This is a genomic window from Xanthobacter cornucopiae (assembly GCF_043195065.2).
In the GTDB taxonomy this organism is placed as follows: Bacteria; Pseudomonadota; Alphaproteobacteria; order Rhizobiales; family Xanthobacteraceae; genus Xanthobacter.
Map to the genome: position 1 here is coordinate 3,646,759 of NZ_CM195531.1, position 115,343 is coordinate 3,762,101.

A 115,343-nucleotide genomic window follows, 5' to 3' on the forward strand; every position below is an offset into this window, starting at 1 on the left:
CGCGGGCCGTTCTCCACCACGTCGTCGAACACCGACGGGTCGCAGATCTGCGCCAGGAGATCGAACAGCACCATCCACTGGTAGCGCTGGCGCAGGGCGCGGCGGGCGCCGTCGAAGGTGCGGCCGGCGCCGATGAGGGCGTTGTGGGCCTTCAGGAAGGCGACATGGAGCTGCGACAGGATCAGCGTGTCGTCGTTGCGCGGGTCGCCGCAGCGGGCGGCCCGGTCGCGCCGGGGCTCGGTGCTGCGGGTCACCCGCGGCAGATCGTTGCGGTCACCCTTGCGGGGTGGACGCACCAGCCCCGCCCCGCCGCCGGCGCTCACGGTGCCCAGCAGCATCCGCCGCACCACCGCCGGGTCGCGGGGGGCATCGTAGATGCTGTCGAGATCAAGCCGGCCGCTGCGACGATTCGACAGCCCGTCGAGCGCCGCCAGCGGGGCGAAATCGGGCGCTCCGCGCTGCGGCGTCCAGGTGCGCTCCATCACCAGGTCGTTGAGCACGAAGGCGAGCAGATAGGTGTAAGCCGCCGGCAGCGCGCCATCGCCGGGGGTGCGCAGGCGCGGCTCGGGCGGCGGGCCGGGCGGCTCCGCCATGGCGGCGGCCAGGCGAACCAGGCCGGCGATGGTGCGCGCGCCCTCGGGCAGGCGGTCGGCGGCGCCGGACAGGGCCGGGAACAGGCGCGTGAATCCGGCGGCGCTGGGGCGGGCCCCGGCATCCAGCGCCAGGGCGCGCACCCGCTCGCCGATCGCGTCCTGCGGCGGCGGCCAGGCCTCGTCACGCCCAATGCTCATCTGCATGCCTCTCCTCCGGATGCGTCCGGCTCCTCGTCCCCAGGCCCCCTCGCCACGCCGCCGCTTCGCCCATCACCGCAGCACGGCGCCTCGAACGCTTCATCCTCAATATGGGGGATGAGGTGGCCATGCCCGCTCCGGCAGGCTGGCATCAGCGCGCCGGGACCGTCCGGCGACCACGGCCGGGCGCGGGCCTTTCATCGCGGCGCGAGCAATGGCACGATGCAACCGCACGCCGGCGTCGCCGGAACGGCCGGTCGCGCGTCATCGCTTCCGCCCGACGGGGAGCGCCAGGAGACCGGGACGCAGGACACCGGGACACAGGACACCAGAACGCAGGCCACCGGAACGCATCACCCGCACCACTCAGGCCCCGGCCTGCAGCGGGATACGGGGCGACGGGGATCGGAACAGCTGGGATTGGGGCGGACATGGACGACCTTGAGCAGTATTCGCGGCTCATTCAGAACGTGTACGAGCTGTCGGGGGACCCCGACCAGTGGGGCCTGCTTCTGGAGCACATCACCCGTTTCATCAACGGGCGGGTGACCCAGCTTGCCGTCTACAGCCTCCAGCCGGACCGCCGGCCCACCTGGCGCGTGTACGGCCACGACCACCAGGACTATCGCACCTTCATCATCCGCCACGCCACCGAAGACCCACGCCTGTCCTACATCCTCTCCAATCCGGGCCGCGTCATCTGCGCCGAGGACGGGGTGGACCTCGACCAGTTCCGCTCCACCCCCTGGTTCCGCGAGGTGGTGGAACCCATGGACCTCGAGCACTCCCTGGTCTCCTACTTCGCCCAGGAGGCGGACGTGATGGCCACCATCGCCGCCATGCGCGGGCGCGAGCCCGGCCCGTTCGGCGCGCTGGAGAAGCAGCGCCTCGGCCTGGTGGTGCCGCACCTGCGGCGCGCGTTCGAATATTATGCCCTGCTCGACGAGGCGAAAGCCAAGGTGGCCGACATCGGCGCCGCCCTCGACATCGTCGACGCCGGCATCTTCCTCACCGATGCCGACCTCAACGTCGCCCATGTGAACCGGGCCGGCGAGGCCATGCTGAAGGGCGGCGACATCGCCGTGCGTGGCGGCCGCCTCGCCTTCAAGGACACCCGGGCCGGCCGGCAGATGAGCGCCGCCGTCGCCCAGGCGCTGGCGGCGGCGCGTGGCGAGACCACGCTCAGCCACGCCGACCATATCGAGCTGCCGCGCCACGACGACGGCGCCCCCTACCGGGTGTCACTGCATCCGCTGCCGGCGGGCGAGGGCGCGGCGCGCCTCACCCAGCGCTCGGAGATCGCGGTGGTGGTGCGCCCGCCCGGCCGTGGCGGCGCCGATGTCGCCCGCCGCCTGCAGACCACCTTCCATCTCACCCCGGCCGAATCGGCGCTGGCCGCCGCCCTGGCGGTGGGCGCCTCGCTGGCCGATTACGCCCAGCAGCGCAACGTCGCGCTCTCCACCGTACGCAGCCAGCTCAAGGCTCTCTACGAGAAGACCGACACCCGCCGCCAGGGCGAGCTGGTGGCCCGCCTGCGCGGCAGCGTCGACCTGACCCTGGCCTGACCCTGTCGGGAACCCCGGCCGTGGAGCCCGGCCGCCCCGGCGCGCCGGGGCCAATGGACGCGGCCGCCTCGTTTCAACCGGGACGGGTTCTGCGCTAGGTTGCGCGCCCGTCCACTCTCGAATCTCCATCCACACGGCAGAGGATGCGGCGCCGCTCGCGCTCTCCCTCCAGCCACGGCGCCCTCGGGCGCCTCAGCACGAGCGACAGCACAAAAGGGGGCGACATGGTGGGGCGAACGACATGGATCGCGCTTGGGGGCTTCACCGCGGTGGTGGCCCTGGCGGCGCTGACCGGCGCGGTGGTGCGCAGGGAGCCGGCCGAAAGCGGCGCCGCGACGAAGGTGGTGAGCCTCGACCAGGGGTGGTCACAGGACCGGCGGGAGGCCTTCTATTACACCCCGCAGGGTAGCCAGCTCCTGCCCTACGCCTTCCTGACGGCGCTGGAGCGGCCGGACGGCGATGGCCTGTTTCTGGACCCGGCGCATATCGCCGAAACCGGATTCCTGCCTGCCGACGGCCCCTCTCCGCTCAATCCCGACGCCCTGCCCATCGGCTTCGCCAAGGACCCGCGCCCCGGCGGCGCCTTCGGCCCCATGGTCGGCCTCACCTGCGCCGCCTGCCACACCAACGACATCCGGGCGGGCGACACACGCATCCGCATCGACGGCGGCGCCTCCCTCGGCGACTTCCAGTTGCTCGTCGCCCGCCTGTCCCGGGCGCTTGACGCCACCCTGGCCGATCCCTCGAAGTTCCAGCGCTTCGCCACCCGGCTGAAGGCCGACCCGAAGGCGGTGCGCCCGGCGCTCGAGGCGACCGCCACCGAGATCCGCCGCATCCAGGCGGCAGGCTGGACGCCGCAACCCTACGGCCGCGGCCGGCTCGATGCCTTCGGCCACATCCTGAACGCGGTGGCCGCCGAGGCCCTGGGCCAGCCCGCCAACTTCCGCGTGCCGGATGCGCCGGTGAGCTATCCCTTCCTGTGGACCACGCCGGACCAGCGCTACGTGCAGTGGAACGGGGTGGCCGGCAATCCCATCGGCCGCAACCTGGGAGAGGTGCTCGGGGTGTTCGGCCATCCCTCCATCGGCACCGGCGTGCCCAGCTCGTTCGCCTCCGGTGCGCTGGTGGAGAATCTGAAGGCGCTGGAAAACTGGGCCGGCGAGCTGAAGCCGCCGCCGTGGCCGCGCGAGCTGGGCAAGGTCAGCCCCTCGCGCGCCAAGCGCGGCGCCAAGCTGTTCGCCCAGCATTGCGCCAGCTGCCACGGCGGCCCCGACTATCCCCTCACCCCCGCCGCCGACACCGTCGGCGGGCGGCAGTGGCTGGCGGTGAAGATGGTGGACCTCGCCACCGTCGGCACCGACCCCAAGATGCTGGCCAACTTCGCCACCCGCACCGCCGAGACGGGAGCCCTGGCGCCGCTGTTCGACGGCGCCAAGGTGGTGCCGGCCGGCCGGGTGCTGATCACCGTGGTCGGCAACATCGTCGAGAACGACCTGCGCAACCTCGGCGTCTCCGGCGAAGACAAGCTCGCCTATTACGGCTGGCGCTTCGCCCCCGGCAGCGCCAAGCCGCAAAGCGGCTGGACCACGCCGCCCGCCTACAAGGCCGGCCCGCTGGCCGGGGTGTGGGCCACCGGCCCATTCCTGCACAACGGCTCGGTGCCCACCGTCTATGACCTGCTGTCGCCGCCCGAAGAGCGCCCCACTCGCTTCTATGTCGGTGGGCAGCGCTACGACGCGCAGAAGCTCGGCTATGTCTCGCAGGCCGACAAGATCCCCGAGAAGGAGCGCGCCGGCCTGTTCCTGTTCGACACCACCCTGCCCGGCAACTCCAATGCCGGCCACGTCTTTCCCGATCCCGCGGTGGCCCGGCTCTCGCCTTCCGACCGCACGGCCATCATCGAGTATCTGAAGGTGCTGGAGGGTCCCCATGCCGGCGGCAAGTAAGACGCATCGCTCCGCGACGCCCCACCTCGACGCGCTGGCGGCGCTGGCGCCAAAGGACCGCTGGCCGCGCGCCCGCGCCCTCATCACCGAGAACCCGCACGCCTTCTTCGCCGAGCTGCGCGAGCATGCCCCCATCTACGAGACGCCGGAGGTGACATTGCTCGCCAAGCGCGCCGACGTGATCGAGGCGCTCTCGGTGCCCAAGGTGTTCACGGTGGACCTGTACCGCCCCAAGATGGGCGACTTCATGCTGGCGCAGGACGAGACGCCGGTGAACTACCGCGACAAGGCGGTGATGCGCGCCATCCTCACGCTCGACGACCTGCCCAAGGTCCGCGCCCTGGTGGCGACCTTCGCCGACGCCGCGCTCGATGCCGCCGCCGGCGGCGAGATCGAGGTGGTCTCGCAACTGGCGCGCCTGGTGCCGCTCCGGCTGGTGCAGAGCTATTTCGGCATCGAGGGGCCGGACGCGGAGCTGCTCGACTGGTCCTATGCCAACCAGATGGACCAGTTCAACAACCTGCCCTACGACGGGCGTTCCGACGCCGAGGCGATCCACCAGGCGGCGGAGGAGTCGCGGGTGAAGCTGAGGGCGCTGTTCGCCCAGCTCATCCCGGCGCGCATCGCCGCGATCAAGGCCGGCACGGCCCCCGACGACATGCTCACCCGCATCCTCAGGCTCAACCTGCCGGAGAGCGCCCATTTCGGCATGGACCGGGTGGTCATCAACGTGGGCGGGCTGCTGATTGGCGCCATCGAGACCACGGCGGAGGCGGTGGTGAACGCGCTGGCCGAGCTGTTCGCCCGTCCCGAGGCCCTGCGCGGCGCCCGCGCCGCCGCCGTGGCCGGCGACGATGCCGCCTTCGACGGCTTCGTCTGGGAGGCGCTGCGCTTCTCGCCCATCGTGGCGTTCATGTTCCGGGCGGCGGCCAGCACCTACACCCTGGCCCAGGGCACCCCCCGCGAGAAGGTGATCGGCGCCGGCACGGTGCTGCTGCCGCTCAGCCTGTCGGCCATGTTCGACCCCGACTTCGTCGAGGCGCCGGACCAGTTCCGCCCCAACCGGCCCTTCCACACCTACCTCCACTTCGGCTACGGGCACCATGAGTGCCTCGGCCGCTACGTGGGCTCGGTGATGATCCCGGAAATCGTCAAGCGGGTGCTGAAGCGTCCGCTCGCCCATCCGCTGGGGCCAGTGGACATGGCAGGCACGCCCTTTCCCCAGAGCTGGCGGCTCGCCTTGGCATGACCGGCGGCGCCGCCGCCGCCATCCACGCGCGACATTCCCGCCCGCGCCCGGCGGACAAGCGGGTGCGTCGCGCGCGGCCGAGGAGATGAAGACCGCCCCCGGAGCCACGGCATGGACGCCCGCTCGGGGGCGGAAGCGGGGTCTTCCGCCGCTGACGTCCCGGCTCCACACGGGCCGGAACATCCTCGGATCAGAACCGCCAGCGCTGGTCGGTGGTGGAGCCGTTGGGGTTGCGCCCCGAGGTCTCGCAAGTCCACAACAGCAGCTTGCTGCCGTCAGCGGTGCCCGGTGCGCCGGACACGTCGATGCATTTGTTGGACAGTTGGTTGACGATGAAGCCATTGCGCAGCGCCCAGCGCTGGTCGGTATTGGCGGTGCCCTCGCAATCCCAGACCTGGATCGGGCGACCATCGTCCACGCCCGGCGCGCCGGACACGTCGATGCACTTGCCGGTGGTGGCGTTGCGGATCTGTCCGTTCTGGGTCAGTTCCCAGCGGTTCGCCGCGTTCATCCGCGCATCCTTGCAGTTCCAGATGACGAGATCGGTGCCGTTCGAGGTAGCGGGTCCGCCGACGGTGACGATGCACTTGCCGGACAGTTCGTGCACGATGGGCTTGCCGGGAGGGGCCGCCTGGGCCTGAGCCTGGGCGCTGAAGAGACAGCCGTCGAGCCGGGCCGACCAGCTCTCCTCGGCATTCCGGACCTTGGCCGGGTCCTGGCCGCCGCACCAGTTGAAATGGCCATCCCAATTGAGGCCGGCCGGCGTGAAGACGCTGCACTTGGCCTTCTGGCCGCGCACGGTCATGGCGACCATGGCATTGGCGTACGTCACGCAAACGCCCGCGTCCGCCGCGCGCGCCACATTCATTGTGGGAAGCAGCAGGAGCGATCCCGCCGCGATGGCAATGGTCCTGAACATGGGAGGCCGCCCGATCATCCGTTCTGAAACAGGATCGCGGAACTTGAAGGCGCGGGCAGCCGACATCCCGCCACGCGGACGTCCGGCACCTTGCACCGGCGGTTTCGTCCGCGTGTCATCGCCGCCGCCCAAGCTATAGCGTGTGCGTTGCGGCCGGAACAGCACTCTCGCGCCGCCGGACCGGTCGCGGGGCGGTGGGGCGCGGCGTGCCGCAGTGCCGAACGAACGCTCGCTTGACTTTTTCACCTCGCGGCCTGTCATACGAAACCGCCACGACGAGAAAAGCGCGCGGGGAGACAAGACGTTGAACGAAGAGCGGCGCCCGTCCGCCGGCAGCGATTACGCGCTGGAGGCCCTGTGCGGGCGCATCTACGAACGCCATCGCGACACCATCAAGGTGCAGAAGCCCCGGGTCGCCGTGGCCAATCTCGTCCGCATCGTCGAGGCGGTGCTCACCTTGTCCAACCGGCAGGGCTTCCACGCCACCACCCTGCGCGACCTCGCGCGCGCCTCGGGCATCAGCATGGGGGGCCTGTATTCCTATTTCGACGGCAAGGACACGCTTCTGCTCATGATCCTGGAGCAGGTGGCGGACGCCGTCACCGAGGCGCTCGGCGCGGTGCCCGACGACATCCGCGCCGACCCGCCCCGTCATCTCTCCTGGCTCATCGCCACCCATGTGGCGCTGTCGGAGGCCATGCAGCCCTGGTTCGTGTTCGCCTACATGGAGGCGAAGGCGTTTCCGCCCGCCGCGCGCAAGGCGGCAGTGGAAAGCGAACTCGCCACCGAGCGCATGTTCGCACAGGTGCTGGAGCAGGGCGCGCGCGCCGGCTGCCTCGCGGTGGACGATGTCGCCTTTACCGCCACCCTCATCAAGCCACTGCTGCAGGACTGGTATGTGAAGCGCGGCAAATACAAGAAGCGCGGCGTGAACGCGGCGACCTACGCCGCGCGGGTGAGCGCGTTCGTGCTCGCGGCCCTGGCACCGGCGACGCCCGCGGCCACGCCCGCCCCGGCGGCCAAGCCCGCAAGGGCCCCGCGCAAGCGCTGACGGGCCCACAGCCCGGAAGGCCCGACCGGGCCTTCCGGGCTGGCTCTCAGACCCGCTCGACGATGGCGGCGATGCCCTGGCCGCCGCCGATACACATGGTGACGAGGCCATAGCGCTGGCCCGCGCGCTGCAGCTCATAGACCGCCTTGATGGCGAGGATGGCGCCCGAAGCCCCCACCGGATGGCCCAGCGCGATGGCGCCGCCGTTCGGGTTCACCTTGGCCGGATCGAAGCCGAGTGCCCGGCTGACGGCGCAGGACTGGGCGGCAAACGCCTCGTTGGACTCGATCAGGTCGATGTCGTCCAGCGTCAGGCCGGCCTTGGCGAGGGCGATCTTCACCGCCGGCACCGGGCCCATGCCCATCTCCGAGGGATCGACGCCCGCGAGCCCATAGGAGACCAGCCGCGCCAGGGGCTTCAGCCCCTTGGCCTTCACCGCCGCCCCGGTGGCGAGGATGACCATGCCGGCGCCGTCATTGATGCCCGAGGCGTTGCCCGCGGTCACCGTGCCGTCCTTCTTGAACACCGGCCGCAGCTTTTCGAGGTCCGCCGCGCTCACGTCACCGCGCACGTGCTCGTCGGTGTCGAACACCACCGTGCCCTTGCGGCTGGCGATCTCCACCGGGGCGATCTGGTCCTTGAAATGGCCGGCGGCGATGGCGGCGGCGGCGCGGCGATGGCTCTCCACCGCCGCCGCGTCCTGGTCGGCTCGCGAGATCTGGTAGCGCTCCGACACGTTCTCGGCGGTGACGCCCATGTGGCCGTGGCCGAACGGATCGGTGAGCACGCCCACCATCATGTCCACCGCCGAGGCCGAGCCCATGCGCTGGCCCCAGCGGGCGGCGGGCAGCAGGTAGCCGCCCCGGCTCATGCTTTCGGCGCCGCCGGCGAGGGCGATGTCGGCATCGCCCAGCTTCAGGATCTGGGTGGCGTTGACGATGGCCTGCAGGCCGGAGCCGCACAGGCGGTTGACGGTCAGCGCCGGGGTCTCCTTGGGCACGCCGGCCTCGATGGCCGCCACGCGCGAGATGTACATGTCGCGCGGCTCGGTGTGGATCACGTTGCCGACCACGGTGTGGCCCACGTCGGCGGCGGCGATGCCGGCCCGGGCGATGGCCGCCTTTGCGGCATGGGCGCCCAGCGCGGTGGGGGGAATGTCCTTCAGCGCCCCGCCGAAATCGCCGATGGGCGTGCGGGCGCCGGAAACGATGAACACTTCGGTCTCGCTCATGGGAATTCTCCTCCCGGAAACACAGGGACCGGGCCTTCTCGCCCGGTATCAGGACAGGGGCGCGACGCGGCTCAGGCGGCGGCGAGGGCAGGAATGGCCGGCACCGGATGACCGGCCCGGGCGCACAGCTCCCGGACCGCCGCCTCGACGCGCGCCGTGCCGTAGCGGCGGATGAGGGCGAACGGCCCTTCCTTGAACTTGAGCGCCAGAACCGCGCCCTGGTCCACGGCGGCGGGCGCGGCCACCTGCTCGGCGGCCAGTTCCAGCGCCGGCAGCACCAGCGCGCCCAGCAGGCGCGTTTCCACCGCGTCCAGGTCGGCGCCGGCCACGCGGGTGTCGAGCGCCCAATCGGTGCCCCGCTCTGCCTGCGCCGCCAGCAGGGCGCTGGTGGCATAGAAGGGCCCGAGGGCCTTGAGATGGGTCATGGCATGGGCCGACACCGCCGGGCGAATGAGGTTCATGACCGTGAACGGCCCCGCGGCGGCGCCGATGCGCTCCCGGGCCACCTGGTCCACGTCCGCCGTACCGGCAAGGCCGTCCTCGACGATGCGGGCGGCCTCATTGTAATAGGGGCAGAAGAAGCGGTTGATGGCGAAGCCCGGCCGGTCCCGGCACGGCAGCGGCGTGCGGCGGGTGGCCGCCAGGAAGGCCAGCGCGCGTTCGACCGTGGCATCCGAGGTCGCCTCGGAGCGCACCACCTCCACCAGGGGCGAGACTTCCGCCGGGCTGAAATAATGCAGGCCCAGGACCCGCGGCGCGAAGCCGAAGCCCTGCGACAGGTCGCCGACCTTCAGGGCGCTGGTGTTGGTGGCCAGGATGGCGGCCGGCGCCAGGTGCCCCTCGAGCGCGGCAAACAGCTCGCGTTTCACCGCGAGGTCCTCGAACACCGCCTCGATCACCACTCCGGCGGTTTCGACAGCGTCCAGCTCGGTGACGGGGCGCAGGCGCTCCAGCGCCGCGGCGGCATCGGCTTCGCCCATGCGACCGGACTTGGCCCAGCGGCCGTAGACGCCGGCAGCGCGCGCCCGCAGGGCGTCGCCTGCCTCGGGGCGGGCGTCATAAACCACCACCTCGATGCCGTGGCGGGCCGCGTCCAGGGCGATGCCGCCCCCCATGAGACCGGCCCCAATGACCGCCAACCGTTCCATGCGGCGCTTCCTCCTGTGCCGTTCCGCAAGATGCGCCCGCCGCCAGCCCCGCGCGAGGGCCCCTGGTGGCGGCAGCACCTTACATCAAACGTTTGTTTGGTTCCGTCTGCATACGCCTCCGCAGCGGGACAGACAATGCCCCGCGCGGCACGACCTGCGTCGTCCCATCCGCCCATCGCCCGCCCCACGGGGCCGCGCACGGCACGGGCCGCGCAGGCGCAGCCCCGTTCGTCTCCTGGGGCCGGCGCGGTCTGCCGGTCCCTTTGCCGCGATCAGCCCACCCCCGTCAGATCGGCCGCCCGCCGGGCGAAGGCGGCGGCCAGCCGGCCGGTCTCGGCGGCGCCGGCGGCGCTGGCGTTGCCCGCCTTGGCCCGGGCGGCGATGCCCTCGAAGATCACCGCCCAGCGGAACAGGGCGAAGGCCATGTGAAAATCGGTGAGCGCCTGCCCGTGACGCGCCACCGCGCCATAGGCCGCCACGAACGCCTCCCGACCCGGGATGCCCAGCGCGTCGAGATCGAGGCCGGCGATGCCGCCATACTCGTCGGGCCGCGACACCCAGGCCATGGCGCAATGGGCAAGGTCCGCCAGCGGATGGCCCAGGGTGGACAATTCCCAGTCCAGCACCGCCACCACCTCGGACCGGGTGGGATGGAACATGAGATTGCCGATGCGGTAGTCCCCATGCACCAGGCTAGTGGTGTCATCGGCGGGCACATGGGCGGGCAGCCATGCCACCAGGTGGTCGATATTGGCGTCGTCGCGGGTGCGTGACAGCTCCCATTGCCGGGTCCAGCGCCCGATCTGGCGCGCGTAATAATTGCCCGGCTTGCCGAAGTCGGACAGCCCCACCGCCGCCACGTCCACATTGTGGAGCGCCGCCAAAGTCTTCGCCATGGCGGCGTACATGGCGGCCCGCTCCTGCGGCGGCACCCCGGGCAAGGTGCAGTCGTGGAACACCCGGCCGTCCACCTTCTCCATCACGTAGAACGGCGTGCCGATCACCGTGCGCTCGGCGCAATAGGCGAGCGCCGGCGGCACCGGAACATCCGTGCCGGCGAGGGCGCGGATGATGCGGAACTCACGGTCGATGGCATGGGCGGAGGGCAGCAATTCGCCCGGCGGCTGCTTGCGCACCACCAGGGCCCGCCCGTCGTAATCGACGAAGAACGTGGGGTTGGACTGCCCCCCGGCGATGGCTGTCAGGCGCGGCACGCCGGTGAGCCCGGCCACATGGGCCTTCAGATAGGCGTCGAGCGCGTCGACATCGAACCCGACGCTCATGCCACGCCCCCTGTCGCCACCGGCCACCGCCAGAAGTCGCCCTGCTCCTTGTCCAGGAAGCGGTTCAGCACCATCTGGTGCACCTCGTCGGCGCCGTCCACCAGCCGCGCCTGGCGGGCATAGCGGTAGATCCACTCCAGCACCGTGTCCTTGGAATAGCCGCGCGCGCCATTGATCTGGATGGCGGTGTCGACGGCGTGGTGCAGGGTGTTGGCGGCCTGGATCTTGGCCATGGACACCTCCTTGCGGGCGAGGCCGCCGCGATCCAGCTCCCACGCCGCCCGCATCACCAGAAGATGGCCGATCTCGATCTCCATGGCGAGGCGGCCCAACATGAGCTGCACGCTCTCCCGGTCCGCCAGCCGCACGCCGAAGCCGTGGCGCTGGGCGGCATAGTCGCGGGCGATCTCCACGCAGCGGGCGGCCAGGCCCAGCCAGCGCATGCAGTGGGTGAGACGGGCCGGGCCAAGGCGGATCTGCGTCACCTTCAGCCCCTTGCCCACCCCCAGCAGAATGTCTTCGGGCGGAATCTCCAGGCCGTCGAATTCCAGCTCGCAATGGCCGCCATGCTCCTCCGGCCCCATGATGGGAATGCGGCGCAGGATGCGCCAGCCCGGCGCATCGCGATGGAAGGCGAAGGCGGTCAACCCGGTGCGCGGATCATCGGACGTGCGGGCGATGACGGTGAAGTGCGCCGCCTCCTCCGCCCCGGTGATGAACCATTTGCGGCCATAGAGGCGATAGGCGCCGCTGGGCTGCGCCTCGGCGCGGGTGAGCATCATGCCCGGATCGGAGCCGCCGCCGGGGTGCGGCTCGGTCATGGCGAAGGCGGAACGCACCTTGCCCTCGACGATGGGGGCGAGCCAGCGCGCCTTCTGGTCGGCCGTGCCCACCGCCTCGAACATCATCATGTTGCCGTCGTCGGGCGCGGCGGAATTGAACACCACAGGGCCGAAGATGGAGCGGTTCATCTGCGGATAGCACACCGCCATGCCGACCCGGCCGACCCCCAGCCCGCCGGTCTCCGGCTTCAGCTGCAGGCACCACAGGCCGGCGGCCCGCGCCTTCGCCCGCAATTCGCCCAGCAGGTCAGCGCGGATGTTCTCGTGGGCGTCATAGGCTTCGGGATCCGCCTCGTGGGGCAGGATCTCCTCGGCCACGAAGGCGGCGATGCGCTGGCGCAGCGCCTCCAGCTCGGGAGAGATGGCGAAATCCATGGGCGTTTCTCCGCGATCGACCGGGACGGCGGGCCCGCCTCCGGCAGGCGCCGCACGAACGCCCCGGAACGCGGGAACATCTTGCGGCGCAACAATACTCGCCCAAAAAACCGAGCGAGCGCTCGTTTTTTATAGAAGCCGGAGGTCCGGCGCAAGTGGGCATCCGGCCGGCCCCGCCCGCAGCCTGCGGCCATCGCCCCGGTGCTCGACCGCTGCCGGGCGGGTTTCGCTCAATCGCCGCGCGGACGTGGCCGGCGGCCGCACCCAAAAGACAACGGGCGGAACGGCTTCCGCCGTCCCGCCCGCAGTCATGATCGCCCGCGGCCACCGCGCCTGCGCGGCCGCGGCCCGCTCACAGGCCCACCTCGAACCTGGCGGCGGTCTTGGCCTTCACCTCGTCGAGGCTCACGCCCGGCGCCAGTTCCTTCAGCACCAGGGCGCCGCCGCGCGTGGTGAACTCGAACACCGCAAGGTCGGTGATGACGAAGTCGGTCACATGAGTGCCGGTGAGGGGAAGCGTGCACCGCTCCACCAGCTTCGGCGCGCCGGATTTCTCCACGTGCTCCATGAGCACGATCACTTCCTTGGCGCCGGCCACCAGATCCATGGCGCCGCCCATGCCCTTCACCATCTTGCCCGGCACCATCCAGTTGGCGATGTCGCCGTGCTCGGACACCTGCATGGAGCCGAGGATGGACAGGTCCATGTGGCCGCCGCGGATCATGGCGAACGAATCGGCGCTGGAGAAATAGGCGGTCTCCGGCACCTCGGTCACGGTCTGCTTGCCGGCGTTGATGAGGTCGGCATCCTCTTCGCCCTCATAGGGGAAGGGGCCGATGCCGAGCATGCCGTTCTCGCTCTGGAAGGTCACGGTCATGCCCGGGGGCAGAGCGTTGGCCACCAGGGTGGGGATGCCGATGCCGAGGTTCACATAGAAGCCGTCGCGGATCTGCTGGGCGGCGCGGGCCGCCATCTGCTCACGGGTCCAGGCCATCACTTCACCTCTTCAGAGCGCTTGCGGGTGGTCACCTTCTCGATCCGCTTCTCGGCGTCCTTGCTGACGATGATGCGGTCCACATAGATGCCCGGAGTGTGGATGTGATCGGGATCGAGCGCGCCGACCTCGACCACCTCCTCCACCTCGGCCACCGTGATCTTGCCGGCGGTGGCCATCATCGGGTTAAAGTTGCGGGCGGTCTTGCGGTAGACGAGGTTGCCGGCGGTGTCGGCCTTCCAGGCCTTGACGATGGACAGGTCCGCGTGCAGCGCGGTTTCCAGCACATAGTGCTGGCCATCGAACTCGGCGGTGGGCTTGCCCTCGGCGATGATCGTGCCGTAGCCGGTCTTGGTGTAGAAGGCCGGAATGCCGGCGCCGCCGGCGCGGATGCGCTCGGCGAGCGTGCCCTGGGGGTTGAACTCCAGCTCCAGCGCGCCCTCGATGTAGAGCTTCTCGAACAGCTTGTTCTCGCCCACGTAGGACGAGACCATCTTCTTGATCTGGTCGTTGGCCAGCAGGATGCCGAGGCCGAAGTCGTCCACGCCGCAATTGTTCGAGATCACGGTGAGGTGCCTGGGACCGAGGTCGCGAATGGCGGCGATGAGGTTCTCCGGGATACCGCAGAGCCCGAAGCCGCCGGCCATGATGGTGATGCCGTCGGCGACGATGCCGTCGAGCGCACTTTTCGCGTCGGCGAAAACCTTGTTACGCATGGATGAAGTCCCTCCGTGGAGCCGGACCGTCCCCCGATCTGTTCGGCGGCCTCGCCGGCGAAGGCAACCGTGATCCGCTTCATCTCTCTCGCGACATGAACGGGCGCTCCCTGGAACCCGGGCCCGAGGACACGGCGTGGCTCTCGACGATCACCGGGAAAGGACCTCTGGGCCCCATGCGGGCGGCGCCCGCTCGCCGTGGCGAATGGCGGCGGTCTCGGTGTGTCGTAATGCGCGTTGCCGATCATGCCAAGGGGTTGGCGAACGTCTTCACGCCGGAAGTGGGAAAAGCCGGCCGCCGCGCGAAAATGCTGCATTGCGAAGGGAAAGCGGGAGACGGCCTGTCCGCGCAATCGGGCGTCCGCGCCCGCCCAAGTCGCGCGCTCAAGTCGCGCAGAAGGTGGCGCGCCCAAGTCGCGCGGACGGCGGCGGGAAAGGCGGCGTCGCAAAGGAGCGGCAAGGGGCGCGGAAAGGGGCGCGGAAGGGGGCGCAGCGGGCGGAGTGGACAGGTCGCGCGGCGGGTCGCGGCGCGCGGCGCAGGGACGGCCACGGACCGGGACGGGCGGCGCCGGCATTCCAAACCAAACGCCCGGCCGAAGCCGGGCGTGTCGATGTGGGTGAAACGCGATCGCCGCTCAGCCGACGGCGGTCTGGGGGTTCACGCTCTGGCGCTTCAGCTGCAGCTTGTTGAGCGCGGTCACATAGGCCCGGGCGGAGGCCACCAGGGTGTCGGGATCGGCGGCACGGGCGGTCACCACCTTGCCGTTCTCCTCCAGGCGCACCGAGACTTCCGCCTGGGCGTCGGTGCCCTCGGTCACCGCATGCACCTGGTAGAGCTCCAGCTTCGCGGTGTGCGGCACCAGCGCCTTGATGGCGTTGAAGGTGGCGTCCACCGGCCCGTTGCCCTCGGCCTCCTCGGTCTTCACCACGCCGTCCACGTCGAGCTTCATGGTGGCGCGCTGCGGGCCATGGGTGCCGGCGATGATCGACAGGGAGATGAGCTTCACGCGGTCGTTGGCGACGGTGATGCCCTCGTCGACCAGCGCCTCGATATCCTCGTCATAGACCACCTTCTTGCGGTCGGCGAGGTCCTTGAAGCGGGCGAAAGCGTCGTTGAGGGCGTTCTCGCCCAGTTCGTAGCCCATGGCCTTGAGCTTGTCGCGGAACGCCGCGCGGCCGGAATGCTTGCCCATCACCAGCGAGGTCTTGGAGACGCCGACGCTTTCCGGGGTCATGATCTCATAGGTCTGGGTGTGCTTGAGCATGCCGTCCTGGTGGATGCCGCTTTCATGCGCGAAAGCGTTCCGGCCGACGATGGCCTTGTTGTACTGCACCGGGAACGAGGTCACCGCCGACACCAGCTTCGAGGCGCGGGTGAGCATGCGGGTGTTGATGCCGGTGCGGTAGGGCAGCACGTCGGAGCGGGTATCGATGGCCATCACCACCTCCTCCAGCGCCGCGTTGCCGGCCCGTTCGCCGATGCCGTTCACGGTGCACTCCACCTGCCGCGCGCCGCCGGCGAGCCCGGCCAGGGAATTGGCTACCGCCATGCCGAGGTCGTTGTGGCAATGGACCGAGAACACCGCCTTGTCCGAATTCGGCACCCGTTCGATCACGGTGCGGAACAGCGCCTGGTATTCGGCCGGCGTGGTGTAGCCCACGGTGTCGGGAATGTTGATGGTGGTGGCGCCAGCGTCGATGGCGGCCTCCACGCAGCGGCAGAGGAAATCGATCTCGGTGCGGGTGCCATCCTCCGACGACCACTCCACGTCGTCCACGTGGTTGCGGGCGCGGGAAACCGACGCCACGATCATCTCCAGCACCTGGTGCGGCTCCTTCTGGAGCTTGTACTTCATGTGCACCGGGGAGGTGGAGAGGAAGGTATGGATGCGCGCCTTGCCGGCATGCCTCACGGCCTCGGCGCAGCGGTCGATGTCGTTGAGGGCGGCGCGGGAGAGGCCGCAGATGGTGGCGCGCTTGGACCGGCGGGCGATCTCCGCCACGCTCTCGAAATCGCCGATGGAGGCGATGGGAAAGCCGGCCTCGATCACGTCGACGCCCATGTCGTCGAGCAACTCGGCCACCACCAGCTTCTCCTCGAAGGTCATGGACGCGCCGGGGCACTGCTCGCCATCGCGCAAGGTGGTGTCGAAAATGATGACCCGGTCCTTCTCCGAGGCGGAAGCGGACGAAGCGGCGGGGGTATCGGTCATCGGAACGGTCCTTCTCGCAGTCCGGCGGGCGCCAGCTCCGTCAAGGGAGCGCTCTCGTGGTGGAGCATGGGCGCGGCATGTGCCGGATCATAAGCCGAAACAGGCGCCGGGTCTTCTCCCGGCGGCGGATCAGGTCCCCTGAGCGCCCAGGCATGGCCCGGCCGGCCCTCAGGGGCGGCTAAGGAGAAGAAGCGCGCGCAGAATCAGAGCGTTGCCCGGAACCGTCAGGGTCCGGGGTGCGGAGGCGGCGATCTTGGTCGTGCGGGACGACACGGGCTCAGCTCTCGGCGGTTGCGCTCAGGAGCGGCTGTGATACCCGAGCCGCGCGTACGCTGCAAGGGGGGTGGCGCAACGGATTGCCGCAAGGCATTGCCGCACCGGTGCGACGGCACCCCGCCGCGCCGCCTCAGCTCTGCTCGTGCCGGGGCTTTTCCGCCGCGCGCCGGCCGAAGTCCGGCGCTGCCGTCTCCTGGCCCTGCTCGATGATGGAGCGGCGGATGGCGCGGGTGCGGGTGAAATGCGCGAACAGCGTGTCGCCGTCGCCATAGCGGATGGCCCGCTGCAGGGCGGTGAGGTCCTCGGTGAAGCGGCCCAGCATCTCCAGCACCGCGTCGCGATTGTAGAGGAACACGTCGCGCCACATGGTGGGGTCGGAGGCGGCGATGCGGGTGAAGTCGCGGAAGCCGCCGGCGGAGAACTTGATGACCTCCGACGCCAGCGTCTCCTCCAGCTCCGCCGCCGTGCCGACGATGTTGTAGGCGATGAGGTGCGGCACATGGGAGGTGATGGCCAGCACCAGGTCGTGATGCTGGGCGCTCATGAACTCCACGTTCGCGCCCATGCCGCGCCACAGCGCGGCGAGCCTCTCCACCGCCTCCGGGTCGGCGCCCTCGGGCGGGGTGACGATGCACCAGCGGTTCTCGAACAGGCTGGCGAAGCCGGCGTCGGGGCCGGAAAACTCGGTGCCCGCCACCGGATGGGCCGGCACCAGGTGAGCATGCGGCGGCACATGGGGCGCCATGGCCTCCAGCACCGCGCCCTTGACCGAGCCCACGTCGGACAGGATGGCGCCGGGCTTCAGCTGCGGCCCCACCTCGCACGCCACCGCGCGGGAGGCCCCCACCGGCACGCAGACGACGACGATGTCGGCGTCGCGCGCCGCTTCCGCCGCCGTCGCCGCCACCCCGTGGGCGAAGCCCAGCTCGGCCACCCGGCGCCGCACGCCCGCGTCACGGTCGGCCACCACCAGGGTGCGGGCAAGGCCCTTCTCGCGCACCGCGCGGGCGATGGACGAGCCGATCAGCCCCGCGCCGATCACCGCGACCCGGTTCGCGACCACCCCGCTCACGCCGGCTTTCCTTCAAGAAAATCCTTCAGCGCCGCCACCACCAGAAGGTTCGCCTCTTCCGAGCCCACCGTCATGCGCAGCGCGTCCGGCAGGCCATAGGAGGCGACCGAGCGCAGGATCAGGCCGCGCCGGGTCAGGAAGGCGTCGGCCTCCCTGGCGGTGCGGCCCGCCTCGGGCGGGAAATGGATGAGCAGGAAATTCGCCACCGAGGGCGTCACATGCAGGCCCAGCGCGTCGATCTCGCGGGTGAGCCACGGCAGCCACTGGGCATTGTGGGCCACCGCCTTCTCCACATGGGCGGCATCCTGGATGGCGGCGGCGCCGGCCAGCAGCGCCGGCGTGTTCATGTTGAACGGGCCGCGCACCCGGTTGAGGGCGTCGATGATGTGAGCCGGGCCGATGGCCCAGCCGATGCGCAGGGCGGCGAGCCCGTGGATCTTGGAGAAGGTGCGGGTCATCAGCACATTCTCGGCCGACAGCGCCAGTTCCAGCCCGGTCTCGTAATCGTTGCGGCGGACATATTCCGCATAGGCCGCGTCCAGCACCAGCAGCACCGAGGGCGGCAGCGCCGCATGCAGGCGCTTGACCTCGCTGAGGGGAATATAAGTGCCGGTGGGATTGTTCGGATTGGCCACGAACACCACGCGGGTGCGCGGCGTCACCTTGGCGAGGATCGCGTCCACGTCGGTGGTGAGATTGGTCTCGCGCGCCACCACCGGCACGCCGCCGGCGGCGAGGGTGGCGATGCGGTAGACCAGAAAGCCATGCTCGGAGAACACCACCTCGTCCCCCGGCCCGACGAACGTGTGGGTCACGAGGTTCAGCAACTCGTCGGAGCCGGCGCCGCAGATGATGCGGTCGGCATCCAGCCCCTGCGCCCGGGCGATGGCCTCGCGCAGCACATGGGCGGCCCCGTCCGGATAGTCCTGCAGGTTGCGCCCGGCCTCGGCGAAGGCGGCCACCGCCTTCTCGCTGGGCCCCAGCGGCGTCTCGTTGGACGAGAGCTTGTAGACCTTCTCCACCCCCGGCGCGTGGCTCTTGCCCGGCACATAGGCCTGGATTTCGAGCACGCCCGGACGCGGCACCGGACGGGAGGCAGGGGCGGTTTCTTGCAGCTCGGCGGACATCGAAGGCAACTCCAGCACACGCACGGCCCGCGGGCCGGCCGGCTCCCCGCCCCGATGGCGGCGAGAGCCGATTCATTTTCTCACGTCAAGATTGCACTTTGTGGATGGCGGCGTGACTGCCCACCTCGCGCACGCCGCGCACCCCGGCGCCGGCGCCCTCCAGGGCCGCCACCACCTCGGCGATGGCATGGCCGGGCGGCAGCGACACCAGCAGCGCCGCCCCGTCGAGCGCCGCGTCGGGGGCGATCAGGGTTTCGGCGAAGGCCGGCAGGGCATGGCCGGCGCGGGCGCTCCAGCCGGACACGTGCAGGGAATAGACCCGCACCTCGGTCACGGCGGCATCGGGAATGGGATGGGAGATCACGAACACCGGCAGGCCGGCGGGGTGGTCGGCCCGGTCCACAAACGGCAGGCGGGCGATGATCTTGGGCGCCCCCTCGGCCTCAAGCGCCGTCCACCACGGGGTCGGCCCCACCGCGGCCGGCAGCAGGCCAAGGTCGCCCCTGGAGGCGGCGACCGCATCGATCACGCCGCTGGCCCCCATGTGGGGCACGAACGGAACGGTGAAGCCGAAATGGAACCGGGCGCTGTCGCGCATGGCCGGCTCGCCCACCGCCAGGTCGGCATGGACCGCATAGGGCGCCTGCACATAGGTGAAGGTGGCGATGATGACGCGCCAGATGCTCTCCACCGTATCGAGCGGCAGCAGGCCTTCATGGCGTTCCACCAGCCGGCGCATCATGTCGGCCTCGCGGGCCGGGCGGAAGGCGGACCCGCCCTCGGTGCCCTGGGTGCGCTTGACCTGCACCAGGCGATCGATGATGGCGCTGCGCTCCATCAGCAGGCGGTGCATGCCGGCGTCGATGCGATCGATCTCGACGCGCAGGTCGGCGAGGGAGGGGGATGCGGAAGGCTGTGTCATGATCGGGCCGGCTCGCGGGGAGGCTTAACGGGAACGGCGGCGAGAATCAAAGAATTGTTGGAGACCGCCGTTCCCGGCGGGAGGCGCCGCCCCCGCCGGGAACGGACCGCAGGGACATGCCACGATCCGGCGCGAATGGCCACGTCCCTTCGCCCACACGCCGACGAGGAGCTGAGACGCGCTCCGTTCAGGGCGCGCCGGGGGGCGGCGCGGGGGGCGCGGAAGCCGCGCGGGCAGCCGGCGGGCGCAGCACCGGCTTGAAGAATCCGGCCGACGCGCCGGCCACCAGCCAATAGGCCAGCCCCGCCGCCAGTCCGGCGGCGATCACATAGAACGGCGCGTGCGCCACCCGGTTCACCGCCGGGTCGGAGACGAACAGCTGGGCGCCGATCCAGGCCGAGACCACGCCATTTGCGGCGTGGAACATCCAGGAGCGCACCGCGAACAGTTCCGAGAACAGGATGCCCACCGCCGCCACCAGCCACATGGAGGAGACCAGCAGCACCAGCAGCACGCCGCTGGCCATCACCGCGATGACGACGCCGAGCGCCGCCTCGTCCGGCTGCGGGGTGTCGAACAGGGTGCCGATGCGCCACTCGCCCACCAGGATCACCGCCGCTCCGGCCGCCACCGCGACGAGATAGCCGAGCGGCACCAGGATCAGGCGCAGAAGGAAACGGACGAAGGAATCCATGGAAATCCTGACGCGGTGGCGGGCCGGATGGCGGCCATCCGGCACCGCCGGTGGTCCGGCGCGGCGCGATCTTGGCCGCCGCGCCAGGGCGGTGGCGGGCCTATTCCGCCGCTTCCGAGGCGGCCGCCATGGCGCGCCAGGCGAGGCGCTCACGGGCGGAGAGCTTCTCGCTCTCGCTCTTCAGCTGCCCGCAGGCGGCGAGGATATCGCGCCCGCGCGGGGTGCGCACCGGGCTCGCGTAGCCGGCGCGGAACACGATGTCGGAGAAGCGCTCGATCGTATCCCAGTCCGAGCATTCATACTGGGTGCCCGGCCAGGGGTTGAAGGGAATGAGGTTGATCTTCGCCGGCACCCCCTCCAGCAGCTTCACCAGAGCGCGGGCGTCGGCCGGGGAATCGTTCACGCCCTTCAGCATCACGTATTCGAAGGTGATGCGCTTCGCGTTGGAGGCGGCCGGATAGCTGCGGCACGCGTCCATCAGCTGCTTGATGGGATATTTCTTGTTGATGGGCACCAGCACGTCGCGCAGGTCGTCGCGCACCGCGTGCAGCGAGATGGCCAGCATGGGGCCCACCTCCGCGCCCAGCCGCTCGATCTCCGGCACCACGCCCGAGGTGGACACGGTGATGCGCCGCTTGCCGAGGCCCAGGCCGTCGCCGTCGGACAGGATCTCGATGGCTTCCTTGACGCTGTCGAAGGCGTACAGCGGCTCGCCCATGCCCATGAAGACGATGTTGGTGACGAGGCGGTCGCCCTCGGTGGGCAGGCCCGGCCCCACCGCGCGGTCACGGCCGGGATAGTCGCCCAGCCGGTCGCGGGCCACCATCACCTGGGCCACGATCTCGGCGGCGGTGAGGTTGCGCACCAGCCGCTGGGTGCCGGTGTGGCAGAAGGAGCAGTTGAGGGTGCAGCCCACCTGGCTCGACACGCACAGGGTGCCGCGGTCGCTCTCGGGGATGTACACGGTCTCGATGTCGTGGGGCTTCTCGCCGGGATGGTCGGCGGGGAAGCGCAGCAGCCATTTGCGGGTGCCATCCTGCGACACCTGCTCGGCCACGATCTGCGGCCGCGCCAGTGTGTAGCGCGCGGCGAGGCGGGCGCGCAGATGCTTGGAGACGTTGGTCATCTCCTCGAACCCGAAGGCACCGCGCAGGTAGATCCAGTGCCAGAGCTGGTTCACCCGCATGCGCCGCTCGCGATCCGGCACGCCGATGGCGGCGAGCGCGAGCCCGAGCTTCTCCCGGTCCAGGCCGACCAGGGACGACAACGCCGCCGCGGGCGCGGGGGCGCCCGCCTCGGACGGCGGGAGAACGGGGGCGTCGGCGGCGGCCGCGACGGGGGCGGGTTCGAAAGCGCTGGTCATGACGTCACACATAAGCCTTCCCGCCGCGCCTTTCCACAGGCACGGCGGGCTTCGCCACGCCTTCAAGCCGGAGACGGGGGCGCGGACCGGCGCCCTCCTCGCCGGGCCCGCGCCCGCCACCCGCCTATTTGCACTCGGCGGCGGCCCGGTCGAGCGCCTGGCCGATCCCGGACAGGGAGTATTTGTCCGTGGTCGGATTGCCCTTCAGCGAGGTGCTGACCACGGTGAGGTCGCGGCCCTTGCGCATGGCGTCCACCAGCTTTGTCTCGTCGGCCACGTTGCGCACCCAGGCGCCCTTGTCCTTGGTGTAGAGCTGGAGCGTCAGCGATCCCACGGTAAGGGTGGCGTCGGACCCCTCCTTCAGCGGGAAGCCGACGGTGATGCTGACCTCGTTCTTCACGTTCTCGCCGGGACGGGTGGAGACGAAGAAATAGGCCGGGTCGCGGTTCAATCCGGCCGGCAGGCGGGTCTTGGGCTGGGAGATGGCGTAGCACACCTTCGGGCTCGACGTGGACGCGTAGACGCTCCAGTCGCCGAACTGGGCGATGGGCTTGGACTGGCCTTGCTGCGCCAGCGCCGGGGCGGCGGCAAAAGCCGCGAGACCAACGCCCAGAAGCGGCAAAAAGCGCAGCGCGCGGCGCGTCGGACGGACACGACGGGGTGTCATAGCTTCTCCTTTTCGGTGCGGCCCGTGATCCTGCGCGGACGCGGGCTGGCGAAACTGAGGGTGTGAGCCTTTAGGTGCCGCGTGAGCGATCGAGGCGGTGGAACGATCATGACAGGCAGGCCTTGCGTTTTCTTAAACCCGCGGCTCGGCTCACCTCAATGTGTGCAAAACTTGGACTTCGGCGGGACAAATCGACAGGCGGCGCTTGCGCGTTTCCTCCCGCCGTGGCGCCAATCCGACAGGATGACCCTGTCCCGCGCCGTCTCGATCTTACGCAACGGAATGCGACCCTAGCCGCAGGCCTTTGCGAAAAGGTAAACCGAAGGTGAGCGGGCACGGGCAAGGCCGGAGGCTGGACCATGAAAGCGGTTCTTTGCGTGCGTCATGGGCCACCGGAGGCCTTGGAGATCGTCGATCTGCCCGATCCCCTCCCGGCCCCCGGCGAGGTGGTGGTCGAGGTGGCGGCCATCGGCCTCAATTTCTTCGACACGCTGATCATCCGCGACATGTACCAGGTGAAGCCCCCCTTGCCGTTCTCGCCCGGCGCCGAATTCGCGGGCCATGTCGCAGCGCTCGGAGCGGGCGTCACGGAGTTCGCGGTCGGGGACCGCGTGTGCGGCTATATGACCTCGGGCGCGGCGCGCGAGAAGGTCGCGGTCGCCGCCCGGTTCCTGGCCCGTGTGCCGGACGATCTTGACCTGGTGAAGGCGGCCGGCCTCATCGTCACCTACGGCACCGCGGTCTACGCCCTGAGGGATCGCGGCGGGCTTGAGGCCGGAGAGAGCCTCGCGGTGCTCGGCGCCTCCGGCGGAGTCGGGCTGGCGGCGGTGGAGATCGGCAAGATCCTCGGCGCCCGCGTCATCGGCTGCGCCTCGTCGCCGGAGAAGGTGGCCTTCGCGCGCGCCCACGGCGCCGACGAGGGACTGGATTACACCGCCAGCGACCTCAAGCTCGGCCTCAAGGCCTTAGCCGGCCCGCGCGGGCTCGACATGGTCTACGATCCGGTGGGCGGCGACTTCGCGGAACCGGCGCTCCGGGCGCTGGGATGGCGTGGCCGCTTCATGGTGGTCGGCTTCGCCGCCGGCGCCATCCCCAAAATTCCCCTCAACCTGCTGCTGCTGAAGAATTGCGATGCGCGCGGCGTGGCCTTCGGCGCCCAGGCGCAGGCCGACCCGAAGTGGCTGCGCGACACGGTCCAGGACCTGGTGGGCCACGCCCGCGACGGCCGCATCTCCGCCCATGTGGACGCCACCTTCCCGCTCGCCCGGTGCGCCGATGCCATCGGCGAGATCGCCGGACGCCGCGTGAAGGGCAAGGTGGTGCTCACCACCGGCTGAGGCCATCGGCGTCGCTTCGGTCCAAGCCGGACGCGCGAGGCCGGACGCGCGAGGCCGGACGCACAAAGCCCGACGCGCGAGGCCGGATGAGCGGCACCAGAACCGCGCCGTCGGCATCCCCGGCGCGGTGACCGCGCCTCACGCCTTGCGGCGGCGCATGGCCTCCAGGGCCGCCCGCGCGGCAGCGCGATGGCCCGGCTTGATGTGCTCGGCCAGCAGCTTCAACGCCCCCATCAGCACCGCCGTGTCGTCGGTGAAGCCCAGTACCGGCAGCACGTCGGGAATGGCATCCACGGGCATGACGAAATAGGCGAGCACGCCCAGCAGGGCCGCGCGCACCTTCAGCGGCGTGGTCTTGTCGAAAGCGGCGTAATAAGCGGCGGTGGCATCTTCCGCGAACGGCACGAAGGAGGCCGAGCGGAACAGCTTCTGCCAGAAGTCCCGGCGCACCCGGGCCGCATCGCTCTCGGCCCGCGACGGACCGCCGCCAGCGGCGAGAGCTCGCCAATCGAAAGTGCGTGTCGCCGCGCTCGAATTGCCCATGACCATCCGCGGGGACAGTCCCTCGCGCGCCGCGCCACGCGGCGACGGGGGGCGCCCGCCCCTCAGTTGCGTGCCTCCATCAGACACGTTGCAGATGTCAGGAAAATGAATTCCGCGCTGCAGCGCAAGATTTTCCCCACCGCGCGCGCCACATCATAGAGCTTCTAAAGTAAAGCCCCACCCGCCGCCGGCCGAACAGGGCCGCCCCCATCAGGCCAGGGGATAGGCCGCCTCCACCAGATACGGCCCGCCGCCGACCGAATCCCGCGACGAGAACAGGACGAAGCGCGGCACATGGAACGGCGCGCTGCGATAGGGCCCGCGCGTGGTGAGATAGTCCGCCACCTGCCGGCTCGACGCATCGCGCAGGCGGGCGAGGGTGACGTGGGGGCGGAAGTTGCGGCCCTCGGCGGCCAGGCCCAGGCGCTGCAGGATGCGTTCCTGCTCCGCCTGCAGTTCCATCAACGCCGCGTTGGCCTTCACTGCCGCGAACACCGCGCGCGGCTTGCGGCCGCCGAACTGGTCGAGCCCCTCCAGCAGCAGATCGAACGCGGGCCGGCGCACCGCGCCCAGCATGTCCATGATGTCGCGGCCGGTGGCATCGTCCACATCGCCGACGAACCGCAGCGTCACATGGTAGTTCTCGGGGTCGATCCAGCGGGCCCCGGCCAGGCCGCCGCGCAGGAACGACAGGCTCATTCCCACATCCGGCGGTATTTCTATGGCGGTGAACAGGCGCGGCATGGCGGCCTCCGCAGTGCGTCCGGTGCGATCCTGGCCGCATCAAAGGAGATTCGCGCGACCAAGGAAAGTCGGGGGTCGGGTGAGGGGAGGCCCCAGCCGCCCGGCGGAACCGGCCCCGGCGGCGTTACCGGACGCTGCCGGGGCCGCATGGGGAAGCCGGCCCTATTTCGACACCGGCACCAGGATGTCGATCTTCAGGGCGTCCGGCGCGGCGGTGGCAAGGTCGGTGCGATACCGCTCCACATACAGGTCGTCGGCGGTCACATTCTTCTCGTCGAGATAATTGGCGATCTGCTCATAGGTGTTGTCCATGTCGGCGAAGGCGCCGGAATGGGTGAACTTGAGCACCTTGCCGGCATACGAGCCGCCGAGCTTCATGGCCCCGCCCGGCTTGCCCGTGGTGGTGCCGGAAAACGGCACCTGCGCCTCGAACTCGAAGCCCAGGTCGTCGCTCGACGTGTAGACCACGAAGGCGTCGCCGGCGCGGGCAAGGCCGAGGCGCGCCAATTCCTTGTCCAGGGTCTTCATGGCCGCCACCAGCTTGTCGTAGGCCTCCTCCCAGGTGGCGGTGCCGGACAGGGTGAGCACCGGCACCGGCGTCAGGGTCAATTCCTCCGGAGCGAGCGCGGCAGCGGCCGGTTTGGCCTCCTGCGGTTTGGCCTCCACCGGCTTCGTCTCGACGATCTTGGGGTCCACCACCGGCGGCGGGGTCAGGCCCTCATCCTTCTGCGCGGCGGCGGCCGGCGGGGCCGGCTGGGCGCGCGCGCCGGGCGCGGCCATGAGCGGCGCCGCCAGGGCGAGCGCCAGCGCCATCCGGCGCCGGGCGGTGGAAGCATTGGCGTTGAACATCTTCAGGGTGCCACTGGCGTCGTGCGCCGCGCGAGCCGACATCGTCCATCCTCCGTGCCGGCCGCGAATGCCCGGCAACGGCACCGTTTCTATCATGTTCGTCGGCAAGTTGGTGGCCGCAGTGCGGCCGGGATGCGGCATGCGGGGGTGGCGCCGGCTGCCGTTCGGCGCCATATAGGACGCACCGCAACCCCTTATGCCCGCCGCCTCCGGACGGGTCGCCCAAGGCCCATGCAACCGCTCGCCCATCGCCCCTTCGTGAAGATGAACGGTCTCGGCAACGAGATCCTGGTGCTCGACCTGCGCGACGACCCGGTGGACATCCCGCCCGCCACGGCACGCGCGCTGGCGCGGCCCGGCGTGCTGCCGTTCGATCAGGCCATGGTGCTCTATCCGCCCCGGCGCGCCGATACCGCCGCCTTCGTGCGCATCCTCAACACCGACGGCTCGGCTTCCGCCGCCTGCGGCAACGGCACCCGCTGCATCGCCGCGGTGGAGGCCGAGCGCACCGGCCAGCCCCACATCCTGTTCGAGAGCGAAGCCGGCCTGCTCGACTGCCATGTGCACCCGGACGGCACGGTGACGGTGGACATGGGCCCCCCGCGCCTGGCCTGGCGCGACATCCCGCTCGCCCACGACGTCGGCGACACCCGCGCCGTGCCGGTGCCCGGCTTCGAGGCGCTGGGTCCGGCCAGCCTGGTCAGCATGGGCAACCCCCACGCCGTATTCTTCGTGCCCGATGCCGGCCAGGTGGATGTGGAGGGCCTCGGCCGGGCGCTGGAGCACCACCCGCTGTTTCCCGAGCGCGCCAACATCTCCTTCGCCAGTCTGCGCGGACCTGACGACATCCTGCTTCACGTCTGGGAGCGCGGCGCCGGCCGAACCCGCGCCTGCGGTACCGCCGGGTGCGCCGCCGCCGTCTCCGCCGCCCGCACCGGCCGTGCCGGCCGCGCCGTGCGCGTGACCCTTCCGGGCGGCGTGCTCACCCTGGACTGGCGCGCCGCCGACGACCATGTGCTCATGACCGGCCCCGTCGCCCACGAGTTCAAGGGCGAGATCGCCCCCGCCATGCTCGAGGGAGCCAGCTGATGGCGCCGGGCGCGGCGCCCGTGCGGGTGGAAACCTTCGGCTGCCGCCTCAATGCCCTGGAAAGCGACGGCATGATGCGCGCCGCCACCGCCGCCGGCCTCACCCATACGCTGGTGGTGAACACCTGCGCGGTGACCGCCGAGGCCGTGCGCCAGGCCCGCCAGGCCATCCGCCGCGCCAGGCGGGCCGACGCCGGCCTGCGCATCGTCGTCACCGGCTGCGCCGCCCAGATCACCCCCGACGCCTTTGCCGGCATGCCCGAGGTGGATCTCGTGCTCGGCAATGCCGCCAAGGCCTTGCCCGCCACCTGGGATGCCGCCCGCGCCACCCTGGACTTCGGCCTGGGCGCCGAACAGCGGGTGCGGGTGCAGGACCTCGCCGCCGTGCGGGAGGCGACGCCGCACTTGGCCGACACCTTCACCGGGCACACCCGCGCCTTCGTGGAGGTGCAGAACGGCTGCGACCACCACTGCACCTTCTGCATCATTCCCCAGGGGCGCGGGCCGTCCCGCGCGGTGCCCATGGGCGCGGTGGTGGAGCAGGCGCGACGGCTGGTGGCCGCCGGCCACCGCGAGCTGGTGCTGACCGGCGTCGATCTCACCTCCTACGGCGAAACCCTGCCCGGCCGCCCCACCCTCGGACGACTGGTGCGCGCCCTGCTCCGCCAGGTGCCGGAGCTGGACCGGCTGCGCCTGTCCTCCATCGACGCTGTGGAGGCGGACGCCGACCTTCTGGCCGCCCTCGCCGACGAACCGCGCCTGATGCCGCACCTGCACCTGTCGCTTCAATCGGGCGACGATCTGGTGCTGAAGCGCATGAAGCGCCGCCACACCCGCGCCGAAGCCCTGGCCTTCATCGCCACCCTGCGCCGGCTGCGGCCGGACGTGGTGCTCGGCGCCGACCTCATCGCCGGCTTTCCCACCGAAACCGAGGGCCAGTTCCGCAATACGCTCGCCTTCGTCGAGGAAGCGGGCATCGCCTTTGTCCATGCCTTCCCGTTCTCGGCCCGGCCCGGCACGCCGGCGGCCCGCATGCCGCAGGTGGCCCCGGCAGAGATCGCCGGCCGCGCGGCCCGGCTGCGGGCGGTGGGCGCGCACGCGCTGCGCCGCCATCTGGCGGGCGAGGTCGGCCGCCGCCGCACGGTGCTGGTGGAAGCCGGCGAACGCGGCCACACCGAACATTTCACCCCGGTGCGCATCGCCCGGCCGCTGGCGCGCGGCACCCTGGCCGAGCTGCGCATCGCCGGCCACGACGGCGCGCGGCTGATCGCGGCCTGATCTCAAGTCAAGGAACGGCCTGACGCCATGAGCCAGCAGGACCCCCACGCGGGCCACCCCGCCGCCCCCTCCACCCCGGAGGACGCAACCACCGCCGGCCCGGCGCACCGGGCCGAAGACACGCCCGCTTCCCCCGCCGACGCGGGCGGGCGGGAGGCGAACCCATCCCCCGGCGCCGATCCCGGCCGGGACGCGGGCAAGAAGAAGCGCGGCTTCTGGGGCTGGCTGACCGGACGCGGGGAAGAAGAGGCGCACGCCGCCCCCTCGCCCTCACCTGCCCCCTGGACCAGCGCGCCCCTTCCGGATTCTGCCGCACCGGCCAGCCCGGCGGCGGACGCGCCCGCCTCGCCCGCCCAGGATCAGGTCCAGGATCAAGCACCGCTACAGCCCCCGGCCGCCGAAGCGCCGCGCGCGGAGGAGCAGCACGCGCCGCCGGACGGTTTCGCCACCGCACACCCCGCCCCGCCCCCGTCCACCCCCGGGGCCGGCGTCCCCCTCCCGGATGCCGCCGCACCGGTCAGCCCGGCGGCGGACGCGCCCGCCTCGCCCGCCCAGGATCAGGCCCAGGATCAGGCCCCGCTACAGCCCCCGGCCGCCGAAGCGCCGCGCGCGGAGGAGCAGCACGCGCCGCCGGACGATTTCGCCACCGCACACCCCGCCCCGCCCCCGTCCGCCCCCGGGGCCGGCGTCCCCCTCCCGGATGCCGCCGCACCGGTCATCCCGGCGGCGGACGCGCCCGCCTCGCCCGCCCAGGATCAGGCCCAGGATCAGGCCCGGGATCCGGTCCAGGATCACGCTCCACCGCAGCCCCCGGCCGCCGAAGCGGAACTGGCACCGCTGGCGATGCACGAACCGGCGCCCGTGGCAACGCTCGAGACCGCACCGGCGGTCGCCCTCGCGCCGTCCCACCCCGCCCAGGCCGCCCCTGCGGCGGCCCTCGCGGACCCCTCGCCGGACGATCTCGCCCCGAGGCTCCCCGCTCCGGCGGCGACGCATCCCAACCAGCCCGCTGCGCAGGGCGCCACCGCGCCGCCTCAGCTCCCACACGCAGAGGAGCAACGGCGGGGTCCGGACCAGGGGACGGGTCTGCAGACCAACGACGCGGCGCGCCGGCCCGACCCCATTCCCGGCCTTTTCCCGCCGACCGGCCCGGATGTGCCTGCCGCCACCGAGCCGGAGGCGTCCGTGCCGCCGTCGCTGGCTCCGGACACGCCTGCCCCCGTGGCGGAGCCGGTCACACCGGACGCTCCGGCGCAGGCGGAGCTCGCCGCCCCGCCGCCAGCCGCGCGCATGTGGGCCAAGGTCCTGTCCTGGGGACAGAAGCTGGGAGGCTCGGACCACGCCCCGGCGCCCGCCGCCCCGCCTGCGGCCTCCACGGCGCCTCCACCGGAGGTTCTGGCCGCTGGCGATGCAGCCGTCACCAGCCCCGGCGACGTCGCGCGCGCGGAACTTCCGGTGGCGGACAACATCGCCACGCCTGCGCCGGACTCCGCGCCGGCCACCCCGGCGGACGTTTCCGTGGAACCCGCGGTCACCATCGGCGAGCCAGCGGTGGCGGCCGGCGCGCCGCCCCTGTCCGAAGCGCCTGCCGTCGCCCTCCCTGCGGCGACAGCGGAGGACATCACCGCCGATCCGCCCCTTGCACCCTCGCCCCTGCCCCCCTCGCCCCTGCCCCCCTCGCCCTTGGACGAGCCCGGCCCGGACACGGCCGCAGAACCCGTCCCAGCGCCTGTTCCCGCCCTTGAACCCGCGGACGGAGCCCACGCCGAGGCGCCGGCGCCCGACGCGGCCAGCCCCGTGGCGGCGGACGTCGCATCGCCTGCTGCAGACCCGGCGGCAGCCCTCGACGGCGCGCCCGCGGAGCCCTCGCCTGAGACCGCGCCCGCCGCCCAAGTCCCTGCGGCGGAAGCCTCCGACGAGCTGGCGCCGACCGCCCCTGCCTCCGCGCACATCCCCCCTCCCGAGCCCCCGCTGGCCGCCGACGCGCTGGCCACGCCGCTCCCCACGGGCGACGCCACGCCCCGGAAAAGCTTCTGGGCGCGTCTCACCTCGGGGCTCGCCCGCACCGCATCCAGCCTGGGACAGGGCATTGCCGACCTCGTCACCAAGCGCAAGCTGGATGCCGAGACCCTGGAGGACCTGGAAGACATCCTCATCCGCGCCGACCTTGGCGTGGAGACCGCCATGCGCATCGTCGAGGCGGTGGGCAAGGGCCGGCATGACAAGATGATCGCGCCGGAGGAGGTCAAGGGGCTCATCGCCGCCGAGGTGGAACGCATCCTCACCCCGGTGGCCCAGCCGCTGGTGGTGGAGCCCGGACGGCGACCGTTCGTGGTGCTGATGGTGGGCGTGAACGGCTCCGGCAAGACCACCACCATCGGCAAGCTCGCCGCCCAGTGGCGGCAGGAGGGCAAGACGGTGGTGCTCGCCGCTGGCGACACCTTCCGCGCGGCGGCCGTGGAGCAGCTGAAGGTCTGGGGGGCGCGCACCGGCACCAAAGTGGTGGCCCGCGAGCCCGGCGCGGATGCCGCCGGCGTTGCCCACGAGGCGCTGCTGGAGGCCCGGGCCGATGGTGCCGACATCCTGCTGATCGACACCGCCGGTCGGCTCCAGAACCGCTCCGAGCTGATGGCGGAACTGGAAAAGATCGTGCGGGTGGTGAAGAAGCTGGAGTCCTCCGCCCCCCATGCGGTGCTGCTGGTACTCGACGCCACGGTGGGCCAGAACGCGCTGTCGCAGGTGGAGGCCTTCACCCGCATCGCCGGTGTCACCGGCTTGGTCATGACCAAGCTCGACGGCACCGCGCGCGGCGGCATCCTGGTGGCCATCGCCGCAAAGCACCGCCTGCCGGTCCACCTCATCGGCGTCGGCGAGGGGGCGGAGGACCTGCAGCCCTTCACCGCCCGCGACTTCGCCCGCGCCATCGCCGGCCTCGACTGACCGCGCCGGCCACAGAACCGCGCCCCCGCGCCCCGGCGCGGGCGGCAGGCGACCGCGGGGCCACGCCCGCCCGCCAGCGGCATCGGCGGGGAGATGCAGGACGCAGCCGATGAGCGCGTTAAATGCCCCCCGCGCCACCGCCGGCCCTGGACGAACCGCGCCCGCCGGCGAACCACGCCCCGGCCGCGCGCGAGGCTCTTCCCGGTGGGGTGGGCGGCGGGACGGCGAGCGGCAGGAAGCGCGGTGGGCGGGCGGGCGCGCCCCGCAAAATGCCCGGCGGGTCGGCCACGCGCAGGGGTCGGCGCGCGTCCTGCTGCGGAAGGAGACCGGACGCCGCAACCCTGCCCCGCGCTGAGCCTCCCGATCTCCGCCCTCAGCCGAGGCTGAGCGGGCATCCTTCCCGTCCCGAGCAGGACGTGGCCCAGCCGATCCCGCGCGCCGTGCGCCCGCACCGTTCTCCTGCCCTCGACCCTCGGGCGTGGAGGGCGATGCCTGCCGGCTGGCCTCAGACGCGAGCGGGCTCCCGCTGCATCACGATCAGGTCGAGGGACGGTGCCGCCGCGCGCCCGCCCAATTGGGTGAGCAGCGCATGCGCCTGCCCGCGATGGTGGGTCTGGTGGTTGAACAGATGGTCGAGCGCGCTGGCGCGGCTTTGGGAGAAGACGGCGCCGCTGCTGTTGGCATAGCGCACCTCCGCCGCCAGCCGCGCCGGATCAAGCCCGGCGACCCAGGCCGACAGGCGCTCATCCTCCGCCACGCGCAGCGCACGCAGGCGGGCCAGATCGGTCTCCAGGATGGTATCGAGAGGCGGCTGCGGCGCGTCCGAGGCCTCCAGGCGCGCCAGCCAGATGCGGTCCGTCACCACCAGATGGTTCAAGGTGGCGATGACGGAGCCGAAGAAGGCGCCCATGGGCCTGGCGCACAATTCCGGCCCCAACGCCGCCGCGGCATCATAAAGGCGCGTGTTGGCCCAGGCGTTGTAAGCGGCGAGCTGTCCGTAGGCGCGGGGCGCCGACACGGCTTCGGGAGCGACGGCTTCGATTGCAGGCATGCGTCTTCCTCGCTCTGGCCGCGCCGGGACAGGACCGCTTCCGGCGCGGCAACCACAACGCGGCCGGCGGGGCGCGCCCACCGGCCGGCAGGAAGGGCGCCGGAAATGGCGTCCCGGCGCCGAGGATCGCAGATGTCGTGCGGAGCGGCTCAGCGCCGGCCGAAGCCGCCGCCGCCCCGGAAGCCGCCGCCGCCGAAGCGATCACCGCCGCCGAAGCCGCCGAAGCCACGGTCGAAACCGCCGCTGCCGAAGCGGTCGCCGCCGCCGAAGTCGTCGCCGCCCATCCGGTCGCCGCCGCCGAAATTATTCACCCGCTGGTCGCCCCAGGAGCGGGCGCGCGCCTCATTGTCCAGGTTGCTGGAGTTGAAGTTGCGGTCCACATCCTGCCAGCCGGTGCCGGTGTTGCGGTTCCAGCCGGTGTCGGAGTGGCGATAGACGTTGCCGTCGTGGTCCACCATCACATTGCCGTTGTGCCAGGCGGCGGCGGTGTTGGTGTGCGTATCCACGGCGGCGCCGCGGCTGTCCACGCTCACATTGCCGTGGTTGTCGGTGACGGCGGTCTGCGAGGCGTGGGCGGTGCCGGCGGTGGGATTGTAGCCGGCCGATTCACGCCCGGCCGCGGCATTGCCGGTATAGACATTGCCCACGGCCCCGGCGCGCGAGGCGCCTTCCGCGCCGGTGTAGGGATTGGCCCGCGCATTCTCGCGGCCCGCCGCCCAATTGCCCGAATAGGGATTGAAGGCCGCACCCGACCGCCCGGCGAAGGCGGTGCCGTTGGCGGTGGTGCCGCGCCAGTCGCGGCCCGCCCAGTCGGTGCCGTTCCAGGTGGTGCCCCAGGCGTGGTTCACGGTGGCGGCGCCGCCCCAGCGGCCATAGATGTTGGTCTGGTTCACGTTGGTGAAGCCCCAGTGGCCACCCCACGGACCCGGACCCCACGGATGCGGTCCCCACGGGCCCGGACCCCAGGGACCGGGACCCCACGGATGCCAGTACGGTCCCCAATAGGGCCCCACCGCCACGCTCCACGGCCAGCCGGCGGCGAAGCCGAAGGCAAAGCCCTCCGCCGCGCCCAGGGCGAAGCCGGCGCCGAGGCCATAGGTGACCGGGCAGGAAATCCACACCGTGCCGACAAAGCCGGAGCAGGAATAGCCGCTGCCGTAGACCACGGTGCCGCCCGGGGCCACCACCACGCCCATGTAGCCGGGGGTGTAGCCCACCACCACGGCGTCCGGCGTGCTGCCATACACCCGCACATAGGTGACGTAATGCACCGGCGAGGACACCGGGATGGAATAGATGGCGTCCGGCACCACGTCGGTCACCCGCCAGGGGCCGAGCGGCGCCTCGGCGACGAACCAGATGCCGTTGGCCACCGCGTAATAGCGCTCCGCATTCAGGCGGATCACCGGCACCGGCGTGTTCACCGCATAGGCGAGCGAGGTGCCGGCGATGGGCTCGAAGCGCGCGGCGCCGTCATAGACCACGTTGAGCGGCGTATTGCGCTTCACGGTGGCGGTCTGCGGGATGGTGGCGGCGATGGCCGCTTCCTTGGCCTGCGGGGTGCCGGCCACCGAGACCAGCACATTGGCCTTGGGATCGCTGGGATTGATCTTCGCGAAGTCCTTCGGCAGAGCGTTGGACGGCACGAATGCCCACGGTCCCTTCAGGTCGACGGCCTTGAACCAGCGGCCGGCGATGAGGACGTAATAGGTGTTGGAGGTGGTCTCCATGAACACCGCATGGTCGGCGTTGTTCATGGTGAGCAGGTTGGTGCCCACCACCGGCAGCATCTGCGGCTGGCCGTCGGTCTGGATCAGTTCGGTGGGCTGGGTGGTGACGAGGATGGCCGGCGGCGGCGTGATGGCCTTGCCGTCCTGGCCCAGCAGCGGGTCGGCGGCGAGCTCGTCGGTGGCCTTCTTGGCGGCGGCGGTCAGCGCGTCCGACACCTTGGGCGTGACCACCCAGCCGCTGCCCAGGGCGGTGGTTTCATACCACGTCCCGGCCGCCTGGAGATGGTAGCCGCCGGCCTCGTCCACCAGCAGCAGCGGGCGGGTGTTGATGATGCGCTGGAAGCCGCTGACGCCGCTGATCGGCTTCAGCACCGGCTGGCCGGCAATGGGCACCTGCACCGTGGTGGTGGAGACGAACAGGATCTGCGGCGGCGTGTTGTCCACCGGCTGGGTCTGCAGCTGCGCCAGTTCCTTGTTGACGGCGTAGCTCGCCTGCAGCTGGTCCAGGGGCACCGTCAGGCCGTCCGGCGGCAGGTGCGCCTGCAGGGTGCTGCGGATGAGGCTGGCCTTGCCGGGCTCGGTGGGCACCTCGACCCCGGTGATGGTGAAGGTGGCGAGGTGCACGAGGCCGGCGGGCTTGTCCACCGCCACGCGGCTGGAGAAGCGCACCATGCCGTAGGTCGGCGCACCGGACTTGGGCCCCAGCGCCACCGCGGCGCGGCCGGCCATCACGTCGCCGTCCCAGCTGTCGATCTGCGGCTGGTAGACCTGGAGCTGGTCATCGCCCGGCAGCGGATAGGTGCGCGGCCAGGGCAGCGGCGCGGAGGCGCTGCTTTGCGCCGTTGAAGCTCCTGCAGAGGTCGGCGCCGGCTGCGCGTTTGCCCCGGCACAGCTCAAAACCGCTACGACGGCCAGCCCGGCCACCGATCCTTCGACCCATCGACGCGCCATGAGACCCCCCACATGAGCCCCCGTTCCGCGAGGGCCCCGGAGCACTAGCACGTTCGCCGACGGACGTCAGCCGGCGCCGCCGCGAAGCCGGCTGATTGCACTTCGGGGACAGGCTTCATTTTTTGGTGTACCGGTGATCCTGGCTCTCCGCCGCGCCGTTCAAGCCGGACGGCGGGTTTACTGCCCCCCGCGCGCCATCGCGCGGACCGGGGCATCACAGGGGAAACACATGAACAAATATGTCGCCGAGGGCATCGGCACCGCCGTCCTGGTCCGTTCGGCTGCGGCTCCGCGGTCCTGACCGGCTACGGCCGCACCCCCATCGGCATGCTGGCCATCACCTTCGGTCTCGCCGTCACCTCCATGGCCTACGGCATCGGCCACGTCTCCAGCGGCCACATCAACCGGGCGGTCACCGTGGGGGCATGGGCGGCGGGCCGGCTGTTCAAGCTGAAGGGGCTGGAGGACTGACCGGCGCCGGACGGCGAAGGGCCGATGAGCGGCCGAAAAGGGGGGCGTGCCGGCACGCCCCCTTCTCATGTCCGCCGGATGCCGGCTGCGCCGGCCTTACTCGGCCGCGGCGGCGACCTTGGCGGCCAGTGCCGCGCGGGCGGCGCGCACGCCGGCGCCATACTCGGGATGCACGCTGTCGAACAGCGCGATCTGGCGCTCGGCGATAGCCTCGGGAATGCCGTTCATCGCCTCCGCGAGGTTGGAGAACAGGCGGGCCCGCTGGCCGGCGTCGAACAGTTCGAACAGGGCGCGCGGCTGGCCGTAGTCGTCATTGCCGACACGGTGATTGTAGCGCTCCGCATCGCCGGAGATCCGCAGCGGCGGCTCCGCATAGGCCGGGTTCTCCACCGCGCCGTTGAACGAGTTGGGCTCGTAATAAGCATCGGTGCTGCCGGTCTGCTGCGGGAAGAACCGCATGGCCCCATCCTTGTGGTAGTGGTGGACGGGGCACTGGGGCGCGTTCACCGGCAGGTGCTCATAATGGGTGCCGAGCCGGTAGCGATGGGCGTCCGCATAGGAGAAGATGCGGGCCTGCAGCATCTTGTCCGGCGAGAAGGAGATGCCGGGCACGATGTTGGACGGCGAGAACGCCGCCTGCTCGATCTCCGCGAAGTAATTTTCCGGATTGCGGTTCAGCTCCAGGATGCCGATGTCGATGGGCGGATACTCGCCATGCGGCCACACCTTGGTGAGGTCGAACGGATTGTAGGAGGTCTTCTCCGCGTCCAGCTCGGGCATCACCTGCACCTGCACCTTCCACTTGGGGAACTCGCCACGCGCGATGGCGCCGAACAGGTCCTCCTGGGTGGATTCGCGGGTCTTGCCGACCACGCCGGCGGCCTCCCCGTTGGTCCAGTGCTGGTGCCCCTGAAGGGTCTTGAAGTGGAACTTCACCCAGAACCGCTCGCCGGCCTCGTTGATGAAGGAATAGGTGTGCGAGCCGTAGCCGTTCATGTTGCGCACGCCCACCGGCAGGCCGCGGTCGGAGAACAGGATCGTGACCTGGTGCAGGCTCTCCGGCGAGAGCGACCAGAAGTCCCACATGGCCGTGGTCGAGCGCAGGTTGGTTTTGGGGTGGCGCTTCTGGGTATGGATGAAGTCCGGGAACTTGTAGGGGTCGCGCACGAAGAACACCGGCGTGTTGTTGCCCACCAGGTCCCAATTGCCCTCCGGGGTGTAGAACTTGAGCGCGAAGCCGCGCACGTCGCGTTCGGCGTCGGCCGCGCCGAGTTCCCCGGCCACCGTGGAGAAGCGGGCAATCATCGGCGTCTGGGCGCCCGGCTGGAGCGCCTTGGCCTTGGTGTAGCGCGAGATGTCGCCGGTGATGGTGAGGGTGCCGTGGGCGCCCCAGCCCTTGGCATGGACCACCCGCTCGGGAATGCGCTCGCGATTTTGGTGCGCGAGCTTCTCGATCAGCTGATAATCCTGCAGCAGCACCGGGCCGCGCGCGCCGGCGGTGAGCGCGTTCTGGTTGTCGGCGATAGGATTGCCGGCAGTGGTGGTGAGCGTCGGTCGGCTCATGCGTCTCTCCTCGCTTGCGGCCCGCGATTTTGGCGCCCCGCGTTGTCCCGGGGCCGGAGGCCGGTATCTCGCGCCACCATGGCTCGCTCCTAGAATAAGAACAAATCAGATTGCTTGCGAGTAGCGATCAGATAATTTGATCGCATGCTGTCGCTGCGTCAGATTCGCTATTTCGAGGCCCTGGCCCGCCACCTGCATTTCGGCCGCGCCGCCGACGAATGCGGCGTGACCCAGCCCGCCCTCTCCATGCAGATCCGCGACATGGAAGAGCGCCTCAGGGCCCGCCTGGTGGAACGCACCCCCTCCGCCGTGCGCCTTACTCCGGTCGGCGAGGGCGCCGCCGAGCGGGCGCGGGCGCTGCTGGCCGCAGTCTCGGATTTCGAGCGCACTATCCGCGACCACGGCCAGCTGTTGCAGGGGCGGTTGCGGCTCGGCGTCATCGCCTCGGTCGGGCCTTACCTGCTGCCGCGCCTGCTGCCGGAGATGGCGCGCCGCCACCCCAAGGTCGAGGTGTCCCTGCGCGAGAGCCTTACCGATCATCTGGTGACCGATCTGGTGCAGGGCGACCTCGACCTCGCCATCGTGAGCCTGCCTCTCGTGCATCCGGCCCTGGAGAGCCGGGCGGTGTTCGACGACCCGTTCGTGCTGGCGGTGCCGCAATCCACCGCCGCCGCCGGCTTCGGCGGCAACGTCGCCCATGCCGACCAGATCCGCGCCGAGGACCTGCTGCTGCTGGAGGACGGCCACTGCTTCCGCGACCAGGCGCTCAACGTGTGCCAGCGGGCCGACGCGCGGCGCCTGCGCCGGTTCGGCGCCTCCAGCCTCTCCACCCTGGCCCAGCTGGTGGCGAATGGCCAGGGCATCACCCTGCTGCCCGAACTGTTCGTGCGCGCCGAGGGCGCGCACCTGCCACGGGTCCGCCTGATCCCGTTCGCGGCACCGGCGCCGAGCCGGACCATCGGCCTCGCCTGGCGCCGCACCCTGCCGTTCCCGGAGGATATCGAGGCGATGGCGGAGATGATCGCGGCATGCCAACCGGGCGCGGACGGCGGCACGCTCGAGGACGCGACGGAATAATGGTCGGCGCGCGACGATTGTTGACTAGGAAACCAATTGCAGATAGTTTCCTAGTCAACATGGAAACCCCATCTGCCACCCCCCTTCCCCACGCCCTCCCGGAGCTGACCGACCATTTGGGGTTCTGGCTTCGCGCCGTGTCGAACCACGTATCGCACGCCTTCGCGGCCAAGCTCGACGGCAAGGGCGTCACCGTCGCCGAATGGGTGATGCTCCGTGCCCTCCATGACACGCCGCCGGCCGCGCCGAGCCGGCTCGCCGCCACGATGGGCATGACCCGTGGCGCCATCACCAGGCTCGCCGACCGGCTGATCGCCAAGGGGCTGATGGTTCGCGCCGCCCATCCGGATGATGGGCGCGCCCAGACCCTCGCCTTGACCCCGGAGGGCGCGGCCCTGTTGCCGGAACTGGCCGCCCTGGCCGACAGGAACGACGCCGAGACCTTCGATGTCCTCTCAGCCGACGAGCGGGAGACCCTGTCGCGCCTGCTGAAGAAGATGGTGGCGCACCGCCGCATCCTTGCCATGCCACTCGACTGAACCTCCCGGAGACCTGCCGTGGACATCCAGAAAGTCGCCGCCGCGCGCGCCTGCCTCGCCGCCGCCGAACACAACACCCTGCATTTCCCCGAGATCGTCGGCCGGCTCATGGCCGCCGGTTTCGAGGGCTACGCCATCGACCTCCGCCGCGCCGCCGCGACTTACTACCTGCCCGATGGCGAAAGCCTGGACCTCCCCATTCCCCCCTTGAAGGCGCCGGTGGCGGCGGTCTTCGACCCCGGCGCCCTGCGCACCGCGATCCGCGAGGCGCAGGAGGACGCGCCGGGCTACAGCTATGCCGGCTTCCGCCGCAAGGCGGCGACCGCTGGATGCGCCAGCTATGTGGTATCCTTCCCTGGGCGACGGGTCGTCTACATCGGCCGCGCCGCCGACACCCATGTGGAGCTGTTCCCCGCCTGACCGCCGGCAAGGCCGGCCGCGCCGGAGGCACGCCCGCCTTGCCTTGCCGGCCGTTCGCGGCTAATCCGCCGGGACGGGCGCGGGAGCGCCCGCAGCCCACAGAAGGTCGGGGCGCGGACCATGCCGGGCACCGGCGCGCCGCCCCACCGCGAGGACCCGATGGCTCAGGACGGACTTTCCTATCGCGATGCGGGAGTCGATATCGACGCCGGCAATCGTCTGGTCGATCTCATCAAGCCGCTGGTGAAGGCCACGGCCCGCCGCGGCGCGGACGCCGATATCGGCGGCTTCGGCGGCGTGTTCGACCTGAAAGCCGCCGGCTTTTCCGATCCGCTGCTGGTGGCCACCACCGATGGTGTCGGCACCAAGCTCAAGATCGCCATCGACACCGGGGTGCATGACACCATCGGCATCGACCTGGTCGCCATGTGCGTCAACGATCTGGTGGTGCAGGGCGCCGAGCCGCTGTTCTTCCTGGATTATTTCGCCACCGGCCGGCTCGCGCCCGAGGTCGGCGCCCATATCGTGGCCGGCATCGCCCGTGCCTGCACGGAGGCCGGCTGCGCGCTGGTGGGGGGTGAGACCGCGGAAATGCCCGGCATGTATGCCGATGGCGATTACGACCTGGCCGGCTTCTCGGTGGGCGCGGTGGAGCGCGGCGACCTGCTGCCGCGCGCCGATGTCGCCCCCGGCGACCTCATTCTCGGCCTCGCCTCCGCCGGTGTGCATTCCAACGGCTATTCGCTGGTGCGCCGCATCGTCGAGCGCTCCGGCCTCGGCTGGGACGCGCCGGCGCCGTTCGCCCCGGGCGAGAGCCTCGGCAAGGCCCTGCTCACCCCCACCCGGCTCTATGTGAAGAGCACGTTGTCGGTCATCCGCGCCACCGGCGCGGTGAAGGCGCTGGCCCACGTCACCGGCGGCGGCATCACCGAGAACCTGCCGCGCGTGCTGCCCAAGGGCACCATCGCCCGCATCGACCTGTCGAACCTGATCGTGCCGCCGGTGTTCCGCTGGCTGGCCACCACCGGCGCGGTGGCGCCGGCCGAGATGCTGCGCGCCTTCAACTGCGGCATCGGCATGGCCGTGGTGGTGCCGGCCGAGCAGGAAGAGGCGGTGGCCGATGCCTTCGCCGATGCCGGCGAGAGCGTGGTGCGCCTGGGCGCCATCGAGCCCGGCGAAGAGGCGGGCGCGGCCGCCCGCGTGGTCTATGACGGCACCGCCGATTTCGGCTTTCCGGCATGACCGCGCCCCCCGACGCGGCCGCCGGCCGCAAGCGCACGGCGATCCTCATCTCCGGGCGGGGCTCCAACATGGCGGCGCTGGTGCGCGCCGCCGCGGCGCCCGGCTTTCCAGCCGAGATCGCCCTGGTGCTGTCCAACCGCGCCGACGCGGCCGGGCTCGACTTCGCCAAGGACCACGGCATTCCCACCCAGGTGCTGAGCCACAAGGGCTTCGCCGATCGGCAGGCGTTCGACGCCGCCCTTGACGGGGTGCTGGAGGCGGCGGGCATCGAGATCGTCTGCCTCGCCGGCTTCATGCGCCTGCTCACGCCCTGGCTGGTGGAGCGCTGGCGCGACCGCATGATCAATGTCCATCCCTCGCTGCTGCCCGCCTTCAAGGGCCTGCACACCCACGAGCGGGCACTGGAGCTGGGCGCGCGGGTGCATGGCTGCACCGTGCATTTCGTGCGCGCCGAGATGGACGAGGGGCCCATCATCCTGCAGGCGGTGGTTCCCATCGAAGCCGGCGACACCGCCGATGTCCTGGCCGCCCGGGTGCTGACCCAGGAGCACGTGATCTACCCCAAGGGCCTGGAACTGCTGGCCGCCGGCCGGCTCACGGTGGCCGACGAGCGGGTGGACATCGCCGGTGCCGGCACCGGCCTGCCGCCGCTGGTTTCGCCCCGGGTGTGACCCCCGCCACACCCGTGCGGGCGGCCGCCGCCTAGGGAGCGGCCAGCCTGGACAGGCGCACCCGGTTGTCGTGGAAGGCGGCGCCGCCCACCGGGGCCACCGGATCGGCGCCGGTGAGGGTGTTGATGCCCCGTCCGCCGGCATGGGCATGGTTCGGCTGCACCTGCTCCGACACCAGAACGCCGCGCTGGAGCCCCTCGAACAGTCGCGCCGTCAGCACCACCTGGCCGCGGGCGCTCTCCACCCGCACGCTTTCGCCGGCGCCGATGCCCGCCTCCGCCGCGTCCAGCGGGTGGATGAGCACGGCCGGCGCCCCCTCCCGCGCCGCCGAGGTGGCGGTCTCGGTGAAGGTGGAATTGAGGAAATTACGCGCCGGCGCGGTCACCAGGCGAAACGGATACTCGGCGGTGGCCTGCTCGATCACCGCCCAATGGTCCGGCAGCGCCGGCATGTCCGCCACCGGCCCGAACTTGCCCGGCGACGCGAACGGCAGGCCGGCCCAGTCGGCGGCGAAATGGAAGCGCCCGTCGGCATGGCCGAAGCCGGTGAGGAAATGCGCCTCCTGGAACGGCAGCTTCACATCCAGGAAGCGGGCCGCCTCCAGCTGCTCCAGGGTGCCGCGCCCGGAGGCCTGCAGCGTCCAGTCGATCAGCTCGCGCGGGCTCATGGCGAAGCCGGGATGCTCAGCGCCGAGCCGCTCGGCCAGCGCGGCCACCACCGCATGGTTGGAGCGGCACGCCCCCGGCGGCTCCACCAGCTTCGGCCCCAGCAGGATGTGGGGATGCCCCGCCGCCTGGTAGAGGTCGTCATGCTCGGTGAACATGGTGGCCGGAAGCACGATGTCGGCCATGCGGGCGGTATCGGTCAGGAAGTGCTCGTGCACCACCGTGAACAGGTCGTCGCGCGCAAAGCCCGCGCGCACCTTGTCCTGTTCGGGCGCCACCGCCATGGGGTTGGTGTTCTGGATGAACAGCGCCGCGACCGGCGGCCCGCCGGCCAGCGCCTCCGGATCTCCGGTGAGGATCGGCCCGATCCGCGACTGGTCAAGGGCGCGCACCGCCGGGTCGCGCCGATCGAGCCCCTCGATCATGGTCTTGTTCCAGCCGTAGATGCCGGACATGGAGAGCACCGCTCCGCCGCCCTCGTGCTGCCAGGCCCCCGTCACCACCGGGATGGAGGCCACCGCGTGCATGTTCACCGCCCCGTTGCGGGTGCGCGACACACCGTAGCCGATGCGGAAGAAGGCCCGCGGCGTCGTCCCCACCAGTTGCGCATACGCCTCGATCTCCGCTTCCGACAGGCCGGTCAGGGCCGCCGCCCAGGCCGGCGTGCGGGCGGCGAGATGGGCTTCCAGCGCCGCGGTGTCGCGGGCATAGCGCTCCAGATAGGGGCGGTCGGCGCGGCCGTCGCGGAACAGCACGTGCATCACCGCACAGGCCAGGGCGGCGTCGGTGCCGGGGCGGATGAGGAGGGGAATATCCGCCTGCTCCAGGGTCGGCGTGCGGTAGACATCCACCGCCGCGATCCGAGCGCCGCGCTCCTTGCGGGCGCGCACGGCGTGGGTCATCACGTTCACCTGGGTGGACACCGCATTGGTGCCCCACAGGGTGATGAGGTCGGATGCCGCCATCTCCCGCGCATCCGCCCCCGAAAGGCGCCCGGCGCCGGCCAGGTAGCCGCTCCAGGCGGGATTGACGCAGATGGTGGAGAAGAAGCGCGAATAGCCCTTGGCATGGGTCAGGCGGTTGATGCCGTCGCGCATCACCAGGCCCATGGTGCCGGCGTAATAATAGGGCCACACCGCCTGCGCCCCATGCGCCCGCTCCGCCGCCAGAAGGCCGGCAGCGGTGCGCTCCAGGGCTTCTTCCCAGGAGATGGGGCGGAACTGGCCGGAGCCCTTGGGCCCGGTGCGCAGCAGCGGCGTGGTCAGCCGGTCGGGATGGTTGGCGCGCTCCGCGTAGCGGGCCACCTTGGCGCAGATGACGCCGGCGGTGTAGCTGTTGTCCCTGGCGCCCCGCACGCGGCCGATGCGGCCGGACGGCTCGATGTCCACCTCCAGGGCGCAGGTGGAGGGGCAATCGTGCGGGCAGGCGGAGGCCCGCACCAGCGGGCGCGCCTTCACCGAGGCGGAGGGCGGATCAACACGGCTGTTCATGGCCACGACTGTAGCCGCCGCGGCCGCGCCCGTCGCCTGTTTTCATGAGCCGCCGCAACGGCTTTTGGCATCGTGCATGCACGATGCCGTGCGCGGCGACGCTCAGCCCGCCGGCGCCGAACGGCGGCGCAGCAGCAGCCCCACCGCCACCACGAACACCGCGCCGAGGCTGCTCGCCACATAATGGGGCAGCGCTGCCGGGTGCAGGCCATGCTCGTCCGCCTTCACCAGCCCCGGGTCGAGGTGCTGCAGCCCCTGCAGGGCCAGGGCGTCGCCCACCAGCATCTCGCCGGCGATCCAGCCCAGCAGCGCCGCGCCCGCCCAGATGAGCACGGGAAAGCGCGTGAGCAGGGTCAACAGCAGCTGCGAGCCGAAGATGATCAGGGGGATGGTGAGCAGCAGGCCGAAGATGAACAGCTCGGGATGCCCGCGCGAGGCAGCGGCGATGGCCACCACATTGTCGAGGCTCATGACCGCATCGGCGATGGCGATGGTGCGCACCGCCTTGAACAGGGTATCGGCGGCCTCCACCTCGTGGCTGTCGCCGCCCTCCTCGGTGGCGAGCTTGATGGCGATCCACAGCAGCAGCAGCCCGCCGGCCACCTTCAGGAAGGGGATGCCCAGCAGCACCGAGACGACGAGGGCGAAGATGATGCGCAGCACCACCGCAGCGCCGGCGCCGAGCAGGATGCCCCACTTGCGCTGCGACTTGGGCAGCGAGCGGCACGCGAGCGCGATCACCACGGCATTGTCGCCCGACAGCAGCAGATCAATCCAGATGATCTGCACCAGGGAGAGCCAGAAGGTGGGGGAGGTGAAATCCATGGGGAGGCCCCGCCGGTTCCGTGCGCAGTTCCACCCGGCCCAGCCGCGGGCGGGTCGGAAAACCCAGATCCCAGACAAGGGGGCGGGCACCGGCTTTCGCACCGTCACCTGAGACGGCGTGTCTTAGGATGAAGCCGGGACGGCGTCCAGAGCGCCAGACCCGAAGTTTCCAGCCCGGGCCGGAGGCGGCCCGCAGCCGATGGGGCGATGAGGTCCCCCGGCCGGGCCCGGCCGGGGGACCTGCGGCCTCAGCCGACGATCTCGTTGCCCGAGAAGAACTGGGCGATTTCCACCGCCGCATTCTCGACGCTGTCGGAGCCATGGGCCGAATTGGCCTCGATGGATTCGGCGAACAGCTTGCGGATGGTGCCCTCGGCGGCGTTGGCCGGGTTGGTGGCGCCCATCACTTCACGGTACTTGGCGACCGCATCCTCGGCTTCGAGCACCTGCACCACCACCGGGCCGGAGGTCATGAAGGACACGAGGTCGTTGAAGAAGGGGCGCGCCTTGTGGACGCCGTAGAAGGTCTCGGCCTCGGCCTTGCTCAGCAGCACGCGCTTTTGCGCGACGATGCGCAGGCCCGCCTTCTCGATCACGGCGTTGACGGCGCCGGTGAGGTTCCGACGGGTGGCGTCGGGCTTGATGATCGAGAAGGTGCGCTCGATCGCCATGGGGATCGTCCTATCTTTGATTGGGAGGGAACTGCCGCGCGGCGGCGGGATGGCGCGGCTTCTAGCAGGGGCACCCGCATGGGGCAAGGGAGGCGGCGCACCCCTCCCCCGCTGCCAGCGCAGCCCGGCGAGCCTATGGCACGCCGCCGGAGCCCGGCCGGGCCGGGGCCTCCCCCAGCAGCGCGGCGATGGCCCGCTCCACCGCCACCTCGGCGGAGAACGCCACCGGCACCCCCAGCACCCGGGGCCAGAACAGGGGCTCCTTGATGGCGCCCAGGAATTGCGCCGCCGCCAAGGTGGGGTCCAGCCCCGGCGACAGCCGGCCGGCGGCCGCCAGGAGGGTGAAGTAGGCGGCGAGGCCCTTCACCGCCGGCTCCTTGCCGGCGGCGAAATAGGCGTTCGACAGTTCGGGAAAGCGCGGCGCCTCGGCGATCACCAGCCGCAGCAGCGGAATCACGTCCGGCCGGTCCCAATGGGCCGTCAGCCCCTGCACATAGGCCGCGAGCACCCGGCGCGGATCGTCCGCCGCCACGTCCGCCGGCAACAGCGGCGCGCGGGTGAAGTGGGACCAGGCCTCGTCGATCACCGCCGCGAACAGGTCCGCCTTGCTGGCGAAGTGGTGGTAGAGCGTGCGCTTGGACACCGGAGCGGCGGTGGCCACCGCATCCATGGCGGTGCCCTCGTAGCCTTTCTCCAGGAACAGGGCGTGGGCCGCCTTGAGGATGCGGGCGCGGGCGCCACGCCTGTCGGCCGCCGGGCTGTCGGCGGCGTGGTGGTCGGCGGCAGGCGGGTTGGCGGCAGGCTTGTCGACGAGTGGCGCCGGGCCGGCGGCGGGATCGGGCGGCTGTGGCATTGACAAAGTAAACGACACCGTTTAGTTTACATTCCGACGGACGCGATATTGCGGCCCGCCCCCCTTCCCATCATGAGGTCCCCATGGACCAGAGCGCTCCCGCCCCCCTTCTGCTGGATCGCCGCCCTCTGGGCCGCTCCGACCTTGCCGTCTCCGCCCTTGGCCTCGGCTGCATGGGCATGTCGGAATTCTACGGCCCCAGCGACGATGCGCAATCGCTGGACACCCTTGCCCGCGCGGTCGACCTGGGCGTCACCCTGTTCGACACGGCCGACATGTACGGCGTCGGCCACAATGAGCGCCTGCTCGGACGCTTCCTGAAAGGCCGGCGCGACCAGGTGGTGGTGGCCACCAAGTTCGGCAACGTGCGCGGGCCCAACGGCGAGCGCCTGGGCGTCAACGGCCGCCCCGATTATGTCCGCGCCGCCTGCGACGCCAGCCTGGAGCGGCTCGGCATCGACACCATCGACCTCTATTACCAGCACCGGGTGGACCCGGAAACCCCCATCGAGGAGACGGTGGGCGCCATGAAGGAGCTGGTGGAGGCGGGAAAGGTGCGCTTCCTGGGCCTGTCCGAATGCGCGGTGGACACCCTGCGCCGGGCCCACCGGGTGCACCCCATCACCGCCGTGCAGACCGAATATTCCCTCTGGAGCCGGGAGCCTGAGGTGGGGATGCTGGAGGCCTGCCGCGAACTCGGCGTCGCCTTCGTCGCCTATTCGCCCCTCGGCCGGTCGTTCCTCACCGGTGCGGTGAGCGCGCCTGAAGCGCTGGCGCCGGACGACTTCCGCCGCTCCAATCCCCGCTTCGCGGGCCCGGCCTTCGCCCGGAACCGCACGCTGGTGGAGGCGCTCGGCGCCTTCGCCGCGCAGCGGGGCGCCACGCCCGCCCAGATCGCCCTGGCGTGGCTGCTCGGCAAGCACGCCCATGTCATCCCCATTCCCGGCACCCGGCGCGTCGCCTATCTCAAGGAGAACATCGCCGCCGCCGCGATCCATCTCACGGCGGCGGACATCGCCAGCCTCGACGCCTTGTTTCCGCCGGACGCCGCTGCCGGCACGCGCTACGCCGCCCCTGCCATGGCCGGCCTCGGCCTCTGACGCGAGGGCATGCGGGGGCCACCCTCCGCGCGCCGCGGCGGCGGAGGGGATCAGACGTTGCGCCGGCGCACCAGCACCGCGCCTTCGAAATCGAACACCAGGTCGCCATGCTGGTTGGTGCCGGTGTTGCGGGAGCGCACCACCCCCCATTCCGGCTTGCTGCGACTGGCGGTCTTCTCCGTCACCTCGGTGGCATAGGTGATGGTGTCGCCGGCATAGACCGGCTTCAGCCAGCGCATGTTGCGAAAGCCCGGCGAGGCGCCGGCGGCGCGTACCGGCGTGCCGGCCGCCAGCGAACGGGTCTGGTAGTCCATCAGGCACTTCATCCAGGTGGCCGCCGTGTGCCAGCCGGACGCGCACAGCGCGCCGAACGGCGAGCGCCGGGCCGCCTCCTCATCCACATGGAACGGCTGGGGATCGTAGACCTCGGCGAAGGCGATGATCTCGTCGCGGGTGAAGGTGTGGCTGCCGAGAACGGCGGAAAAGCCGATCTCCACGTCTTCATAGTAGGTCATGCGAGGCGCGCCCCCGGGTTGCGGCGTCCGATCATGATGACGCAGGTCTGGTTCACGACCACCGACTTGTCCGCCTTCACCAGTTCGAAGCGGAAGGTGACCAGGCCCATGTCCGGGCGGCTCTTGGAGGTGCGGGCCTCCAGCACGGTGCGGCGCAGGGTCAGCACATCGCCGGGCCGGACCGGCGCCAGCCAGTTGTTCTCGGTCACCCCGGGCGAGCCGAGGCCGGCGGTGCGCAGCAGGAAGCCGTCGCAGATGAGCCGCATCATGACGGCGCAGGTGTGCCAGCCGGAAGCCGCAAGCCCCCCCAACACCGATTTCGCCCCGGCGGCGGCATCGAGATGCATGGGCTGGGGATCGAACTCGCGGGCGAAGCCGACGATTTCCACCTCCGTCATCGTATGCGAGCCGAAGGTCTTCACCTCACCGACGATGAAGTCCTCGAAGAAGAAATCCGCCAACGCGCCCCTCCCCTGTTTGCGACGATCCAAAGGGAGGATGACGCAAACGTCAAGGTGGCGGCGCCCCGCCGTCCCCCGCTGCCGCGGTCCGGCGGCGGGGGCAGGAAGAGGAGCAGGAGCGGGCGGCCTCAGTTGGCGAAGCGGAAATGCAGCACGTCGCCGTCGGCGACCACATAATCCTTGCCTTCCAGGCGGAAGCGGCCGGCCTCGCGGGCGCCGCTCTCCCCCTTGAACTTCACATAGTCCTCATAGGCCACCGTTTCGGCGCGGATGAAGCCCTTCTCGAAGTCCGAATGGATCACGCCCGCCGCCGCCGGCGCCTTGGTGCCCTCGGTGATGGTCCAGGCCCGGGCCTCCTTCGGGCCGACGGTGAAATAGGTGAGCAGCTGCAGCAGCTCGTAGCCGGCGCGGATGACCCGGTTGAGGCCCGGCTCGTCCAGCTCGATGGCCTCCAGATATTCGCGCTGCTCGTCGGGCGGCAGCACCGCGATCTCGCTCTCGATCTTGGCGGAGACGACCACCGCCTTGGCGCCCTCTTCCCGGGCGCGGGCGAACACCTGCGCGGAGAGGCTGTTGCCCTCCTTGGCGGAGGCCTCCTCCACATTGCACACATAGAGCACCGGCTTCGCCGACAAGAGGCCCAGCTGGTTGAACAGCTTGCGCTCCTCGGGCTTGACCTCGGCGAGGCGCGCGGGCTTGCCCTCGCGCAGCAGGACCAGGGCACGGGTGACGAGGTCCAGGGTCTCCTTGGCCTCCTTGTCGGCGCCCTTGGCCTTCTTTTCCAGGGTCGAGAGGCGCTTTTCCAGGCTTTCGAGATCGGCCAGCATCAGCTCGGTCTCGATGGTCTCGATGTCGTTGACCGGCGCGATCGCCCCTTCCACATGGGTGATGTCGCCGTCCTCGAAGCAGCGCACCACATGGGCGATGGCGTCGCATTCGCGGATGTTGGCCAGGAACTGGTTGCCCAGCCCCTCGCCCTTGGAGGCGCCGCGCACCAGGCCGGCGATGTCCACGAAGGTGAGGCGGGTGGGGATGATCTGGCCCGAGCCGGCGATCTCGGCCAGGCTGTCGAGGCGCGGGTCGGGCACCGCCACGTCACCCACGTTGGGCTCGATGGTGCAGAAGGGATAGTTCGCCGCCTGCGCCGCCGCGGTCTGGGTCAGCGCGTTGAAGAGGGTCGACTTGCCCACGTTCGGCAGGCCGACGATGCCGCATTTGAAGCCCATGATAATGCTCGAGGTTGCGCCGCCGTTCGATGGCCCGGCGGAAGGACGGAAAGGAAATGGCCTGCGGCCCGGTCTCGCCCCCCGCATATCGTCCAAGAGGTTTGTCGCGCAACCCCAGACGCGCCGACGCGACACCCTCCGTGCCCCCCCTCATGCGGCGGCATCTGGCGCGGCGGCGGCCACGGGCGCGGTCTCTTGCCGAAAATACAACCTTTCCTTTAGCATGATCCGATGCTCGCGCCAGGAATCCGGCGCCGGGCGAAAGCCGGCCGCGCGTCGGTAGCGCAGAGCGGGAAGCCGCATGTTTCGCCACGCGATGATCGTGTCTTTCCGCCTGAGCGGTGCAGTTCTGGGCGGAGCGGTTCTGGGCGGAGCGGTTCTGGGGAGCGCACCCCCGGCGTCGGCGGACCCGGCCACCCATCGCTTCCAGGTGATCCGGGCCAGAACGGTGCAGACGGACTGCACCAAGACCGGCCGTGAACCCGCCTGCGTGGTCCGCGCCACGCTGACGGCGGCCGGACCGGCGACGGCGCCCGACCTCAGCGTGTGGTTCACGGCCGTCGCCCCGCGCGACCCGATGCCCGGGCGCCCGATGACATTCAGCTCCCCTCAGGCACCCGTGAGATCACCGTGGCCGATATCCACGGCGTCCCCTGCAAGGGCCTGAAGCTCACCGCGCCGCGCGTGACCTGCGACGACGAGGCATGGCGGTGCCTCCGCTTCGTCAAGGTCTCCATCGAACCGCACACGGCCCCCGACATCGCCGCCGCCAAGGCGGAGACACCGTAGCGGGGCACACCCGGCCCACGCGGGCCCCCGTCAGCTCGCCCCCATTCGCGGGCGACCGGGGCGCGGCCGCGATGACCCGGCGTCCTGTCATCCGCGCCGGGCCGGGCTCCGGCTTGCCCCGCGGCGGGCGCGGCGGGACCACCGTCATGAATACGCCACGACCCAGGACGCCGCGCGCGTCGCAGCGCACCGCAGCGGCAGGGCGGTGGGGACGCCCCTATCGCTGCAGACCGCCGCCCATACGGCTGCCCCGGCGCCCCTGCCCCAGCGCCCTGCCCCAGCGCCCTGCCCCATGACGGTGCCCCGTGGGAGTGCCTTTTGACGCGGCCCGATGCCCATGCCAAACAACCGCGTGAGGTTGCCGCAGGGGAGGGGGCGGGCCGCGGGCCGGCGCGACCGGATCGACTGCGCGACGCGCCGATACCGGCCGGCAGGGGACCGAGGCTTGCCGTTTTCTCGTTCAAAGATACGATCACGGGGTGTCATCAGGGGCGTCGCCGCCAGGGGGCGTCACCGCTGTCGGCCTGTCTTCCGTCCAGTCCGGGTGCAGCCGCCCCCGGATCTGGGCCTTCCGCCATCGATCCTGGCCACCGTCAGCCGCCCGCGCATGCCGGGACAGGGGGACGCGGCGCGCCGGCAGGAGATCACCGTGACTGCACCCGCTGTTCGCCGCCTGTGTCTCGCCCTGGCCCTGGGCCTCGGCCTGCTGGGCGCGGCCCCGGCCCGCGCCAATGACAGCGAGGCCGCCATCGGCATCGGCGGACTGACGCTGACGCGCTCGGAGGCGATCCGCCTTGACCAGGAGGACCTGTTCATCAGCCGCGACCAGGTCCGCGTCAATTACGTCTTCACCAACACCTCCGACCGCGACATCGAGACCCTGGTCGCCTTTCCGCTGCCAGACATCGTCCAGAGCCCCATCACCCGCGTGCCGGATTACGCGCAGGAGCTGAACTTCCGCACCCTGGTGGAGGGGCAGCCGGCGCAGCTCGACCTTGTGCAGCAGGCGAGCTTCAAGGGGCAGGACATCACTGCACGGCTGAAGAGCCTGAACCTGCCGCTGGTTGCCCTCGGCGACAGCTTTTCCGAGGCCGTCAACCGCCTGCCGGCCGACGCGCGCGCCGCCCTGCTCCGCGAGGAACTGCTGATCGACGGCGGCACCGATGGCAAGACCCACCTGTGGGACGCGCTTTGGACGGTGCACACCTCGGTGACCCGCCGCCAGACGTTCCCGGCCGGCCGGAGCATCCGCGTGGAACACAGCTACCGCCCGTTCGTCGGCGGACGCGTTGGCGGCGCGCTCGAACCCAGCCTGCGGCGCACCCCGGAATTCCGCGGGCAGCGCCAGCGGCAATGCATCGACGACGACTTCCTGGCGGGCCTCGATCGCCGCCGGGCGGCGGCCCGTCACGGCGACGATCCCGGATACAGCGAGGTATGGCTGGAATACGTGCTGCGCTCGGGTGCGAACTGGGTCGGGCCCATCCGCGACTTCCGCCTCGTGATCGACAAGGGCAATCCGCGCTCGCTGGTGAGCTTCTGCGCCAACGGGGTCAAGCGCCTCGACGACCGCCGCTTCGAGGTGCGCTACCAGAATTTTACGCCGAGCCAGGACCTGGACATCCTGATCGTCGACTTCATCCGATAGCACGGCGCCGTGCCGCCGCTCATCCGGCGGCGGCCGCCACGCCGCGGATGACCGGCACCACCGCCCGCGCTCTGGCCGTGGCGGTCTTTGGCCGGCAGCCCCGCTGGCGCCCATCACGCGCCTGCGGCGCGGGCATGGGGAGCCGGCGCGCGCGACGGACATGACGCAGGGCGGTGGAGCGCAGGGCGGTGGAGCGCAGGGCAGTGGAGCGCCCTGCCGGGGCACCCTCCCCGAGCGAGGCACACGGTCTTGGCACACGGTCTTGAGGCGCCGCGCCGGGCGCGCAGTCCTTGCGGCGGCCCGCTCCACGGCGGGCGAGGCGCAACCCCAGGCTGGCGGCAGCGGCGCGGACCGGAAGAGCCGACGGCGCCCCTTACCCACACCGGGCCGGCGAAGGCCGCCAGCGGGGCAGCCCGCCAAAGACCGGCGCGCCCGCGCCCGGCCGTGCCGCGCTCAGCCGCGCTCGCCCACCCGCTTGGGATCGGCGAAGCCCTGCGCCTCCAGGAACAGGTGCACCCGGTTATGGAACTCATCGGGCCGGCCGGTGACCAGCAACTCGGCGAAATCGGCGCAGGCGTCGCCCACGGCGTCCACCCAACCCTTCTCCACCTTGGCGAAGTCGCCGAGCACATAGGGCATGACCATGGCCTTGTCGCCGGGATGGCCGATGCCCAGGCGCACCCGCCAATAATCGTTGCCGCACTGGGCGGTGATGGAGCGCAGGCCGTTGTGGCCGGCGTTGCCGCCGCCCTTCTTGATGCGCACCTTGGCCGGCGGCAGGTCCAGTTCGTCATGGAAGACGACGATGTGGTCGAGGGGGATCTTGTAGAAGCGCATGGCCTCGCCCACGGCGCGGCCGCTCTCGTTCATGAAGGTCTCGGGAAACAGGGCGACCACCTTCTCGCCGGCGATCTCCCCTTCCGCCGCCATGGACTGGAAGCGCTTACGCAGCGGGCCGAGCCGGTGGCGCCGGCAGATGGCGTCGAGCGCCATGAAGCCGATATTGTGCCGGTTGCCAGCATATTTCGGGCCGGGATTGCCGAGCCCTGCGAACAGGAACATGTGGCGCCTCCGGCCCGGTCGGGCCACTGCGTCGATGAGGCCCGGCCGGAGGTCCGGCCGGGATCAGGCGATCAGGACCCTGATAACCAGGACCCTGCGATCAGGCCTTGGGCTCTTCCGCAGCCGCCTCGGGGGCGACGGTCGGGGCGATGACGGTGGCGAGGGTGTCGTCGCCATGGCCAGCCCAGCTCACGCCCGCCGGGAGCGTGATCGCCGAGAGGTGGAAGATGTCGCCGAACACGGCGCCGGTGAGGTCGACGGTGACCGCCTCCGGGATGGCCTCGGCGGGAGCCTCAAGCTCCACCGCATGGGCCACCACGTTGAGAGTGCCGCCCGCCTTCAGCGCCGGGGAGGCGTCCTGGTTCACGAAGTGAACCGGCACTTCCACCGTGACGCTGGCGCCCTTGGACACGCGCAGGAAGTCCACGTGCAGGGGGAAGTCCTTCACCACGTCGAGCTGGTAGTCGCGCGGAATGACACGGTGCTTGGTGCCGTCCACGTCGATCTCGAACAGGGTGGTGAGGAAATGGCCGGCATAGATGGCCTTGTTGAGCTCGCGGAAGTTCAGCGAGATCGTCACCGGCTCCTGCTTCTCGCCGTAGATCACGGCGGGCACGCGTCCGGCGCGGCGCTCGGCACGGGCGGCCCCCTTGCCGGCCCGCGGGCGCGCCACAGCCTTCAGTTCCTTGATGGCGGTCATGGCACTTCATCCTAAATTCTGAGGTTCGAAACGGCCTGCGGCCGCAATCGCGGCCGCATGGCTTCGCGCGCAGACACGCCTCCAGGGGGGCGCATGTCCCGCGCGAAGGTCGCGCTTATAGCGGCACACCGACGCAAATGCAACAACGGCGCGGCTTCGCGGGGCCGCCGGCTATTTCGGCGCCTCGCTCTGGCAGGCGGCGGGGCGGCCCTGGCCGAACCAGTTGCCGCACTTGTCGCAGGCGGACAGGCCGAGGGCGAGGCCAACGACCAGGGTGAGGCGGACCAGAACGCGCATGTTTCCTCCGGAACCGGGCGGCGCCGGCGGCGCGGCGGGATCGGGCTGACCATAGTCGATCCGGCGCTCAAGAAAAGGTGCCCGGGCCGGCGGGCGGCGGCCGCCGAGTTGCCAGGCGGGGGCCGAGGCCCTACAGCCTTGCGCGAGGCCCCGGACGGCCGGGCGGACGCGAAAGAGGGGACCCATGCTCAAGCGGATTCTGCTCCTGCTCGGCGAAACGGCGGCGTCGCAGACCGCGCGCGCCATCGCCTTCCGCCTGACGCGCGACACCGGCGCGGCATTGGCGGGCCTGGCCGGCATCGACCGCACGGCCCTTGCGATGCCCAGCCTCGGCCGCGCCGGCACCGGCGCCCTCAAGGTGCGGCTTGAGCAGGACCTGCGGGTCCAGGCCGAGGACCTGCGGCAGCGGCTCCACGCGTGCCATGAAGCGGAGTGCGCGGCGCAGGGCATTCCGTTCGAGTGCCTGGCGTTCGAGGGCGAGCCTTTGGCCGCGCTGCAGGTCGCGGCGGAGACCCGCGACCTGGTGGTGGCCGGCCACGACACCGGCTTCCACGGCGGCGACGAGGTGCCGCTGCCGGACCTGCTGGCGCGCCTCCTGGCACGCACGCCGCGCCCCTTCCTGGTGTGCGGCGACGACCCGCCGGAGGGCGAGGATGTGGTGGTGGGCTACGATGCCAGTATACCCGCCATGCGGGCTCTGCAGCTTTTCGCGCTCACCGGCCTCGGCCAGGGCCGCCGGGTGAAGGTGGTCTGCGTGGACCAGAGCCAGGAGGAGGCGACGCGCCGGGCCGGCGGCGCCGTGTCCTATCTCGCCAGCCACGGCCTTGTGGTGGAGGCGGTGCCGGTGATCTCGCGGGCCGCCCCGTCCGAGGCGCTGCGGCTGGAGGTCGCGAACCTGAAGGCCGGCCTCCTGGTGATGGGCTCCTACGGCCATGCCGGCTGGCGCGACCTGCTGTTCGGCTCCACCACCCGCAAGCTGGCCGAGAACCCGCCCTGCCCGCTGTTCGTCTACCATTGAGCCGCGGCCGCCGACGGGGGCCCCTGCCGCCGCGGCGGCGCCGCCCTGGCGCAAGGTCATGCCCGCACGCGCCCCGCTCGCCCCTTGCCTCGCGGGGCGAACCCGTGCAACCGTCGCCTTCCTGCGCCGTCGTTCAAAGCTTCCGCCCATCATGTTGCTGCCCCCGTCCCATCCCGACCTCGGCGCATGGCCGCCCCTGGGCTATGTGGAAACGCGGCTCGATCGCGCCGCCCACCTGCGCCCCAACATCGCCGTGCTGCGCGGCGATGCCGGCGCGCGGGCCTATGCCTTCGGCGGCGAGCTGGTGGCGCTGAAGCCCGCGCGGGCGCCGGGCCAGCCGCACGACCCCCTGTTCAGCTTGGCCGAGGCCGCACCCTGGTGCTCCGACGCCGGCCTGTTCCTGGGGCTGGAGGGCAAGGCGCCGCGCTTCGCCCTCGCCTTCGACCCGGGCCGCCGGGAGGAGATCGAGGCCGCCGGCCTCCTCGTCACCGACCTGCGCTCCATCGCCAGCGGCGGGCTGGTGGCGGCCGACCATCTCGGCCCGCTGGCCACCGGAAAGGCGCTGCTCGGCTGGCATGGCCGGCACCGCTTCTGCTCCAATTGCGGCGCCGCCACCCGCGCCGTGGACGGCGGCTGGCGGCGCGACTGCCCGGGCTGCGGCGCCCAGCATTTCCCCCGCACCGATCCCGTAGTCATCATGCTGACCGCCCGCGCGGACCACTGCCTGCTCGGCCGCGCGCCGCATTTCCCGCCCGGCATGTGGAGCTGCCTCGCCGGCTTCGTGGAGCCGGGAGAAACCCTTGAGGACGCGGTGCGGCGCGAGACGCTGGAGGAGGCCGGCATCCGGGTCGGCCGCGTGTCCTACCACTCCTGCCAGCCCTGGCCCTTCCCCATGTCGCTGATGCTCGGCTGCCTCGCGGAGGCCACCTCCGAGGCCATCACCATGGACCCCAACGAAGTGGAGGCGGTGCGCTGGGTCTCGCGGGAGGAAACGGCGGCCATGCTGACCCGCACCCACCCCGACGGCCTGTTCGCGCCGGCGCCGGCGGCGATCGCGCACCACCTCATCCGCGCATTCGTGGCGGGCGCGCGTGCATGACGCCCGCAGGCCCGCGGCCGCGGGCCGGTTCTCCGGCCTGCGGCGGCTGCTGGACCGCGTCTTCCCCCCGACGCCGGGCAGCCAGCGGGTGGCGCGCCGCCCCAGCGCCCTGGTCTATGGACTGAACGATCCCGTCCCGCCCGCCAGCCTGGTGCCGCTCGCGGCCCAGCACGCCATGCTGGCGGTGACCTTCCTCATCTATCCCATCCTCGCCGCCACCGAAGCGCACCTGCCGGCGGAGCAGGTGTCGGCCATGCTGTCGGCGTGCGCGCTCAGCATCGGGCTCGCCACCATCGTGCAATGCCTGCGCTCGCGCTTCGGCAGCGGCTATCTGGCGGTCCACATCCCCGCCGCCGGCGCCATTCCACTGGCGGTGCAGGCCATGACGCTGGGCGGCCTCGGCCTGCTGGCCGCCACCACCTTCACGGTCGGGCTGGTGCAGATCTTCGTGGCGCGGCTGGTGCGCCCGCTGCGGGTCCTGCTGCCGCCGGAGGTCTGCGGTGTGGCGGTCACCATGCTCGGCGTCTCCCTGGCCGGCCCGGCGCTGCGCCGGGCGCTGGGCATCGAGGCCGGCTCCACGCTGCAGATCGTGCCCGGGGCCGTCGGCACCAGCGCCATCACCCTCGGCGTCATCGTCGCCATCACGGTGTTCGCGCCGCGGCGGCTGAAACTGTTCGCGGTGTTCACCGGGGCCAGCCTGGGCTGGGTGCTGGCGGTGCTGCTCGGCACCGATCATCCGGGCACGGCGGCCGCCATCGGCGCGGCGCCGCTGCTCGCCTGGCCCGAGCTGAGCCTGCCAACGCTGCGGCTCGACGTCAGCCTGTTTCCGCTGATGGCGCTGCTGGTGGTGATGAACCTGGTGGACGTGCTGTCGGTGACCGTCTCGCTGGAGAAGATGAACGACGCCGACTGGCGCCGGGCCGACATGCGGGCCGCCCAGCGCGCGGTCACCGCCTGCGGCATCGGCAACATGCTGAACGGCCTCACCGGCGGCTTCCAGGCCGGCCTGTCGTCCTCGTCCGTGGGGCTGGCCTTCGCCACCCAGGCCACGGCGCGGGTGATCGGCCTCGCCGCCGGCGCGCTCATCTTCGCCATCGCCTTCTTCCCCAAGGCCATCGTCGCGCTCACCCTCATCCCCTCGCCGGTGATCGGCGGCATCCTGCTCTACACCTCGGCCTATCTGGTGGTGGCCGGCATGGATCTCATCGTCTCGCGCCGGCTGTCCGAGCGGCGGGTGTTCGTGGTCGGGCTGTCGGTGCTGGCGGGGCTCTCGGTGGCGCTGCTGCCGCTACGCGAGCAGATCCACGGCGTGCTGCAGCCGCTGTTCTCGACCCCGCTGACCATGGCGGCGTGCAGCGCCATCGTGCTCAACCTGCTGTTCCGCATCGGCATCGCCCGCGAGACCGGGGAGGAGGTGCCGGAAGGCGCCCACGCCTTCCCGTTCGCCCGCGACTTCCTGGAGCGGCAGGGCGACCTGTGGGGGGCGCGGCGCGACGTGATCGCCGCCGCCATCCCCATCGTCGCCCAGGCGCTGGAACTCGTGACCGACAGCGGGCTCGCGGACGACGCCATCGAGCTGCGCGCCCGCTTCGACGAGGCCCATCTCGACGTCTACCTGCTCTATCACGGCGAGATCGTGCAACCGCCCAAGGAGCGTCCGCCGCCGGAAGCGCTTCTGGGTGACGCCAAGGAAGTGGCGGGCTTCGCCGCCTACATGCTGCAACGGCTGTCGGACCAGGTGCATTTCGGCCGCAGCCACGGCCGCGCCCGGATCGCCCTGCGCTTCGACCACTGAGCCCAGCAGCCCCGGCCTTCGACCGGTGCCAAGGGCTCGCCCGAACAAAGGCTTGCCCGAACAAGAGCTGGCTCAAACGCCGCGCCGGCTCGCAGCGCAGTCCCCGGCCACCGGCGGTCGCACCCGGCGGACCGCCGCCCGCGTCGCGCCGCGTCCCGGCGACGGCGGTCGGTGGTGGCGGTCGGCGGTGGCGGTCGGCGGTGGCCACGCCGGCGCCTCCTTCCCCCGGGCGCCGCCCACCGCGCGACGCCGGCCATCATTCTTACACCAAAGGCCCATGGGCTTGACTCATGGGCCTTTGGTCAAGCCCGCGCGGCGCTTGGACGGCCCCGCTTGGACGGCCCCTTGGCACCGGTCGAAGACGGGGCGGATGGCATCATGTTTCTCCCCGCCACCGCTCCCCTTGCCGGCGTCGGCGAGAAACAATTGAAACACGGAGCCGGGCGGGACGGCGCCGGGGCGAAGTGATGCGGGCGCACAAGGGTCGGGCCGGCGCCACCGCCGGCCCCCCGCTTTCCGGAGCCCGCCATGTTCCGCCTCCCCGTCCGCCCCCTCGACGGCGCCGCGCCCTTGCCGGGCGCCGTGGCCGCGGCCCGGCGCCACCTGCCGGCGCTGGTCGCCTTCTCGTTCGCCACCAACCTGCTCGCCCTCAACGGCTCGCTCTATATGATGCAGGTCTATGACCGGGTGCTGGTGAGCCGCTCCATTCCCACCCTTGTCACCGTCACCGGCCTGATGGTGGCGCTCTACCTGCTCCAGGGGCTCATCGACGGCGTGCGCCAGCGCATGATGGCGCGCCTCGCCCAGCAGTTCGAAAGCCGGCTGCGCGGGCCGGCCCTGGCCGCCACCCTCACCGCCGCCGCCGCCGGCCAGGCCGGGACCAGCCACCCCCTGCGCGACCTCGACACCGCGCGGGCGGCCCTGGCCGGCGGCGGGCTGCTGGCGCTGATCGACCTGCCGTTCGTGCCGCTGTTCGTGGGCCTGGTGTTCCTCATCCACCCGGCGCTCGGCGTGTTCGCCCTGGCCGGCGCCACCTGCCTCGTGACCCTCACCATCCTCGCCGATCGCCTGGGCCGCCGCCCCGCCGGCGACGCCATGGCCCTCGGCGCGCGCAAGGCGGTGCTGCTGGACGATGCCCGCCGCAACGCCGAGACCGTGCTGGCCATGGGCCTGCTCGGCGCCGTCGATGCCCGCCACGCCACCCGCAGCCGGACGGCCGGCGAAGCCCAGTGCCGGGTGGCGGAGGTGGTGGGCGGGTTCGGCATCGCCGCCCGCACCGGGCGCATGCTGCTGCAGTCGCTGCTGCTGGGCCTCGGCGCCTTCCTGCTCATCCGCGCCGAGATTTCGGCCGGCGCCATCCTCGCCAGCACCATCGTGGTGGGCCGGGCCCTGGCGCCGGTGGACCTCGCCATTGCCAACTGGCGGGGCCTGGTGGACGGCCGGGCCGCCTTCGCCCGGCTGAAGGCGCAGCTCGCCGCCGCTCCGGCGCCCGCCACCGCCCTGCCGGCGCCACGCGCCACGCTGACGGTGGACGGCCTTGCCGCCGGTGGCGCGGCCTCGGCTCCGGTGCTGGCCCAGATCGACTTCGCCCTTCAGGCCGGCGATGCCCTGGCGGTGCTGGGGTCGAGCGGCGCCGGCAAGTCCACCCTGGCCCGCGCCCTGGCGGGCGTGCTTGCCCCCCACGCCGGCACCATCCGCCTCGACGGCGCCACCCTCGACCAATGGGCGGCGGCGGAACGCGGCCGCCACATCGGCTATGTGGCGCAGGGCATCGGCCTGTTCGATGGCAGCATCGCCGAGAACATCGCCCGCATGGCGCCCGCCCCCGACAGCGCGGCGGTGATCGCCGCCGCCCGTGCCGCCGGCCTCCACGACTTCATCCTGCGCCTGCCCGCCGGCTACGACACCCCGGCGGGCGAGGCCCACGGCGCGCTGTCCGCCGGCCAGCGCCAGCGGCTCGCTCTCGCCCGCGCGCTCTACGGCGACCCCTTCCTGCTGGTGATGGACGAGCCGAACTCCAACCTTGACGCCGCCGGCGACGCGGCCCTGGCCGCGGCAGTGCGGGCGGCGCGGGCGCGGGGCGCGGTGGTGGTGCTCATCACCCACCGCCCGGCCGCGGTGTCCGCCTGCAACAAGGTGCTCATCCTCGAAGACGGGCGCCAGCGCGCCTTTGGCCCGCGCGACGCCGTGCTGCGTCCCGCCGCCGTCGCCCGCCCCGCCGCCTGACCCTCTGCCCCGGAGATCCACCATGTCCACGCCCACGCCCCTGTCCGCTTCCACGTCCACCCCGGACCCCGCCCCCGATGACGCTCCGCGCGCGTCCCTGGACCGCCTCGCCGGCATCGGCTTCGCCCTGGTGGGCCTTCTGGTGGCCTCCACCCTGGCCTGGGGCGTGCTCACCCGCATCGACAGCGCCGTGGTCACCCAGGGCGACCTGGTGGTGGACACCCACGTGAAGAAGATCCAGCACGTGGCCGGTGGCGCCGTGGCCGAGATCCGGGTCAAGGAAGGCGACCGGGTCGAGACCGGCGACGTGCTGGTGGTGCTGGACGACACCGCCCTGCGCGCCCAGCTGGGCGTCGTTTCCGCCCGCGCCGCCGAGCTCACCGCCCGCCGGGCGCGCCTGGAATCCGAAATCCGCGGCGATGCGATGCTGGTCCTGCCGCCCGACCTGGAGGCGCGCCGCGCCGAGCCGGTGGTGGCCGCAGCGCTTCGCTCGGAGGAGGCCGCGTTCGCCTCCTCGCGCGCCGCCGAGGCCGGCCTGACCGCGCAGATCGGTCAACAGGTGGCGCAGTATCGCAAGCAGGCGGAGGGCTTCCGCGCCCAGCTGGCCGCCAAGCACGAGGAGATCGCCCTGGCGAAGGAGGAGATGGACAGCCTCGACCCGCTGATCCGCAAGGGCCTCATCGCCCGGCCGCGCTATCTGGCGCTCCAGCGCACCCTGGCCACCGCCGAGGGCGAGACCGGCCGCATCGCCGCCGCCATCGCCGGAGCTGAGATCGCCGCCGCGGAAGCCGAGCTGCGCCTCGCCCAGGTGCGGTCCGACACCGCCGCCCGGGCCGCCGGCAGCCTCGCCGAGATCCAGGGCGAGCTGTCCACCCTCGCCGAGCGGCGGACCGCCGCCGAGCACCAGCTCGCCGAAGTGGAAGTGCGCGCGCCGCAGGGCGGCCGGGTGCATGAGCTTGCCGTCCATGCCCGGGGCGCGGTGGTGCAGCCGGGCGGCGTGATCATGTCGCTGGTCCCGTCCGGCGACGTGCTGGTGGCCGAGACCCGCGTCGCCCCCGGCGACATCGACCAGGTCCGGTTGGGCGCGCCCGTGTTTCTGCGCCTGCGCGCCGGCAACCAGCGGCTGCTGCCCGCCGTCTCCGGCACCGTGACGCGGGTGGCGGAGGAGGTTTCGGTGGATACCCGCACCGGCCAGTCCTTCTACACCGTGCGCACCGCCCTCGACGCCGCGACCGGCGCCGCCCTGGGGGACCTGAAGCTGGTCTCGGGCATGCCGGTGGACGCCTTCATCACCACCGGCAGCCGCTCGCCGGCGGCCTTCATGCTGGAGCCGCTGACCGAGCAGATCGCCTACGCCTGGCGCGAGCGCTGAGCTCCCCGGGCGCGGCGCCGGCCGCCCGAACGGTTCGCGCCGGGCCATGGGCCCGGCGGCCGCGCGACGCCCGCCAGCCCCCTGTTGCCCGAAAAGGGCCTCCGTCCAAGGAAGGGCTTGGCCAACCGGCGCGCCTGGCCAAAGGTGTGCTTTCGGCCGCGGTCCCGGCACCACGACCGGAGACGGCGGACCGCTGGTCCGGGCCCGATGCCGGGCCGATCCACGCCTGGAGTGTGAAGCCGCTCGGGGGCACGAGGGCCAAAGCCTCCCACAAGCCTGATGCTGTTCTCTCGAGGCGCGTATAACGACAGTGGCATAAAATTACGCTCAATCCGCCACCATGAACGGGATACCGGATTTTCCGGTCGATGGGAGCGCCTTGATGATGACGAGCATCCTGACGAAGATGGGCGTCTTTACCCGTGGCCTGGGGCTGAGAATCGTTCTGTGCTTCATGCCGCCCATCGTGGCGGCATGGACCTTTTTCATTCTTCTTCTCGTTCACCTGCACCAGTCCCAGCCCCAGCTGTTCGTCCCGACCCTGGCCCTGGGCCTTCTGGGCATCGCCATCGGCAGCGTCATCGTGTGCGTGCTGATCCTCACCATCGTTCCCCCGCTGCGGCGCATCGTCGACGTCACCGGAGCGTTGCAGCAGGGCGAAACCAATTTCGAGATTCCCTACCTCGGCCGCAAGGACGAGATCGGCGACCTCGCCCGCTCGTTCGACGTGCTGCGCCTGGGCCTCATCAAGGCCGCCGCGCTGGAGGCCGCGAACCGCGCCGAGGGCGAGGCCAAGCTCGCCCGCGGCAATAAGATCGCAAGCCTCGCCAAGAATTTCGAAACCGTCATCCGCACCGTGGTCGGCAACCTGACCACCGCCGCCGGCGAACTGCAGAAGAGTGCCGCCAGCATGCTGAGCACCTCGCAGCAGACCCAGCAGCAAAGCAGCATCGTCGCCTCCGCCTCCCAGGAAGCCTCGTCGAATGTGCAGGCGGTCGCCGGCGCCACCGAGGAGATGACGGTCTCCAGCCGCGAGATCGGACGGCAGGTCTCCAACGCATCGGAAATGGCCGCCGCCGCCGTCGAGCAGGCCAGCCGCACCGGGCGCGTGGTGGACGGCCTCGCCAAGGACGCGGAAAAGATCGGCTCGGTGATGCAGCTCATCCAGGAGATCACCGCGCAGACCAACCTGCTCGCCCTCAACGCCACCATCGAGGCCGCCCGCGCCGGCGACGCGGGCAGGGGGTTCGCGGTGGTGGCGAGCGAGGTCAAGACCCTGGCCGGGCAGACCGCCAAGGCGACCGAGGAAATTTCCGCGCAGATCACCGACATCCAGAACGCCACCTCCTCCACGGTGGAGGCCATCAAGGGCATCGGCGCCTCCATCGTCGACATCAGCGAAGTGGCGGCCGCGGTCGCCCTGGCGGCGCAGCAGCAGGTCACCGCGACGGTGGAAATCTCCGACAACGTGCAGCAGACCGCGATGGGGACGGGAGAGATTTCCCGCAACATCGCGGTGGTGGCCGCGGCCGCCGACGAGACCAGCACGGTCGCCGGCGCGGTGCTGTCCTCCGCCAACCAGCTCGCCGGGGAAGCCGAGAACCTGCGCAAGGAAGTTGACCTGTTCCTCGGCGCGCTCAACCAGGCCTGAGGCGATCGCGCCGCCCACCGCCGCCCCAAACGCCACCCATCCGCCACGGCCCGCGCGCCCGACCGGGGCACTGTGCCCCCCGCCTGCTCCCCTGCCTCCAGCACCACGCCTGCGTCGCTCGCCCGGATAGCGGACTGGACAGCACCTGCCGGATGGAGCGCCGCCGGCAGCGCCCGTGGCGCCAGGCGCAGGTCGCGCGCTTCACACCGTTACGATTGAAACACGCCCGCCGTGGCGCGCGGGCACTCTGAAGCAAAGCTGCGTCATCACTTCCCCGCACACCGGGCGCCGCAGGGCCCTGGCAGAAGGAAAGGGCGTGACATGGCACGGTCGACACTCTACGGCACCGACGCCGCCAACACGGTGAAGTTCACCACCAGCAGCACCGGCATCATCTATTACGGACTCGGCGGTGACGACTCCATCACCGGCAGCGATTCCGACGACGACATCTACGGTGGTGATGGAAATGACTTCATTCTTGGCCTCGACGGCAACAACATGCTGTTCGGCGGCAATGGCAACGACTTCGCCAGCGGCGGCGACGGCATCGACACCATCTCCGGCGGCGCCGGCAACGACCAGCTCTTCGGCTTCGACGGCAACGACGTCATGGACGGCGGCGACGGCGACGATCTGGTCTCCGGCGGCGAGGGCGACAACACCCTCTATGGCGGCGCCGGCAACGACACCCTCTATGCCCTCGACGACGACAACCTGATCGACGGCGGCACCGGCGACGACAGCATCGAGGTGGGCGACGGCGACAACGAGATCTGGGGCGGCGAGGGCAACGACAAGATCACCACCGGCGACGGCGACAACACCGTTTACGGCGGCAATGGCAACGACAAGATCACGGTCGGCGACGGCGACGACCGCATCTATGGCGGGGGCGGCGACGACGTGATCTTCGCCGACGGCGGCGATGACGTGGTCTATGCCGGCGCCGGCAACGACAAGGTCTATGGTGGCGGCACCTGGGTCTATGAGAACGACACGCTCTACGGCGAGGACGGCGACGATTACCTCGACGGCGGCTTTGGCGCCGACACTCTCTATGGCGGCGCCGGCAACGACGCGCTGTATGGCGGCCCCGGCCGGGGCCAGTGGTCGGGCTACATGACCGACGGCAAGGACGTCATGTATGGCGGCACCGGCAACGACACCTATCTCGGCGTCGTCGCCGGCCAGGACACGGTGGTGGAGTACGCCAACCAGGGCATCGACACGGTGGGCGTGGTCGGCACCAGCTACACCCTGGGCGCCAATGTGGAGAACCTCTACCTGTCGAGCTATGTCGTCAGCCCCGACGACGACCTGCCCAGCAAGGGCGCCAGCCTCACCGGCAACGGCCTCGCCAACGCCATCACCGGCGGCAGCCTGGGCGACACTCTCTCCGGCCTCGACGGCGACGACACCCTCTCCGGCCTCGGCGGCAACGACAGCCTCTCCGGCGGCGCCGGCAAGGACCAGCTGTTCGGCGGCGACGGAAATGATTACCTCTATGGCGGCGACCAGGACGACCTCCTGGACGGCGGCGCCGGCAAGGACACCCTGTATGGCGGCACCGGAAACGACCGCTTCGTGGTGGACAATACGGGCGACAACGTCGTCGAATACGGCGGCCAGGGCGTGGACACGGTGGTGAGCAAGGTCGCCTCCTACACCCTCGGCACCTATCTGGAGAACCTGGACCTGGGCGGCAGCGGCGCCCAGGACGGCACCGGCAACGCCGTCGCCAACACCATTCGCGGCAACGCCGCCGTCAACTATATCGACGGCGCCGGCGGCGACGACGCGCTCTACGGCTTCGACGGCGCAGACATCCTGCACGGCGGCGCCGGCAATGACTATCTGAGCGGCGGCTGGGGCGACGACACGCTCTATGGCGAGGCCGGCAACGACATCATCGATGCCGACCAGGGCGTCGACTTCGTGTTCGGCGGCGAGGGCGACGATTCCATCAACGGCGGCGAGGGCGGCGACATCCTGAACGGCGATGGCGGCAACGATGCCATCTCCGGCGGCATCGGCGATGATTTCATCAATGGCGGGACCGGCAACGACACCCTGTCCGGCGGCACCGGCAACGACAAGATCAGCGGTGGCGCCGACGCCGACACGCTCTATGGCGACGAGGGCAACGACAGCCTCGACGGCGGCGCCGGCGCCGATACGCTTTATGGCGGGACGGGCAACGACACACTCGTGGGCGGGCTCGGCCTCGATTCCCTGTGGGGCGGTGCCGGGAAAGACGTGTTCAAGTTCAACGCCACCAGCGAGAGCGCGCCCGGCCTCGGTGCCAGCGACGTCATCCGCGATTTCCAGGTGGGCGTGGACAAGATCGACCTCTCCGCCATCGACGCCAACGGCGCCGCCAGCGGCAACACCGCCTTCAACTTCACCGACCAGAAGCCGTTCTTCACCTCGGCCGGCGATCTCTGGCAGGTGAAGGGGGTGACCGGGGTGGCCGTGTTCGGTGACACCAACGGCGACGGCATCGCCGATTTCCGCATCGACGTGGTCGGCGCCACCAGCCTCAGCGCCAGCGACTTCATGCTGTGACGGCGCCGGTGCATCGCGGCTGAGACCGGAAGGGGGGCCACGGCGCCCCCCTTCCCCACCCGGCCGGACGCCGCCCCCGGGCATCCGGCAGTGTGGGCCAGGGCGTGGAAATGGGGCCAGTCGGCACCCGGAAGTCCACACAATGCCACGGCCTTGCGACAGGCGGGCCAAGCTCCAAAAGCACGTGCCCCAAAAGCAAATGCCCCCGGAGCAAACGCCCCGGAGAAAGCTCGACCACCGATCCCGGACCAGATCATGGACCATCGGTGCGGCACGCCCGCCGTGCCCCTGTGGCCCCGCGAACAGGCCGCGGCGCCAACCGGAGGGCGGGCGCTTGGAGGGTCCATGCCGCAGGCTCCGGCCTTGACCGGCCCCCGGCAGTGTCGCTCCGGCGCGGGCGCGGCCCGCTCACCGGCCGCGCGTATCAGCCATTGAGCGCGCGCAAGGCCACCTCGTGCAGCGCCGGGGTGGCGGACGCCACCACCCGGCCGTCCGAGGCGAGACCCAGCGGCCGGCCCTGCCAGTCGGTCATGACCCCGCCGGCGCCCGCCACCACCGGTACCAGGGCCATGAAATCATAGGGCTGGAGCGCGGTTTCCACCACCAGGTCGCAGTGGCCGGAGGCCAGCAGGCCATATTGGTAGCAGTCGCCGCCGAAACGGCGGATGGCGCCCCGGCGGCTCAAGGCGTCGTAGCGCGCCCAGTCATCGGGGGTGAAGAAGTCCGGCGAGGAGGTGTAGACCCGCGCCTGGTCCAGCGCCGTGCAGCCACTGGCCCGCGCCGGCTGGCCATTGAACGTGGCGCCACCCGCCCCCCCCACCCAGCGCTCGCCCAGGGCCGGCATCTCGATCACCCCGACGCGCGGCACGCCGCCCCGCGCGAAGGCGATGAGGGCGCCGAACAGCGGCATGCCGGTAATGAAGCTCTTGGTGCCGTCGATGGGGTCCAGCACCCACAACAGATGACCGTCGCCGGTCATGCCGGCCTCCTCGCCCAGGATGGCGTGGCCCGGAAACCGCGCCAGGATGGCGGCGCGCAAGGCCGCTTCGATGGCCTTGTCGGCGACGGTCACCGGGCTCTCGTCGGCCTTGCGCTCGAACGCCGTGGTGGTGCGGAAGTGCGCGCGCGCCAGCGTGCGCGCCACGTCCGCGAGCGTGCCGGCGAAATCGGCGACGTGATCCAGGCTCAAATCGGTCATGTGCTTCCCCTGTCTCAGGCCGGCGCCAGCGGCGCGCGGAACGCACCATCGATGGCCTGCCACCCCACAAAAACCTCCATTTGCCACACAAAGCAATATTGATGTGTGGATTTTCGTTGACTTGACCGCAGTGCAACAGGAATCATGTGGAGGTTCGCGGGCCGATTGGCGCGCGCCGGCCCCGCCGGCATTCCGCGCGCCGCCCGCGAAAAGGACCACTCAGGGGATCTTCATGGCTGAGTTTCCGACCCAGGCCCAGGTCGTCATCGTCGGCGGCGGCATCATCGGCACGTCCACCGCCTATCACCTGGCCAAGCTGGGCTATAAGGACACGGTGCTCATCGAGCGCCACAAGCTCACCTCGGGCTCCACCTTCCACGCCGCCGGCCTGGTGGGCCAGCTGCGCTCCAACGCCAACATCACCCAGCTGCTGGGCGAGTCGGTGAAGATCTACCAGACCCTGGAGCAGGAAACCGGCCTTGCCACCGGCTGGAAGATGAACGGCGGCCTGCGCCTCGCGTGCAACGAAGAGCGCTGGACCGAGGTGAAGCGCCAGGCCACCACCGCCCGCTCGTTCGGCCTCGACATGCATCTGCTGACGCCCAAGGAGGCGCAGGCCCTGTGGCCGCTGATGGATGTCTCCGACGTGGTGGGCGCCGCCTTCCTGCCCACCGACGGCCAGGCCAACCCCTCCGACATCACCGGCTCGCTGGCCAAGGGCGCGCGCATGCACGGCGCGCGCATCTTCGAGGACACCGAGGTCACCGGCTTCAAGGTGGAGGGCGGCCGGGTCACCGTGGTGGAAACCAGCCGCGGCCCGATCGCGTGCGAGATCGTGGTCAACTGCGCCGGCCAGTGGGCGCGCGAGGTGGGCGCCAAGGTGGGGGTCAACGTGCCCCTGGTGTCGGTGGAGCACCAATATATGGTGACCGAGCGCATCGAGGGCATCACCTCCACTCTGCCGACCCTGCGCGACCCCGACCGCCTCACTTACTATAAGGAAGAAGTCGGCGGCCTCGTCATGGGCGGCTACGAGCCGAACCCGATCCCATGGGCGGTGGGCGGCTTCCCGGAAAAATTCAACTTCCAGCTGCTGCAGTCCAACTTCGACCATTTCGAGCCGCTGATGGAGCTGGCGCTGGGCCGCGTGCCGGCGCTTGAGACCGCCGGCATCAAGCAGCTCATCAACGGGCCGGAAAGCTTCACGCCCGATGGCAATTTCATCCTCGGCCAGGCGCCGGAGCTGACCGGCTTCTACGTGGGCGCCGGCTTCAACGCCTTCGGCATCGCCTCCGGCGGCGGCGCCGGCAAGGTGCTGGCGGAATGGATCGTCGGCGGCGAGCCGCCCTACGACCTCTCGCCGGTGGACATTCTGCGCTTCGGCCGCAACCACCAGGACGTCAACTGGGTGCGCAAGCGCACGCTGGAAGCCTATGCCAAGCACTACACCATCGCCTGGCCCCACGAGGAGCACAAGAGCGGCCGGCCGCTGCGCCGCTCGCCGCTCTATGACCGGCTGCGGGCCCAGGGCGCGGTGTTCGGCGAAAAGCTCGGCTGGGAGCGCCCCAACTGGTTCGCCGCCCCCGGCGAGGCGGCGCAGGACCACTACACCTTCGGCCGTCCCAACTGGACCGACGCGGTGGCCCGCGAGCACAAGGCGACGCGCGAGAGCGTCACCGTGTTCGACCAGACCTCGTTCGCCAAGTTCATGCTCATCGGCAAGGACGCGCAAGCCGCGCTCTCCGCCGTCAGCGCCGGCGACATGACGCGGCCTGCGGGCACGCTCACCTATGCGCCGATGCTGAACGCGCGGGGCGGCATCGAGTGCGACCTCACCGTGGGCCGCCTCGCCCCGGATACCTATTACATCGTCGCCGGCACCGGCGCCGCCACCAAGGACTTCGACTGGCTCAAGCGCCACCTGCCCGCCGGCCTCGACGCCCATCTCATCGACGTGTCGTCCATGTATGCGGTGCTCGCACTCATGGGGCCGAACGCCCGCAAGGTACTGGAGAAGATCACCCGCGACGACGTCAGCGACGCCGCCTTCCCGTTCGCGACGCTGCGCACCCTCAACGTCGCCGGCGCCCCGGTGACAGCGCTGCGGCTCACCTTCGTGGGCGAACTGGGCTGGGAGCTGCACATTCCGGTGGAGTTCGCGGCCACCGTCTATGACGCCCTGATGGACGCCGGCGCCGAGTTCGGCATCCGCAACGCCGGCTATCGCGCCATCGAGACCCTGCGGCTGGAGAAGGGCTACTGGGCCTCCGGCTCCGACATCGGCCCCGACCACACCCCGTTCGAGAGCGGCCTCGGCTGGGCCATCAAGCCCGACACCGATGCCCCCTTCATCGGCAGCGCGGCGCTGGCGCGCAAACGGGCGGAACCGCTGCGCAAGCGCCTCGCCTGCTTCACCGTGGACGACCCGGACGTGGTGCTGCTGGGCCGCGAGACCATCTATCGCAATGGCGAGCGGGTGGGCTGGCTGTCCTCCGGCGGGTTTGGCCACAGCGTGGGCAAGGCCATCGGCTACGGCTATGTGCGCCAGCCCGAAACCGGCCTCGACGACGCCTTCGTGCTCGCCGGCCGCTATGAGCTGGACGTCGCCACCGTGCGCGTGCCCGCCACGGTGCACCTGTCGCCCCTCTACGACCCGCAGATGACCAAGATCCTCGCCTGACCGACGAGCGATGTCGAGCCACCGCCAGCCCCCTCGGGGCGGCGGCGGCCAGCCTTGTTCGCCCCGCACCGGCGCGGTGGCGAAGCCCGAAAGGAGGCCCCGCCGCGTGCCACCAAATTAGTCACGCGAAGCCACAAATTCGTGCAGGCGGGTCGCAAAAAAACAAAATATGCTCCGCCTTATTCCTGGGACGATATGAAATTTCTGTTTAGTGAACGGCTTCGGAGTAAGCCGCCGATAAACTTCCAAAGGGGTTCCGCATGCTTCGCACTCTGTCTCGCATCGCCCTCGCGGGCGTCGTCTCCATGGCGGTCGGCACGGCCAATGCCGCGCCGGAATCCAAGGATCCCATCAAGATCACCCTCAACGACTGGACCGGCCAGCTCCTCAGCGCCCACATCATGGGCGAGATCCTGAAGAAGCAGGGCTACAACGTCGAATACGTGCCCGCCGATTATCTTGCCCAATTCTCGGGCATGGGCACCGGCGACCTCACCGTCGCTCCCGAAGTCTGGGCCACCACCGCCCAGGAAGCCCTCGACGCGGCGGTGAAGACCGGCGGCGTGGAGAATGTGGGCTCCTCCGGCATGGAAGCCCGCGAGGACTGGTGGTTTCCCGAATACATGAAGGAAAAGTGCCCCGGCCTGCCCGACTGGAAGGCCCTGAAGGCCTGCGCCGCCGCCTTCTCCACCCCCGACACCGCCCCCAAGGGCCGCTACCTCGGCGGCCCTTCCACCTGGGGCGGCTATGACGAGGAACGCGTGGAGGCCCTCGGCCTGCCGTTCGAGGTAATCCATGCCGGCACCGACGCCGCCATGTTCGCCGAGCTGAAGAGCGCCTACGAGCGCAAGGCCCCCATCATCTTGTGGATCTACACGCCGCACTGGGCGCCCATCAAGTACAAGGGCGAGTTCGTCGAGTTCCCGGCCTATCAGCTCGCCTGCTACGAGGACCCGGCCTGGGGCGTGAACAAGGAAATGAAGTACGACTGCGCCAAGCCGCGCGGCCCCATCTGGAAGGCGGTGTGGTCCGGCATGAAGCAGAAGTGGCCGGGCGCCTATGGCATCATCTCGAACTACAAGTTCGACAACAACACCATGGGTGAGCTGGCCGCCCGCGTCGATATCGAGGGCGAGAAGGTCGAGGACGTCGCCGCCGACTGGGTCAAGAAGAACGAAGCCACCTGGAAGGGCTGGGCCAAGCAGTGACCGCGCCTTCAAGGTCTTTCCGCTGACCTTTCACGACCTGCACCCGGGCGGGACCGCGCCCGGGTGCCTGCGCCGCTTCCTTCGTTTCCAAGGCCCACGACCATGAGCCATCCCGTTCTTGCCTGCCGAGGCGTCGCCAAGCTCTACGGGGCGAAAGCCCAGCGCTTCGTCGTCGACGGCCGGCTGTCCGCCGACGCCGCCACCCTGGCCGAGGCCGGCGTCACCGCCGCCGTGCGCGATGTCGACCTCGACATCCAGCGCGGGCAGACCTTCGTCATCATGGGCCTGTCCGGCTCCGGCAAGTCCACCCTGGTGCGCTGCCTCTCCGGCCTCACCGCGCCCACCGCCGGCGCCGTGCTGTTCGAGGGGCGCGACCTGTTCAAGTATTCGGAAAGCGAGCTGATCCAGATCCGCCGCCACCAGATGGGCATGGTGTTCCAGCATTTCGCCCTGCTGCCCCATCTCAACATCCTGCAGAACGTGGCCTTCCCCCTGGAGATCCAGGGCCGCACCAAGGCCGAGCGCCTGGACAAGGCGCACAAGATGATCGAGCTCGTGGGCCTGAAGGGGCGCGAGCACCGCTTCCCCAGCGAGCTGTCCGGCGGCCAGCAGCAGCGCGTCGGCATCGCCCGCTCGCTCGCCGCCGATCCGGACCTGTGGTTCCTGGACGAGCCCTTCTCCGCCCTCGACCCGCTGATCCGCCGCGAGATGCAGGACGAGGTGCTGCGCCTGCAGGGCATGTTGAAGAAGACCATCGTCTTCATCACCCACGACTTCGACGAGGCGGTGCGCATCGCCGACCGCATCGCCATCATGAAGGATGGCAAGGTGGAGCAGATCGGCTCCGCCGAGGAACTGGTGCTCACCCCGGCCACCGACTACGTGCGCGCCTTCACCCGCGAGGCACCGCGCGCCAAGATTCTCACCGCCCGCTCCGTGATGGCCCCCGCCCCCGCCGACGCCCGCTTCGCCGGCCTGATCGAGGCGCGGGCGCGCATCGCCAGCTTCGCCCACCAGGTGGAGACCACCGACGCCTATTACGGCGTGGTGGACAACGGCCGCGTCATCGGCGCCATCGACCGCCTCGCCGTCATCGACGTGCTGGTGGGCCGCGAACCGAGGACCGCCGCAGCATGACCCTGGTCACATCCACCCCGGACACGGCGGCCCCCGCCCCCTTTCCCTGGCGCCGCCTGGTGTGGCCGGCGGTGGTGGCGCTCACCATCGTCGTCGTCATGCTGCCGGCCGGCGCCCTGCCCGGCTGGGCCACCAAATATCCCACCGCCTGGCAGCTGCCGCTGGCGGGCTGGATCTCCGATTTCATGAAGTGGCTGATGGGCAGCGCCAGTTTCGGCCTGTTCACGGTGCGCGACCTCACGCGCGCCCTCTCGTCCGTGCTCAACGTGCCCCTGGTGGTCGCCCGTTCGCTGTTCGCCACCGGCGTGATGCAGGGCGAGGGCTCGGCGGCGGTGCAGCTGTTTCCGCCCATCCCGTGGTTCGCCATGGTGATTGCCTCCACCGCTTTGTCTTTTGCCATCGGCGGACTGCGCCTGGCGGTGGGCATGGCGGCGGGGCTGCTGTACCTCGCGGTGTTCGGCCAGTGGACCAGCGCCATGGTCACCTTCGCCTCGGTGCTGGTGTCGGCCATCATCGGCGCCTTCGGCGGGCTGCTGCTGGGCCTCGGCTGCGTGCGCTCGAAGCTGCTGGAGCGGGCGATCTCGCCGCTGCTCGACGTGGCGCAGACCATGCCGGTGTTCGCCTATCTGCTGCCGATGCTGATCCTGTTCGGCTTCGGCCCGGTGTCGGCGATGATCGCCACCATCATTTATGCGGTGCCGCCCATGGTGCGCATCACCATCGTCGCCATCCGCGCGGTGCCGGAGGAGATCGAGGCGCTGGGCCGCATGACCGGCTGCACCCGGCGCCAGATCACCTGGAAGATGCTGGTGCCCTCCGCCATGCCGGCGCTGATGGTGGGCGTCAACCAGGTCATCATGCTGTCCCTCAACGTGGTCATCATCGCCTCCATGATCGGCGCCGGCGGCCTCGGCTGGGACGTGCTGGCGGCGCTGCGCCGCCTCGACATCGGCGGCGGCCTGGAAGCCGGCCTCGCCATCACCGTGCTCGCCATCCTGCTCGACCGCTTCGCCCAGGCCCTGGCCTTCCGCGCCCGGCGCAACCGCCGGGCGGCGCAGGACCGGCAGCGGGTGCGCATCGGCGTCTACGCGGCGCTGGCGCTGGCGGCGGCGGGCTGGATCGCGGCCGCCCACTGGCCCCAGATCGCCGCCTATCCGGCCGGCCTGCGGCTGTCCACGGCGCCGTTCTGGAGCGACCTCGTCTCCTGGATCAACATCAACTTCAACGGCCCGCTGGATGCGGTGAAGACCTTCATCCTGCTGAACCTGCTGGCGCCGGTGAAGATGTTCATGCTGGCGCTGCCCTGGCCGTGGGTGGTGGCGGTGACCGCGCTCGCCGGCTATTGGCTCGGCGGCGCGCGGCTGGCGCTGACGGTGGGGCTCATGTGCGCCTTCATGGCGGTGGTGGGGCTGTGGCCGGCCACCATGATCACCGTCTACCTGTGCGGCGTGGCGGTGCTGATCGCGACCCTGATCGGCGTGCCGGTGGGGGTGGCCTGCGCCCAGCGCCCGGCGCTGCGCACGGCGGTGGAATGGATCATCGACACGCTGCAGACCCTGCCCGCGTTCGTCTACCTGATCCCCATCGTCATGCTGTTCCGGGTCGGCGACTTCACCGCCCTCATCGCCATCGTGCTCTACGCCATCGCCCCCGCCATCCGCTACACCGCCCACGGCGTGGCGCAGGTCTCGCCCCACCTCATCGAGGCCGGCGTCATGAGCGGCTGCACGCGGCGGCAGCTCCTCACCCGCATCCGCCTGCCGCTGGCGGTGCCCGACATGCTGCTGGGCCTCAACCAGACCATTTTGCTGGCGCTGTCCATGCTGGTCATCACCGCGCTGGTGGGCACCCGCGACCTCGGCCAGGTGACCTATGCCGCGCTCGCCAAGGCCGACGTCGGGCTGGGCCTGGTGGCGGGCCTGTCGGTGGCCTTCATCGGCATGATCGCCGACCGGCTCATCACCGCCGGCAGCGCCCGCCTGAAGACCGGAAGGGGCCACCCATGAGCGCCGCCGCAGACCGCGTCCGCGCCCTCTCCTTCTGGCGCGGCCCGGTCGATCCCAAGCCGCTCGGGGGCGGCATCACGAACTCGAACTTCGTGGTGGAGGACGGGCCGCGCAAATACGTGGTCCGCCTCGGCGCCGACATCCCGCTGCACAACGTCATGCGCTTCAACGAGCGGGCGGCGTCGGTGGCGGCGGAAGCGGCGGGGGTCTCCCCCGCCCTGCGCCACTTCGAGCCCGGGCTGGTGGTGATCGACTTCATCGAGGGTCGCACCTTCACCGATGCCGACGTGCGCGCCAACCTGCCGCGGGTGGCTGAGCTGGTGAAGCGCAGCCACCGCGAGGTCACCCGCCACATCCGCGGACCGGCGCTGGGCTTCTGGACCTTCCATGTCCTGCGCAACTACCTGTCCGCTTTGGCCGAGCGCCGGCACCGGCTGGCGGCGGACCTGCCGCGCCTCGCGGCCGTGACCGAGCGCCTTGAAGCGGCCCTGGGGCCCACCGAGATCGTGTTCGGCCACAACGACCTGCTGCCGGCCAACTTCATCGACGACGGCCGGCGCCTGTGGCTGATCGACTGGGACTACGGCGGCTTCAACACGCCGCTGTTCGACCTCGGCAACCTCGCCTCCAACAACGAGTTCGACCACGCCCAGCGCGAGGCGCTGCTGTCGCTGTATTACGAACGCGCGCCGGACGACGCCTTGCGCCTCAGGTTCCAGGCCATGTTCGTGTCGTCCCTGCTGCGTGAGAGCCTGTGGAGCATGATTTCCGAGCTCGAATCGCAGATCGACTTCGACTATCGCGCCTATACGGCCACCAATCTCGCCCGCTTCGAGCGCGGCCTCGCCGATTTCGAGGCCATGGACCGCTGATCGCCACCCGCATCGGGGCGGCCCGCGGCCGCCCCCGGCTCCCCCTCACCTGGGCAGGCGGAGCAGCCCGAGCTTGGCCAGGGCGCCGAGGCCGCGCAGCGCCCGCGTCCGCCGGTCCGCCGGCACAGCCGCCACCAGCGCATGCGCCGGGGCCGGGCCCGCAGCCGCCGCGCCCAGCACCACCGCCACGTCCGCATCGGCCGGCAGCACCACGCGGGCGTAGTCCACCATTGCCAGCGCCCGCAGTTCGGCCGCCCGCGCCAGTGCCGTGTCGAGGTCGGGCGCCCCCAGTTCCAGCACCGTGTCGGGGCCCAGGTGATGGGTGGAATAGCCGGCGAACGCGGCGAACGGGTCCGGCCGCCCCGGCCAGCGGGGGCGGGGCTGGGGCTGCGCGGCGGCAGCCCGGCGCAGCTCCGCCAGTTCATCCCACAGGGCTTCGTAGCGCGGGATCACCGCCGCCCAGTCGAACACCTCGCGAGCCCGTTGACGCCCCGCCTCGCCCATCCGCCGGCGCAGCTCGGCCGAGCCGAACAGCTGGCGGAACGCCTGCGTGGTCGCGTCCACGTCCACCGCCACCAGGGCGCAGGTGAGCCCGCAATACAGGTCGTAGGTGTCGAGCCCGAGCCCATGCCGCAGCGCCAGGTCTCCGCCCAGCCCGGCCACCGGCATCAGGGTGGGCACGCGGAAGCCGTCCACCCCGTCGCGCACCGTGTCGCGATAGCCGTCCCAGTCGCTCACCACCACCGGCAGGCCGGCGGCCATGGCTTCGATGGGCGTGAGGCCGAAGGTTTCCTGGATATTGTCCGAGAGCGAGCAGAATACGTCCGCCCCCGCCCAGGCGGTGCCCCGCGCCTCGGCGTCGCGGCCATCAAGGCGCACCACACGCACGTCGGGACAGGCTTGGCCAGACGCGGCGGCAAACGCGGCGGCGATATGGTCGTTGGCGAACCACCCGCACTCCACCAGCACCACCTCGTGCCGGGCGCCGTCGCCCCGCGCCGCCGCCTGCAGCGCCTGATACATCGCCAGCGGATGGGCCTTGGCGTGATAGGCCAAGCGCCCAATGAACAGCACCACGATGGCGTCCGGCCCCACCCCGAGCCGCGCGCGGGCGGCGGCGCGGGCGGCGGCATCGCTGGCAAAAGCGGCGCTGTTCAGGCCCAGCGGAATGACCGGCATCTGCGGCTGCGTCCAGCGGAAGGGGCCGAAGCGCCGCGCCAGCCGCTCCTCTTCCGCCGCCAGCATCCAGGCCACCTGGTCGCGCACCGCCGTCGAGGTCAGGATGATGGCATCCCAGGGCTGCACGTTGCCGGCGACCAGGCCGGTGAACACGTCCATCACGCCGGCCGACGCGGTGGTGTGGGTGACGCCGGTGAGGCTCCAGCGCGTGGCGCCGAAGGCGGCCCGGCGCCGGGCGTGGGCCTCGATGTCCGGCCCGGGATAAAACAGGGTGCCCGCCCGTTCGAGACCGGGAAGGCCCGTGCGGTCCAGCACCGTCACCGGCCCGGCGCGCCCGGAGGCGGCCACGGCGGCGCGGAACGGATCGGCATGGGCCGTCGCATCCACCAGGGCGCAGGCGCCGGATCCGCGCGCATGCGCCAGGAAGCCGTCCAGGAAAGATTGCCCGGCGGCGTTGCGGCCCATGAGCTTGGGGCCGCTCGTGGTATAGGCTTCCGGGTGGTAAAATATGGCGGCGCCGGTCGCACCTGCTCTGGTCATGTCCGCCGCCCCAGGGCGGGTGGAGGCCATCGGGACGGTGGCGGGCGGGGCCGTGCGGCGGGCTGTCGTCATCGTCGTCGGGTCCGGAAGCCGCCTCGCAAGGCGGGGCCGCGGGGATATGCCGTGCCGGCAATTACCATCGCCGCCGGAACAACTTCAAGGCGAAACTCGACCACGCGGCCAATGGCATGCTCGCACGGTTTTGACCGCTGCGCGCGGCGGCGGGCTTGCAACCCGGCCCGCCCGGGTGCATCCGGCTGGGGTACCAGCTGGACCGTGGCCGGCGTCGCATCGCCGGACGTTCCGCCCCCTGTGGCCCGCGCCGGGCCGGACAAGAGGAGATCGGCATCGTGGCTGACGTGACGGGAACGAGCGGTGACGATGTCCTGGCCGGTGGCGACGGCGACGACACCCTCACCGGCGGCCAGGGCAACGACAGCCTGAACGGCGCCGGCGGCAACGACCGCCTGCTGGGAGGCGACGGCGACGACTTCCTCTACGACGTGGAGGGCAACCGCACCACCATTCTGGGCGGCGCCGGCAACGACACCATCACCGTCGGCGCCAACATGGGCGGCACCATCGACGGCGGCGCCGGAACCGATGTGCTCACGGTGCTGTCCGGCACTCTCGAAGGCTTCTCCCGCATCACCGGCATCGAAACCCTCTACACCGGCGGCTGGGCGGTGACGGCGACGGCGGCGCAGCTCGCCTCCTTCACCACCATCGCCGCCACCGCCGATGCGCCCGCCACCACGGTCTATCTCACCCTGGCCGACGCCGGCACGGTGGACCTGTCGGGCGCGCTGGCCGGCCGCGCCGCCAGCCTGGCGGGCTCCGCCGGCAACGATGTCGTCACCCTCGGCGCCGGCGACGACGCCGCCTACGGCTATGCCGGCGACGACCGCATCGACGGTGGCGCCGGCAACGACGTCATCTACGGCTACGAAGGCAACGACATCCTGTCCGGCGGCGCCGGCGACGACCGCGTGGACGGCGGGGATGGCGACGACACCCTCTCCGGCGGCACCGGCAACGACGTGCTCACCGATTTCGCCGGCATCTCCACCCGCGTCCTTGCCGGCGCCGGCGACGACGTCATCACCCTGCTCTCCGGCATGGCCGGCACGGTGGACGGCGGCGCCGGAACCGACGTGCTGACCACCGCCTGGGGCTCCGACCTGTCGGCGCTCACCAGCATCACCAATGTGGAGGTCTTCTACACCTCCGGCAACGAGGCGAAGGCCACCGCCGCCCAGCTGCAGGGCTTCGACACCATCGCCGTGGCGGCGGACGACCTGTCGAGCCCGGTCTATCTGCAGCTCGCGGCCAGCGGCAGCGTGAACCTGGCGGCCGCGCTGGCCGGCCGCTCCGCCACCCTCAAGGGCACGGATGGCGCCGATGCCTTCACCACCGGCGGCGGCGACGACAGCCTGCTCGGCTACGCCGGCAACGATACCCTCGACGGCGGCGACGGCAACGACTGGCTGAGCGGCGGCGACGGCAACGACAGCCTCACCGGCGGCGCCGGCAACGACAACCTCACCGGCGGCACCGGCGACGATCTGCTCACCGGCGGCACCGGCAACGACAGCCTCGACGGCGGCGCCGGCAACGATCGCCTGCTGGGCGGTGCCGGCAACGACCTGCTGACCGATACCGACGGCGACGACGTGCTCGACGGCGGCGCCGGCGACGACACCCTGGCCGATTATGCCGGCACCACCACCACCCTGCGCGGCGGCGCCGGCAACGACACCCTCATCGTCGCCTCGGGCCTTGCCGGCCAGGTGGACGGCGGCGCCGGCATCGACAGGCTCACCCTGGCCTGGGGCGGCGACCTGTCCCGGCTCGGCACCCTGCGCAACGTGGAGTTCCTCTACACCGACGGCGGCGAGATCACCGCCACGGCGGCCCAGCTGGAGTCCTTCACCACCATCGCCGTGTCCGCCGACAAGCCCAACGCCCGGGTGCATCTCACCCTCGCCGCGCGGGGCAGCCTGAACCTGAGCGACGAGCTCGGCACGCGGGCGGTGTATCTGAGCGGGTCCGCCGGCGCCGACCGGCTGACCACCGGCGCCGGCAACGACACGGTGGACGGCCGGGCCGGAAACGACATCCTCGACGGCGGCGCCGGCAACGACACGCTCTACGGCGCGGAGGGCGACGACACCCTGATCGGCGGCGCCGGCAACGACCGGATGCGCGGCGGCGCCGGCAACGACACTTATCTGGTGGAGGACGCGGGCGACATCGTCCAGGAATACGGCGACGAAGGCATCGACCTGGTTCAGACCACCCTTGCCGCCTACACCCTGACCAACAACGTGGAAAACCTCGCCTTCGTCGGCACCGGCGCGTTCCGGGGCACCGGCAACGGCCTCGCCAACCGTCTCACCGGGGGTGCCGGCAACGACAGGCTCTCCGGCGGGGCGGGCAACGACACCCTCTCCGGCGGTGCCGGCAACGACATCCTGGATGGCGGCAGCGGCGACGACGTCATGGCCGGCGGCGCCGGTGACGACACCTATGTGGTGAACGCCGTCGGCGACCGGGTGGTGGAGAGCGCCGCCGGCGGCATCGACACCGTGCGCACCACGCTCGCCGGCTATAGCCTCGGCGCCAATGTGGAAAATCTGCTCTACACCGGCAGCCGCAGCTTCACCGGCACAGGCAACGGCCTCGCCAACGCCATCACCGGCGGCAGCGGCGGCGACCGGCTCACCGGCGGCGCGGGCGCCGACACGCTGACCGGCGGCGGCGGCGCGGACCGCTTCGTCTACACGGACGCCGCCGACTCCCCGCTGGCGGCCCAGGACCTCATCACCGACTTCTCGGCCGCCGCCGGCGACCGGCTGGACCTGTCCGCCATCGACGCCAACAGCATCGGCGGCACCGCCGACGACGCCTTCGTCTATGTGGGCACGTCCGCCTTTTCCGGCACCGCCGGCGAGCTGCGCTTCTCCGGCGGCCTGCTCCAGGGCGACACCGATGGCGACAAGGTGGCCGACCTGTCGATCCAGCTCGCCGACGTGCGCAGCCTCGCCCGCGGCGGCCTCATCCTGTAGCTGGCCAGCGACCCGGCGCACGGCCAGCGCGCGGACACGAAAAAGGCATCCGCATGCCGGGCCGGCGTGCGGATGCCTGCTTCAAGACATCACGTGGCTCCGGCGGCCTCCGCCGACCGGCCCCGCGTCAGACCAAAGGCCCGTGAGCTTGGCTCATGGGCCTTTGGTCAAGCCCGCGCGGCGCTTGAGCGGGCCCATTTGAGCGGGCCCATTTGAGCGGGCCCACTCGAGCGAGCCCACTTGGCACCGGTCGAAGACCGGGGCCGATGGGATCAGATGGCGGCGTTGATCCACTGCACCAGCTTGGCCTTGGGGGCGGCGCCCACCTGGCGGGAGGCGATCTTGCCGTCCTTGAACAGCAGCAGGGTGGGGATGGACATGATGCCGTACTTGGAGGCGGTCTGCGGATTCTCGTCCACGTTCAGCTTCACGACGCGCACCTTGCCGTCGAGCTCGCCGGAGACCTCGTCCAGGATCGGCGCCACCATGCGGCACGGCCCGCACCATTCCGCCCAGAAATCAACGATCACCGGCGCGCTGGAGTTGATCACGTCGGTCTCGAAGTTCTGATCGGTCACCTTTTCGACGGCCATGGCACACCTCGTAGGGGCAGAAAGAAAGAGCCACTGAATGTTGCTCCGGAACGTAGGGATGCCCTCCCCGTCCCGTCAAGCCGCGTCACGCCGAGGTGAGCGCGGAAAGGTGGACGAGTGACGCCTGGAGGCGGGCCGCGTCGAGCACGAACACCCTTGGCTCAGCCGTGTAGACGAGGCGGGCCTCCACCGCGCGCCCGCCGAACACCTGCGACAGCAGTGCGCCGTACACGGCCAGTTGCGCCACATAAGCGGGCTCCACCTGTTCAAGGGTTTCCGGCGGCCGGCGGTCGGTCTTGAAGTCGGCGACCAGGATGCGGTCGGACAGCGCCGCGAGCCGGTCGATTCGCCCGTTCACCGCCACCGGCCCGCGCCCGGGGAGGGCGAGACGCCCCACCACCGGCACCTCGGCCCGGCTGTCGGGGCCGAACAGATCCGCGAGCGGTGCATGGCCGAGCACGGCGAGGGCCTCCGCCAGGATCTCCCCGTGGATGTCCGCGTCGAGCCCGTCACCCGCGTGGCGCAACAGGCGCAGGCCCGCCGCCGCCCGCGTGGTGGGCTCCACCTGCGGCAGGCCGGCCAGCAGGCGGTGCAGCAGGTCGCCCCGCACCACCGGCGAGAGCCGCTCCGGGGCGCCGCCGCCATGGGGGAGGACGACGCTGGCGCGGGACGGCCGAAGCACCCGGGGCGGCGGCTCGTGGGGCGGCGCCCCGGCAAAGCGCAGGGGCTGGGGCACCGCCTCGGCCACCGCCGCCGGCGCCCGCGGGGCAAGGCCGAACACGCCCTCGGCCCGGCCCCAGCGCAGCACCTCTCCCTCGAAGCCGAACGCCGGCGCCGTCCGCGCCTCCGGCGCCAGCGCGGTGCGCACCAATTCGTACCAGCAGCCCTCCGGCCGGGCGTGGTCCTTGTCCTTCGCCGGCAAGGAGGTCTCGGCGCCGCAGACGATCAGCGCATCCTCGGCGCGGGTGAGGGCGACATAGAGCAGCCGGCGGTACTCATCCAGGTCGCGGGCGGCGGCGGCGGCGCGGGCGGCGGCGAGAACCGGGGAATCCTCGCCCTTGCGGGCGGCCAGAACCGGCACCTCCGGCCCGCCCGCCACCGGCAGCCGCAGGAAGCCGCCGGACGATCGCGCGCGCGGCAGGTCTACTGTGTCGGCCAGGATCACCACCGGGGCCTCCAGGCCCTTGGCGCCGTGCACGGTCATCACCCGTACCTCGTCGCGGTCGCTTTCCATGTCGCGCTTGGTCTCGGCGCCGCCGCGCCGCAGGAAGGCGAGCAGGCCGGCGAGGCTCGCCGGCTCGGTGCCCTCGTGGGCGCGCGCCAGGGTCATGAACTCGTCCAGCACGTCCGCCGCCTCCGGGCCGAGCCGCGCCAGCATGGCCCGCCGGCCGCCGTCACGGCCGAGCACCCGGGCATAGAAATCGAACGGCCGCAGCGCCAGCGCCTCCGCCCGCCAGGCGGCAAGGCGGCCGGCGGCGGCCTGGGCCCGAGCGTCGTCCGCCGCCGCCAGGGCATCGGCCAGGCGGCCGGGGCGGGCGGGGCACAGGCGCATGAGATCGTCGTCGGTGAAGCCGAACAGCGGGCTCTTGAGCACGCTCGCCAGGGCCAGATCGTCGTCGGGCGACAGCAGCGCGTCGCCCAGGGCCATCAGGTCCAGGGCGGCAATGTGCTCGGCCACCACCAGCCGGTCGGCGCCCGCCACGGCCACGTCCGCGTCCTTCAGCTCCTTGAGGGCGCGGATCACGGCCTCGAACACCCGGCCCCGCCGGCGCACCAGCACCAGCACGTCGCCGGCCCGCATGGCCCGGCCTCCGCGCGCGGGGATGGCAAGACCGGCCCGGATGCCGGCCTGGATGAAGCCGGCGATCCGCTCGGCCAGGGCCGTCACCGGATCGCCGGCGGCCACGGCGTCGAGGGGCCGGCGCCAGTCGTCCATCTCCGGCACCGGGCTCGGCACGGTGGTCGGCCACAGTTCCACCAGCGCCGGCGCCTCGGCGCGGATGGCGGTATGCACCGGGGCGGCGGAATCCAGGGTCACGCCGGCGCGCGCCTCGGGGCCGGCGAAGATGCGGTCCACCGCCTCCAGCACGCCGGGGGCGGAGCGGAAGGAATGGGGCAGGCTCACTTCCTGGAAGGTGGCGCCGCCGGCCTTGCGGGCAAACTCCGAGCGCATGCCGCCGAACGCCCGTGGATCGGCGCCCTGGAAGGAGAAAATGGACTGCTTCTCATCCCCCACCACGAAGATGGTGCGCCGCACCCCCGCCCGGGCACCGGCGCCGGAAAAGAACTCGGAGGTGAGGCCATGCACCACCGCCCACTGGGCCGGGCTGGTGTCCTGCGCCTCGTCCACCAGCACGTGGTCGATGCCCTGGTCGAGCTTGTAATGCACGAACGAGGCCGGCACCTGATTGAGCAGGCCGGAGGCGCGCGCCACCAGGTCGTCGAAATCCAGCAGGCCGCGCAAGGCCTTCTGCATCTCGTAGCGCCGGCACACCTCGGCCCCCAGCACCAGCGCCGCCTCGGTGCGCTCCAGCACGCGGGCGCCGCGCAAGGCGGCCTCCAGGCCGGCCAGCCGCTCGCGTTCCGCCTTCATGCGGGCGAGCAGATCGGGATAGGCCTCGGCCACGAACTTGGTGGCCAGGCTGCGGTCGGCCCGCGGCTCGCGCTTCTCGGTCAGGAAGACGCTGAGATATTCGGCGCGCGCCTCCGCCGGATCGCCCGCCTCATAGGCGGCCTGGAGGGCGGCGGCGCGGTCCTGGTCGGTCTTCTTGTCGGAGGTGGCGAGCGCCCCGGCTGCGGCCTCCCATTCACTCCAGGGCAGGTGCGGGCTGTCCAGCACCTGTGCTTCCAGCGCGGCGACGCCGTCGCCCTCCGGCACCCCCAGCGCCGCCGCCAGCGCGGCGCGGCGGGCCCCGGCGCCCGCCCCAAGCGCACCGATGCGCACCCGCTCGGCAATGGCGGCGTCCAGCAGGGCGGTGATGGAGCTGTCGGACAGGTCGGCCATGAGCTGCGCCAGCGCCCGGCCCAGCTCGCCCTCGGGATGGCCGGTGGCCTCGACGACCAGATCCTGGCGGATGCGGGCCATCAGCTCGGCCCGGCCCGCCTCGTCCAGCTCGCGGAAGCCGGCGGCCACGCCGGCCTCGAACGGGAAGCGATGCAGCAGGCCGCCGCAGAAGGCGTGAATGGTCTGAATCTTGAGCCCGCCCGGCGTCTCCAGCGCCAGCGCGAACAGCCGCCGCCCCCGGGCCCGCAGCGCCGCCGTCACCGGCGTGCCGGTGGCCGCCGCCAGCTCCACATCGAGGCCGGCATCGTCGAGGCCCACCCAGCGGCCGAGGATGCCCAGCACCCGGTTCGCCATGTTGGCCGCCGCCGCCTTGGTGTAGGTGAGGCAGAGGATGCGCGCCGGCGCCACCCCGTCGAGCAGCAGGCGGATGACCCGCCGCGCCAGCACATGGGTCTTGCCCGAGCCGGCATTGGCCGACACCCAGGCCGAATGGGCGGGATCGGACGCCAGGGACTGGCGGCGCGTGGCCTCCGCCTTGGGGCCGGTGGAGATCGGCGCGGTCATTGCTCTTCCTCCCCGCCGAGCGCCCATTCGCGCACCCGCGCCAGATGATCGTAATCGCCGAAGCCGCCCTGCCACTGCGGCGCCGCCAGGGAGCGATAGCCCTGGGCCTCGTCCTCGAACGCCGCCAGCAGCGACAGCAGCCCCTCAAGCGCGGTCTCGGCCACGTCCGTGGGGGTGCGGTCCTTGTAGCGGATGGGCTTTTCCTCACCGCCGGCGGCGCCGCCTTTCAGCTCCACATAGGTGATCTCCGACACCGGCAGCGGCGGCACCTCGCGGAAGGCGCCGCGCGTCGCCATGGCCGCTTCCAGGGCGAGCTGGGGCGAGAGCGAGGCCACCTGCCGGGCGGTGGGGGCGGTGCCGGTCTTGTAGTCGAGGATGGCCAGGGTGCCGTCGCGCATCACCTCGATGCGGTCGGCGCGGCCGGCGAGACGGAAGCTGGCGGCGCCCGGGGAAAGCCGGGCAAGGGGCAGGTCGATCTGGCCCGGGGTCTCGGCGACGATGGTCTCGCACCGCATCCGGCGGCGGCGCTCGAACTCCACCACGAAGCCCGCCACCCGCTGGAACCGCGCCCACCACACCGCGTGTTCCGCCGGAAACACCGCCAGCGGGGCGAACGCCGCGCGCCCGTGCGCCAGCAGCCGTTCCAGGGCGTCAGGCGGCAGCGTGCGTGGGAATTCGGCAGTGAAGGCACCGAGCGCGGCATGCAGCGCCGAGCCGCGCTCGGCGGCGCCTGGCGCCGCATCCAGCGGGTCCAGGGGCTGCAGCCGCAGCACATGGCGGGCGAAGATGGAATAGGGATCGCGCAGGAAGGTTTCGATCTCGGTCACCGTCAGCCGGCGCGGCCGCAGCGCCAGGGGCGGTGCCGGCGCCGGGCGGGTGGCGCGCGGCACCGGCGGCGCCACGTCGAGGGCCACGGCGGCGGCCTTCCAGCGGCTGCCGCGCGCCCGCGCGGCAGCCGCCAACTCCGGCCCCAACACGGTTTCCAGCCGCTTGAGAAAGCGCGAGGGCACGCTCTGGGTGCCCCCCACCTTGCCGGCATAGGTCAGCATCACCTCGGCGGCGCCGAACGCCTGCACGAAGTCATGCGACGACAGGCCGATGCGCCGCTCCGGCAGGTCCAGGCCAAGGTCGAGCCGCATCGGGCGGCTGAGCCAGGGGTCGGTCTCGCCCTGCTGCGGCCACGCGCCTTCCACCAGGGACCCCAGCACCACCCGATCCACCTGCACCAGCCGCGCTTCCAGCGGCCCGAGGATGCGCAGGCGCATATGCCGCTCGCCCTCCGGGCGCACCATGGCGTCGCCGATCAGCGAGGAGACGGCGTCGGCATAATCGGCCAAGGTCAGGTCCGGGCCCACCGCGGCCGCCTCGCCCACCGCGCCGAACGCCCGCGCCAGGGCGGCGCGGGCGGGATCCTCGTCGGCCTCGTCCAGCGGCCCGCAGATGGCCTCCACCGCGGCGCGATGGGCCGCCACCAGCGCCGGCAGCGGCAGCGGGCCAGACCGCCCGGCCAGGGCCGACAGGTCCGACAGCGCCGCTTCCAGCTGGTCCACCAGCAGGCCAGCCCGGTGCAAGGCGGCGTCGGTCAGGCGGCGGCGCGGGTCGGCGCCGCGAAAGGCGTCGGGATCGCAGGCCTCCAGCGCCGCCCGCAGCCCGGCCACCCCGGCCCGCGGACGCGGCCCGCGCAGCGCCGCCAGCTCCAGCGCCGCCAGCGCCTCGGCCTTCAACGCGGGGTCGAGACCAAAGCCGGCCAGGGGATGGCTGAGCAACGCGAACAGCGGCACCGGGGCGCACGCCTCGGCCGCCACCTGCGCCACCAGCCGCGCCAGCCGGCCCACCGGCGCCTCCCCCAACGGCGTGCCGGCGGAATCGTCCAGCGCCACGCCGAACCGCGCCATTTCCGAAACCACCCGGCGGGCCAGGTCGCGGTCGGGCGTCACCAGCGCCGCCGTCGCGCCCGGACGGTCCAGCGCCTCGCGCAGCAGCAGCGCCACCGCCAGCGCCTCCTGGCGCGGATCATCGGCCTCGACGATGGTCAGGCCGGCGCTGGCTTCGGCGCGGGTAGCCTCGGGCAGGCGGTCGGGCAACAGCGCCCACAGGTCTGAGGTCTCCGCCTGCCGCATGGCCTCGCTCAGCAGCAACTCACGACCGGAGGAGACGGCCAGGGGGTCCACGTCGGCGCGCGTGATCCCCAGCGTTCGCAACAATCTGGCGAGGCCATACTGGGGATGGTCGGGCGCGCCATCGAGCGGATCGGCGAGCAGGGCGAAGGCGCTGTCCTCCAGCTCGAGGTCGAGCCCCGGCAGCACCACCGCGCCCCGGGGCAGGCGGGAGATGGCGGTGAGCAGCCGCGCCGTCGCCGGCATGGAGCCGGTGGAGCCGCCGGCGATCACCGGCCCGGCCGCCGCCCCGAGCCCAGCGAGACGCCGGGCTTCCGCGTCCACCAGGGCATCGCGCCGCACCGCCGGCTCCACCAGCCCGGCGGCAGCGAGATAGGCGTCGAAGCCAGCGCGGGCGATGCGCACGAAATCGAGGCTGATCTCGAAATAGGGATCGAGCTCGCGCGGCGTGAGCCCGTCGAGGCGCGAGACCGGCACGCCGGCGGTGGAGAGATCGTCGAACAGCGCCGCCAGCTCGTCGGCCAGCGCCAGGGTGGCGGCCGGCCCGGCGGCCACCGCCGCCCGCCCCTCGCCGGCCTTCAGGGTGTCGCGCCAGCGTCCCACCAGCGAGGCCAGCACCAGCCGACGGTGCACCGGGGCGATGGCGTGGGGCGCCGCCAGCAGGGGCGCGTCCTCGCAGAAGGCCAGCGCATCCTCGTCCACGTCGCCGAGGGGAACGATGCGCGGCAGCAGCAGCGCCTCGGTCTTCGCAGCCACCCGCAGGGCCTCCGCGAACAGGCGGCAGGCGCGGCGGGTGGGCAGGAACACCGTGGCGTCCGCCAGGGCCATGGGGTCCTGGCGGGGCGCGTAGCCCGGGATCAGCCGCCCGTCCAGCAGCGCCCCCGCCAGGGTGGCGAGAAACGGGGCGGTGGGCGGAATGGTGAGCACACGGGGCACGGGGCACCCTCCGGACGAGAATCGGGCTAGCCGCCGATCCTACTCGCTGGAGAGCTGAATCGCCTCCTCGGCCAAAGCGATGGCCTCGGGCGTGCCCACATGCATCCACACCCCGTCGAGCCGCAGGCCGAACAGGCGCTCGCGCTCCGCCGCCCGGTCGAACACCCGGTTGAGCGAGAACGGCCCCTCCGGGGCCGCCGCGAACAGCTCTGGCTTCAGCACGCAGGCGCCGGCATAGATGAAGGGCGCCACCATGCGCTCGGCGCGGCGGCTCAGGCGGCCGGTGGTGTCCATCTGGAAATCGCCGAGGCCGTCATAGCCGATGGAGGTGGCGGCCGGGGCCAGCAGCAGCAGCGCGTCCATGCGCTCGGCCTCGAACCCCTCCACCAGCCGGACAAGGTTGGGCCGCGCGCCCTCGATCCAGATGGTGTCGGAATTGATGGCCACGAACGGGCCCGGCGCCAGCAGCGGCAGCGCCCGGCGCACGCCGCCACCGGTCTCCAGCAGCAGGCCGCGCTCATTCGAGACGGTGATGCGGGGCCGCCCCTGGCGGCCGGCCAGATGCGCCTCCAGCAGGTCCGCCAGATGGTGGACGTTCACCACCGCCTCGTCGATGCCGGCGACCGCAAGGGCATCCAGCACATGGTCCACCAGGGGACGGCCGTAGACCGGGACCAGCGGCTTGGGAATGCGATCCGTGAGCGGCCGCATGCGCGTGCCGAGGCCGGCCGCCAGCACCATCGCCTTGTGAATGCGCGTCACGGGTTCAGGTCCTTCGATGGCAGCACCGCCTCGTACCAGCCGCGCAGCGCGCCCAGTTCCTGGTGGCCGAGGCAGCGCGCCAGGTAGCGCCGTATGCGCGGGATGTGTCGCAGGTATTGCGGCTTGTGGTCCCGCCGGTCGAGGCGGGTGAAGATGCCGAGGATCTTGGTGGCCCGCTGGGCCCCGAGCAGGGCGTAGGAGCGGGCGAAGCCGCGCACGTCGAAGCCCGGGTCGGCTTGGCGCCGGGCCTTCACATACTGGCCCACCAATTGAAGCTCCAGCTGTTCCGGCACATCCACCCGCGCGTCCTGGGTGAGCGAGACCACGTCATAGGCGGCGGGCCCCAGCACCGCGTCCTGGAAGTCGATCAACCCCACCCGCTGCACGCCCTCGCGGCTGGGCAGCCAGATGAGGTTGGGGGAGTGGTAGTCGCGCAGCACCCAGGTGGGCGGCTCCGCCATCACCGCGTTGAGGGCGCCGCGCCAGAACAGGTGGAATTCCTCCCGCGCCACGCCGTCGACCTTGATGCCGCGGGACGGCAGGTACCAGTCCAGCATCAGGTCCACCTCCGCCAGGAAGGCGGGCACGTCATAGGCCGGCAACGGGCGCTCCACGCGGGGCGCCACGTGCAGGGTGTGCGGCAGCGGCCGGGCGTGCAGCGCCGCCAGCACGGCGATGGCGGCCTCGTAGCGCTCGCGGATCGGCGCCGGCGGGTCGCCGCCGGCCACGCCCTCCTGGCCCAGGTCCTCCAGCACCAGGAGGCCGGCGTCGATGTCGGCGGCGTGGATCAGCGGCGCCGAGAAGCCCTGCGCCAGCAGGGCCCGGTCCATGGCCACGAACGGCTTCACGTCCTCGGCCAGATGCACCAGCCGGCTGTAGGGCACCCCGCCCTCACGCAGCGGCGGGCCGTCGGGGCGGGGCGGGGCGTTCATGAGGATGGCGCTGCGGTTGGGCAGCAGGAGACGGGTATAGGACCGGCTGGAGGCGTCGCCCTGCAGGAACACCCGGTCCGCCTTCCCGAACCCGGCGGAATCGATGAGGCCTTCCGCCACGTGCAGGCGCGTCAGCCGCTCCGCCAGGATGCCATGGCCGGAAATGACGGCGATGCGGGCCTCGGGCCCGATGTCGGGCGCCAGCAGCAGCAGCACATCCACCCGGTTCTCCGGCAGGCGCCCGCCCGCCCGGTCTGCCCATTCCACCAGCAGCAGGGCGTCGTCGCCCGCCTCGTCCCAGCCGATCTCGTCCAGTTCCTCGTCCTCGACGATGCGATAGAGATCGGCGTGCACCACCCGGCCGCGCGTGAACTCGTAGGTGATGACGATCGGAAAGGTGGGGCTCGGCACCTCGACGTCGGCGCTGCCCGCCACGGCGCGGATCAGGGCCCGGGCCAGCTGGGTCTTGCCGGCCCCCAGGTCGCCGCTCAGGGTGATGGTGTCGTTGGCGCCGAACCAGGAGGCGAGCACCACGCCGAGGCGCTCGGTGGCGACGAGGTCGGGCAGGACGACCTGATAGGCGCCGGGCTCGCCGGCGATGCGCTGGATGAAGGCACTCATCAGGCCGCTTCCTGGTGCGAGGTTCCGGGCAGGGGGAAGACGCAGGTGGCGAGGGTGCCCCGCGCGCCGGGCTGGCGGGTCGCCGCCGGCACCACGCTCACCGAGCCGCCATGCAGGGTCATGAAGGAGCGCACGATGGCAAGGCCCAGCCCCACGCCGCGATGGCGCGGGTTGGAATTGCGGCTCTCGAACCGCTCGAACAGGGTTTCCGCCAGTTCCGGCGGCACGCCCGGCCCCTCGTCGCTCACCGTGAGCGACAGCGCCTGCGGCCGGCGCTCGGCGCCGAGCGTCACCGTGCCGCCCTCGGGCGAGGCGGCGATGGCGTTGGTGAGCAGGTTGAACAGGATCTGCCGCACCCGCTTGGGATCGGCGGTGAACCGGCCCGCATCCCGCGGCACCGCCATGACGAGGCGCACCCGCGCCGTCTCCAGCTGGTCGTGGGCGGCCTCGGCGACGCTCTCCAGCATCTCGCCCACGTCCACCTCGGTCAGGTCCAGCTCCATGGCGCCGGCGTCGATGCTGGCGAGGTCCAGGATGTCGTCGATGAGCGCCCGCAGCTGGTCGGAGGACAGGCGCATGTGGTCGAGATAGTCGCGCTGGCGGGTGTTGAGCGGGCCGGCCATGCCTTCCCGCAGCATGTCCGCATAACCCATCAGCGTGTTGAGCGGCGTGCGCAGGTGATAGGAGACATGGCTGACGAACGCGTTCTTCAGCTTGTCCGCCGCCTCCAGCGCCTCGGCCCGCTCGATCAGCGCCCGCTCCACCTTCACGCTATCGGTGACATCGCGGAAGGTGACCAGGGTGCCGCCGTCGGGCAGCGGCTGGGCGGTGCCGTCCAGCACCCGCCCGTCGGCCCGCTCCAGGCGCAGGGTCTGGGCCTCGCGGTGTTCCATGGCGGTCACCACCGAGCGGATGCGCGAGAAGGCCGCGCTCTCGCCGTGACGCGAGCGGCACAGCGCCGCCACCGCGTCGATATGGGGCTTGTCGCCAAGCGCCTGGGCATCGAGCGTCCACAGCGACAGGAACGCCTCGTTATAGAGATGCAGCCGCCCGTCGGAGCCGAACACCGCCACCGCCTCGGCCAGCGCGTCCAGCGTCTCGCCCTGGATGCGGATCAAGGTGTTGTAGCGGCTTTCCAGCGCCACATGCTCGGACAGGTCGTCGAACAGATAGGTGACGCCGCCCTCGGCGTTGGGGGTGATGACCACCCGCAGCATCTCGCCGCCGGGCAGGTGCCACCAGTCGTTCACCGGCTCCAGCGCCCGATAGGCCTCGCGCAATTGCGCCCGCCAGGCCGGAAAATCGGCCTGCTCGGGCACCTTGCGGCGGGTGCGCAGGTTGTCGAGGATCTGGCCGTCCGAAGGCCGCTGGTCCAGGAAGGCCGGCGAGAAATCGAACAGCCGCTCATAAGCGGCATTGTGGAACACCAGCCGCTCGTCGGCGCCGAAGATGGCCACCGCCGTGGTGAGCTGGTCCAGGGTGCGCCGATGGGCGGCCACGGTGCGCGCGGTCTCGGCCCGGGCCGCCTCCACGTCGGTGGCGTCCACCGCCAGGCCGGCGATGCCGAACGGGCCGGCCACCTCCACCACGTCGAGCTGGCGGCGCCGGCCGCGCGCCACCGCCCGCACCCGGCCCTGGAAGGCGCCGGAGCCGCGCTCGGCGCTGGCGGCCGCGGCGCGGGCCTTGCTGTCGAGCAGGTCCAGCCCCTGGGCCCGCGCCTCCTCGGCGGAGGCCGCGCCCACCGCGGCCACGAAGGCCGGGTTCACATAGGTCAGCGCCCCATCGGCGGCCCGGAGCCAGGCCGGCGCCGGCGCCGCGTGGAGCACCGCGGTCAGCCCCGCCAGCATCTCGCGGTCCGCAGGGCGCTCGCCGGCCGGCAGCGGATGCACCATGACCACGCCGGCGCCGTTCAGGGTGCGGCCGACGATGCGGAACGCCCGGCCATCGGCCGACGTGAGCCCGCGCTCGATGTTCTCCTGTCCGCCGCGCAGGGCGGCCACCGCGAGGTCCACCTCCCGCGCGCCGGCCGCGCCGAGCCAGCCCGCGCGAGCCTCCTCCTGCACGCCGAAACAATCCGCCGCGTCCCCCGGCCGCAGCCAGATCAGCGCGCAATCGGCGCCCGCGCCGAGCAGGACCCGCAGGCTGTGGGCCTCGGCCCGCGCCCGCGCGGCGCTGCCGGCGGCCTGCTCGGCCCGCGCTTCGGCGGCGCTGGCGGCGGCCTGCGCCAGCCGTGCCCGGCGCTCGCCCAGCATCCAGGCCGCCGCCGCGGCGGCGGCGCCCAGGGCCAGCCAGGGCGAGGCGGTCGCGAGCGTGCCGCCCATGCCGGCAGCGACGGCGGGCGCGCTCCAGGCGGTGAGGGCGGTCGAGGTCAGCAGAAGCGGCAGCGCGCGCCCGGCAGCGCTTCGCCCGATCACAGTTGGACCCGACGCATCCGGGCCCGATGGCCGCCGCGCCCCGAGCCGCAGCCCCCGGAGCCTTGCCGCCATCGTCGTCACGCCGCGCCCCGCCATTCGCCCCTGCCCTCTTCCTGGAACCGCTGTCCGCCCGCCCGCCGGACCCAGCGGCTCGTGAACCGTGATCGGGGCCGCCGCGCGGAGCGCCCGGTCCCCCGCGCCCGGCGCCCGCTCGTTTTGACGCGCGCCGCCTCACCCCGTCGCGTGGAACCACGACAGCCGGGAAGGGCCACCGTTACGGCCACGCCATCGGCGGCCGCAGGCAAACGCCCCGCGCATCCCACGCGCGAACGAAGCCTTCCGGCGTCGAATCAAGCACGATTTCGTCAACCAGACTTTACCGGAGCGCCAGAAAGCGTTGAAGGGGCGCGGCGCCGTGGCCGCCCGGGCGCCGGCTCCACCCCCGCCATTCACAGGCGCGGCCCCGCCTCGCGGCGGGCGCGTCAGGTCACCGGGGTGCCGTTGGCCTCCAGCACCGAGCCGGCGAGATAGAGCGAGCCGCAGATCAGCACCCGCGCCGGCGGCACCATCGGCAACGCGGAGAGGCTGTCGAGGGCGCTCGCCACGTCCGCCGCGACCCGGGCCCGGATGCCGAGGCCGGCGGCGGCCTGCGCCACCTCTTCCGGCTTGAGGCCGGCCGGGTTGTCCGGCACCGGCACGGCGATGGCCTCGCGGACGAGGCCGGCGAACGGGCTGAGAAAACCGCTGACATCCTTGGTGCCCAGCATGCCGACGATCATCACCAGCGGCCGCGAATAGCGCTCTTCCAGCCCGCACAGGGCGTGGGCGAGCGCCGCTCCGCCGGCGGCGTTATGGCCCCCGTCGAGCCAGACCTCGGCGCCGCCGGGTGCCCGCGCCACCAGCGCGCCGGTGGCGAGGCGCTGCAGCCGCGCCGGCCATTCGGCGGCGAGAATGCCCGCCTCCTGCACGGGACCGGGCAGGCGCAGGCTGCGCAGCGCCGCCACCGCGAGGCCGGCGTTGTCGACCTGGTGCGGCCCCACCAGGCGCGGGCGCGGCAGGTCCACCAGCCCATCCTCGTCGGAATAGACCAGCCGGCCTGCCTCCTCCTGCACATGCCAGTGCTCGCCGCGCACGAACAGCGGCGCCGCCAGCCGCCGTGCCGCCCGCTCGATCACCGCCAGCGCCTCGCCCTGCTGCTCGCCCACCACCACCGGCACCCGCGGCTTGATGATGCCGGCCTTTTCACCGGCGATGGCGGCCACCGTGGCGCCGAGGAAATCCACATGGTCGATGGAGACCGGGGTGATGACGCTGGTGCGCGGCGAGGGCACCACGTTGGTGGCGTCCAGGCGGCCGCCCAGGCCCACCTCCAGCAGCAGCACGTCGGCCGGATGCTCGGAGAACAGCAGGAAGGCCGCCGCCGTGGTGATCTCGAAGAAGGTGATGGGCGCGCCGGCATTGGCCGCCTCCACCCGGTCGAGGGCATCGGCCAGCAGCGTGTCGCTCACCAGTCGCCCGCGGTCCGGCGCGCCGAGGCGGATGCGCTCGTTGAAGCGCACCAGGTGCGGCGAGGTATAGACGTGCACCAGGCGGCCGGAGGCTTCCAGCATGGCGCGCATGAAGGCGATGGTGGAGCCCTTGCCATTGGTCCCGGCCACGTGGATGACCGGCGGCAGGCGCCGCTCGGGATGGCCGAGGGCGGCCATCAGCCGCTCCATGCGGGACAGTGACAGGTCGATCTTCTTGGGATGCAGGGCCGAGAGGCGCGCCAGGATCTCCACGGGCTCCGATTTCCGCTTTGCCAGGGCCATGATCGTGTCTGCCTTCGGACGCCTCAGGCCGCGGCCGGGCCGGTCAGCCGGCCCTGGGGCGGCAGCGCCGGCGCCTTCATGAGCAGGCGCGTGAGCCGGCCGAGGGTCTCGCGCATCTGGTGGCGATGCACCACCATGTCGAGCATGCCGTGGGCAAAGAGATATTCGGCCCGCTGGAAGCCGTCCGGCAGCTTCTCGCGGATGGTCTGCTCGATCACGCGCGGGCCGGCGAAGCCGATGAGGGCGCCGGGCTCGGCAATCTGCACATCGCCCAGCATGGCGTAGGAGGCGGTGACGCCGCCGGTGGTCGGGTTGGTGAGCACCACGATGTAGGGCTTGCGCTGCTCGCGCAGCTCCTGGATGGCGGCTGTGGTGCGCGGCATCTGCATGAGGGACAAGATGCCCTCCTGCATGCGCGCCCCGCCCGAGGCGGCGAACATGATGAAGGGCGTGCCCTTGGCCGCCGCCGTTTCCAGCCCCTTCACCACCGCCTCGCCGGCAGCCATGCCCAGGGAGCCGCCCATGAAGCCGAAATCCTGCACAGCGATGGTGACTGGCAGCTCTTCCAGCAGGCCGGTGGCCACCTTCACCGCATCCTGGTAGCCGGTCTTGGCGCGGGCGTCCTTCAGGCGATCGATGTAGCGCCGCTCGTCGCGGAACTTCAGCGGATCGGTGGCGACCTCCGGCAGGGGCACCTCGTCATAGGCGCCGTCGTCGAAGGTGGCCTTCAAGCGCTTCACCGCGTCCATGCGCATGTGATAGCCGGAGCTCGGAATCACATAGAGATTGGCCTCGAGATCCTTGTGGAACACCATCTGCCCGGTCTCGGGGCACTTCACCCACAGGTTCTCCGGAACCTCGCGGCGCGCCAGGAAATCGCGGATCTTGGGGCGGACGACGTTGGAAATCCAGTTCACAGGGGTCATCTCCGGGGGCGGACGGACACCGCCGCGCGTCGCGCTGCAGCATTTCCGCAACTCTCTCTAATGGCAAGCCCGTCGCGGCGAAAGTGCGGCAAAGTCCGCTGTCGCGCGCGGTGCGCTCAGCGGTCCTGTCGAAAGAGGGGATGAGACCTGACTTTCAGAAGGACCACCGGCGACGCCATCAGCGCCGCGAAGCCGAGCGGCGCCAGCGGAACCCGGGGCGCCAGCTCCGCCTGGACGATCCCCGGCACCACCACCACGGCGTTGGTGACATGGCAGTCACTCCATTCCACCGGCAGGCCGATGACGGCGCGCGCCCAGTCCCGCCAGTTGAGCTGGTATTCCTCCAGCATATGGACGCCATAGGCGGCCAAAGCCAGCCACGCGAAATCGGTCAGGGTCGTGGTGCGGCTCCATCGAACAACCACCGCGGCATGGCCGGGCGGCCCGCGGTCGCGGCCGCCTCGCGCGCGCCTGCCGGCCCTCAGCGGCGAACGCTGCGCACCGCCTCCGCCAGGCTCGTCACCAGCGCTTCCACGGCGGGAACGGTGTTTGCGGTGGCCTTGCCCTCCGCATCCAGGGTGCGCCGCACGGTCTCCACCAGGGCGGAGCCCACCACCACCGCATCGGCACCGGCGGCGATGGCCCGCGCCTGCTCGGGTGTCTTCACGCCGAAGCCCACCGCCACCGGCAGGTCGGTATGGCTCTTGATGCGCGCCACCGCGCGGCCCACAGCGTCGGCGTCCGGGGTGGCCGAGCCGGTGATGCCGGTGATCGACACATAATAGACGAAGCCGGCCGTGTGCTTCAGCACCGTGGGCAGGCGCGCGTCGTCGGTGGTGGGAGTGGCGAGGCGAATGAAGTCGAGCCCGGCGGCGAGCGCCGGCAGGCACAATTCCGCGTCCTCCTCCGGCGGCAGGTCCACCACGATGAGGCCGTCCACCCCGGCGGCGCGGGCATCCGCCAGGAACCGCTCCACGCCATAGACGTAGATGGGATTGTAATAGCCCATCAGCACGATCGGCGTGGCGTCGTCCTCCGCCCGGAACACGCGGGCCATGGCCAGGGTCTTGGCCAGGGTCTGGCCGCCCTTGAGGGCGCGCAGGCCGGCGGCCTGGATGGCCGGGCCGTCGGCCATGGGATCGGTGAACGGAATGCCGAGTTCGATGATGTCGGCGCCGGCGCCCGGCAGCGTCTTCAGGATGCCGAGGGCGGTCTCGGCGTCGGGGTCGCCGGCGGTGATGAAGGTCACGAGGCCGGGACGGCCCTCGTCCTTGAGCGCGGCGAAGCGGGCGGCGATGCGGGTGGTCATCGGATCGGGAATGCCATGGTTGCCGCCCCTTGAGCGGGAGCGGTCGCGCTCACTGGGCGCTGGTGATCTCGCAGGCGGCGGCGGTGGCGGCGGTGGCGCCCATCAGGCGAACCTGATCGTTGCCGGTGGTGCCGCCCACCAGGGAAAACAAGGTGGTGGACGAGGTGCCCAGCGTCCGCCCCCCGCCGGTGAAGGTGCAGCTCACCACCACCTGACCGAAGGTGGTGGACGCCGTGTTCTGCACCGCCACCGAGATGAAGGCCCCGGCGGCATCCGTGCGCAGCGTGTTGGTGGAGAGCGTCAGCCCCGCCGGCCCGCCCGCCGCCAGGGCGCCGCCACTGGCGAGGGAGAGTGCGAGGGCGCAGGCGATACGGACGCTGTTCGTCGTCATAAGCGGGCTCCCAGAATCTCGGCCACCTGCGGCACGTCCTTGTCGCCCCGGCCGGAGAGATTGACCACCATCAGATGATCCTTGGGCCGCTGCGGCGCGAGCTCGATCACCTTGGCCACCGCATGGGCGGATTCGAGCGCGGGAATGATGCCCTCCAGCCGGGTCAGAAGCTGGAACGCGTCGAGCGCCTCCTGATCGGTGCACGACAGATATTTCACCCGGCCCACGTCGTTGAGCCAGGAATGCTCCGGCCCGATGCCGGGATAATCCAGGCCGGCGGAGATGGAATGGGCCTCGGTGATCTGGCCGTCGCCGTCCATGAGCAGATAGGTGCGGTTGCCATGCAGCACGCCGGGCCGGCCGCCGGCGATGGAGGCCGCGTGCTCGCCGGTCTCGATGCCGCGCCCCGCGGCCTCGACCCCGAAGATCTCGACCCCGGGGTCATCCAGGAACTCATGGAACAGGCCCATGGCGTTGGAGCCACCGCCCACCGCCGCCACCAGGCTGTCCGGCAGGCGCCCCTCCAGCGCCTGCATCTGCGCCCGCGTCTCGCGGCCGATGATGGACTGGAAGTCGCGCACGATGGAGGGATAGGGGTGCGGGCCGGCCACCGTGCCGATGCAGTAGAAGGTATCGGAAACGTTGGTCACCCAGTCGCGCAGCGCCTCGTTCATGGCGTCCTTGAGGGTGCGCGAGCCGGACTGCACCGGCACCACCTCGGCGCCCAGCAGCTTCATGCGGAACACGTTGGGCGCCTGCCGCTCCACGTCCACCGCGCCCATGTAGACCACGCACTTCAGGCCGAAGCGGGCGCACAGGGTGGCGGTGGCGACACCGTGCTGGCCGGCGCCGGTCTCGGCGATGATCCGCGTGCGGCCCATGCGGCGGGCCAGCAGGATCTGGCCCAGCACGTTGTTCACCTTGTGGGAGCCGGTGTGGTTCAGCTCCTCGCGCTTCAAATAAACCTTGGCGCCGCCGAGATGCTCCGTGAGGCGCTCGGCGAAATAGAGCGGCGAGGGCCGGCCCACGTAATGGGACAGGTAACCGTCCATCTCGGCTTGAAAGGCCGGGTCGGCCCGGGCCGCCTTGTAGGCCGCCTCCAGCTCCAGGATGAGCGGCATCAGGGTCTCGGCGACGAAGCGCCCGCCATGGATGCCGAAATGGCCGTTGTCGTCGGGCCCGGTGCGGTAGGAATTGAGCGCGTTCACGAAGCCTGGGCCTTCAGTGAGGGGTTTAGGGTCTCGGCTGCGCCGGCTTTTGCCCGGCGCGCAGCGGCGACGAAGGCGTGGATCTTCTCGGGCGACTTCACGCCAGGCGCACTTTCCACGCCCGAGGACACGTCCACCCCGCCCACGCCGGTGGCGGCGACGGCCTCGGCGACGTTGCCGGCGTCAAGCCCTCCGGAAAGCATGACCGGGCGACCGGCGTCAAGGCCGCGGATCAGCCCCCAGTCGAAGGTCCGCCCGTTGCCGCCCGGCAGCGCGGCACCGGGGGCGGGCTTGGCGTCGAACAGCAGCCGGTCGCTGGCGGCGGCATACGCGCCCACCCGGTCGAGGTCCGCCCGCACTGCTACCGGCAGCGCCTTCATCACCGGCCGGCCGAACCGGGCGCGAACCTCGGCCACCCGCTCCGGTGCCTCGTGGCCATGCAGCTGCAGCAGGTCGGGGTCGAGGGCGGCGATCACGTCGGCCAGCAGGGCGTCGTCCGCATCCACCACCAGCGCCACCCGCAGCGCCCGGCCGCGCGCGTGCGCCGACAGGGCCGGCGCCGCGGCCAGCGCCAGATGGCGCGGGCTGCGGGGAAAATGCACGAAGCCGACCATGTCGGCCCCGGCGGCCAGCGCCGCGTCGAGAGCCTCCAGCGTCTTCAGGCCGCAAATCTTGATTTCAAATCCCATGGATCAGATCCCCGGATGACATCCGGCCCGCCGCGGGGACTTTCCGTGAGCGACGCCAAGGCCGCCCGCTGGCGCCCGCCGGTGGAGCCGGCGGGCGCCAGCCCGTCAGACTTCCAACTGCGTGAACTGGCCCGCCTTGCGGAATCGCCAGAGATAGGTGGGCAGTTCCACCGACAGCGCCGTGGGCGTGACGGCGAGCCCTTTGAGCGTGCGCCCCTCGGCCGTGGCCGCCTGCGACACCACATTGTCGACCCGCAGCAGCGCCACCTGGTCGCGCGTCAGCGGCGCGCCCGGAATCCATTGGGTGAGGCCCGCCACCAGGCTGGCGAGGCCGAACGGCACATTGAGCAGCAGCTTCCGGGCGCCAATCTCGCGCAGGATGAGCTGCATCAGCTCCCGGAACGAACGCACCTCCGGGCCGCCCAGCTCGTAGACGGCGCCGGCGGTGGCCTTGCCGTCGACCGCCCGCTGCACCGCCAGGGCCACGTCACCCACGAACACCGGCTGGAAGCGGGTGGCGCCGCCGCCGATCAGCGGCACCACCGGCGACAGCTGCGCCAGGGCTGCGAAACGATTGAAGAAGGTGTCCTCAGGACCGAACACCAGGGACGGACGCAGGATCACAGCCGACCCGTGCGCCGCGGCCACCGCCGCCTCGCCATCCGCCTTGCTGCGGCCGTAGCCGGAGGGGGACGCGGCGTCGGCGCCGATGGCGGAGACATGCACCAGCGGAATGCCGGCCTTGGCGGCCGCGCCCGCCACGGTCCGGGCGCCAGCCACATGCACCGCGTCGTAGCTCTGCCGCCCGCTCTCCGCCAGGACGCCCACCAGGTTCACCACGGCGTCGGCCCCGGCCACCGCCCGCTCCACCGACTCGGGGAAGCGCACGTTGGCCTGGACCACCTGGATCTGGCCCACATAGCCCAGCGGCTGCAGGAAGCCGGCGAGCTCGGGCCGCCGCACCGCCACCCGCAAGCGGTAGCCCCGGAGCGCCAGCGCCCGCACCACATGGCGACCCAGGAAGCCGGAGCCCCCGAACACCGTCACCAGGCTGTCGTTCACCGGACGATCGCTCACAGCCACGTCGCTCATGCCTGCCCCCCGCTCCTGTCTGCCCTAAGGCCGGCCGTGTTCTCGGCCCTCGGCTCCGCCTGCTCCGGCGCGTCCGCCCCGAACGCCCGGGTGCGCGCATATATAGAGCGTCGGCAGGACATACGCGATGGAGGCCGTTTTCGTCCAGCCGCCCGGCGGCGCAAAAAGCGCCGGGGTCCGGCAGATGCCGCCGGCACCGGCGGTCGGCCGCCCACTTCCCCGGCCCGGCGGGTGCCGTCTTGACGCGCGCGCCCACGCCCCCTATAAGCCCGGCACTTCGCAGGTGGCGCGAGCCGCCCGCGTGTTCACCCATTCCAACGCAGGACGGGTTGGCCGCAAGGCATCGATCCGCAGTGCGCAAACCAGCAAGGACGGCCGATGGCCAATACGCCTTCCGCCAAGAAAGCGGCGCGCAAGATCGAGCGCCGGACTGAAGTGAACCGCTCGCGCCGCTCGCGCGTGCGCACCTATCTGCGCAAGCTCGAGGACGCCCTCACCGCCGGCGATCCGGCGGCGGCCAGCGCCGCGTTCAAGGCGGCGGAGCCCGAGATCATGCGCGCCGTCACCAAGGGCGTGCTGCCCAAGAACACGGCCTCCCGCAAGGTGTCGCGCCTGGCGGCCCGGGTGCGCAAGCTCAGCGCCTGATCTCCAGGGCGGCCATCCGGCCGCTTCGTTCGCAGGTTCGAAAAGGCCCGGCTGTGCCGGGCCTTTTTCGTTCCCCCACCGGGCGGACGCCCGGCGAGGATGAGAATCGGCGGACGGCGCACTCGGCGGCGCGCGTCAAGTCGGCCCGCCCGGCCCGCTTTCGCGCTGCACACCCCACCGGCCTCCGATCGCGCAGAAAATCGATATGCAGCTTAGCGACTTATGGGGCAAAGCCCGGGAGGCGGACCGGCCGGCGTCCGGCCGGGGTATGAAAACACCGCAGCCCGCGCCTCCCACGCCAGCGGCACGATGCTACGGAAGCCTCGGATTCTGATAGCTTGGCCAGAGGTTTGCCGACTGAGGGACAGGCCCGCGAAAGCCCCCCGCAGCGACCTTTTTACCCGCTATCCCATGGGCGAGGGGAAAGGCGTTGCACCCCCCCGGGGGGCTGTGTATGGTCAGCTTCACCTCGGGAGCGACACCGAGTTTTCACCGACAGCTTGAAGGTTTCGAGGCTCTTCATGAAAGAGGAGGAGGGAATGTCGTGGCTTTACGTACACATGACATTCCATGCACCCACGGCCGGTGCACCTGCATGGACTTCAACCTGACGGGGCTATGCTAAGAGCGGACATCGGTTCCACTCCTGGATGATTTCAAAGCAACAGGAAATCTGGTTCATTCAAGCGACAGCCGGGCGGGTCCGCCGGCGGTAGATGGGGCGGCTATGACTTCACGCACAACTGGCGCATCGAATGCAGCAGCTTTCGCTTCCACTCGGCCGTCCTGTGCTGCGTATGGCCCGCCCCTCAGCGACACGGCCGCTGGGATGTCCAGGCTCCCCCGCGATGGCGAGCGCATGATGGCGCGCTAGGTCGTCCGCAGGCGGGCATCGCCCGCGCCACCCGATTCAAACCCCGCAGAAGGTCCACGCAGCCCGTCCGGGCGCGGCTGCCTTTTGCGCCACAAATGGGAACGCGCCTCGCGCGCGGCAGGCCTTTCATGCTCAAACAGCATTCCGCCGATGACACACAACCCGGCAGAGCCGCCTTTCCGGCCGGCCTCGCCGTCACAGTTGGGACCGATGCCGAAATGACCCCTTGGGAGCGCGTTCGCCAGCGCCTGCACGACGAGATCGGAGAAGAGAAGTTCTCGAGCTGGTTCGCCCGCATGGAGCTGGACGCGCTGACCGGCGAGGCGGTGCATCTGTCGGTGCCGACGCGATTCCTGAAGTCCTGGATCCAGGAAAACTACCTGCCCCGCATCTGCGAGTTGTTCGCCGAGGAAAGCGGCGCCCGCCGCCGCGTCGACGTGGCGGTGCGCTCCGCCGTGGCCCGCCCCATGCCGCTGAAGGCCACCGGCCGGCGCGAGGTGGTGAGCGAGCGCAGCCCCGAGGCGCGTCCCGCTGCCGCCTCCGGCCCGGCCCCGCAGGCGGCCGCCGCCAGCCCCGCTCCCGCCGCTGCGGCAAGCAGCGCGAGCGTAAACAGCCTGGCATCCGACATGTCGTCCGGCTCGCCGCTGGACCCGCGCCTGACCTTCGAGACCTTCGTGGTCGGCAAGTCGAACTCCCTTGCCCATGCGGCCGCCCGCCAGGTGGCGGAAGCCGCCAGCGGCGCCAATCCGGTGTTCAACCCGCTCTATCTCCATGCCGCCGTGGGACTGGGCAAGACCCACCTGCTGCAGGCGGTGGTCTGGGCGGCGGGCCAGAACGGCCGTCGCGCCATCTATCTGACCGCCGAGCGCTTCATGTACGGCTTCGTCGCCGCCCTGAAGACCCATTCGGCCATCGCCTTCAAGGACGCCCTGCGCACCATCGACACGCTGGTGATCGACGACCTCCAGTTCCTCAAGGGCAACAACCTGCAGCAGGAATTCTGCCACACTCTCAACGCCCTGCTGGACGGCGGGCGGCAGGTGGTGCTGGCCGCCGACTGCGTGCCCTCCGAGCTTGAGCACCTCGACGAGCGGGTGCGCTCGCGCCTGGCCGGCGGCCTCGTGGTCGAGCTCGGCCAGCTCGAGGAAGACCTGCGCCTGCAGATCCTGAAGTCGCGCCACCAGACCCTGGCCGAGCAGCACAAGGGATTCGCCGTGCCGGCGCCGGTGCTGGAATTCCTCGCCCATTCCGTGGGCCAGAGCGGGCGCGATCTCGATGGCGCGCTCAACAAGCTGCTGGCCTTCAACCAGCTCACCGGTGAGCCGGTCACCCTGGAGATGGCGGAGAACGCCATCAAGGACCTGATCCGCCCGAGCGACCCCAAGCGGGTGCGGGTGGACGACATCCTGCGCATCGTCGCCAAGCATTACAACGTTTCGCGCGCCGACATCCTGTCCCAGCGCCGCACCGCCAACGTGGTGAAGCCGCGCCAGGTGGCCATGTACCTGGCCAAGACGCTCACCCTGCGCTCGCTGCCGGAGATCGGCCGGCGCTTCGGCGGCCGCGACCACACCACGGTGCTCCACGCGGTGCGCAAGATCGACCGCCTGATGGGCACCGACCGCGCCCTCGCCGACGAGATCGAGGTGCTGAAGCGCGCCATCCTGGAAGCCTGAGGCTCCAGGACCGGCCCCGAGGCGCAGGGATCCGAAGGCCGGCGGGCGACACCCGCCGGCCTTCGGCGTTTTGCGGCGCGGACGCTGCCACGCCGTGCGGCGGCGCCTGTGGATTGGCAGGACAAGCGGAACCGTCGCGCGATTTTCGCCGCCCGCCCTTGCTTTGCGCCGGCACGGGCGGCAATGTCGGCGGCCCGGCGCTCGCAGCTGCGAATGCCGGCCACCCTGGAGCACGTCCGGTCCGCCCCACCCCGGGGAGAATCGGGCCGACGTTCCTAATCCTTGAATTTGGAGACGGCCCCGCCGCCCGGACCGACCGGAACCGGTGGAGCGCGGCTCCAGAGCGAAGAGCAAACGGGCCAGGGCCATGAAGGTCACCGTCGAGCGCGCCGAGCTTCTCAAGTCGCTCAGCCATGTGCATCGCGTCGTCGAGCGGCGCAACACCATCCCGATCCTCGCCAACGTGCTGATCCGCGCCGGCAAGCCGGGGCTGGAGCTGAAGGCCACCGACCTCGACCTGGAGGTGGTGGAGACGGTGCCGGCGGAGGTGGGCCAGGCGGGAGCGACCACGGTGCCCGCCCACGTGCTCTACGACATCGTCCGCAAGCTGCCGGACGGCGCCCAGGTTCAGCTCGAGGCCGGCGGCGAGCGCGGCACCCTCACGGTGCGCGCCGGCCGCGCCCGGTTCCAGCTGCAGACCCTGCCCGAGGCCGACTTCCCGGACCTCGCCGCCGGCGACTTCCCCCACACCTTCAAGGTGAAGGGGGTGGAGTTCCGCCGCCTGGTGGACAAGACCCAGTTCGCCATCTCCACCGAGGAGACGCGCTACTACCTCAACGGCATCTACCTGCATGTGACCGAGGCCGCCGCCACCGGCAAGCCCATGCTGCGGGCGGTCGCCACCGACGGCCACCGTCTCGCCCAGGCCGAGTTGGAGGCGCCGGAGGGCGCCACCGGCCTGCCGGGCGTAATCGTGCCGCGCAAGACCGTGGCCGAGATCCAGAAGCTGCTGGAGGACAAGGAGGCGGAGGCCACCGTCTCGGTCTCCACCACCAAGATCCGGGTCCAGGTGGGCGCCATCGTGCTCACCTCCAAGCTCATCGACGGCACCTTCCCCGATTACGGCCGCGTCATCCCCCAGGGCAATGACAAGACCCTGAACGTGGACAAGGACGAGTTCGCCGCCGCCGTCGACCGCGTCTCCACCGTGTCCAGCGAGCGCGGGCGGGCGGTGAAGCTGGCGCTTGCCGACGGCAAGCTGACCCTTTCCGTGACCAATCCCGATTCGGGCAGCGCCACCGAGGAGCTGGAGGTGGACTACGCCTCCGAGCCGCTGGAGATCGGCTTCAACTCGCGCTACCTGCTGGACATCACCAGCCAGCTCGAAGGCGACACGGCGGAGCTGAAGCTCGCCGATCCCGGCTCGCCGACCCTGGTGCGCGATTCCACCAAGACCGATTCCCTCTACGTGCTGATGCCCATGCGGGTGTGAGCGCCCCCGCGCGCCGCCGGCGGGCGCGGCGCGCGACAGCGGCGCCACGCGCCGCGCCTCCGTGATTTCCGGCCATGTCCCACGCCCGCATCCGCACCCTCGCCCTCACCCGCTTCCGCTCCTATGTGTCGGCGCGCCTCGCCGTGGGCGACGGGCCGGTGGTGCTGACCGGCCCCAACGGCGCCGGCAAGACCAACGTGCTGGAAGCGCTCTCCCTGCTCTCCCCCGGGCGCGGCCTGCGGCGGGCGCAACTCACCGAGATCGGCCACCAGGCCGGCGGCGCGGGCGGGGCGGCGGCCTGGGCGGTTTCGGCCCAGGTGGACGGCGCGCTCGGCGAGGTGCGGCTCGGCACGGGGCTGGAGACGCCCGAGGCCACCCAGCGCCGCTGCCGCATCGACGGCGAGCCGGTCGCCTCCGCCACCGCCTTCCTCGATCATCTGAAAGTGATCTGGCTGACCCCGGAGATGGACGGCCTGTTCACCGGGCCGCCGGCCGAGCGGCGGCGCTATCTCGACCGGCTGGTGCTGGCGGTGGACGCCAGCCACGGCTCACGCGTCAACGGGCTCGAGCGGAGCCTCAGGGCCCGCAACCGCCTGCTGGAGGAAAACGGCGCGCCACGCTTTCTCGACGCCGTCGAGCACGAGCTGGCGGAGCTGGCGGTGGCGGTGGCGGCCGCGCGGCTGGAGACGGTGTCGCGCCTCGCCGCCGAGATCGCGGCCCACCGCGACGAGACCTCCCCTTTCCCGTTCGCCCAGATCACCCTCGACGGCGCGGTGGAACGGCTCATCGCCACGGCACCGGCGCTGGAGGTGGAGGATCGCTACCGCGCCCTGCTGCGCGCCAATCGCAGCCGCGACCGCGCCGCCGGCCGCACCCTGGAAGGCCCCCACCTCACCGATCTCCAGGTCAGCCATGGCGACAAGGGCCTTCCGGCCGCCCGCTGCTCCACCGGCGAGCAGAAGTCCCTGCTGATCGGCCTCACCTTGTCCCACGCCCGGCTGGTGGCGGCCATGCAGGGCCTGTCGCCGGTGCTACTGCTGGACGACGTGGCCGCCTATCTCGATGCGCAGCGGCGCGCCGGCCTGTTCGAGGCCCTGGCGCGGCTCGGCGCCCAGGTCTGGATGACCGGCGCCGACCCCGCGGCCTTCGCCGCCCTCGCCGGTGCCCAGCGCTTCGCGGTCACCCCCGGCACGGTGGCGGAGCTGCCGTGAGAGCGCTCACGATTGCGCGAAAACATCGCCTGAAAATCCATTCGTTCGGCGGGTGTTGCATGCAGGACACCCGGAGGCGGACCCTGCGTGCTACAGCTCATCTCGCGCTTGCGAGATCGCGCCGTCGGTTTTTCTTGCCGCGTTAACCTTAATGCCACCTTACCGCGATTAGATGCGCTGAAGCCGGCGGGCTCCCCGTCGTGAGCCGCGCGTCGACGCGCGACGGCACCCCGTTCCGTCTCCTGTTGGGCACACCATGGCCAGTGATCCCCTAAAGCCTGAGCGTCTCACGCGTCGCCTGTTCGTCCTCGGGGCGCCACTGGCGCTCGCCGCCTGCGTCACCAACTCACCGCCGCCGGTCCATCCCATGGCCCGCATGTACGGCCCGGTCGAAGGCGAGCCGCACGCGGTGGACGCCATCGACATCAGCGAGGTGGACCCTCAGTTCCTGCGCCAGGAGGTGGCCTATCCGCGCCACCTGCCGCCGGTGGCGCCGGGCACCATCGTCGTCGATATCAACGACAAGTTCCTCTATCTGGTGCAGAAGGACGGCCGGGCGCTGCGCTATGGCGTGGGCGTGGGCAAGCAGGGCTATTCCTTCAAGGGCTGGGCCACCATCAAGCGCAAGGAAAAGTGGCCGCACTGGACACCCACCGCCAACATGATCAAGCTGCAGCCGCAGCGCTACGGCCCCTATGCGGCCGGCCTGCCGGGCGGCGAGGATAATCCGCTGGGCCCGCGCGCGCTCTATCTCTACGACGGCGAGCGCGACACCATGTTCCGCATCCATGGCACCATCGAGCCCTGGAGCATCGGCCAGCAGGTGTCCTCGGGCTGCATCCGCCTGCTCAACCAGGACATCATCGACCTCTACGAGCGCGTGCCGCTGGGCACCCGGGTCTACGTGGCCGGCTGACCGCCCGGCCCGCCGGCTTCCCATCCGGGACTGGCGATTCCGCTGCGTTTCGGCGAGCCTGACGGAACGTCCCGAATCGCGGCGCCCGGGGCTGAGCCCCCGGGGCAGGCTCCAGAGGGCATGCTCCAGAGGCGCGCACCAGGGGACACGCACCAGGGGCAGGCTCCAAAAGGACAAGCGAATGGCCGAGCAGACGCCGACATCCACCGTCCGCACCGTCACCCATGACCTCCTGCGCAAGCTGGGGCTCACCACATTCTTCGGCAACCCGGGGTCCACCGAGGAAACCTTCCTGAAGGACTTCCCGGCCGACTTCACCTATCACCTGGCCCTGCAGGAAGCCTCCGCCATCGCCATCGCCGACGGCTACGCCCAGGCCACCGGCAAGCCGGCCATCGTCAACGTGCACACCGCGGCCGGCCTCGGCAACGCCATGGGCAACCTCATCACGGCCAGCCTCAACAAGACGCCGCTCATCGTCACCGCCGGCCAGCAGACCCGCGAAATGCTGCTGATGGAACCCTGGCTGACCAATGTGGACGCCACCCAGCTGCCGCGCCCGTGGGTGAAATGGGCCTATGAGCCAGCCCGGCCGGAAGACGTGCCCGCCGCCTTCATGCGCGCCTATGCCACCGCGCTCCAGGCCCCCGCCGGCCCGGTGTTCCTCTCCCTGCCGCTGGACGATTGGGACAAGCCGCTCGCGGGAGCCGCCGTGGTGCGCACCGTGGGCCGGCGCACCGCCCCGGACCGCGACCGGCTGAAGGACTTCGCCGACATCCTGTCCGCCGCCAAGGCCCCCGCCCTCATCTACGGCGCCGCCATCGACCGCGGCCAGGGCTGGCCCGCCGCCGTGGCGCTGGCCGAGAAGCTGGGCGCCACCGTGTTCGCCGCGCCGGCCTCCGAGCGCTGCCCGTTCCCCGAGGACCATCCGCTTTATGCCGGCGGCCTGCCGTTCGCCATCGGCCCGCTCAGCGCCCGGCTGAAGGGGCATGACGTGGCGATCGTCATCGGCGCCCCGGTGTTCCGCTATTATCCCTACGTGGCCGGCGACTACCTGCCCGAGGGCACGCGCCTGCTGCACATTTCCGACGATCCGGCCGAGACCGCCCGCGCGCCCGTCGGCGACAGCCTGGTGGCGGACGCCGTGCTCGCCACCGCCGCCCTCATCGACCTCGTCACCCCTCCCGCGGTTCCGGCGACGGCGAGCCGCGTCGCCCCGGCCCCGCACCGCATGGCGCCCCATCCGGCCCGCCAGCCGGACCCGGCCCCGGCCGGCGACGTGCCCACCGCCGCCGCCGTGTTCGCGGCGCTGGCGCAGGTGCGCCCGGCCCACGCGGTGCTGGTGGAGGAATCCCCCTCGAACCTCGCCGACCTGCACCAGCACTGGCCCATCACCGAGCCGGAAACCTTCTTCACCTTCGCCTCCGGCGGGCTCGGCTGGAACCTGCCGGCCGCGGTGGGCATCGCCCTGGGCGAGCGCGACACCGGGCGCAACCGGCCGGTCATCGTCATCATTGGCGACGGCTCGTTCCAGTATTCGGTGCAGTCGCTGTGGACCGCGGCGCAGAACAAGCTGCCCATCGTCTTCATCGCCCTGCGCAATGGCGAGTACGGAATCCTGAAGTCCTTCGCGGTGCTGGAGGAGACCCCCGGCGTGCCGGGCCTTGACATCCCGGGCATCGACATCGTGCGCCTCGCCCAGGGCTATGGCTGCGCCGCCGCGCGCATTTCCGACCTGGAGGCGCTCAAGGCCCGCGTCGTCGAAGGCTTCGCCGGCGACGGCCCGCTGGTGATCGAGGTGCCCATCGACCCCGCGATCCCGCCGCTGATCTGACCGGCACGCACGCGCGGATATGCGCGCCGCGCCGGTCCCGTCGGCGCGGCGGCGCCTTGCGGCCCAAGGCCCCGTCCTCTAAGACGCCCCGACGATTCCCCTCGAAGACGAGCGTTGAAGAGTGCCATGGCGAAAGATCTGAAGCCAAAGGCCCGCCTGCCGCGCGGCCTTGCCGACCGCACCGGCGCGGAGCTTGCCGCCACCCACGCCATGCTGGCCAAGATCCGCGCCGTCTATGCCCTCTACGGCTTCGAGGCGCTGGAGACCCCGGCGTTCGAATATACCGACGCCCTCGGCAAGTTCCTGCCCGACCAGGACCGGCCCAATGCCGGCGTGTTCTCGTTCCAGGACGACGACGAGCAGTGGCTGTCGCTGCGCTACGACCTGACGGCGCCGCTGGCCCGCCATGTGGCCGAGCATTACGACGCTTTGCCGAAGCCCTATCGCTCGCACCGTGCCGGCTACGTGTTCCGCAACGAGAAGCCCGGCCCCGGGCGCTTCCGCCAGTTCATGCAGTGCGATGCCGACATCGTCGGCGCCCCCTCGGTGGCGGCAGACGCCGAGATCTGCATGATGGCGGCGGACACGCTGGAGGCCGCCGGCGTGCCGCGCGGCGACTATGTGATCCGCGTCAACAACCGCAAGGTGCTCGACGGCGTGCTGGAGGCCATCGGCCTCGGCGGCGACGACAATGCCGGGCGCCGGCTCACCGTGCTGCGGGCCATCGACAAGTTCGACAAGTTCGGCACGGAGGGCGTGGCGCTGCTGCTGGGCGCCGGCCGCAAGGATGAGAGCGGCGACTTCACCAAGGGCGCCGGGCTGGACGCCCGCCAGAGCGCCGTGGTGCTGGCCATGCTCACCGGCGAGGGCGTGAGCGCCGACGCCGACGGGGTGAAGGTGGAGATTTCCGGCGACGTGGCGCTGGCCGCCGCCCTCACCACCAACGCCGCCTTCCTGGAGGGCATGGCTGAGCTCAACCTCATCCGCACCCTGGTGGCCGCCGCCGGCTATGAGGACCGGGTGAAGATCGACCCCTCGGTGGTGCGCGGCCTGGAATATTACACCGGCCCCGTCTACGAGGCGGAATTGACGTTCGAGATCAAGGACGAGGATGGCCGCCCGGTGCGCTTCGGCTCGGTGGCCGGCGGCGGGCGCTATGACGGCCTGGTGGCCCGCTTCCGCGGCGAGAAGGTGCCAGCCACCGGCTTCTCCATCGGCGTGTCGCGCCTGCTTTCGGCGCTCGCCTTCCTCGGCAAGATGGACAGCGACGCCGAGGTCGGCCCGGTGGTGGTGCTGGCCATGGACAAGGAGCCGGAGCGCATCGCCGACTACATGAAGATCGTGTCGGACCTGCGCGCCAACGGCATCCGCGCCGAGATGTATCTCGGCGGCGGCGGCATGAAGGCGCAGATGAAATACGCCGACAAGCGCGGCGCCCCGGCCGTCATCATCCAGGGCTCCAACGAGAAGGCCGCAGGCGAGGTGCAGGTCAAGGACCTGGTTGAGGGCGCGAAGATCGCCGCCTCCATCGCCGACAATGCCGAATACCGCGCCGCCCGCCCGGCCCAGTTCGCGGTGAAGGAAGACGAACTGATCGCCGCCATCCGCGACGTGCTGGAACGGCGCGCCGCCCCGGCCCTCGGCCTCGCCGACTGACCCGGCCGGCGGCAGCCTCGCCGCCATCCCGTCCGCGCCGGGGACGCCGCCAGCGATAGGGGCGGCCGAACCGTGTTTCCGGGAGACACGCGCCCCGGCGGCTCTTGCTGGGCCTCTCTTGCTGGGCCTCTCCTGGCGGACTCTCTTGCCGGTGTCTCTTGCCGGTGTCTCTTGCCGGTGTCTCGTGGCAGCGGCGGAGCCGGCAGCCCCGCTTGAGGGGTCCCATGGCAGCGCAGAGGGCCATGCCGCGCCATCGACGGCCCCTGCCCGATCCTCCGGTCACGCGCCGCGCCTGACTGGCGGAGAGGGAGGCGTTTGCCCAAGCCCTTACACAACCAAGCCCTTACACAACCAAGCCCTTGCCCAAGCTCAAGCCGAAGCCGGCTCGAAGCCCTTGCCCGGCCTTCTCCCGCCCGCTCGCAGCGGGGGCGCTGGCCAGGGGGGCGGAGCGGTCAGGACCGCCGGAACGTGCCCGTTATGATGTTTTATATATCAATAATTGAGGTTGAAATCGTACAATGACGGGTATAGCCTTTAACCTAACGACATCCATTCCAACCTCGCGTGCCGCGTGATCACCGCCGCCCAGCTTCGTGCCGCCCGTGCTCTGCTCGGTCTCGACCAGCGCGCCCTGGCCACCTTGTCCAGCCTCTCGGTGCCCACCATCCAGCGGATGGAGGCCAGCGAGGATGTCATTCGCGGCAATGTGGACTCGCTCGTGAAACTGGTGGCCGCCCTGGAAGCCGCGGGCATCGAGCTCATCGGCGAGAATGCGGTGAGCGAGGCCGGCGGGCGGGGCGTGCGGCTGAAATCCGCCTCCCGGCGCCTGCCGCCAGCGGGCGGGGAGGGTTGAGATCATGAACGCGGGCGCCAGCCTCGCCGGGACCGCCGCCACGCCATGGGCCGGAACCCCATTGGCCGGCACGCTGTGCGCCATTCTGGCCTTCGCCCTCGTCGCCGGGCTGGCGGTCGCGGTGGCGCGGCGGCCGTCCGGGCGCCCCCTGGTCTACGGGACCTGCGCCGTCATCGGCGGGCTCGGCTTCGCCTCCGGCCTCTCCGGCCTGTTCGCCGCGCCGGCCGCGCTCACCCTGCCACTCGGCCTGCCGGTCATCGGCGCCCACCTGCGGCTCGACGCCCTCTCCGCCTTCTTCGTGCTGGTGGTGAACCTGGGCGGGGTCGCCGCAAGCCTCTATGCCCTCGGCTACGGCCGGCACGAGCAGGCGCCGGAACGGGTGCTGCCCTTCTTCCCCGCCTTCCTGGGCGCCATGAACCTGGTGCTGGTGGCGGGCGATGCCTATGCGTTCCTGTTCGGCTGGGAGCTGATGTCGCTCGCCTCCTGGGCCATGGTGGTGTCGCACGACAAATCCGCCGACGCCCTGCGCGCCGGCTTCGTCTACATCCTCATGGCCACCTTCGGTACCCTGGCGCTGATGCTGGCGTTCGCGCTGCTGGCCGGATCGTCCGGCGCCTATGCCTTCGACGCCATGGCCGGCGGCGGCCACGGCCCCCTCGTCACCGCCCTGGTGCTGGCGCTGGCGCTCGTCGGCGCCGGCTCCAAGGCCGGCCTGATGCCCCTGCACGTGTGGCTGCCGCTGGCCCATCCCGCCGCCCCCAGCCATGTTTCCGCGCTGATGAGCGGAGTGATGACCAAGGTGGCGGTCTACGGCTTCATCCGCATCGTGTTCGACCTCGCCGGCCCGCCGCACTGGTGGTGGGGCATTCCGGTGCTGGCCGCCGGCGGCATCACCGCCGCCCTCGGCGTGCTCCAGGCCCTGTTCCAGTCGGACATGAAGCGGGTGCTCGCCTTCTCCACCATCGAGAACATCGGCATCATCTTCGTCGGCCTGGGCCTGGCCCTGGCCTTCAAGGGCAACGGGCTGGAGGCGGCCGGGGCGCTGGCGCTCACCGCCGGCCTGTTCCATGTGCTCAACCACGCCCTGTTCAAGACCCTGCTGTTCTTCGGCGCCGGCGCCGTGCTCAACGCCACCGGCGCCCGCGACCTCGAAAAGCTCGGCGGGCTCATCCATGCGATGCCCACCACGGCGGCGGTGATGCTGGTGGGCTGCGCCGCCATCTCGGCGCTGCCGCCGCTCAACGGATTCGCCTCCGAATGGCTCACCTTCCAGGCCATCCTGCTCAGCCCGGCGCTGGCGCCCTGGGGCCTCAAGCTGCTGGTACCGGCGGTGGGCGCGCTGCTGGCGCTGGCGGCGGCGCTGGCGGCGGCCTGCTTCGTGCGGCTCTACGGCATCGCCTTCCTCGGCCGCGCCCGCTCCGAAGGGGCGGCTCAGGCGCACGAGGTGGACCGCTGGTCGCGCGGGAGCATGATCGGCCTCGCCACCCTGTGCGTGCTGGCGGGCATCCTGCCCGGGCCGGTGATCGACGCCCTGCAGCCGGTGGTCGCGCCGCTCATGGGCGCGCGGATGCCGGTCCAGAGCGACGTGGACTGGCTCTCCATCATCCCCGTGGGCGAAAGCCGCTCCAGCTACAACGGCCTGCTGGTGTTCGTCTTCATCGCCCTCTCGGCGGGCCTCGCGGCGCTGCTCATCCACCGCTTCGCCTCCCGCGCGCTGCGGCGGGCGCCGGCCTGGGACTGCGGCTTTCCCGACCCCGTTCCCCTCGCGCAATATTCGGCCTCCAGCTTCGCCCAGCCGATCCGCCGGGTGTTCGGCGCCGGACTGTTCCGGGCCCGTGAGCAGGTGACGATGCCGCCCCCCGGCGACGCCAGCCCCGCCCACATCCAGCTCAGCGCCGACGATCCGGCCTGGACGCTGCTGTTCACGCCCCTCGCCGGCGCGGTGAACACCCTGTCCGAGCGCGCCAACGCGCTCCAGCATCTCACCATCCGCCAATATCTGGGCATCGTCTTCCTGGCGCTGCTCGCCCTGCTGCTGGTGCTGGCGATATGGCCCTGATCGGCGCTCTCCTCATCCAGGGCACGCAGATGCTGCTGGTGCTCGCCCTCGCCCCCCTGGTCACCGGGGTGGTGCGGGCGCTGAAGGCGCGGCTCGCCCGCAAGCGCGGCGCCAGCGTGTTCCAGCCCTATCGCGACCTCGCCCGGCTGCTGCGCAAAGAGGCGGTGGTGGCGGAGGGCGCCTCCTGGCTGTTCCGGGCCGCGCCCTATCTCATCTTCGCCGCCACCTGGGTGGCGGCGGCGCTGGTGCCCACCTTCGCCACCGGCCTGCTGTTCTCGTGGTCCGCGGACCTCATCGCCATCACCGCTTTGCTCGGCAGCGCCCGCTTCTTCCTGGCGCTCGCCGGCATGGACGTGGGCACCGCCTTCGGCGGGCTGGGCGCCAGCCGCGAGATGATGATCTCCTCCCTGGCCGAGCCGGCCATGATCATGCTGGTGTTCTGCCTGGCGCTGGTGGCCGGTTCCACCCAGCTCTCCACGGTGGCCGGGGTGATGCTGGCCGGCGTCGGCCTGCGCGTCTCGCTGGCGCTGGCGCTGATCGGCCTCATGATCGTCGCCGTAGCCGAGAACGCCCGCATCCCGGTGGACAATCCCGCCACCCACCTGGAGCTGACCATGGTGCACGAGGCCATGGTGCTGGAATATTCGGGCCGCCACCTCGCCCTCATCGAGCTGTCAGCGCACCTGAAGCTGCTGCTCTACATCTCGCTCATCGCCTGCCTGTTCGTGCCGTGGGGCCTCGCCCCGGCCGGGGCCGGGCTCGCCCACATGCCGCTCGGCGTCCTCGTCTATCTGGGCAAGCTCGCAGCCGGGGCGCTGCTGCTGGCGGTATTCGAGATCTCCATCGCCAAGATGCGCGTGTTCAAGGTGCCGGACTTCCTCGGCGCCGCCCTGATGCTGGGGCTGCTGGGCACGCTGCTGCTGTTCGTCTCGCGGGGGCTCTGATCCATGCCGCAGCCCATCTCGCCGCAGTTCGTGTTCGACATCGCCCACCTGCTGGCGGGGGCGATGGTGCTCATCAGCCTGATGATGCTGTACCAGGGCCGCCTGCCCGCCCTCATCAACGTGTTCGCGCTGCAGGCGGTGGCGCTGGCCGCCTCGGTGGCCTGGCAGGCCCATGCCCACGGCGCGCCGCACCTCTATGTCACCGCCGCCATCGCCATCGTGTTCAAGGGGCTGGTCATTCCCCTCGCCCTGCGGCGCATGGTGACCCGGCTCGGCATTCATCGGCAGGTGGAGACGGTGGTGTCCACCGGCCCCACCATGCTGGCCGGCATCGGCCTCGTGGCGCTGGCGCTGGTGGTGATGCTGCCGGTGACCGCCACTTCCGACCCGCTGGCGCGGGAGGACCTCGCCTTCGCCCTGTCGGTGGTGCTGCTCGGCCTGCTGATGATGGTGACCCGGCGCAACGCGGTCAGCCAGATCATCGGCTTCATGTCGCTGGAAAACGGCCTGATCCTGGCCGCCGCCGGCGCCAAGGGCATGCCGCTGGTGGTGGAGATCTCGGTGGCGTTCTCGGTGCTCATCGCCTTCATCGTCATCGGCGTGTTCCTGTTCCGCATCCGCGAGAGCTTCGACACCGTGGACGTGGACGCGCTCGACCGGTTCCGCGGAGGCCGGTCATGACCCTGCCCTCCAGCACCGCGCTGCTGCTCGCCACCCCGGGACTGGCGGCGGTTGTGCTCGCCCTGTGGCCCTTCCACCGCTCCGGCGCGTGGATCAATGCCGGCGCCTGCGCCGTCACCTTCCTGGCCGCCCTGGGCCTGCTGGTCCAGCGGCCCGAGGCCGGCCCCTATATCCTGGTGGACGACCTCAACATCGTGTTCATCCTCCTGAACACGTTCGTCGCCTTCACCACGGCGGTGTTCAGCGCCACCTACATCGCCCACGAGGTGGAGACCGGCCGCCTCACCCCGGCCAACCTGCGCATCTACCACGCCATGTACCAGGTGCTGACGTTCGGCATGACCCTGGCGCTGGTGTCCAACAATCTCGGCGTCATGTGGGTGTCGATCGAGATCGCCACCCTCTCCACCGTGCTCATGGTCGGCCTCTACCGCACGCCGGGGGCCATCGAGGCGGCGTGGAAATATTTCATGCTGGGCTCGGTCGGCATCGCGCTGGCGCTGTTCGGCACCATCCTGGTCTACATGGCCGCCCAGCCGGTGGTGGGCGAGGGCCAGGACGGCATGGTGTGGACCGTGCTCGTGACCCGGGTGAAGGACTTCGACCCGGCGCTGCTCAATCTCGCCTTCGTGTTCCTGCTGCTCGGCTACGGCACCAAGGTCGGCCTCGCGCCCCTCAATGCGTGGCTGCCCGACGCCCACGCGGAGGGCCCGACCCCCATTTCAGCCGTCCTCTCCGGCCTGCTGCTGAATGTGGCGCTGTATGCGGTGCTGCGCTTCAAGCTGCTGCTGGCGCTCAATCCCGGCGCGCTGGCGCCGGGGCCGCTGCTGATCGCCATGGGCCTTGGCTCGCTGCTGATCGCCGGCGCGACCCTCTATCGCCGGCGCGACATCAAGCGGCTGTTCGCCTATTCGTCCATCGAGCACATGGGGCTGATCGCCTTCGCCTTCGGCATCGGCGGGCCGCTGGCCAATTTCGCCGGCCTGCTGCACATGGTGATGCACTCGCTCACCAAGTCCGCCATCTTCTTCGCCGTCGGCCACATCGTGCAGGTGAAGGGCACGCAGCGGCTGTCGGAGATCCGCGGCCTCACCACCTCCCACCCGGCGCTGGGCTGGTCGCTGGTGATCGGCGTGCTGGCCATCGCCGGGCTGCCGCCGGGCGGGGTGTTCATGAGCGAGTTCCTGCTCGTCACCTCCACCTTCGCCGCGCCGTTCCCGGCGATGCTGCTGGCGCTGCCGCTGGTGGCGGGCCTCCTGCTCGCCTTCGGCGCGCTGATGCTGAAGCTGTCGGGCCTCGCCTTCGGCGCGCCCACGCCCGGCACCGCCCCGGTGAAGGCCTCCTATGTCCCCATGGTGACGCATCTCGCTTTGGTGCTCGGCGCCGGCCTTTATCTGCCGGCGCCCCTGGTGGCATGGTTCCAGCACGTGGCGCAGCTCCTGGGATAGGCATCGCATGCAGAGCCTCACCGCCCTTCTTTCCGCCGGCGCGCGCGGCGCGCCCGCCTGCCGCCCCTGGTCCCGCGCGGTGCTCGCCGCCGGCGACTGGTCGGCGCTGGCGGGCCACCTCGCCCAGGGCCGCTTCACCCTGGTGTCCCTCTGGGGCGACCGCGATGCCGTGCACATGGCGGTGCTGGACGAGGCCACCGGCGAGGCCGGCATCGCCACCTGCCCCTGTCCGGACCGGCGCTTTCCCTCGGTCGGGCGGGTGCATCCGCCGGCCCAGCGGCTGGAACGCGCGGTGCGCGATCTCTATGGCCTGGAGCCCGACCACGCGCCGGACGAACGGCCGTGGCTGGACCATGGCCGCTGGGGCATCGCCGCGCCGCTCGGCCCGGCCGCCACCGGCGCCCCGGCCGGGCCCTATCCCTTCCTCGCCGCCGAGGGCGCGGCGCTGCACCAGATTCCGGTGGGCCCGGTGCATGCCGGCATCATCGAGCCCGGCCACTTTCGCTTCAGCGCCCATGGCGAAACGGTGGTGCGCCTGGAGGCGCGCCTGGGCTACGTCCACAAAGGCATCGACGGCCTGATGGCCGGGGCCTCACTGGAAAGCGCGGCCGGCCTCGCCGGGCGCACCTGCGGCGACAGCACGGTGGGCTTCGCCCTCGCCTTCGCCCGGGCGGTGGAGGCGGCCCGGCGCACGCCGGTCCCCGCCCGCGCCATCTGGCTCCGGGCGCTGATGGCGGAGCTGGAGCGCCTCGCCAACCATTTCGGCGACGTGGGCGCCATCTGCAACGACGCGGCGTTCGCGCTCATGCTGGCCCATTGCAGCGTGCT

Annotated in this window: 90 protein-coding genes (2 of these 90 only partly in view); 43 read left to right on the forward strand and 47 right to left on the reverse strand. The window is 71.3% G+C overall.

Going from position 1 to position 115,343, the window contains the following annotated elements; translation table 11 throughout:
- Positions 1-791, reverse strand: the 5' portion of a protein-coding gene (locus tag V5F53_RS16110) for a peroxidase family protein (RefSeq protein ID WP_393994852.1). Its footprint begins 682 nt before the window's first position; 791 of the gene's 1,473 nt are visible here — the first part of the coding sequence; its start codon is at positions 789-791; the stop codon falls past the left edge of the window.
- A 431-nt stretch (positions 792-1,222) separates the two neighbouring features.
- Between V5F53_RS16110 and V5F53_RS16115 the strand changes: the two genes are divergently transcribed.
- The 3 genes from V5F53_RS16115 to V5F53_RS16125 all read left to right on the forward strand — a co-directional run bounded on the left by V5F53_RS16115 (position 1,223) and on the right by V5F53_RS16125 (position 5,551).
- On the forward strand, positions 1,223-2,356 hold the full coding sequence (locus V5F53_RS16115; protein ID WP_393994851.1) for a helix-turn-helix transcriptional regulator: 1,134 nt from the start codon (positions 1,223-1,225) through the stop codon (positions 2,354-2,356).
- A gap of 224 nt (positions 2,357-2,580) precedes the next feature.
- Complete coding sequence (locus V5F53_RS16120) at positions 2,581-4,302, forward strand: di-heme-cytochrome C peroxidase (protein ID WP_393994850.1); 1,722 nt, start codon at positions 2,581-2,583, stop codon at positions 4,300-4,302.
- The gene (locus V5F53_RS16125; RefSeq protein ID WP_393994849.1) at positions 4,286-5,551 is read left to right on the forward strand and encodes a cytochrome P450; all 1,266 of its coding nucleotides are present in this window, start codon (positions 4,286-4,288) and stop codon (positions 5,549-5,551) included. The genes V5F53_RS16120 and V5F53_RS16125 overlap by 17 nt, the downstream gene beginning before the upstream one ends.
- Before the next feature lie 190 nt (positions 5,552-5,741).
- On the opposite strand, the gene V5F53_RS16130 is transcribed toward V5F53_RS16125, so the two are convergent.
- Entirely contained in the window at positions 5,742-6,731 is a 990-nt protein-coding gene (locus V5F53_RS16130; RefSeq protein ID WP_393994848.1) for an RICIN domain-containing protein, read from the reverse strand.
- Positions 6,732-6,774: 43 nt separating this feature from the next.
- On the opposite strand from V5F53_RS16130, the gene V5F53_RS16135 reads away from it, so the two are divergent.
- Positions 6,775-7,521, forward strand: coding sequence for a TetR/AcrR family transcriptional regulator (locus V5F53_RS16135; protein ID WP_393994847.1), 747 nt, complete (start codon positions 6,775-6,777; stop codon positions 7,519-7,521).
- A 46-nt stretch (positions 7,522-7,567) separates the two neighbouring features.
- On the opposite strand, the gene V5F53_RS16140 is transcribed toward V5F53_RS16135, so the two are convergent.
- From V5F53_RS16140 to V5F53_RS16200, 13 genes are all read right to left on the reverse strand, one after another.
- On the reverse strand, positions 7,568-8,752 hold the full coding sequence (locus V5F53_RS16140) for an acetyl-CoA C-acyltransferase family protein (RefSeq protein WP_393994846.1): 1,185 nt from the start codon (positions 8,750-8,752) through the stop codon (positions 7,568-7,570).
- 71 nt (positions 8,753-8,823) lie between these two features.
- Positions 8,824-9,900, reverse strand: a complete 1,077-nt coding sequence (locus tag V5F53_RS16145; protein WP_393994845.1) for a 3-hydroxyacyl-CoA dehydrogenase family protein — start codon at positions 9,898-9,900, stop codon at positions 8,824-8,826.
- Positions 9,901-10,172: 272 nt separating this feature from the next.
- Positions 10,173-11,183 (reverse strand): phosphotransferase family protein, encoded by a 1,011-nt coding sequence (locus V5F53_RS16150; protein ID WP_393994844.1) that lies wholly within the window; start codon positions 11,181-11,183, stop codon positions 10,173-10,175.
- The gene (locus tag V5F53_RS16155; RefSeq protein ID WP_393994843.1) at positions 11,180-12,400 is read right to left on the reverse strand and encodes an acyl-CoA dehydrogenase family protein; all 1,221 of its coding nucleotides are present in this window, start codon (positions 12,398-12,400) and stop codon (positions 11,180-11,182) included. The genes V5F53_RS16150 and V5F53_RS16155 overlap by 4 nt, the downstream gene beginning before the upstream one ends.
- 352 nt (positions 12,401-12,752) lie before the next feature.
- Entirely contained in the window at positions 12,753-13,394 is a 642-nt protein-coding gene (locus tag V5F53_RS16160; protein ID WP_393994842.1) for a CoA transferase subunit B, read from the reverse strand.
- Positions 13,394-14,110 carry a CoA transferase subunit A gene (locus V5F53_RS16165; RefSeq protein ID WP_393994841.1) on the reverse strand — a complete coding sequence of 239 codons (717 nt, stop codon included), beginning with the start codon at positions 14,108-14,110 and terminating at the stop codon, positions 13,394-13,396. Before V5F53_RS16165 ends, V5F53_RS16160 begins: the two co-directional genes overlap by 1 nt.
- A gap of 635 nt (positions 14,111-14,745) precedes the next feature.
- Positions 14,746-16,323, reverse strand: a complete 1,578-nt coding sequence (locus tag V5F53_RS16170) for a 2-isopropylmalate synthase (RefSeq protein ID WP_393994840.1) — start codon at positions 16,321-16,323, stop codon at positions 14,746-14,748.
- Positions 16,324-16,729: 406 nt separating this feature from the next.
- The gene (locus tag V5F53_RS16175; RefSeq protein ID WP_393994839.1) at positions 16,730-17,671 is read right to left on the reverse strand and encodes a prephenate/arogenate dehydrogenase family protein; all 942 of its coding nucleotides are present in this window, start codon (positions 17,669-17,671) and stop codon (positions 16,730-16,732) included.
- On the reverse strand, positions 17,668-18,798 hold the full coding sequence (gene hisC, locus V5F53_RS16180; RefSeq protein ID WP_393994838.1) for a histidinol-phosphate transaminase: 1,131 nt from the start codon (positions 18,796-18,798) through the stop codon (positions 17,668-17,670). The genes V5F53_RS16175 and hisC overlap by 4 nt, the downstream gene beginning before the upstream one ends.
- Before the next feature lie 85 nt (positions 18,799-18,883).
- Positions 18,884-19,720, reverse strand: a complete 837-nt coding sequence (locus tag V5F53_RS16185; RefSeq protein ID WP_393994837.1) for a chorismate mutase — start codon at positions 19,718-19,720, stop codon at positions 18,884-18,886.
- A gap of 187 nt (positions 19,721-19,907) precedes the next feature.
- A complete protein-coding gene (locus V5F53_RS16190; RefSeq protein ID WP_393994836.1) occupies positions 19,908-20,414 on the reverse strand; it encodes a hypothetical protein in 507 nt (168 codons plus the stop codon).
- Positions 20,415-20,514: 100 nt separating this feature from the next.
- On the reverse strand, positions 20,515-21,777 hold the full coding sequence (gene rlmN / locus V5F53_RS16195) for a dual-specificity RNA methyltransferase RlmN (protein ID WP_393994835.1): 1,263 nt from the start codon (positions 21,775-21,777) through the stop codon (positions 20,515-20,517).
- A gap of 124 nt (positions 21,778-21,901) precedes the next feature.
- A complete protein-coding gene (locus tag V5F53_RS16200; protein ID WP_393994834.1) occupies positions 21,902-22,444 on the reverse strand; it encodes an invasion associated locus B family protein in 543 nt (180 codons plus the stop codon).
- Between the two features lie 359 nt (positions 22,445-22,803).
- Between V5F53_RS16200 and V5F53_RS16205 the strand changes: the two genes are divergently transcribed.
- Complete coding sequence (locus V5F53_RS16205) at positions 22,804-23,781, forward strand: NADPH:quinone oxidoreductase family protein (RefSeq protein WP_393994833.1); 978 nt, start codon at positions 22,804-22,806, stop codon at positions 23,779-23,781.
- A 138-nt stretch (positions 23,782-23,919) separates the two neighbouring features.
- Here the strand turns inward: V5F53_RS16205 and V5F53_RS16210 are convergent, their stop codons facing one another.
- From V5F53_RS16210 to V5F53_RS16220, 3 genes are all read right to left on the reverse strand, one after another.
- Positions 23,920-24,324, reverse strand: a complete 405-nt coding sequence (locus V5F53_RS16210; protein WP_393994832.1) for a YkvA family protein — start codon at positions 24,322-24,324, stop codon at positions 23,920-23,922.
- 210 nt (positions 24,325-24,534) lie between these two features.
- On the reverse strand, positions 24,535-25,068 hold the full coding sequence (thpR, locus tag V5F53_RS16215) for an RNA 2',3'-cyclic phosphodiesterase (RefSeq protein ID WP_393994831.1): 534 nt from the start codon (positions 25,066-25,068) through the stop codon (positions 24,535-24,537).
- A gap of 162 nt (positions 25,069-25,230) precedes the next feature.
- Positions 25,231-25,959, reverse strand: a complete 729-nt coding sequence (locus V5F53_RS16220) for a GyrI-like domain-containing protein (protein WP_393994830.1) — start codon at positions 25,957-25,959, stop codon at positions 25,231-25,233.
- Between the two features lie 189 nt (positions 25,960-26,148).
- Here V5F53_RS16220 and dapF point away from each other — a divergent pair, with 189 nt between their 5' ends.
- The 3 genes from dapF to ftsY all read left to right on the forward strand — a co-directional run bounded on the left by dapF (position 26,149) and on the right by ftsY (position 31,223).
- Positions 26,149-27,006, forward strand: a complete 858-nt coding sequence (dapF, locus tag V5F53_RS16225) for a diaminopimelate epimerase (protein WP_393994829.1) — start codon at positions 26,149-26,151, stop codon at positions 27,004-27,006.
- Entirely contained in the window at positions 27,006-28,283 is a 1,278-nt protein-coding gene (gene mtaB / locus V5F53_RS16230; protein WP_393994828.1) for a tRNA (N(6)-L-threonylcarbamoyladenosine(37)-C(2))-methylthiotransferase MtaB, read from the forward strand. Before dapF ends, mtaB begins: the two co-directional genes overlap by 1 nt.
- Before the next feature lie 1,518 nt (positions 28,284-29,801).
- A complete protein-coding gene (gene ftsY, locus V5F53_RS16235) occupies positions 29,802-31,223 on the forward strand; it encodes a signal recognition particle-docking protein FtsY (RefSeq protein WP_445329439.1) in 1,422 nt (473 codons plus the stop codon).
- A 505-nt stretch (positions 31,224-31,728) separates the two neighbouring features.
- Here the strand turns inward: ftsY and V5F53_RS16240 are convergent.
- Together V5F53_RS16240 and V5F53_RS16245 are read right to left on the reverse strand one after the other, a co-directional pair.
- The gene (locus tag V5F53_RS16240; protein WP_393994826.1) at positions 31,729-32,274 is read right to left on the reverse strand and encodes a DinB family protein; all 546 of its coding nucleotides are present in this window, start codon (positions 32,272-32,274) and stop codon (positions 31,729-31,731) included.
- 149 nt (positions 32,275-32,423) lie between these two features.
- Complete coding sequence (locus V5F53_RS16245; protein ID WP_393994825.1) at positions 32,424-34,955, reverse strand: carbohydrate-binding family V/XII; 2,532 nt, start codon at positions 34,953-34,955, stop codon at positions 32,424-32,426.
- A 327-nt stretch (positions 34,956-35,282) separates the two neighbouring features.
- Here V5F53_RS16245 and V5F53_RS16250 point away from each other — a divergent pair, with 327 nt between their 5' ends.
- Positions 35,283-35,426 carry an aquaporin gene (locus V5F53_RS16250; protein ID WP_393994824.1) on the forward strand — a complete coding sequence of 48 codons (144 nt, stop codon included), beginning with the start codon at positions 35,283-35,285 and terminating at the stop codon, positions 35,424-35,426.
- A gap of 96 nt (positions 35,427-35,522) precedes the next feature.
- On the opposite strand, the gene V5F53_RS16255 is transcribed toward V5F53_RS16250, so the two are convergent.
- On the reverse strand, positions 35,523-36,989 hold the full coding sequence (locus V5F53_RS16255; RefSeq protein WP_393994823.1) for a catalase: 1,467 nt from the start codon (positions 36,987-36,989) through the stop codon (positions 35,523-35,525).
- Positions 36,990-37,133: 144 nt separating this feature from the next.
- On the opposite strand from V5F53_RS16255, the gene V5F53_RS16260 reads away from it, so the two are divergent.
- The 5 genes from V5F53_RS16260 to purN all read left to right on the forward strand — a co-directional run bounded on the left by V5F53_RS16260 (position 37,134) and on the right by purN (position 40,938).
- Entirely contained in the window at positions 37,134-38,066 is a 933-nt protein-coding gene (locus tag V5F53_RS16260) for a hydrogen peroxide-inducible genes activator (protein ID WP_393994822.1), read from the forward strand.
- 59 nt (positions 38,067-38,125) lie between these two features.
- Positions 38,126-38,605 (forward strand): MarR family winged helix-turn-helix transcriptional regulator, encoded by a 480-nt coding sequence (locus V5F53_RS16265; RefSeq protein WP_393994821.1) that lies wholly within the window; start codon positions 38,126-38,128, stop codon positions 38,603-38,605.
- An 18-nt stretch (positions 38,606-38,623) separates the two neighbouring features.
- Positions 38,624-39,025 (forward strand): DUF1398 domain-containing protein, encoded by a 402-nt coding sequence (locus V5F53_RS16270; RefSeq protein ID WP_393994820.1) that lies wholly within the window; start codon positions 38,624-38,626, stop codon positions 39,023-39,025.
- A 159-nt stretch (positions 39,026-39,184) separates the two neighbouring features.
- Positions 39,185-40,267 carry a phosphoribosylformylglycinamidine cyclo-ligase gene (gene purM / locus V5F53_RS16275; RefSeq protein ID WP_393994819.1) on the forward strand — a complete coding sequence of 361 codons (1,083 nt, stop codon included), beginning with the start codon at positions 39,185-39,187 and terminating at the stop codon, positions 40,265-40,267.
- Positions 40,264-40,938, forward strand: a complete 675-nt coding sequence (purN, locus tag V5F53_RS16280; protein WP_393994818.1) for a phosphoribosylglycinamide formyltransferase — start codon at positions 40,264-40,266, stop codon at positions 40,936-40,938. The genes purM and purN overlap by 4 nt, the downstream gene beginning before the upstream one ends.
- Positions 40,939-40,969: 31 nt before the next feature.
- Here purN and V5F53_RS16285 read toward each other — a convergent pair whose 3' ends face one another.
- The 4 genes from V5F53_RS16285 to V5F53_RS16300 all read right to left on the reverse strand — a co-directional run bounded on the left by V5F53_RS16285 (position 40,970) and on the right by V5F53_RS16300 (position 45,442).
- Positions 40,970-43,093 (reverse strand): molybdopterin oxidoreductase family protein, encoded by a 2,124-nt coding sequence (locus V5F53_RS16285; protein ID WP_393994817.1) that lies wholly within the window; start codon positions 43,091-43,093, stop codon positions 40,970-40,972.
- Positions 43,094-43,195: 102 nt separating this feature from the next.
- Entirely contained in the window at positions 43,196-43,918 is a 723-nt protein-coding gene (locus tag V5F53_RS16290) for a TerC family protein (RefSeq protein WP_393994816.1), read from the reverse strand.
- Positions 43,919-44,166: 248 nt separating this feature from the next.
- The gene (gene ndk, locus V5F53_RS16295) at positions 44,167-44,589 is read right to left on the reverse strand and encodes a nucleoside-diphosphate kinase (RefSeq protein WP_393994815.1); all 423 of its coding nucleotides are present in this window, start codon (positions 44,587-44,589) and stop codon (positions 44,167-44,169) included.
- A 133-nt stretch (positions 44,590-44,722) separates the two neighbouring features.
- The gene (locus V5F53_RS16300) at positions 44,723-45,442 is read right to left on the reverse strand and encodes a TetR/AcrR family transcriptional regulator (RefSeq protein WP_393994814.1); all 720 of its coding nucleotides are present in this window, start codon (positions 45,440-45,442) and stop codon (positions 44,723-44,725) included.
- A gap of 113 nt (positions 45,443-45,555) precedes the next feature.
- Between V5F53_RS16300 and V5F53_RS16305 the strand changes: the two genes are divergently transcribed.
- Entirely contained in the window at positions 45,556-46,542 is a 987-nt protein-coding gene (locus tag V5F53_RS16305; protein WP_393995398.1) for an aldo/keto reductase, read from the forward strand.
- Positions 46,543-46,592: 50 nt separating this feature from the next.
- On the opposite strand, the gene V5F53_RS16310 is transcribed toward V5F53_RS16305, so the two are convergent.
- The 3 genes from V5F53_RS16310 to ychF form a co-directional block, all read right to left on the reverse strand.
- On the reverse strand, positions 46,593-47,057 hold the full coding sequence (locus V5F53_RS16310) for a MaoC family dehydratase (protein ID WP_393994813.1): 465 nt from the start codon (positions 47,055-47,057) through the stop codon (positions 46,593-46,595).
- Positions 47,054-47,518: a MaoC family dehydratase gene (locus tag V5F53_RS16315; protein WP_393994812.1), complete on the reverse strand. Its 465-nt coding sequence runs from the start codon at positions 47,516-47,518 to the stop codon at positions 47,054-47,056. The genes V5F53_RS16310 and V5F53_RS16315 overlap by 4 nt, the downstream gene beginning before the upstream one ends.
- A gap of 128 nt (positions 47,519-47,646) precedes the next feature.
- On the reverse strand, positions 47,647-48,744 hold the full coding sequence (ychF, locus tag V5F53_RS16320; RefSeq protein ID WP_393994811.1) for a redox-regulated ATPase YchF: 1,098 nt from the start codon (positions 48,742-48,744) through the stop codon (positions 47,647-47,649).
- Positions 48,745-49,374: 630 nt separating this feature from the next.
- Between ychF and V5F53_RS16325 the strand changes: the two genes are divergently transcribed.
- Entirely contained in the window at positions 49,375-49,533 is a 159-nt protein-coding gene (locus V5F53_RS16325; protein ID WP_393994810.1) for a hypothetical protein, read from the forward strand.
- 649 nt (positions 49,534-50,182) lie between these two features.
- Positions 50,183-51,181: a DUF4424 family protein gene (locus V5F53_RS16330; protein WP_393994809.1), complete on the forward strand. Its 999-nt coding sequence runs from the start codon at positions 50,183-50,185 to the stop codon at positions 51,179-51,181.
- 453 nt (positions 51,182-51,634) lie between these two features.
- Here V5F53_RS16330 and pth read toward each other — a convergent pair whose 3' ends face one another.
- From pth to V5F53_RS16345, 3 genes are all read right to left on the reverse strand, one after another.
- On the reverse strand, positions 51,635-52,243 hold the full coding sequence (gene pth, locus V5F53_RS16335; protein ID WP_393994808.1) for an aminoacyl-tRNA hydrolase: 609 nt from the start codon (positions 52,241-52,243) through the stop codon (positions 51,635-51,637).
- A 100-nt stretch (positions 52,244-52,343) separates the two neighbouring features.
- Positions 52,344-52,943, reverse strand: coding sequence for a 50S ribosomal protein L25/general stress protein Ctc (locus tag V5F53_RS16340; RefSeq protein ID WP_393994807.1), 600 nt, complete (start codon positions 52,941-52,943; stop codon positions 52,344-52,346).
- 171 nt (positions 52,944-53,114) lie between these two features.
- Positions 53,115-53,240, reverse strand: a complete 126-nt coding sequence (locus V5F53_RS16345; protein ID WP_393994806.1) for a hypothetical protein — start codon at positions 53,238-53,240, stop codon at positions 53,115-53,117.
- Positions 53,241-53,424: 184 nt separating this feature from the next.
- On the opposite strand from V5F53_RS16345, the gene V5F53_RS16350 reads away from it, so the two are divergent.
- From V5F53_RS16350 to V5F53_RS16380, 7 genes are all read left to right on the forward strand, one after another.
- Positions 53,425-54,258 carry a universal stress protein gene (locus tag V5F53_RS16350; protein ID WP_393994805.1) on the forward strand — a complete coding sequence of 278 codons (834 nt, stop codon included), beginning with the start codon at positions 53,425-53,427 and terminating at the stop codon, positions 54,256-54,258.
- Positions 54,259-54,409: 151 nt separating this feature from the next.
- Entirely contained in the window at positions 54,410-55,357 is a 948-nt protein-coding gene (gene nudC / locus V5F53_RS16355; RefSeq protein ID WP_393994804.1) for an NAD(+) diphosphatase, read from the forward strand.
- The gene (locus tag V5F53_RS16360; protein WP_393994803.1) at positions 55,350-57,152 is read left to right on the forward strand and encodes a uracil-xanthine permease family protein; all 1,803 of its coding nucleotides are present in this window, start codon (positions 55,350-55,352) and stop codon (positions 57,150-57,152) included. Before nudC ends, V5F53_RS16360 begins: the two co-directional genes overlap by 8 nt.
- A gap of 528 nt (positions 57,153-57,680) precedes the next feature.
- Positions 57,681-59,378 (forward strand): type I secretion system permease/ATPase, encoded by a 1,698-nt coding sequence (locus V5F53_RS16365; RefSeq protein ID WP_393994802.1) that lies wholly within the window; start codon positions 57,681-57,683, stop codon positions 59,376-59,378.
- A 22-nt stretch (positions 59,379-59,400) separates the two neighbouring features.
- On the forward strand, positions 59,401-60,750 hold the full coding sequence (locus V5F53_RS16370; RefSeq protein ID WP_393994801.1) for an HlyD family type I secretion periplasmic adaptor subunit: 1,350 nt from the start codon (positions 59,401-59,403) through the stop codon (positions 60,748-60,750).
- Between the two features lie 382 nt (positions 60,751-61,132).
- Entirely contained in the window at positions 61,133-62,401 is a 1,269-nt protein-coding gene (locus V5F53_RS16375; protein WP_393994800.1) for a methyl-accepting chemotaxis protein, read from the forward strand.
- A gap of 321 nt (positions 62,402-62,722) precedes the next feature.
- Positions 62,723-64,969 carry a calcium-binding protein gene (locus V5F53_RS16380; protein WP_393994799.1) on the forward strand — a complete coding sequence of 749 codons (2,247 nt, stop codon included), beginning with the start codon at positions 62,723-62,725 and terminating at the stop codon, positions 64,967-64,969.
- A gap of 424 nt (positions 64,970-65,393) precedes the next feature.
- On the opposite strand, the gene V5F53_RS16385 is transcribed toward V5F53_RS16380, so the two are convergent.
- Complete coding sequence (locus V5F53_RS16385) at positions 65,394-66,167, reverse strand: inositol monophosphatase family protein (RefSeq protein ID WP_393994798.1); 774 nt, start codon at positions 66,165-66,167, stop codon at positions 65,394-65,396.
- A 232-nt stretch (positions 66,168-66,399) separates the two neighbouring features.
- Between V5F53_RS16385 and V5F53_RS16390 the strand changes: the two genes are divergently transcribed.
- From V5F53_RS16390 to V5F53_RS16410, 5 genes are all read left to right on the forward strand, one after another.
- Positions 66,400-68,847, forward strand: a complete 2,448-nt coding sequence (locus tag V5F53_RS16390) for a GcvT family protein (RefSeq protein WP_393994797.1) — start codon at positions 66,400-66,402, stop codon at positions 68,845-68,847.
- A gap of 260 nt (positions 68,848-69,107) precedes the next feature.
- Positions 69,108-70,055, forward strand: coding sequence for an ABC transporter substrate-binding protein (locus V5F53_RS16395; RefSeq protein ID WP_393994796.1), 948 nt, complete (start codon positions 69,108-69,110; stop codon positions 70,053-70,055).
- A 102-nt stretch (positions 70,056-70,157) separates the two neighbouring features.
- The gene (locus V5F53_RS16400; protein ID WP_393994795.1) at positions 70,158-71,192 is read left to right on the forward strand and encodes a quaternary amine ABC transporter ATP-binding protein; all 1,035 of its coding nucleotides are present in this window, start codon (positions 70,158-70,160) and stop codon (positions 71,190-71,192) included.
- Positions 71,189-73,198, forward strand: a complete 2,010-nt coding sequence (locus tag V5F53_RS16405) for an ABC transporter permease (RefSeq protein WP_393994794.1) — start codon at positions 71,189-71,191, stop codon at positions 73,196-73,198. Before V5F53_RS16400 ends, V5F53_RS16405 begins: the two co-directional genes overlap by 4 nt.
- Positions 73,195-74,070: a phosphotransferase gene (locus V5F53_RS16410; protein ID WP_393994793.1), complete on the forward strand. Its 876-nt coding sequence runs from the start codon at positions 73,195-73,197 to the stop codon at positions 74,068-74,070. The genes V5F53_RS16405 and V5F53_RS16410 overlap by 4 nt, the downstream gene beginning before the upstream one ends.
- 45 nt (positions 74,071-74,115) lie before the next feature.
- On the opposite strand, the gene V5F53_RS16415 is transcribed toward V5F53_RS16410, so the two are convergent.
- A complete protein-coding gene (locus V5F53_RS16415; protein ID WP_393994792.1) occupies positions 74,116-75,789 on the reverse strand; it encodes a glycosyltransferase family 4 protein in 1,674 nt (557 codons plus the stop codon).
- A gap of 350 nt (positions 75,790-76,139) precedes the next feature.
- Between V5F53_RS16415 and V5F53_RS16420 the strand changes: the two genes are divergently transcribed.
- Positions 76,140-78,857 carry a beta strand repeat-containing protein gene (locus V5F53_RS16420; protein WP_393994791.1) on the forward strand — a complete coding sequence of 906 codons (2,718 nt, stop codon included), beginning with the start codon at positions 76,140-76,142 and terminating at the stop codon, positions 78,855-78,857.
- A 272-nt stretch (positions 78,858-79,129) separates the two neighbouring features.
- Here V5F53_RS16420 and trxA read toward each other — a convergent pair whose 3' ends face one another.
- The 14 genes from trxA to V5F53_RS16490 all read right to left on the reverse strand — a co-directional run bounded on the left by trxA (position 79,130) and on the right by V5F53_RS16490 (position 98,226).
- Positions 79,130-79,450: a thioredoxin gene (gene trxA / locus V5F53_RS16425; protein WP_393994790.1), complete on the reverse strand. Its 321-nt coding sequence runs from the start codon at positions 79,448-79,450 to the stop codon at positions 79,130-79,132.
- An 85-nt stretch (positions 79,451-79,535) separates the two neighbouring features.
- The gene (gene addA, locus V5F53_RS16430; protein WP_393994789.1) at positions 79,536-83,018 is read right to left on the reverse strand and encodes a double-strand break repair helicase AddA; all 3,483 of its coding nucleotides are present in this window, start codon (positions 83,016-83,018) and stop codon (positions 79,536-79,538) included.
- Positions 83,015-86,071 (reverse strand): double-strand break repair protein AddB, encoded by a 3,057-nt coding sequence (addB, locus tag V5F53_RS16435; protein WP_393994788.1) that lies wholly within the window; start codon positions 86,069-86,071, stop codon positions 83,015-83,017. The genes addA and addB overlap by 4 nt, the downstream gene beginning before the upstream one ends.
- A 39-nt stretch (positions 86,072-86,110) precedes the next feature.
- Positions 86,111-86,812, reverse strand: coding sequence for a nucleotidyltransferase family protein (locus V5F53_RS16440; protein WP_393995397.1), 702 nt, complete (start codon positions 86,810-86,812; stop codon positions 86,111-86,113).
- 17 nt (positions 86,813-86,829) lie between these two features.
- Positions 86,830-88,386: a tRNA (adenosine(37)-N6)-threonylcarbamoyltransferase complex ATPase subunit type 1 TsaE gene (gene tsaE, locus V5F53_RS16445; protein WP_393994787.1), complete on the reverse strand. Its 1,557-nt coding sequence runs from the start codon at positions 88,384-88,386 to the stop codon at positions 86,830-86,832.
- Positions 88,386-90,800, reverse strand: a complete 2,415-nt coding sequence (locus V5F53_RS16450; protein ID WP_393994786.1) for a sensor histidine kinase — start codon at positions 90,798-90,800, stop codon at positions 88,386-88,388. The genes tsaE and V5F53_RS16450 overlap by 1 nt, the downstream gene beginning before the upstream one ends.
- Positions 90,801-91,282: 482 nt before the next feature.
- A complete protein-coding gene (locus tag V5F53_RS16455; RefSeq protein ID WP_393994785.1) occupies positions 91,283-92,611 on the reverse strand; it encodes a bifunctional folylpolyglutamate synthase/dihydrofolate synthase in 1,329 nt (442 codons plus the stop codon).
- Positions 92,612-92,634: 23 nt separating this feature from the next.
- On the reverse strand, positions 92,635-93,528 hold the full coding sequence (gene accD / locus V5F53_RS16460) for an acetyl-CoA carboxylase, carboxyltransferase subunit beta (RefSeq protein WP_393994784.1): 894 nt from the start codon (positions 93,526-93,528) through the stop codon (positions 92,635-92,637).
- A gap of 125 nt (positions 93,529-93,653) precedes the next feature.
- A complete protein-coding gene (locus tag V5F53_RS16465; RefSeq protein WP_393994783.1) occupies positions 93,654-93,962 on the reverse strand; it encodes a hypothetical protein in 309 nt (102 codons plus the stop codon).
- A 56-nt stretch (positions 93,963-94,018) separates the two neighbouring features.
- Positions 94,019-94,846: a tryptophan synthase subunit alpha gene (gene trpA / locus V5F53_RS16470; protein ID WP_393994782.1), complete on the reverse strand. Its 828-nt coding sequence runs from the start codon at positions 94,844-94,846 to the stop codon at positions 94,019-94,021.
- 49 nt (positions 94,847-94,895) lie between these two features.
- Entirely contained in the window at positions 94,896-95,237 is a 342-nt protein-coding gene (locus V5F53_RS16475; RefSeq protein ID WP_393994781.1) for a hypothetical protein, read from the reverse strand.
- Positions 95,234-96,445 (reverse strand): tryptophan synthase subunit beta, encoded by a 1,212-nt coding sequence (gene trpB, locus V5F53_RS16480; RefSeq protein WP_393994780.1) that lies wholly within the window; start codon positions 96,443-96,445, stop codon positions 95,234-95,236. The genes V5F53_RS16475 and trpB overlap by 4 nt, the downstream gene beginning before the upstream one ends.
- Positions 96,442-97,134 carry a phosphoribosylanthranilate isomerase gene (locus V5F53_RS16485; protein WP_393994779.1) on the reverse strand — a complete coding sequence of 231 codons (693 nt, stop codon included), beginning with the start codon at positions 97,132-97,134 and terminating at the stop codon, positions 96,442-96,444. The genes trpB and V5F53_RS16485 overlap by 4 nt, the downstream gene beginning before the upstream one ends.
- 105 nt (positions 97,135-97,239) lie before the next feature.
- The gene (locus tag V5F53_RS16490) at positions 97,240-98,226 is read right to left on the reverse strand and encodes a complex I NDUFA9 subunit family protein (RefSeq protein ID WP_393994778.1); all 987 of its coding nucleotides are present in this window, start codon (positions 98,224-98,226) and stop codon (positions 97,240-97,242) included.
- 378 nt (positions 98,227-98,604) lie between these two features.
- Between V5F53_RS16490 and rpsT the strand changes: the two genes are divergently transcribed.
- From rpsT to V5F53_RS16555, 13 genes are all read left to right on the forward strand, one after another.
- Entirely contained in the window at positions 98,605-98,871 is a 267-nt protein-coding gene (gene rpsT / locus V5F53_RS16495) for a 30S ribosomal protein S20 (protein WP_393994777.1), read from the forward strand.
- Positions 98,872-99,963: 1,092 nt separating this feature from the next.
- Complete coding sequence (dnaA, locus tag V5F53_RS16500) at positions 99,964-101,421, forward strand: chromosomal replication initiator protein DnaA (RefSeq protein ID WP_393994776.1); 1,458 nt, start codon at positions 99,964-99,966, stop codon at positions 101,419-101,421.
- 367 nt (positions 101,422-101,788) lie between these two features.
- The gene (gene dnaN / locus V5F53_RS16505) at positions 101,789-102,913 is read left to right on the forward strand and encodes a DNA polymerase III subunit beta (protein WP_393994775.1); all 1,125 of its coding nucleotides are present in this window, start codon (positions 101,789-101,791) and stop codon (positions 102,911-102,913) included.
- A 74-nt stretch (positions 102,914-102,987) separates the two neighbouring features.
- Positions 102,988-104,124, forward strand: coding sequence for a DNA replication/repair protein RecF (gene recF / locus V5F53_RS16510; RefSeq protein WP_393994774.1), 1,137 nt, complete (start codon positions 102,988-102,990; stop codon positions 104,122-104,124).
- Between the two features lie 256 nt (positions 104,125-104,380).
- On the forward strand, positions 104,381-105,040 hold the full coding sequence (locus V5F53_RS16515; protein ID WP_393994773.1) for a L,D-transpeptidase: 660 nt from the start codon (positions 104,381-104,383) through the stop codon (positions 105,038-105,040).
- 181 nt (positions 105,041-105,221) lie between these two features.
- A complete protein-coding gene (mdlC, locus tag V5F53_RS16520) occupies positions 105,222-106,874 on the forward strand; it encodes a benzoylformate decarboxylase (protein WP_393994772.1) in 1,653 nt (550 codons plus the stop codon).
- A 126-nt stretch (positions 106,875-107,000) separates the two neighbouring features.
- Entirely contained in the window at positions 107,001-108,530 is a 1,530-nt protein-coding gene (gene hisS, locus V5F53_RS16525) for a histidine--tRNA ligase (protein ID WP_393994771.1), read from the forward strand.
- A gap of 571 nt (positions 108,531-109,101) precedes the next feature.
- Positions 109,102-109,383 (forward strand): transcriptional regulator, encoded by a 282-nt coding sequence (locus V5F53_RS16530; protein ID WP_393994770.1) that lies wholly within the window; start codon positions 109,102-109,104, stop codon positions 109,381-109,383.
- Between the two features lie 4 nt (positions 109,384-109,387).
- Complete coding sequence (hyfB, locus tag V5F53_RS16535) at positions 109,388-111,442, forward strand: hydrogenase 4 subunit B (protein ID WP_393994769.1); 2,055 nt, start codon at positions 109,388-109,390, stop codon at positions 111,440-111,442.
- A complete protein-coding gene (locus V5F53_RS16540; protein ID WP_393994768.1) occupies positions 111,433-112,386 on the forward strand; it encodes a respiratory chain complex I subunit 1 family protein in 954 nt (317 codons plus the stop codon). The genes hyfB and V5F53_RS16540 overlap by 10 nt, the downstream gene beginning before the upstream one ends.
- Before the next feature lie 3 nt (positions 112,387-112,389).
- Positions 112,390-113,067 (forward strand): hydrogenase-4 component E, encoded by a 678-nt coding sequence (locus V5F53_RS16545; protein WP_393994767.1) that lies wholly within the window; start codon positions 112,390-112,392, stop codon positions 113,065-113,067.
- A complete protein-coding gene (locus tag V5F53_RS16550; protein WP_393994766.1) occupies positions 113,064-114,515 on the forward strand; it encodes a hydrogenase 4 subunit F in 1,452 nt (483 codons plus the stop codon). Before V5F53_RS16545 ends, V5F53_RS16550 begins: the two co-directional genes overlap by 4 nt.
- A gap of 7 nt (positions 114,516-114,522) precedes the next feature.
- A protein-coding gene (locus V5F53_RS16555) for a hydrogenase large subunit (protein WP_393994765.1) crosses the window boundary here: on the forward strand, positions 114,523-115,343 show its 5' portion. The gene runs 688 nt beyond the window's last position; the window shows 821 of its 1,509 coding nt (coding positions 1-821); it begins with the start codon at positions 114,523-114,525; its stop codon lies off the right edge, out of view.

What these genes read in the sequence shown, in the direction of transcription:
- V5F53_RS16155 (WP_393994843.1), bottom strand. Translation starts at nt 12,400, where the DNA reads ATGGATTTCGCCATCTCTCCCGAGCTGGAGGCGCTGCGCCAGCGCATC.
- V5F53_RS16395 (WP_393994796.1), top strand. Translation starts at nt 69,108, where the DNA reads ATGCTTCGCACTCTGTCTCGCATCGCCCTCGCGGGCGTCGTCTCCATG.
- purM (WP_393994819.1), top strand. Translation starts at nt 39,185, where the DNA reads ATGGCTCAGGACGGACTTTCCTATCGCGATGCGGGAGTCGATATCGAC.
- V5F53_RS16125 (WP_393994849.1), top strand. Translation starts at nt 4,286, where the DNA reads ATGCCGGCGGCAAGTAAGACGCATCGCTCCGCGACGCCCCACCTCGAC.
- V5F53_RS16290 (WP_393994816.1), bottom strand. Translation starts at nt 43,918, where the DNA reads ATGGATTTCACCTCCCCCACCTTCTGGCTCTCCCTGGTGCAGATCATC.
- V5F53_RS16365 (WP_393994802.1), top strand. Translation starts at nt 57,681, where the DNA reads ATGTTCCGCCTCCCCGTCCGCCCCCTCGACGGCGCCGCGCCCTTGCCG.
- V5F53_RS16145 (WP_393994845.1), bottom strand. Translation starts at nt 9,900, where the DNA reads ATGGAACGGTTGGCGGTCATTGGGGCCGGTCTCATGGGGGGCGGCATC.
- V5F53_RS16540 (WP_393994768.1), top strand. Translation starts at nt 111,433, where the DNA reads ATGGCCCTGATCGGCGCTCTCCTCATCCAGGGCACGCAGATGCTGCTG.
- V5F53_RS16375 (WP_393994800.1), top strand. Translation starts at nt 61,133, where the DNA reads ATGATGACGAGCATCCTGACGAAGATGGGCGTCTTTACCCGTGGCCTG.
- V5F53_RS16140 (WP_393994846.1), bottom strand. Translation starts at nt 8,752, where the DNA reads ATGAGCGAGACCGAAGTGTTCATCGTTTCCGGCGCCCGCACGCCCATC.
- V5F53_RS16185 (WP_393994837.1), bottom strand. Translation starts at nt 19,720, where the DNA reads ATGACACAGCCTTCCGCATCCCCCTCCCTCGCCGACCTGCGCGTCGAG.
- V5F53_RS16240 (WP_393994826.1), bottom strand. Translation starts at nt 32,274, where the DNA reads ATGCCTGCAATCGAAGCCGTCGCTCCCGAAGCCGTGTCGGCGCCCCGC.
- V5F53_RS16170 (WP_393994840.1), bottom strand. Translation starts at nt 16,323, where the DNA reads ATGACCGATACCCCCGCCGCTTCGTCCGCTTCCGCCTCGGAGAAGGAC.
- V5F53_RS16200 (WP_393994834.1), bottom strand. Translation starts at nt 22,444, where the DNA reads ATGACACCCCGTCGTGTCCGTCCGACGCGCCGCGCGCTGCGCTTTTTG.
- V5F53_RS16350 (WP_393994805.1), top strand. Translation starts at nt 53,425, where the DNA reads ATGCTCAAGCGGATTCTGCTCCTGCTCGGCGAAACGGCGGCGTCGCAG.
- V5F53_RS16490 (WP_393994778.1), bottom strand. Translation starts at nt 98,226, where the DNA reads ATGAGCGACGTGGCTGTGAGCGATCGTCCGGTGAACGACAGCCTGGTG.
- V5F53_RS16245 (WP_393994825.1), bottom strand. Translation starts at nt 34,955, where the DNA reads ATGGCGCGTCGATGGGTCGAAGGATCGGTGGCCGGGCTGGCCGTCGTA.
- tsaE (WP_393994787.1), bottom strand. Translation starts at nt 88,386, where the DNA reads ATGAGTGCCTTCATCCAGCGCATCGCCGGCGAGCCCGGCGCCTATCAG.
- V5F53_RS16130 (WP_393994848.1), bottom strand. Translation starts at nt 6,731, where the DNA reads ATGACAGGCCGCGAGGTGAAAAAGTCAAGCGAGCGTTCGTTCGGCACT.
- V5F53_RS16370 (WP_393994801.1), top strand. Translation starts at nt 59,401, where the DNA reads ATGTCCACGCCCACGCCCCTGTCCGCTTCCACGTCCACCCCGGACCCC.
- V5F53_RS16400 (WP_393994795.1), top strand. Translation starts at nt 70,158, where the DNA reads ATGAGCCATCCCGTTCTTGCCTGCCGAGGCGTCGCCAAGCTCTACGGG.
- V5F53_RS16160 (WP_393994842.1), bottom strand. Translation starts at nt 13,394, where the DNA reads ATGGCCTGGACCCGTGAGCAGATGGCGGCCCGCGCCGCCCAGCAGATC.
- V5F53_RS16545 (WP_393994767.1), top strand. Translation starts at nt 112,390, where the DNA reads ATGCCGCAGCCCATCTCGCCGCAGTTCGTGTTCGACATCGCCCACCTG.
- V5F53_RS16380 (WP_393994799.1), top strand. Translation starts at nt 62,723, where the DNA reads ATGGCACGGTCGACACTCTACGGCACCGACGCCGCCAACACGGTGAAG.
- V5F53_RS16550 (WP_393994766.1), top strand. Translation starts at nt 113,064, where the DNA reads ATGACCCTGCCCTCCAGCACCGCGCTGCTGCTCGCCACCCCGGGACTG.
- V5F53_RS16385 (WP_393994798.1), bottom strand. Translation starts at nt 66,167, where the DNA reads ATGACCGATTTGAGCCTGGATCACGTCGCCGATTTCGCCGGCACGCTC.
- V5F53_RS16220 (WP_393994830.1), bottom strand. Translation starts at nt 25,959, where the DNA reads ATGTCGGCTCGCGCGGCGCACGACGCCAGTGGCACCCTGAAGATGTTC.
- V5F53_RS16415 (WP_393994792.1), bottom strand. Translation starts at nt 75,789, where the DNA reads ATGACCAGAGCAGGTGCGACCGGCGCCGCCATATTTTACCACCCGGAA.
- ndk (WP_393994815.1), bottom strand. Translation starts at nt 44,589, where the DNA reads ATGGCGATCGAGCGCACCTTCTCGATCATCAAGCCCGACGCCACCCGT.
- mdlC (WP_393994772.1), top strand. Translation starts at nt 105,222, where the DNA reads ATGGCCGAGCAGACGCCGACATCCACCGTCCGCACCGTCACCCATGAC.
- V5F53_RS16340 (WP_393994807.1), bottom strand. Translation starts at nt 52,943, where the DNA reads ATGACCGCCATCAAGGAACTGAAGGCTGTGGCGCGCCCGCGGGCCGGC.
- V5F53_RS16300 (WP_393994814.1), bottom strand. Translation starts at nt 45,442, where the DNA reads ATGCCACAGCCGCCCGATCCCGCCGCCGGCCCGGCGCCACTCGTCGAC.
- nudC (WP_393994804.1), top strand. Translation starts at nt 54,410, where the DNA reads ATGTTGCTGCCCCCGTCCCATCCCGACCTCGGCGCATGGCCGCCCCTG.
- mtaB (WP_393994828.1), top strand. Translation starts at nt 27,006, where the DNA reads ATGGCGCCGGGCGCGGCGCCCGTGCGGGTGGAAACCTTCGGCTGCCGC.
- dapF (WP_393994829.1), top strand. Translation starts at nt 26,149, where the DNA reads ATGCAACCGCTCGCCCATCGCCCCTTCGTGAAGATGAACGGTCTCGGC.
- V5F53_RS16310 (WP_393994813.1), bottom strand. Translation starts at nt 47,057, where the DNA reads ATGACCTACTATGAAGACGTGGAGATCGGCTTTTCCGCCGTTCTCGGC.
- V5F53_RS16285 (WP_393994817.1), bottom strand. Translation starts at nt 43,093, where the DNA reads ATGAACAGCCGTGTTGATCCGCCCTCCGCCTCGGTGAAGGCGCGCCCG.
- recF (WP_393994774.1), top strand. Translation starts at nt 102,988, where the DNA reads ATGTCCCACGCCCGCATCCGCACCCTCGCCCTCACCCGCTTCCGCTCC.
- addA (WP_393994789.1), bottom strand. Translation starts at nt 83,018, where the DNA reads ATGACCGCGCCGATCTCCACCGGCCCCAAGGCGGAGGCCACGCGCCGC.
- purN (WP_393994818.1), top strand. Translation starts at nt 40,264, where the DNA reads ATGACCGCGCCCCCCGACGCGGCCGCCGGCCGCAAGCGCACGGCGATC.
- rlmN (WP_393994835.1), bottom strand. Translation starts at nt 21,777, where the DNA reads ATGACCAGCGCTTTCGAACCCGCCCCCGTCGCGGCCGCCGCCGACGCC.
- trxA (WP_393994790.1), bottom strand. Translation starts at nt 79,450, where the DNA reads ATGGCCGTCGAAAAGGTGACCGATCAGAACTTCGAGACCGACGTGATC.
- trpA (WP_393994782.1), bottom strand. Translation starts at nt 94,846, where the DNA reads ATGACCACCCGCATCGCCGCCCGCTTCGCCGCGCTCAAGGACGAGGGC.
- hyfB (WP_393994769.1), top strand. Translation starts at nt 109,388, where the DNA reads ATGAACGCGGGCGCCAGCCTCGCCGGGACCGCCGCCACGCCATGGGCC.
- V5F53_RS16455 (WP_393994785.1), bottom strand. Translation starts at nt 92,611, where the DNA reads ATGGCCCTGGCAAAGCGGAAATCGGAGCCCGTGGAGATCCTGGCGCGC.
- V5F53_RS16440 (WP_393995397.1), bottom strand. Translation starts at nt 86,812, where the DNA reads ATGGTGCTGGCGGCCGGCCTCGGCACGCGCATGCGGCCGCTCACGGAT.
- dnaA (WP_393994776.1), top strand. Translation starts at nt 99,964, where the DNA reads ATGACCCCTTGGGAGCGCGTTCGCCAGCGCCTGCACGACGAGATCGGA.
- V5F53_RS16165 (WP_393994841.1), bottom strand. Translation starts at nt 14,110, where the DNA reads ATGCGTAACAAGGTTTTCGCCGACGCGAAAAGTGCGCTCGACGGCATC.
- V5F53_RS16405 (WP_393994794.1), top strand. Translation starts at nt 71,189, where the DNA reads ATGACCCTGGTCACATCCACCCCGGACACGGCGGCCCCCGCCCCCTTT.
- V5F53_RS16475 (WP_393994781.1), bottom strand. Translation starts at nt 95,237, where the DNA reads ATGACGACGAACAGCGTCCGTATCGCCTGCGCCCTCGCACTCTCCCTC.
- pth (WP_393994808.1), bottom strand. Translation starts at nt 52,243, where the DNA reads ATGTTCCTGTTCGCAGGGCTCGGCAATCCCGGCCCGAAATATGCTGGC.
- V5F53_RS16120 (WP_393994850.1), top strand. Translation starts at nt 2,581, where the DNA reads ATGGTGGGGCGAACGACATGGATCGCGCTTGGGGGCTTCACCGCGGTG.
- hisC (WP_393994838.1), bottom strand. Translation starts at nt 18,798, where the DNA reads ATGTCCGCCGAGCTGCAAGAAACCGCCCCTGCCTCCCGTCCGGTGCCG.
- V5F53_RS16255 (WP_393994823.1), bottom strand. Translation starts at nt 36,989, where the DNA reads ATGAGCCGACCGACGCTCACCACCACTGCCGGCAATCCTATCGCCGAC.
- V5F53_RS16410 (WP_393994793.1), top strand. Translation starts at nt 73,195, where the DNA reads ATGAGCGCCGCCGCAGACCGCGTCCGCGCCCTCTCCTTCTGGCGCGGC.
- V5F53_RS16190 (WP_393994836.1), bottom strand. Translation starts at nt 20,414, where the DNA reads ATGGATTCCTTCGTCCGTTTCCTTCTGCGCCTGATCCTGGTGCCGCTC.
- V5F53_RS16485 (WP_393994779.1), bottom strand. Translation starts at nt 97,134, where the DNA reads ATGGGATTTGAAATCAAGATTTGCGGCCTGAAGACGCTGGAGGCTCTC.
- V5F53_RS16250 (WP_393994824.1), top strand. Translation starts at nt 35,283, where the DNA reads ATGCTGGCCATCACCTTCGGTCTCGCCGTCACCTCCATGGCCTACGGC.
- V5F53_RS16390 (WP_393994797.1), top strand. Translation starts at nt 66,400, where the DNA reads ATGGCTGAGTTTCCGACCCAGGCCCAGGTCGTCATCGTCGGCGGCGGC.
- ychF (WP_393994811.1), bottom strand. Translation starts at nt 48,744, where the DNA reads ATGGGCTTCAAATGCGGCATCGTCGGCCTGCCGAACGTGGGCAAGTCG.
- V5F53_RS16210 (WP_393994832.1), bottom strand. Translation starts at nt 24,324, where the DNA reads ATGGGCAATTCGAGCGCGGCGACACGCACTTTCGATTGGCGAGCTCTC.
- V5F53_RS16115 (WP_393994851.1), top strand. Translation starts at nt 1,223, where the DNA reads ATGGACGACCTTGAGCAGTATTCGCGGCTCATTCAGAACGTGTACGAG.
- V5F53_RS16150 (WP_393994844.1), bottom strand. Translation starts at nt 11,183, where the DNA reads ATGAGCGTCGGGTTCGATGTCGACGCGCTCGACGCCTATCTGAAGGCC.
- thpR (WP_393994831.1), bottom strand. Translation starts at nt 25,068, where the DNA reads ATGCCGCGCCTGTTCACCGCCATAGAAATACCGCCGGATGTGGGAATG.
- V5F53_RS16260 (WP_393994822.1), top strand. Translation starts at nt 37,134, where the DNA reads ATGCTGTCGCTGCGTCAGATTCGCTATTTCGAGGCCCTGGCCCGCCAC.
- V5F53_RS16515 (WP_393994773.1), top strand. Translation starts at nt 104,381, where the DNA reads ATGGCCAGTGATCCCCTAAAGCCTGAGCGTCTCACGCGTCGCCTGTTC.
- V5F53_RS16345 (WP_393994806.1), bottom strand. Translation starts at nt 53,240, where the DNA reads ATGCGCGTTCTGGTCCGCCTCACCCTGGTCGTTGGCCTCGCCCTCGGC.
- V5F53_RS16265 (WP_393994821.1), top strand. Translation starts at nt 38,126, where the DNA reads ATGGAAACCCCATCTGCCACCCCCCTTCCCCACGCCCTCCCGGAGCTG.
- dnaN (WP_393994775.1), top strand. Translation starts at nt 101,789, where the DNA reads ATGAAGGTCACCGTCGAGCGCGCCGAGCTTCTCAAGTCGCTCAGCCAT.
- V5F53_RS16205 (WP_393994833.1), top strand. Translation starts at nt 22,804, where the DNA reads ATGAAAGCGGTTCTTTGCGTGCGTCATGGGCCACCGGAGGCCTTGGAG.
- rpsT (WP_393994777.1), top strand. Translation starts at nt 98,605, where the DNA reads ATGGCCAATACGCCTTCCGCCAAGAAAGCGGCGCGCAAGATCGAGCGC.
- hisS (WP_393994771.1), top strand. Translation starts at nt 107,001, where the DNA reads ATGGCGAAAGATCTGAAGCCAAAGGCCCGCCTGCCGCGCGGCCTTGCC.